Raw genomic sequence first — 112,263 nt, 5'->3', positions numbered from 1 at the left:
CTATGACTCGTTCGTCGCCTAACGGAGAAAACGTTCAGCCCTTGCGCAGAAATACGTAGTCCGCCGAGTAGGGCGCGTTGCGATAGGTGCCCGCCTTGTCGCAATCGCCCTCGAGCTTGCCGCCGACCGTATTGATCCGCTGCACCGTCGTGACGCCGGAGAGGATGCCGGTGCCGCGCCCGGACGTTACCGTCAGCTTGAGCCAGGGAATATCGTTCGGCGTGGCGCCAGGCGCGTTGCCGGCGGCCTTGCCGACGACGGCGCTGGAGTCGATGTGTTCCCAGTTCGGCCCGGTATAGTGCCGGCCGACGGTCTTGCCGTCGAGCAGCAAGGCTGCGACCGGTTCACGGAATGCCCAGGCCAGCTTGCCGTCGGCGCCGGCCTTGCATTCGTAGAGCTGCGCGCCTTCGGCATGGAGTGTGAGCACGACGGTCTCTCCGGGCGCGGCGATGGCGTCGGGAAGGAGGGTCTGGGCGGAGGCGCTCAAAACTGACGTCGATGACAAAAGCAGAGCGAGTGCGGCATTCCGGACAATCGGCATCATAAAATCCATGGTGTTGGCCCCGAAAGACCAACACCATTATCAGCCAATTATGCCATCGCCTTGGCGAGGTTGTCCGAAACCGCCGGATGGCAGCGTCGTGTCAGCCCTTGCGCAGGAACACGTAATCGGCCGAGTAGGGGACGCTTTCATAGGCGCCTGCCTTGTAGCAGGCGCCATTGAGCTTTCCACCCATCGTGTTGATCCGTTGCACTGTCGTCACCGGACTGAGAACACCGTTGCCGCGCCGGGAAGCTACTGCGAGCTTCAGCCAGGGAATGTCCATTGCGACCTGCCCCGGGGCCGTGCCGACGACCTGGCCGACCACCGCGCTGCCGTCGCTGTACTCCCAGTTCGGTCCGGCATAATGCCGGCCGACCGTCTTGCCGTCCGAAACAAGCGTCGCGATCGGCTCGCGAAGCGCCCAGGCGAGTGCGCCGTCGGCGCCGGTCTTGCATTCGTAGACCTGCGCGCCTTCGGCATGCAGCTTGAGAATTGCGGTTTCACCCGGAGCTGCGATGGCCTCGGGAAGTGATGTCTGGGCGGTCGCGTTGACGAGCGACCCGGTGAGAAAGATAGCAGCGAGTACGGCGTTCTTAGGGAACGACACGGTATTGCTCCGTCGTTGGTTTTCTATCACTGCGAGCCAACGGGCCGCGCGAATGCGCGACCGGCGACAGGCTCCGAGCAATTCATCGTGCCCCAAGCTGAGACATGGATTGCTCGTCGCTCTGCCCCCTTGCGCAAACGCTTCCCGTTTGTCGCAGGCAATGATGTGGAGGGAGTTGTGAAGGGTGGCTTACGCTGCCATCGCCTTGGCGAGGTTGTCCGAGACCTTGTCGAGGAAGCCGGTCGTGGACAGCCAGCGCTGGTCGGCGCCGACCAGGAGCGCGAGGTCCTTGGTCATGTAGCCTTCCTCGACGGTCGCGACGCAGACCTTTTCCAGCGTATCGGCGAATTTCGCGAGCTCTGGGTTGTTGTCGAGCTTGGCGCGGTGGGACAGGCCGCGGGTCCAGGCGAAGATCGACGCGATGGAGTTGGTCGAGGTCTCCTTGCCCTTCTGGTGCTCGCGGTAGTGCCGGGTCACCGTGCCGTGCGCGGCTTCGGCTTCCACCGTCTTGCCGTCGGGCGTCAGCAGCACCGAGGTCATCAAGCCGAGCGAGCCGTAGCCCTGGGCAACCGTATCCGACTGCACGTCGCCGTCGTAGTTCTTGCAGGCCCAGACATAGCCGCCGGACCATTTCAGCGCGGAAGCGACCATGTCGTCGATCAGGCGGTGTTCGTAAGTGAGCCGCTTGGCCTCGAATTCCTTCTTGAATTCGCGGTCGTAGATGTCCTGGAAGATGTCCTTGAAGCGGCCGTCATAGACCTTCAGAATCGTGTTCTTGGTCGAGAGATAGACCGGATAGCCGCGCAAGAGGCCGTAGTTCAGCGAGGCGCGGGCGAAGTCGATGATGGAATCGTCGAGATTGTACATGCCCATCGCGACGCCGGCATCGGGGGACTTGAACACTTCCTTCTCGATCACGGTGCCGTCTGCGCCGACGAACTTCATCGACAGCGTGCCTGCGCCGGGGAACTTGAAATCGGTGGCGCGGTACTGGTCGCCATAGGCGTGGCGGCCGATGATGATCGGCTTGGTCCAGCCGGGAACCAGGCGCGGCACGTTCTTGCAGATGATCGGCTCGCGGAAGATCACGCCGCCGAGGATGTTGCGGATGGTGCCGTTCGGCGACTTCCACATTTCCTTCAGGCCGAATTCCTTCACCCGGGCCTCGTCGGGGGTGATGGTGGCGCATTTGACGCCGACGCCGACCTTCTTGATGGCGTTGGCGGCGTCGATCGTGACCTGGTCGTTGGTCTGGTCGCGGTACTCCATTCCGAGGTCAAAATACAAAAGCTCGACATCGAGGAAGGGGGTGATCAGCTTGTCCTTGATGTACTGCCAGATGATCCGGGTCATCTCGTCGCCATCGAGTTCGACGACGGGGTTGGTCACCTTGATTTTTGCCATGATGGAGGGGGCCTTTTCTCGGAAAACCGCGCATTTGGGCGGGGTGGAGTGATTATAGGCGGCCTATAGCACTGCAAACCGGCCGGCGAAAGCCAAGCCGTTATGCACTTTCTGCCCATCCTTTAGATTATATTGCTGCCTGGGTTGCCGTCCCCGCGACCACGTACCAGGTCACGAACAGGCCGCAGATCAGGGCGCCGGGCAGGCTGGAGCCGGTCCGCCGCCAGGTGAAGGTCGCGATCACGGCACAGATCGCCAGCAGCGGCACGAACTGGATGGCGACGATGGTCGAGGGCGGCACGAAGCCGGGGTCGGGCAGCGGGTTGAACAGTTTTCCGGTGAGCCAGAGAATGGCGTATTGCCCGCCCACGAGCACGATAAAGCCCAGCGTCAACGCCAGGATATTGGTTAAATAAAGCGCCCCGCGGGGCGCCGCCATGGTCGAGAAATTGCGGTGCAGGACGTGCAGCGCGATCACGAAAAACGCCGTGAACGGCACGAGATAGATCAGGAAGATCAAAAACTGCTTCGCGCTCATCAGCTTCAGCGCGACGATCCAGAACCGGAAGTCGATCTTGAAGGTGAGGTCGGCGAGCCATAGCGCCGCATAGCCGATCGTAACTGACGCGATCGCGATCACGATCGATTGGGCGACGATGCCCGACCGGCTGGCGCGTTTGGGTGCGAACCGCATCAGGGCCAGCGTGATCAGGCCGTTGATGACGGCCCAGACCAGGATCTGGTTGGTGATGCCTTGCGGCAGGACGGCTGAGGGTTTTACGAACGTCCCGCCCAGCGCAAACGCCGGATAATAAGTCAGCGCCGGGATGAAGGCGGACAGGATGAAGGCCGCGGTCCAGCGCCGGCCGCTCGCCGCGGTGTGCTCCGGCATGGTGCCATCGGCCACCTCAGGCAGCCGCAGGCGGGAATACATCGGCGCTTCCAGCAGGCCATCGAAGGCCCCGATCAGCAGCGCGATAAAGCCGAACAGCGCGATCAGCGTGCCGATCTCCTTGCGGAACCAGATCTGGTCATCGACCGGGCGGGGCGTGCCGCCCTGCAGGGTTTTGGCGAACCAGTCGAGGCTGTAACCGATGGCCTCGTGGGAGATGTGTTCGGCCGGATGGGTGATGGCGGGGGTGTGGAGCACGCGCGCCGTTCCCTGCGCGATGTCGCCATAGACCTTGCCTGGTTCCACCGGGCCTTGCGTGCCGAACAGCGCCCACAGCTTCGGGCTCTGGGTGACGTCGCGGGCCTTGTCGACGCCCCACATCAGGCTTGAGAACTCTTCATACTGGGCGAAGACCAGCGCCACGTTTCGCGGCCAGCTTGGGGTCCCTTCGGCGGCGAACGGCTTGCCGGTGGACGAGCCCTCCAGCACCATCGATTTGTAGTCGTTGGGCGCAGCGGTGGCCGCCGCCAGCACGGTCCAGCCGCCCATCGAGTGGCCTTCGAGCCCGATATTGTTCTTGTCGACGAATTCGAGACTGCGCAGATAAGCCAGCCCATCGGGGCCGCCAAAACCGTTGGCGAAAGCGGGCGGGTCGCTATAGCCGTGGCCGGTCTGGTCGAGGGCGAGCACCACATATCCGCGGCGGGCGAATTCGATGGCAAAGCCGTCCTGGGTTTCGCGGGAATTGATGTAGCCGTGGACCGCAAGGATGCCGGGGGCGGGGATCTGCGGCGTGGCATTCGCTGGGATGTAGAGCAGGGCGCTCATGGCGTTGCCCGTGGCGCCCTTGAACCTGACATCCTGGATCCTGATGCCGCCTGCGGTCTGCGTGAAATGGGCGAGCAGGCCGCCCGCCAGGATCAGGACCACGCCCAGTATCGCCAACGACCACCTGCCGCGCATGGACGCCTCCCCTTGATTCCCTCACCGTTGCACCGGCTTTCGGGATGTTTGCAGCTTCGCTTTGTTTGTGATTGTTAGCCTATCCGGAAGTCTAACGCGCGCAAGCGGCGGCGATGGTTCAACCGCAGGTTAGACCTCGGACTTAGAATTTTTCGATCTTAATCTCGCCGCTGGAAAATCGCGCCACGAGATTGCGGCAATGGGGTTCGCCGAACCGTCGAGCCCAAGCATCCATACGATCGATCTCGGGCTGAAGGGCGTCCGACGCCGCTGGCTGCCAGTGCGCTCTCATCTCGCCAAACGGCAGAGCTTCGGTTTCAGAAGCAATGCCGACGAACGGCAGGAAATCCACGTCCCTCTCATCGAGCTTTGACGTCCACCAAGCTGCAACAATTTTCCGCGCACCTTCGATGTATGTAAGCCTTCCCGCCAGCATGTCCTGCGCGGCGTCAAGGATCGCCTGACGGGCTTTCAGGATCTCGGATTCATTCCAGCTCATCCGCGTATCCTAGCCGGCCTCCGGTCCGCATTTCGATGGGGTTCCCATCGATCTTTCCTTACTCAGAAGACCTTGAAGTCTTTGAACAGGGCTCAAATAGGGGTGCTAACCCCACTATTTTGCTTGAGAAATTATCCTATTCAGGCAATCGAAGGCAGCCTGCGGGGATTTGGTGAATCCCCCGATCCTTCAGAAGTTGAATCAGAAAGTGAAGTTGCGAATGTCCGGTTCGGGCACCGATAAAACCAAGTCTGGTTGGGACTTAGCCGGACCCGTTGTGATCCTCGTCGAGCCGCAGCTCGGCGAGAACATCGGCATGGCCGCGCGCGCGATGGGCAATTTCGCGCTTTCCCGTCTAAGAATCGTCAATCCGCGCGACGGCTGGCCGAACATCGCGGCGCAGCGGGCGGCGGCCGGTGCCGACCAGATTCTGGAACAGGCCCAATTGTTCGACACGGTCGAGCAGGCGGTCGCCGACCTGACGCTCTTGTTCGCCACCACGGCCCGCGCTCATGACCAGGCCAAGCCGGTGGTCGCACCGGCAGAAGCGGCGGGCGAGATCGTGGCGCATGTCGGCAGCGGCGGCGGGGTCGGCATCATGTTCGGCCGGGAGCGCTATGGCCTGCAGAACGAGGAGGTGGCGCTCGCCAACCGGATCATCACCTTCCCGGTCAACCCGGGTTTCGCCTCGCTGAATCTAGCGCAGGCGGTGCTGCTGATCGGCTACGAGTGGTTCAAGCTGTCGACGGGCGGCGCCCTGCCGTTCGCGATGCCGGAGCGGTCCGAGCCGGCCTCGCAGCACCAGATGCAGGCGTTCTTCGACAATCTGGTCCGGGAACTCGACAAGGTCGAATTCCTGCGCCCGCGCGAGAAGCGGGAGACCATGCTGGTGAACCTGCGCAACATCTTCACCCGCATGGACCCGACCAAGCAGGACATGCACACCCTGCACGGGGTGGTGATGGCGATCGCCGAAGGCCGCAAGGGTCCGGCCAAGGGCGGCGTGCTGGATGGCGAGCAGGCCACAAGGCTGCGGGCGCTGCTGGCCGAGCACGGGCAGGGGCCGGCGGTTCCCGGCGACAGCTCGACCGTGCGCGGGCTCGCCCGGCTGCTGCGTCGCAACCCGACCGACGCCGAGCGGCTCCTGTGGCAGGCGCTGACCCGCGACCGGCGTTTTGCCGGCCAGTTCAAGCGCCAGACGCCGGTGGGGCGACACATTCCGGATTTCGTTTCGTTCGTGCACCGGCTGGCGATCGAACTCGTCAACCCGAACGAGTCGGAGGCCATCGTTGCCGATCGCGCCCGGCGGAAGACGTGGCTGGAGGCACGCGACTACCGCGTGATCGAGATGCGGGTCGCCGATGTCGAGGCTGATCTGGCGACGGAACTTGAGCGGCTCGAAAAAGCCGTAGGGTGGGCAAAGGCGCGCTAGCGCCGTGCCCACCATTCGTCCGCACCGTTGTGTTGAATGGTGGGCACGCTTCGCTCTGCCACCCTACCGATCGCTGTCCCCGGGCACACAAACGGGGTAAGCTTGCCTCGCTGGGACAGCACGTCGTACTACGCCAATCGCCATGGCGTCGATGCCTTGACCGCGATCCCGCGCGCATCGATCGCGCATTTGACGCCGGCAAGCAGTGCCAAGCGGCTGCAGTCCAATCGACAACGCAACGCGGAGGTCTGCGATGGCTACATCCGACTGGCGTCTCGAAGGCGAATGGATCAAGAACTGCAATTGCGCGTTTGGCTGTCCGTGCGATTTCAATGCCCTGCCGACCCAGGGATATTGCAAGGGCATGGTCGGCATGCGGATTACCAAAGGGCATTTTGAGGGCACCAGGCTCGACGGCCTGGTTTTTGCTGTCACCGTCGATTTTCCCGGCGCGCTGCACGAGGGCAATGGCCAGTCGCAGCCGATCATTGACGAACGCGCGACGGCGGAGCAGCGCGAAGCGCTCTTCAACATCCTGTCAGGCGAGAACTCCGCCGAAGGCACGCTGTTTCACATCTTCAGTCTGATCGTGACAAAAAAACATAAGCCGGTGTTTGCGCCGTTCGAGTTTTCGTTCGACAAGAATGGACGTGTGGCGCGTGTCGTAGCCAAGGGCGTGCTGGAGACCGAGGTCGAGCCGATCAAGAATCCGGTGACGGGAGAGCCTCACCGCATCCAGGTCGTGATGCCCGAGGGCTTCGAGCACAAGGCTGCCGAGGTCGCTTCGGCCAACATCCGCTCGACCGGCGCGATCAAGTTCGACACCAAGGGCACGCACAGTTCGCTCGCCAATGTCGTCCAGACGCCGGAGGGCGTTGCGGCCTAGCGTTGCGCCCTAATCTCTACGCGCCCAGTAGCGGGTGAGTGCATGATCGGGACCTCGGCGCTCGAACAGACCCTGCGGCACGATCGCCTGATCGTGGCCATCGGAATAGCCGTCGTGGTGGCCTTCTCCTGGGGCTATCTGATTGCCGGCGCCGGCATCGACATGAGCATGGCCGATATGCCGATGGACCCTGAGCCGTGGTCACTGGCACAGGCATGGCTCATGTTCGCGATGTGGTGGGTGATGATGGCCGCGATGATGGTGCCCAGCGCAGCCCCCATGATCCTGCTGTTCGCCGCCATCAAGCGCAAGCAGGCGACCGCGGACAGTCCTGTCATCTCAAGCTGGCTCTTTCTCCTCGGCTATCTCGTGATATGGGCAGCCTTCAGCCTGGTTGCTGTCTCGGTGCAGTGGGCACTTGAACAGTCCGGGTTGCTGTCCGGCATGATGGCGAGCACCAGCAATTTGCTCGCCGGCATCATCCTGCTTGCCGCCGGGCTCTACCAGCTCACCCCGATCAAGCGCGCCTGTCTGCGCTACTGCCAAAGCCCGGTGTTCTTCCTGAGCCGACACTGGCAACCGGATGCCATCGGCGCTCTGCGGATGGGCTTTCGCCACGGCGGCTATTGCGTCGGCTGCTGCTGGTTCCTGATGGCGCTGCTGTTCGTTGTCGGCATCATGAACCTGGCCTGGGTCGCAGCGGTTGCGATCTATGTCGGGTTGGAGAAGATGGTCGCGCGCAGTCCATGGCTCAGCAGCGCCGTCGGCGCGGGCCTGATCGTAACCGGCGGGATCATTCTCGCGCGCGGCCTCGTCATCGCGGCCTAGACGGCGACAAGCTCTGCAGGACTGCGCTTCGGCTTCTTCACCTTCGATGGTCCGAACAGATTGCCCGCGGCAAGGCCGGCGGTGTCCGCCACGCCGGGATCGCGCGAGACCATGGCGGCGACGATGGCGCCGTCGATCAGCAGCGCGAGCTGATGGGCCAGCATTTGCGGCTTGACCGCGCCCATTTCACCTGCGAGCTTTTCGATATGCGCGAGCACCACTTTCTTGTGGCGCAGCGCGATATTGCGGAACTGCTTGGCGTTCTTGTCGTGCTCGGCCACCGCATTGATGAAGGGACAGCCGTAGAAGCGCTCCTCGGCGAACCAGCGCTTCAGCGCCGGAAAAATCCGCTTAAGCTTCGCCTGCGCATCGCCACCGCCATCTTCTATCGCGCCGATGAACCATTCGCGCCAGGCCTTGCCTTCGCTCTCCAGCACGGCGTTGACGAGGTTGGTCTTCGATCCGAACAATTTGTAGAGCGTGGTCTTGGCGGTGCCGGCCTCGTCGATGATGGCGTCGATGCCGGTGGCGTTGATGCCGTTCTTGCAGAACAGATGCGTCGCCGCGCTGAGCAGGCGACCGCGCGCCGATTCCTCGTCGCCTGCAGCGCGTGCCGCGACAGTTTTCCTCTTGGAGACCGATTTGCCCATACGCCGCAGTTAATCGGAGCGCGCCGCAATCATCAAGCCGCATCTTTGCGCTGAAAATAATCGCACACGCGCGGCAATTGCTTCGCGCCTGTGCAGCGCGGCGCTGACCAATTTCCGTGCAGCTATCGCTAAGCGGCTAGAGAACATCGGCTTTTGATCGCGGCCTGATCTGGCACGCTTAATGCAGGAAACAGAACGTTCGGTATCCTACCTAGGGAGAGAAATGATGACCGCGGTCGCTCAAAAAACGGTGCTCACCGGCTGCCTGGCCCCGATCGACAAAAATGGGCTCGAGCAACTCATCGCCAACGGCAAGGCCAATCCGGAGGTCATCAAGACCTTGAAGTGCAAGACGGTGGCGGAGGGCAAGTTCCGCCACGCCAACTACATCCGCAACCTCGCGCCCTATATCGTCGACGAGCCGCCGGGGCTGCTCGGCGACGACACCGCGCCCAATCCATCCGAAGCCTCGCTCGCCGCGCTCGGCTCCTGCCTTGCGGTCGGCCTGCACGCCAACGCCGTTCACCGCGGCTGGATCGTCAACAAGCTCGAACTCGAACTCGAGGGCGACCTCAACATCACCGCCGTCTGGGGCACCGGCGACGTCAGCGAGAAGCCGGTTGGCTTCACCGATGTCCGCGTCAAGGTCGACATGGAATGCGAGGGCATTCCGAAAGCCGAAATCGACGCGCTGGTCACCCACGTCAAGAAGTGGTCGCCAACACCTTTACGCGGCCCGTCAATCTCGAGGTCGGCATCTAACGTAACGCGACGCGTGCAAGAGGGAGCGGGAGACCATGGATTCACTAGCTTTGTCGCGGGTCGAAGTTGCAGATCAGCCCGCTCCCACGATTGTTGACGAGGTTGCCAGACTGGCTCGTCGCGACCTGGCGCCGCTAGCGCTGGCCATCGATGCCGGCTCCGCCTATCCGGACGCATTGCTGCGCGGTTTCGGTAAGATCGGCGCGTGGGGCAGCCATGTCCCCCAGGAGGGACCGGCCGACCTGCGCTGTGCCATCCAGTCGATCGCTGCGATCGGGGAGGTCTGCGGCGCGACGGCGTTCATGGCCTGGTGCCAGAACACGCTGGTCTGGTACGCCGCGAACTCGACCAACCTTCAGCTTGCAAGGCGCTTCGGCGACAGTTTTTCAAGCGGACGGGTGCTCGGCGGCACCGGGCTCTCCAATCCAATGAAGAGTTTTTTCGGCATCGAGAAGCTCAAATTGAAGGGCCGCAAGGTCGAGGGCGGCTACGTCGTCAAGGGGGCGCTGCCCTGGGTGTCGAACCTTGGTCCCGACCATTTCTTCGGCACCATCTTCGAGCGCGACGACGACGGCGGCGGCATCGTGATGTTCCTCGCCGATTGTTCCGATCCCGCGATCACGCTGCAGCCGTGCAAACCCTTTCTCGCGATGGACGGCACCGGCACCTATGGCGTGCAGTTCCGCGACTTGTTCGTGCCCGATGAACTGATCCTTGTCGAGCAGGCAGCGCCGTTCGTGAAAAAGATCCGCGCCGGCTTCATTCTGCTGCAGACGGGCATGGCGCTCGGTCTGATCAAGAATTGCATCGAGATCATGGACGAGGTCGAGGCGCCGCTCGGGCACGTCAACCGCTATCTGCCGCAGCAGCCGACGCAATTCCGCGAACTCCACGCCGAGTTCGAAAAGGAGGCGATGGCGCTGGCGAGCGATCCTTATAACTCCGACGACAGCTATTGGCGGCGCGTCGTCGCACTTCGCTTGCGGCTGGGCGACGCCAGCGTCGCGGCCGCGCATGCGGCGATGCTCCATTGCGGCGCGCGCGGCTACCTCAAGAGCCATCGCGCGCAGCGCCGGCTGCGCGAAGCCTATTTCGTCGCCATCGTCACCCCGGCCACCAAGCAGCTCCGCAAGATGCTGGCCGGCGACGAACGCTAACGGATTTCCGACCGACCCCCACCAGCAACCACACAACAGGAGAGGCCTGCCATGACGGACGTTCTGATTACTGCCGGCGAACTCGCGGAATTCCTCAAGCAAGAGCCGTGTGTCGTCATCGACACCCGCAATCCCGAGGCTTACGGCGCAGGGCATCTCCCGGGCGCCGTCAACGTCCATGAAATATTCACTTACCTCGCGACCTCGACACCGGAAGGCATGCAGGAACTAAAGACGAAATTCGCCGATGCGTTCGGCGACGCCGGACTTTCGGGGAAAGAGACCGCAGTCATCTACGAACAGTCGATGAATTCCGGCTTCGGCCAGTCCTGCCGCGGCTACTACCTCCTCACCATGCTCGGCTATCCCAAGATCAAGGTGCTGCATGGCGGCTACGATGCGTGGGCGGCGGCGGGCCTGCCGGTGACGAAGGACGTGCCGTCGCCGGTGAAGGCATCGTTCTCGGTTCTGCCCGAAGCCGGCGACATCCTAATCGACGCCAAGACCATGCTGGCCGCCGTCGGCAAGCCCGCGATCGCGCTGCTCGACGTGCGCGATATCGACGAGTGGATCGGCGAGAGCTCGTCGCCGTATGGGAAGGATTTCTGCCCGCGCAAGGGACGCATACCCGGCGCCGTCTGGCTCGAATGGTACCGCATGATGAAGCCGACGGCGGAAGGGCCGCGCTTCAAGTCCAAGAACGAGATCCTGGCGGAGTGCGCGACCGTCGGCATCACAGAGAATACGCCGGTCTATCTCTACTGCTTCAAGGGCGCGCGGGCCTCGAACACGTTCCTCGCGTTGAAGAACGCCGGCGTGAAGGATGTCCGGATGTATTTCGGCTCCTGGAACGAATGGTCGCGCGACCCGTCGCTGCCGATCGAAGAGGGGCTGCCGACGGACGTCAAGCTCACCACCAAGGCAGCGTAACGACACGTCGGATGTTGCAGTCTGATCCTAGCGGATTGGACTGCAGCCATGGTCAGGCCAGAAGCCGCCTCATGCAGCGCGGCTGGTTCAGTCGGGTGACTCTGCGCGCGGCGCAAGCCGCCGAATTTGGAAGCCAGTCTTGTTCTGCTGGAAACCCGCGGAGGTGTAGAACGCCAACGTGGATGGCCTTTTGGATCCCGTCATCAGCATGACCTTGTAGCAATCGACCTGCCATGCCTCGGCCACGGCCGCTTGCAGGACCTGTTTGCCGAAACCGCGCCCTCGGAAGGCAGCGTGCGTTACAACGTTCTCAATCAATCCATATGGCTGTCCGCCACGTGTCAGGTTCGGAATAACGATAAGCGTGCAGGAGGTGACGATGGCGCCTTCGGCGGCCCCGATGAGGATCGCGCTTCCGTGATACTTCTGCAGTTCCTCGAAGCGGCGTTCAGCGACATCCAGCGGCGGGATCCGGTCGGCTGGATCGAGATGGGGATATAGTCCGAGTAGTTGCGGAAGGTCCAAGCCCGACGCGCGACGAATAATCAAAGATGTATCCATGTCAGTTTCGTTCGCCCGCGTCTTTGACGGCAGCATCCGAGCTTCGGCGTTGACCATAGTTGGACCTACCGTTGGTGGCAAACTACGGGGAACGTTGTCTGTTTCGGAGTCACTCGCTGACATCGCGACTCGACCGTCCAATGCCCGCTCTTCCCTGATGACGATCTAACGCTTTGCGTCGATCAAGATCGCCTTATCGTCCGCGTTGAGCTGTTCGCCGGCCCCGCTGTTTACCGTGGAGGCGCGGCGCTCCCCGTGGTCGGCCCCGGAATCTTGTACTCGCCGCGCAGTTCATCCCACAAGGCCGTGTCGCTGACCAGCACGACGTGGTACTCACCGCGGCCCGTGATCCCTGCATATTTTCCTGTGCCGCCAGTGAACTCGAAGGTACCGCGGAACTCTTTCGGCTTCGCGTCTTTCAGGACGTACTTGGCAAAGACCTTGGATCCATCGGCCTCTGTGAAGGTCTTGTGGCCGCCGCTGGAAGCGCCAGCATCCGTTAGATCAACCACCTGATAGCGGGCTTTGTCGAGGAAGGGCTTGCCGTCGGCATTGAACACGGCGCCGTCGAACTCGGTGACCGACACCGTATGGTCAGCCCGGTCTTCCAGCTTCACGCTCTTGCTCGACAGGGTGACCAGAACGGCTCGACCGAACCATTGGCCTGACTCTTCCGCCACGGCCGGGACAGCAGCCGCCGGGACTGCCAAAGCAAGCACAACACAACCCCACATGCACGATGACTTGAGATCATATCTCATGGTGTCCTCCAGATGGGTTGGATGGTTGCAGGTTACAATTTCGTCGGAGCAAATTCCTCCATGATCGCCTATAGAACTCTACCTCGCCCCTTTGGTTGCCCGTTTACTTGAAAACGCCTCCGTTTGTTGAGTAGCAATCACATACGCACGGCTGCGGACCCCATCAACGACCGGCCATCGACCATCAAGCCTCGCAACATCGTTGGCGACTGCCTCCTAGAGCGTGGCCTACCGGCATACCAGCAATCCGGTCTTGGACCGCGTTGCACGCAGGAAGCCGAAGCAGCAGCGAGGTGTCGGTCGCCTGATTCATTATTGACGCGTACCAACAGTCTGCCCCTCACGTTTGACAATTCCCTTCCGGTTTGGGTCTCATCGGCGGAATTCCGGACCGGCGCTGTAACCGCACGTCGCGCACGCTTGTTCCATCACTGTCATCCTGAGCGCCGCACTGGCGCTCCGGACATCCGGAGGGTATAGCTTTGGGGGGACACTTGGTGATCGCGCGGATGTTGAATTTCTCAGGCAGATTGGGTCTCGCACTCGTATTGGCGATGCTCTGCTTGGGCGGGCGAACGGCACACGCCCAAGCCGCCCCTGTGGGTTATTGGGTCCAGGGTTGGCCGATGGGCTTCGGTGGCGACCCTGCCGCCAGCGAGAGCCCGAACAGTTACGGGAATTTTCCGAGCTTTGACTTCAGCGACGCCCGAAGCGGCGGCTTTTCCTATGCGCGCTACAATTTTCCGAACGGCTTTTTTGTCGGCAGCCAACGTAACGGCATGGGCTTGAGCGGCATCAACCAGAATGCGTTTGGCAATTTCGGCTCGCTCTACAGCGAAGGCATGCAGTTCGGCTACAGCTTCAAAGGCGCGGGCGGGTTGCCCGTCACGGTCTATGCCGGTTTCGACACCTTGAAATACAATACCGGCCTCGGCAACCCTTTCGCCCCATTCGATAACGTGTCCGGTACATTACCCGTCTCCAGCGTGAATGCGGGCATCGAATTTCAGCCGACGTCGAATCTCAGCCTGTCCTTAGGGGTTGGCTACGTCCAACAGTCGGGCGACATCAATTCGCTTGGGCTGCCCGGCGCCTCTCCGTTTGCCGTCGGTGGCCGCCGCTAACGCGGCGGACGTTGGGTAATCCCCAGCGCCTTGATGCGCGAGGCCAGCGTGGTCGGCTTGATGTCGAGCATTTCAGCGGCACCGCCGGGGCCGAACACCTTGCCAGAGCAGGCCTGAAGCGCGGCGAGAATGTTGGCGCGCTCGTGGGCGCGCATTTCGGATGCGGTCAAGACAGCCGGGTGGGCGTCGGCCTTCACGCGCGCCGAGCCGGGCGCGGGCTGAGCGCCGGATGAATCGGGCAGGTCGATGCGCAGCCGGCCATTCTGCGCCAGGATCGCGGCGCGTTCGATGACGTTCTGCAGTTCGCGGACGTTGCCGGGCCAGTCGTAGCGCGAAAGCCTGCGCGCATCGCCTTCCGACAACCGAAGCTCGGATTTCAGCGCCTTGCTCTCGCGGGTCAAAAAGTGCTGCGCCAATAGCGGAATGTCCTCGCGCCGCTCGCGCAGTGGTACGGACTCCACCGGAAACACGTTGAGGCGGAAATAGAGGTCCTCGCGAAACCGGCCGCGCTGCACTTCCTGCTTGAGATCGCGGTTGGTGGCGGCGATCAGGCGCACGTCGACCGCGCGGGTGCGCTCTTCGCCGACCCGTTCGAAATTGCCCTCCTGTAGCACCCGCAACAGCTTGCCTTGCAGCTCCAGTGGAATTTCGCCGACCTCATCGAGAAACAGCGTGCCGCCATCGGCGAGTTCGAACCGCCCGATGCGGTCGCGCATCGCTCCGGTGAAGGCGCCGCGGACGTGGCCGAAGAACTCGCTCTCGAACAGCTCGCGCGGGATCGCCGCGCAGTTGACGCGGATCAGTGGCCGGTCGCGGCGGCTGCTTGCCTCGTGGATGGCGCGCGCGATCAGTTCCTTGCCGGTGCCGGATTCGCCCGTGATCATCACGGCTGCGGACGTCGGGGCCACCAGCTTGACCTGGCGCAGCGTCTTCTGGATTGCCTCGCTCTGGCCGATAATGCCGCGCGGATTGGTCTCGATGCGGATTTCTTCCTGCAAATAGGCGTTTTCCAGCTCCAGCCGTTCGCGCAGGCGATCGACCTCGGCGAGCGCGGCGTGGAGTTTTTCATCGGCCTCGCGGCGCTGGCTGACGTCGCGGAACACGATGACCGCGCCGACCACCACGCCGCGGTCGCGGATCGGTGTCGAGGTGTATTCGACCCAGACCGGCGTGCCGTCCTTGCGCCAGAACACCTCGCCCTCGACCTGGTGCACGGCGCCGTCGCGAAACGCCGCGTAGATCGGGCAGTCATGATCGGGATAGTGCCGCCCGTCATGATGGGTGTGATGAACGATCGGGTGGATTTCCTTGCCGACCAGTTCCTCGGCCGACCAGCCCAGCATGCGTTCGGCGGCCGGGTTGACGAAGGTGGTCTTGCCGTCAGCGTTGACGCCGTAAATGCCTTCGCCGGCGGCGCGCAGGATCAACTGGTTTTCGCGCTCGATATCCTGAAACACGCGCTCGACCCGCTGCCAGGTCGCGATCCCGCCGCGCATGTGGTCTTCGGCCGCCGCATCGACATAGCGACGGCGGCGTGCATCGAGGTCGCTCATGGTGAGCAGCACCAGCGGGCGGCCATCACCCGGCACGAGCGAGCCGGCATATTCGAGCCGGAGCGTTTGCCCGGTGGCGTGGCGCGGCGTCAGCGCATTGGTCCAAAACGCGCCCTTGTCGAGCACGGCCTGTGTGAACACGATCAGCGCGGGGAGTTGGCCTGCATGCAGCCTGCTGACCTTGGTCTGCCGCAACAGCGCGCGGTCGTAGCCAAGCAGGGTGCAGGCGGCGGGATTGGCGTCGAGGATCAGGTCGGCATGGGGATCGAGCAGCAGCGTCGGCTCGATTGAGGACTCGAACGCGACGGCACGCAGTTCGACGTCCTGCGGCGGGGCCGTTGAACCGAGCGCAAGATCCATCTGCCTCACTCCGAAAACTCGTAATCGAACTACGAATTTTCGTGTATCACGAATTTTCGTAGTCGCCAACCTGCGCGAAACTCCCGCGATATCAGCGCCATCGCCCAAATACGGGGCTGGCATGTGCCTTGCTTAATTAGGGTGCAACGTCGCGCAGGAGGGCTGATGTCTACCTTCGACAACCCATTCGATTCCAACCGCCGTCTTGCCGGTGGCTGTTCTTGTGGCCAGCATCTCAGCGAAGCCGAGCATCAGGCCGCCCAGCTGCAGATCCAGTCCGCCATCGAGAGCGAGCAAAAACGCTACGAGGGCGTGGTCGCATCCGCCGTGATGCGCGCGATGTTCCCGCAGGACGTCGCGCGGCGTGCGTTTCTGAAATCGGTGGGGGCGGCGACGGCCGTGGCGGCCGTGTCGCAATTCTTCCCGCTCAAGACCGCGACCGAAGTGTTCGCGCAGGGCGGCCCGCTCGAGAAGAAAGACCTCAAGGTCGGCTTCATCCCGATCACCTGCGCCACCCCGATCATCATGGCGGCGCCGATGGGGTTCTATGCCAAGAACGGCCTGAACGTCGAAGTCATCAAGACCGCCGGCTGGGCCGTCATTCGCGACAAGACCATCAACAAGGAATACGACGCGGCGCACATGCTGTCGCCGATGCCGCTCGCCATCACCATGGGCGCCGGCTCGAACCCGATTCCCTATACCATGCCGGCGGTCGAGAACATCAACGGCCAGGCGATCACGCTGGCGATGAAGCACAAGGACAAGCGCGACCCAAAGAGCTGGAAGGGTTTCAAGTTCGCGGTGCCCTTCGACTATTCGATGCACAATTATTTGCTGCGGTACTATCTCGCCGAGCACGGCCTCGACCCTGATGTCGATGTGCAGATCCGCGCGGTGCCGCCGCCGGAAATGGTCGCCAATCTGCGTGCCGACAATATCGACGGCTTCCTCGGACCCGATCCGATGAACCAGCGCGCGGTGTTTGATGGCGCCGGCTTCATTCACATCCTGACCAAGGACATCTGGGAAGGCCATCCGTGCTGTGCGTTCGCGGCCTCCAAGGAGTTCATCACGGCGATGCCGAACACCTATGGCGCGCTGTTGAAATCGATCATCGAGGCCACCGCGTTCGCGCACAAGGCGGAGAATCGCAAGCAGATCGCCGAAGCGATCGCGCCCGCGAACTATCTCAACCAGCCGCAGATCGTGCTGGAGCAGATTCTCACTGGCACTTTCGCCGACGGTTTGGGCAACATTGTCCAGCAGCCGAACCGCGTCGATTTCGATCCGTTCCCGTGGCAATCGTTTGCCATCTGGATCATGACCCAGATGAAGCGCTGGGGGCAGATCAAGGGCGACATCGACTACGCCGGCATCGCTGCGCAGGTCTATCTGGCGACCGACGCCGCCAAGCTGATGAAGGAGGCCGGGCTGACGCCGCCGACCACCACGACCAAGAGTTTTTCGGTGATGGGCAAGACGTTCGATCCTGCCAAGCCGGAGGAATATCTCAACAGCTTCAAGATCAGGAAGGCGTCGTGAGGGCAGGGGCGCAACTACGATTACCGCTGTCGTCCCGGCGAAGGCCGGGACCCATACGCCGTGTCGTCTCTTTTAGGCATGATGTCAGAGGCCTTCCTTCGTTACTAACGCTGCGGAGTATGGGTCCCCGCTTTCGCGGGGACGACATGCTGAGGGACTACCCCCAATGACCTTCTCCCTTCGCTTCCGCGCAGCCGTCGTCTCGCTCGTGCTGTTCGCGGCCTTCCTCGGCGTCTGGCATCTCGCCACGCGCGGAACGGGCGCTGTCGCCAACATGACGCCGGAATACGCCAAGCTGATGGGATTGACCGCGACCGCCGGCAAGTCGGCGATGCCGGGTCCGCTCGATGTCGGCGCCAAATTGTGGGAGCACCTCAGGCAGCCGTTCTACGACAATGGCCCGAACGACAAGGGCCTCGGCATCCAGCTCGGCTATTCCATCGCGCGCGTCGGCCTCGGCTACTTCCTCGCGGTGCTCGTCGCCATTCCGCTCGGCTTCCTGATCGGCATGTCGCCGTTGATCAGCAAGGCACTCGATCCGTTCATCCAGGTGCTGAAGCCGATCTCGCCGCTCGCCTGGATGCCGCTGGCGCTCTACACCATCAAGGATTCCAGCATCTCCGCGATTTTTGTCATCTTCATCTGCTCGGTCTGGCCGATGCTGCTCAACACGGCGTTTGGCGTCGCCGCAGTGCGCAAGGAATGGATCAACGTCGCGCGCACGCTGGAGGTCGGCACCGTCAGGCGCGCCTTCACCGTGATCCTGCCGGCGGCCGCGCCGACGATCCTGACCGGCATGCGGATTTCGATCGGCATCGCCTGGCTTGTCATCGTCGCGGCCGAGATGCTGGTCGGCGGCACCGGCATCGGCTACTTCGTCTGGAACGAGTGGAATAACCTCTCGATCACCAACGTCATCATCGCGATCCTCCTGATCGGCATTGTCGGCATGCTGCTCGACCAGATTCTTGCGCGTTTCACGCGCATGGTCACGTTCCCGGAATAGCGCCATGACCGACAAATTCATTTCCATCGAAGCGATCGCGCGGCGCTATCCCGGCGCGGACGGCAAAGAGACCACGGTGTTCGAGGACCTGTGGCTCTCGATGAATCGCGGCGAGTTCGGCTGCGTGATCGGCCATTCCGGCTGCGGCAAGACCACGGTCTTGAACATTCTGGCCGGGCTCGACCAGCCGAGCGAGGGCGCCGTCATCGTCGACGGGCAAGCGATCGAAGGCACGAGTCTTGACCGCGCGGTGATCTTTCAGAGCCATGCGCTCTTGCCGTGGCGCACCGTGCTCGGCAACGTCGCCTATGCCGTGACCTCGAAATGGCGCAACTGGGACCGCGCCAGGGTGAAGGCGCATGCGCAAAAGTTTATCGACCTCGTCGGCCTGACCGGCTCCGAGCACAAGCGGCCGTCCGAGCTGTCCGGCGGCATGAAGCAGCGCGTCGGCATTGCCCGTGCGCTCTCGATCACGCCAAAAATCATGCTGATGGACGAGCCGTTCTCGGCGCTGGACGCCTTGACGCGCGGCACGCTGCAGGACGAGGTGCGCCGCATCTGCCTGGAGACCGGACAGACCGCGTTCATGATCACCCATGACGTCGATGAGGCGATCTATCTCGCCGACAAGATTTTTCTGATGACGAATGGTCCCGGTGCCGTGCTGGCCGAGATCGTGGAAAACCCGCTGCCAAAGGACCGCGGCCGCATCGATCTGCACCGCCATCCCTACTACTACGCGCTGCGCAATCACATCGTCGATTTCCTGGTCAGCCGCAGCAAGACGTTCACCGCCACGACGCCGGATCACGATCCACGCAACGTGCCGACGGTGCGGCCGGGCAAACCGGAATTAGTGATTGCTTCGGGGGCGGAGGATACAGAACAGGCGTCATGGCCGGGCTTGTCCCGGCCATGACGCCTTCCTAGAGGGATCAGCAAAGACGTGGATGCCCGGCACAAGGCCGGGGCATGACGGGTTAGAAGGAGAGCCATATGAAACGGGAAGACCTCACCGAAAAGCTGCTCGACATCAAGCGCGAGAAGGGCTGGAGCTGGAAACACATCTGCGAAAAGATCGGCGGCTATTCGGAAGTGCTGATTGTCGGCGCCATCATGGGCCAGATGAAATTGACAAAACCGCAGGCCGCCAATGCCGGCGAGCTGTTCGAGCTTTCGAAATCCGAAATCGCGATGCTCAACGAAGTGCCGATGCGCGGCGCTGGCACGCCGATGCCGCCCACCGATCCCTTGATCTACCGCTTCTACGAGATGGTGATGGTCAATGGTCCCGCCTGGAAGGCGCTGATCGAGGAGGAGTTCGGCGACGGCATCATGTCGGCGATCGACTTCGACATGGCATTGGAACGGGTCGCCAATCCCAAGGGTGACCGCGTCAAGATCACGATGTCCGGGAAATTCCTGCCGTACAAATATTACGGCGCCAGCGGCAACGTGCCGGAGTATGGATTCAAGGAAGGGTGACGATCCCTCCGCCGTCATTGCCTGCGACAAACGCGAAGCGTTTGCGCAAGGGAGCGTAGCGACGAAGCAATCCATGCCTCCGCGTGCGGAGAGATGGATTGCTTCGCTGCGCTCGCAATGACGGGGAGAGACTGGTTACTTGAACGCCGCCCTGATCTCCCCGATCGGTGCCATCTCGCGCACAAAGGTGAACGCGCCCTGGTCCTTCATCTCGCGGGCGCTCTTTAAGAACGCCGCAAGGGCGTAGCGCGCCATCGCGCCGCCGACGCTGATGCGCTTGACGCCCACGGCCGAGAGTTGATCGACCGTCAGCGTCGGGTCGGCAAAGCCCATCACCAGATTGAATGGCTTGCCGACCGACGACACTACCTTGCGGATGGTGTCGATGTCGTACAGGCCGGGGGAATACAAAACGTCCGCGCCAACGGCCTCGAATGCCTGCAGCCGCTTGATGGTGTCGTCGAGATCCTTGCGGCCGTGCAGGAAATTCTCCGCCCGCGCCGTCAGCGTGAATGGAAAGGGGAGTGCGCGGGCGGCCTCGACCGCCGCCTGCACGCGCTCGACCGCGAGCGAGAAATCGTAGATCGGCTGGCGCGAATCGCCGGTCGAATCCTCGATCGAGCCGCCGACGCAGCCTGCTTCGGCTGCGCGCGCGATCGCCTTCGCCGCGGTTTTCGGATCGTCCGCGCCGCAATTCTCCAGGTCGGCGTTGACGGGCAGGTCGGTGGCATCAGCGATCATCCGGCAGTTCTCGATGATGGCATCGAGGCTGACGGTGGCGCTGCCGAGCGTATTGGCAAGGCCGAGGCTCGTGGTCGCAAGCGCCTCGAACCCCATCGCGGCGAGCAGTTTTGCGGTGCCTGCGTCCCAGGGATTGGGAATGATGAAGGCGCCGGGGCGCGCATGCAGCGCGCGGAACGCTTCGGCTTTTTCCATCAGGGTTCGCATCGGCAATCTCCGCTTTCGTTGGTTGTCCGGTTCAGGTTGGCGGCGAAACTAGCGGGCTATCTCCCATCAGCCAAATTTGTTATTTCTCTATGCATCATCAGCTTTTTGCATGGATGAAACATGGACAGCGATGCGCTTCTCACGTTCCTGACCGTTCACCGCCGCGGCGGCATTTCGAGCGCGGCGAAGGCGCTGCACCGCTCGCAGCCGGCGATCTCGCGGCGCATTGCGCTGCTGGAGCAGGAACTCGGCGTGCCGCTGTTCGAGCGGATCGCGGGGCGCACGATGCTGAGCGATGCGGGCAGGGTGATGATGCCGTATGCCGAGCGCGCGGTCGCGGCCGCGCAGGACGCGGAGAACGCGGTTCGCGCGCTGGCGCGGCCGAATTCAGGGCCGATTGCGCTCGCGGTGGTCGGCACGCTTGCCGGCGGGCGGCTGTCGGCGATCTTGAAACGCTTCGCGGCCGAACATCCCGAGGTCGAATTGAGCCTGCGCACCGCGACCAGCGCGGAGGTCAGCGACATGATACGGCGCGGCGAGGCGACCATCGGCCTGCGCTATGACCGCGACCGCTCGCGCGATCTCGATTGCGAATTGCTGTTTGCCGAACCGTTGCAGGTGGTGTGCGCACCGGACCATCCGCGCGCCGGCCGCCGTGTGACAAAACTCGCCGATCTCAGCGGCGAACGCTGGATCGCATTCCCGGTGGTGCCGGGGAGGCGCGAGATCACGGCGTCGCATGTGTTCGCGCTGTTTCAGACCCACGGGCTCGGTGAAATCGACTGGACGCCGGTCGACAGCCTGACCGCGCAGAAGCGCCTCGTCGAAGCCGGCCTCGGCATCGCGCTGTTGTCGGAGAGCAATGCCGCGGAGGAGTTGCGACACGGGACGATCGCTGCGATCGGCGTGCGTGATCTCAAGGCGAGCCACGACGTTGTCACGATTACGCGCCGTGGCGGTTTTCTCAGCGCAGCGGCACGGCGATTGATGGAGATCGTTCGCAGGGAATATCGCGGGGCAGCGCCATCGACTTAACCGACGGTCCCTCCACCGTCATTGCGAGCGAAGCGAAGCAATCCATGCCGCCGCAAGCGGAGACGTGGATTGCTTCGTCGCTTCGCTCCCTTGCGCAAACGCTTCGCGTTTGTCGCAGGCAATGACGGAGTATTAGTCTCAGGTCCCCGATTTCACCTGGGCGGCAGCCACCGCCATCAGTTCGTCCATCTTGACGCGCACCTCCGGCGCCGTGATGGCGACGCCCTTGGCGGCAAAATCCTTCACGACCTTGTTCTGGACGTCCTTGTCGCCGGCTTCCTCGAAGTCGGCCGAAACCACTTCCTTGGCATAGGCATTGGCGTCGTCGCCGGACATGCCGAGTTTTTCGGCTGCCCAAAGACCGAGCAGCTTGTTGCGGCGCACCTCAGCCTTGAACTTCTGCTCCTCGTCGAGGGCGAATTTCTTCTCAAAACCTTCCTCGCGCTTGTCGAAAGTGGTCATTCTTCGGTTCCAATCCCCGGAAATGGTAAACAGGGCCGCGTTGTCGCGGCCCGATCGCCTACCTAGATAGAGGGGGCGAATCGGTAAAACAACGGGCCGTTAGGCCGCAGGCAATCGGGATAAGTTGGCCCCAATTGGGCCGGGTCGATTGTGCTGGATGGGCCAATCGGATAGGTTGCCATGAGGCGAGGTTCTTGTTCTGTTTCCGGTTGCTTTGTTCGGAACCTCGCCTTCACGGCAGCTCCGTCGTGGTCGCAAACCCTTGTCATCCGGAGCACACCAATTTCATGGATTTCAACAAAACACGGTACATCCCAATGAGCCGTCGACGCCGTATTTATGAAGGCAAGGCCAAGGTCCTGTATGAAGGCCCGGAGCCGGGAACCCTGATCCAGCACTTCAAGGATGATGCGACCGCGTTCAATGCCAAGAAACACCAGGTGATCGAGGGCAAGGGCGTCCTCAACAACCGGATTTCGGAGTACCTGTTTCAGCACCTCAACGACATCGGGGTGCCGACCCATTTCATCCGCCGTCTCAACATGCGCGAGCAGTTGATTCGCGAGGTCGAGATCGTGCCGCTTGAGGTGGTGGTGCGGAACGTCGCCGCCGGTTCGCTGTCGCAGCGCCTCGGCATCGAGGAGGGCACGCAGCTGCCGCGCTCGATCATCGAGTTCTATTACAAGAATGACCAGCTCAACGACCCCATGGTGTCGGAAGAGCACATCACCGCGTTCGGCTGGGCCACGCCGCAGGAAATCGACGACATCATGGCGCTCGCCATCCGCGTCAACGACTTCCTCACCGGCTTGTTCTTGGGCATCGGCATCCGTCTGGTCGATTTCAAGATGGAATGCGGACGCCTGTTCGAAAATGAGATGATGCGGATCATCGTCGCCGACGAGATCTCGCCCGACTCGTGCCGGCTGTGGGACATCAAGTCGAACGAGAAGCTCGACAAGGATCGTTTCCGCCGCGACCTCGGTGGGCTGCTGGAAGCCTATACCGAAGTGGCAAAGCGGCTGGGCATCCTGATGGAGAACGAGCGTCCGGCCGGTACGGGTCCGGTGCTGGTGAAGAGCTGAGGTTGAGATCGTGAAGGCACGCGTTACCGTTACGTTGAAATCGGGCATTCTCGATCCGCAGGGCAAGGCCATCGAAGGCGCGCTGAAGTCGCTCGGCGTCGATGGCGTCGCCAGCGTCCGTCAGGGCAAGGTGTTCGACATCGAACTGTCGGGCGCGGACAAGGCCAAGGCGGAAGCGGCATTGAAGGATGCCGCCGACAAGCTGCTGGCGAATACGGTGATCGAGAATTATGCCATCGAAATGAAGCCTTGAGGGCAGGTTGGATGGCCGACGTGACAATGGAGCCGATGTTCAAGGTATTGAAATCGGTCCAGGTGGTGGGGCACGAGGGCCATCTGGATCTTATCGAGCGCCGCCTCGAATTGAACGACGCGCCGACGTTGTAAGATCTGCCGAATGCCCATAGCCATCCCGCGCGGCGGTTTCCATCCCTGAGCGATTGTTGTTGAACGCGGCTGCGACGCGGGCCGTTTTGGCGGCGCTGGCACTGGTAAAACCGGCGTCAATTGGTTATGGGATTGGCTGGTCGGCGCTCGGCCGACAATTCTCGCTTTTCAGCCGGCAAGCCATGAAATCTGTCGTTCTCGTATTTTCCGCAATCGATCGGACGTTCCCCAGGCTTCCATTACAGGTTGCTGCGATCGCCTTCTTCGCCACGCTGCTTCTTGCCACGCTTGTCGTGTACCCTGCGGCTGCACAGGCGCCGGGGTCCACCCGGGTCATGATCCGCAATCCCGACGTGGCGAAGTGGGCCGGCAGCCGCAATTTTTTCAGCACCAGTTCGAGCGAGTTTATTTGCCGGCCTCTGGCGTGCCCGGCGGCGTCCAAGGTCACCGCGCGCATCTCGGCCAGCCCGACACGAAGTCCCGACCGTCAGGCATTGGCGAAATATGCCAGCCAGACTATCCCGGCGGCGGTTGAGCAGGCCAACCTGAATGCCGCCTCCAGCCTGGCGCCGGGCCGCAAGATCGAGCGGCTTTCCAGCACGGTCACGGAGATGCGCGGCTATCCGGCGATCTCGCAGGAGATGCGCTTCGTCGGCGGCAAAGAGCCCGTCTACATGAGCAAGGTGACCATGTTCGTGAAATCGGCACTGGTCAATATTGCCTCCTTCTCGCCATCGCGCGAGACCGCGCGACGCAATCGCGACCTGTTTGCCGGCGCGATGCAGGTCGAGGACATTCCGTTACCGCGATAAAGCCGTTACAGCGATAAAGCCCTGCCCGGCAAAGCACTGGCGTGCCCCATAATCTGGAACTATAGGTTGGAAGTTCTGGCCTGACAGGCCAAGGTTGCGGGGTGGGGACTTCGATGGGGTTGGTGTGGGGCGCGTTTCGGCTGGCGGCCATTGCCGCGGCGACGATCTGGCTTGCGGGCTGCATGACCGCGGCCGTGGGGCCGGAGCATCCGGGGACCCGGGTTCGTTACAAGTCGCCCGATCCGCAGAAATGGATCGGCAGCCAGGCGTTTGGCGACAAGCGCGCGACTTTCCGCTGCCGTCCGCTGGCATGCGCGGAATTATCGATGGTCAGCATTCGTACGTCGGCCAGTCCGACCCGCAGCCCCGATCCGCAGGCCCTGCAGAAATTCGCGCAGGAGAGCGCCCAGCATGAGATGACTACGGCGGAGCAGGCTTCGGCCGAAGGGGGAAACCGGGTGCGGGATCTCTCGCTGCTTTCCACCCGCGTCGCCAACGTGAAAAACTTCCCGGCCGTCCATTGGGAATATCGGGGCCTCTCAACCGACAACAAGACGGTTTATATCGTCCGCAAGATGGTGTTTGCGGGCAACAGCGCCATCGACGTCATTTCCTCGTCCCTTGGCCTCGAGGTCGCTCGCCGTAATAGCGGCGATTTCGTGGGTGTCCTGGAGATCGAGGATTTTGCCCCTCCGGCGCGGTAGCAAGGCGTGGAATCGGCTGCGCTGGCAGCGTCCGGTCGCCAGGCCCAGCCTGTTCAAAGTTCGGCGTCTGACGGTAGCGCCCGGCGGCAGAAAAGAATATGTAGTCGGCGTTAGTGCCGTTCGTTGAAACGCCTGAAACTCGGGAACCGCCATGAAATCCGCCGTCCTCGTCTTCCCCGGAATCAATCGCGAGCGCGACATGGCGCGGGCCCTGAAACTCGCCTCGGGCCAGCAGGCGGCGATGGTGTGGCACGCCGACACCGCGCTGCCGAAGGGGACCGATCTGGTCGTGGTGCCCGGCGGATTTTCCTATGGCGACTATCTGCGCTGCGGGGCGATTGCCGCGCGCGCGCCGGTCATGGACGCGGTGCGCAAGTTTGTGGCCGATGGCGGTCTTGTGCTCGGCGTCTGCAACGGCTTTCAGATCCTGTGCGAAGCGGGCCTGTTGCCCGGCGTCCTGATGCGCAACGCGCGGCTGAAATTCATCTGCAGGGATGTGCATCTGCGGGTCGAGCGCTCGGATACGCCGTTCACGCGCGGCTACAACGCCGGCCAGGTCATTCGCGTGCCGGTCGCGCATGGCGAAGGCAATTACGAAGCCGACGAGGAGACGGTGAAGCGGCTGGAAGGCGAGGGGCGGGTGCTCTATCGCTACTGCTCCGCCGATGGTGTGGTCGACGAGGAATCCAACATCAACGGCGCCGCGCAGTCGATCGCCGGCATCGTCAACGAGCGCGGCAATGTGCTCGGCATGATGCCGCACCCGGAAAACCATGTCGAAGACATCATGGGCTGCACCGACGGCCGCGGCCTGTTCGCGGGCCTCGCCGCACATCTGGAAAAAGCGGCGTGAAGTCCTTCATGATGCGCTTGATGATGCGCCTGGCCGTTGCCGCTGCGGCCTTCTCGCTCGCCGCAGCCGCCCACGCGCAGGACTATCCCAAGCGTCCCATCAACATGATCGTGCCGTTCGCGGCCGGCGGCACTTCCGACGTGATCGCGCGCGTGGTCGCCGAGGAGATGGCCAAGTCGCTCGGGCAGCCGATCGTGATCGAGAATGTCGCGGGCGCCGGCGGTTCGACCGCGCTGACGCGTGCGGCGCGCGCGGAAGCCGACGGTTATACGATCGCCATCGGCAATGCCGGCACCAGCGCCGCGACCTATACGATCTATCCGAAACTGCCGTTCACGCCGGGCTCGTTTGTCCCCATCGCCATGGTCGCGAAGACCTTCGGCATCGTCGCGCTGCGCAAGGATTTTCCGGCGAAGAACCTGCAGGATTTCATCGCCTATGCGAAGAAAAATCCCGGCAAGGTCAATCTCGGCCACGCCGGCGCAGGCTCATCGAATTTCCTCATCTGCAAGAGCTTTGCGCAGGCCGCCGGCATCGACGTGACGCTGGTCGGCTATCGCGGCGCGGCGCCGGCGCTGACGGATGCGATCGGCGGCCAGATCGACGGCGTCTGCGACTCGGCCGCCTCGGTGTCGCAGGCCATCGACGACAAGCTGGTGAGAGGCCTCGTCGTCGGCTCGACGGCGCGGCTTGCGACCTTGTCCGATCTGCCGACATCGGCGGAAGCTGGCCTTCCCGATTTCGAAGCGCAGGGCTGGAACGGCCTGTTTGCGCCGAAGGGCACGCCGCCTGCGATCGTCGCGAAACTGAACGCCGCGGCCAAAGCCGCCGTCGAGAGCGAGGCGGTGAAGAAGCGCTTTCACGATCTCTCCACCGTCGCGCCCGACGCCAACGAGCAAGCGAGCGAAGTGCTGGGACAATTGGTGACGCGCGACGTCGAGAAATACAGGAAGCTGCTGGAAGAGAAGAAATAGCGCTCAGCAACGATACGTATGAAAAAGCCCCGCTGTGCGGGGCTTTTTGTTATCGGCCGGTCGGCGAGCCGGGTGCGGCCGGCGTCAACGTCGAACCGCTGGGCGAGGGATTGAGAAGCGTATTCCCCGACGGGTTCAGTCCGCTGTTCCGTGCGGCCGCGGCACTGCCGGCATTGTTGGTCATGCCGGTGCTGGGGTTAGTACCCGTCGCATTGCCGGTGGTCGTTCCGCTGGTGGAAGATCCCGTCGTCGTGCTGCTTGTTGCCGCGCCACCCGTGGCCGGACTCCCGCCTGCCGAGCCGCCACTGGACTGCGCGAGCGCGTAAGTGCCCGTGAAGACAAGCGCTGTCGCCAATCCCAATGTTGCGAGTTTCATGATTGCTCCTTTTCTTGGCTTGCGTAACGGCCAACGAGGTCCGCGCAGCCTGCGTTCCCGCCTGCCGATCACAGTTCGTTGCTGTTCCCATGAAGATTTTCACTGGCCACAAATGTGGAATCGCAGTGTTGCTTCTGTGGAATCGCCAGCCGATATTTCGCACCTGCTCACAACTGAAGATTGTCTGATTGAACTTGCCGCGCTATCAAGGCCACTAAGGATCGTCCATCCGGTTTGCCTGGAATGCGCCATGCCCGTTGCTCTCGTCGTCTTGCTGCTCGATATCACGCTGATCTATCACGCATCGAAGACGGGTCGCCTGCAGCCCTGGGCCTTCATCATCCTGATGATCCCGCTGGTCGGCGCGCTCGCCTACATCGTCGTCGAACTGGTGCCGGAATGGTTTGGAAGTCCCGGTGCGCAACAGGCACGCAAGCGCATCGCCGGCAAGCTCGACCCGGAAAAGCTCTATCGCGAGCTGTCCGATCGGCTCGTCAACGCAGACACTGTTGCCAATCGCGCCGCGCTGGCGGCTGAGTGCCTCAGGCTGGCGAGATTCGACGAAGCGGTGCGTCACTACGACCACATCCTGATGCTGCCGCTCGGTGGCGAGCCGGCCTATGCGCTGGGCAGGGCGCAGGCCGAATTCGGTCGTAACCGTCCGGCCGAGGCACTCGCCACGTTGGATGATCTGCAAAAGCGCTGGCCGGACTTTGAATCGGCCGAGGCGCATTTGCTCTATGCGCGTTCGTTGGCAGAGGTCGGGCGGATCGACGAGGCGCTCGAAGAATACTACGCGCTGGTGCCGTACGCCCCCGGTGCGGAGACACGGGTCCGCTACGGCATGCTGCTACGCATGGTCGGCCGCGACGCCGAGGCCAGGGTAGTGTTCAACGAACTGCTGCTTCAGATGAAGCGCGCGCCCAGATATCTGCGCGAGGCGCAGGCGGAATGGCTGTCGATCGCCGAAAAGCAGTTGCTGATCTGAGTTTGCGGAAGCGTCGCAGTCGACGGATGACTATCGTCTGGGCCGCTTGAGCCATCGCCTGTAAGCGTCTTTCGGAATCGTCATGGCCGCTACCCCCGCCATGACGAGCACGAGTCCGAGCGCCAGGTTCGCCGGCACGGATTCGCCGAGCAGGACCACCGACAGCGCGACGCCGATCGGGATGCGCAAGTAGCCTTGCGCGTTGGTGGTCAGCGTGCCGAGCCGTGTCAGGCACATGTAGAACAGCATCAGGCCGAAGGCGCTCGAGAATATTCCCATCGCGGTCGTGGCAACCAGCGCCTCGGCCGTCGGCCGCAAGGTCCAGGGATGGTCCACGATCAGCGCGAACGGCAACAGCACGGTGCCGCCGAACAGCAGCGAGCCCGCGGCCACCACCATCGGGTCGTAGTCGGTCAGCCGCAGCCCGAAGATCGTGGCGCAAGCAAACGAGATGGTGGCGATCAGGATGACGATCTCGGCAAGAATATTAGCATCGAGTGTCGCGAGCGCATCGAGGCCGATGATCACGGCCGTTCCGACAAGCCCCAGAATGGCGCCGGCAAGCTTGAGCAGCGTCGCCGGCTCGTGCCGCGTAATGCCCCAGGTGATGAGAAAGGCGAAGATCGGCGTCGTCGAGGCCAGCACCACCGTATTTGACGCCGGCACATATTGCTGCGCCCAGGTGATCAGCAGGAACGGAAACGTCGAATTGATGGTCTGCTGCTGGGCGAACAGCTTCCAGGCCCTGGCTTCCACAGGCATCGGGATGGCGCGGAAGCGCAGGATCACCAGCAGAAAGCCTGCCGCAATCAGCGAGCGTACCGAGATGAAGGTTATCGGCGGAAATGAGCCGAGGCCGATCTTGGTCAGCGGATAGGTCGAACTCCAGCAGCAAGCCAGCGCGAGCAGCAACGCATAATCGCGCCAGCCGCGGCGGACCTGTGGCGCGTCAGGTGGCAACGGGGCCTGTGCCTGCCGGCTTCTTCCACTTCACCCGCTTGATGGTGCCGGAGAAGGTGAACAGTGACCGTTCGCCGGATTTCAGCACACCGCGCAGGAAGATCAGCGAGCCGCCGGCGCGGGTGATTTCGCCCTCGCATTCGACCAGTTCGCCCTCGCGCGCGGCGTCGAGAAACTCGCAGGCGAACGACACCGTGACGCCCGGTCCCTCCAGCACGGAGGAGGCGATCGCAAACAGACAGTAATCGGCGAACGACATGAAGCAGCCCCCATGGACGTTGCGCTGCCCGTTGAGGTGCTTCTTATCGACCCGGAACGCGCATTGCACGCGGCCGTTTTCGTCCATCCGGTGCCAGAACGGGCCGTTATGAGTCTCAAAACTGTCGCGGGTCCAGGTCCGCCAGCCCGCAAATTCGCCCTCGGTTTCGGCATGCAGGTCGGGGCGCTGTTGGAATGCGTTTTTGGGGAGGTCGTTCACTAAAAATGGCCCTTCAATTGGGTGTTTCCGCCCTTAAATCCGATCTTCCCGCGCAGTGCAATACAACATGCCTGCCGACCGCCCGAACGCCTCTTCGAAGCGCTGTCAGGAACGACAATTCCGACCAGTCTGGAGGATGAGACTTCGGATCGCTAGGGGCGCAAACCCAATACGAACGAGATGGCCGAGTACACTACATCACGACGCCTCTCTCGACGCATTGACTTTATGACCTACTACGGGAGGAAATCGCTAGTGGCCATAATCTCGTAGGTTCAATACCTTCCGCGCCTCTCGAATATCGATCTTGGCTTTGATACCATGCTTGTCGAGAAGATGGAGTAGATTGGCACCCGTGAGAAGGGTAATCGGTTTGCCTGCAGAGAATTTGTATGCATCTGGTCCGAAGTCAACTGTTGTTACGAGAATGCCTCGGGAGGCCGACTCGTGTTGCATCGTACCGTACAAGTCGCGAACAGCTGATACTCCGACCGTTTTGGTGTAACGCTTGGCCTGAATGACGATCTTCCCGCCGGTGATGGGATCGGGGTCAAAAGCAACAGCATCGACCCCACCATCGCTGCTAGATTGAGTAATCTTCACCTCGCCGCCGCGCCGCGCAAATTCCTTTTCGAAGAGCCCACGTACTAGATGCTCGAAGTCTTCCCAATCCATGGCCGCTAGATTTGTCGCCTCATCAATATCGCCAATGGTGTCGCGTGCATCGATAAATCGCTCATCGTGTTTATTAAGTTTCAAAATTGGAGCGACAGGGGCGAGAGCCGATAAGGTAGAGGCAGAAACGCCCTTGAGACTCTTGAAGCAGGCTTTGGGATCTATGCGAAGGAGATCGATATTCGAGAAGGCTTCCCGCTCAACCAGAATTGACATGATACAGGCATCGACGTCCCGCCCCGTAGCCTTGTCGATGTATTGAGTGTGGCCGTTGAAAAGAACTTTGCTGACATTGTTGGCGACGTCGGCCGCAAAAATTTCGTGCAGAGTTCGAAGGCAGATCTGAAAGCACGCGCTGTCAAAGTTCGCGGCCTTATCGCGTTCCGAAAGATAAGACTCCCTAAGCTCTCCTGTTGCTTTCACAAATCTAACTGCTTTGATCTGTGGCATCTTGTCGGGAGAGGGAAGCTGGTATTCAACCAGGAGCGTCTCTTCGGATGGCTGATATTCGATCGTTAGTTCTTTCTCGAATAGATCGTGGTAGTCAGAACGATCCAATACGAGTGTCATTTGTTCGATGATGGCCTCTTCGTCGCCACGTGAAACAGCGGCGGCGAGATCATCTATCTTTGCGTTATTCTGATACTGTTGGTCGTGGAACGACTTCTTTTCGTAGTCGTAGTTAGTTCGCGCACTATGTGCCTGCCTTTCCTGTTCGCTGCACTTTTCTGAATGCGCTCTAACTGCTTGCTCGTTCCGTTGGCGAATGTTGTCCAGAAGTGATTCGTGTTCTTGTCGAGCTGCCGCGATGATCTCGGCGCTCTTGCCAAATAGCTTCTGCCAAAAAGTTACTATTGGAGGAACGAATTCCGGTAACTCGACTGCCTGGGGTGGCACAGGAGGAGGCGGCAAAGTCAATTGCTTGTCGAAACGTCGTGTATCTTTGAGTTGATCCCAGTCAATCGGCAGCGCGTTTTCGATACCAGTCAGCAAGATATTCTGGATGTTTTGAAGGGCCTCGGTGGCATCAATCGATGCTTGTTCAGCTTTTGCCTTTTGAGAATATACCTGACCGAGAGCAACAGCTTTGTCATACCTTTCGTCCCAGGTGGCGATGAGCGCGTCTACCTTGTTCTGCAGCACCAGCAATTCGGGGGCGCTCAAGAACTTATGGAGATTGAGGCCCTTGTGAACGAAGTCGATCGAATAACGAAGGATGCGCGATCCATCCGCGCTGTAAGTGGCCTCGAGCCTGCCAATCTTAATTTCGTTGATGTACTTTGATCGAGCGTAAATGGTGGACATAATTGCGACATGGACTTGATTATTGAAATGCCGTCTATTTGTTCTCAACCATCGCGCGAGATCAAGCTGTGTCATCCCAATTCCTATAGTTCCTTCGTTGGGATACATAGATCTGCAGGGGGTAGCGGACGTTGAATCGCCTCCCGGATGCACCGGTCCCTATAGGCGAGGGAGACGTGTTATGGCCGATGCGACCGCACTTGAAATGGCCACCCGGCGCCGATCCGGGTTTGGCGGCAAGTCAATGGAGGTCGGGTTCTCCCACGAAGTTGAGGACGTGGCGGCGAAGTGATGGTTTGGGCGAAATCCGTCGCATTTCGGCAAATTGCCCCCAAATCCTTGCTCTCAGTGCTATCGTTGGCTCCCTTTCAAACAGGCGGAGCGTCTTTTGCTGGCTTGGCTGTTGACCTAGCCGAGTTTCGATGGCCAGCCCCCCGCAAAGCTCTGGACAGGGTGGAAATGCGCCATAAAAGGCCTTTTCGCACCCCCTCGATCTTCCTATTAAGGCACCCATGAACGAGCCCCAGATCACCCCCGAACTCGTCGCCAGCCATGGCCTGAAACCGGACGAGTATGAGCGCATCCTCAAGCTGATCGGGCGGGTGCCGAGTTTCACTGAACTCGGGATTTTCTCGGCGATGTGGAACGAGCACTGCTCGTACAAGTCCTCGCGCATCCATTTGCGGGGGCTGCCGACCAAGGCGCCGTGGGTGATCCAGGGACCGGGCGAGAACGCCGGCGTCATCGACATCGGCGACGGGCAGGCGGTCATCTTCAAGATGGAGAGCCACAACCACCCGAGCTATATCGAGCCGTATCAGGGCGCGACCACGGGCGTTGGCGGCATTCTGCGCGACGTGTTCACGATGGGCGCGCGGCCGATCGCGTGCCTCAATGCGCTCTCCTTCGGCGCGCCGGAACACCCCAAAACGCGCCATCTGGTTTCGGGCGTGGTCGCTGGCGTGGGCGGCTACGGCAATTCGTTCGGCGTGCCGACGGTTGGCGGGCAGGTGCGTTTCCACACCCGCTATGACGGCAATATCCTGGTCAACGCGATGGCGGTTGGCCTCGCCGACACCGACAAGATTTTCTATGCGGCGGCATCCGGCGTGAACATGCCGATTGTCTATTTGGGCTCCAAGACCGGGCGTGACGGCATTCACGGCGCCTCGATGGCCTCGGCCGAGTTCGACGACGATTCCGCCGAGAAGCGGCCGACGGTGCAGGTCGGCGATCCCTTCGCGGAAAAGCTGCTGCTGGAAGCCTGCCTCGAAATCATGGAAGCCGATTGCGTGATCGCGATCCAGGACATGGGCGCGGCGGGCCTGACGTGCTCGGCGGTGGAGATGGGCGCCAAGGGCGATCTCGGCGTCGATCTCAATCTCGATGCGGTGCCGACGCGCGAAACCGGCATGAGCGCCTATGAGATGATGCTCTCGGAAAGCCAGGAGCGCATGCTCATGGTGCTCAAGCCCGAGAAGGAGCAAGAGGCCGAAGCGATCTTCAAGAAGTGGGGGCTGGATTTCGCCGTCGTCGGCTACACCACGCCGAGCAAGCGCTTCGTGGTGAAACATGGCGGCGACGTCATGGCCGACCTGCCGATCAAGGAATTGGGCGACGAGGCGCCGGTCTATGACCGCCCGCATGTTGCGTCCGCGGCGTTGCCGGTGCTGCAGGCGCGCGAGGTGAACCCGCCGATCGGCATTTCGGCGGCGCTGGAAAAACTGATTGCGACGCCCGAGCTGTGCTCGAAGCGATGGGTCTGGGAGCAATACGACCACGTCATTCTCGGCAATACCGTGCAGCGTCCCGGCGGCGATGCCGCGGTGGTGCGTGTCGAGGATGGGCCGAAGGGGCTCGCGCTCACCGTCGACGTGACGCCGCGCTATTGCGAGGCGGATCCGTTTGAAGGCGGCAAGCAGGCGGTGGCGGAAGCCTGGCGCAACATCACGGCGGTTGGCGGCCGTCCGCTGGCGATCACCGACAATCTGAATTTCGGCAATCCGGAACGCCCGGAGATTATGGGCCAGTTCGTCGGCTGCCTGAAGGGGATTTCGGAGGCCTGCAGTGCGCTCGATTTCCCGGTCGTCTCCGGCAACGTCTCGCTCTACAACGAAACCAACGGCCGCGGCATCCTGCCGACGCCCTCGATCGGCGGCGTCGGCCTGCTCGACGATTTCACGAAATCCGCCACGCTGGCGTTCAAGGCCGCAGGTGAAGCGGTCCTCTTGATCGGCGACACCCAAGGCTGGCTCGGGCAGTCGGTGTACCTGCGCGATATCTGCGGCCGCGAAGAGGGCGCGCCGCCGCCGGTCGATCTGGCTGCCGAAAAACGCAATGGCGACGTGGTGCGCGGCATGATCCACGCCGGCACTGCGACCGCGGTGCACGACGTTTCCGACGGCGGCTTGCTGATCGCGCTCGCCGAGATGGCGATGGCAAGCGGTATCGGCGCGCAGCTATTGGCGGCATCGAGCTCGATCGTGCCGCACGCCTACTGGTTCGGCGAGGATCAAGCGCGCTACATCGTGACGGTATCAGCGGCGGATGCCGGCCTGGTGCTGGCCAAGATGAAAGGCGCGGGCGTGCCTTGCGCGCGGATCGGCACCACGGGCGGCGATGCGATTGCGGTTGCGGGTGAGGCGCCGCTGGCGGTGAACGCGCTCAAGTCAGCGTTCGAGCACTGGCTGCCGGCCTATATGAGCGGCAAGGCGTCGTAGGCGCCTGTAGCCCGGATGGAGCGCAGCGCAATCCGGGGATTTCGCGGCGATACCGGTCCCGGATTGCGCTTCGCTCCATCCGGGCTACGGACCTTCACAGCACCTTGGTCGCTCCCGGAATCTGCCGCAACGCGCGCGTCAGCGCCCAGCTGAACGCGACCGTCAGTACGAATCCAATCGTCGCCTTGATGATCGCCGGCAGGTCGTAGTCGAACAGCCAGTATTGCAGCCACAGCGCGATCGGGTAGTGCACCAGGAACATGCCGTAGGCGTCCGCCTGCATCGGATCGAGCAGCTTGGCTGAGCCTGATTGCCTGAACCTCTGGAAAAAGGCCAGGATCAGAAACATGACGGCCACGCTGAAGACAGTGAAGCAGATGGCATAGAGCGCTTCATACCAGTCCGGCAACGGCGACGGGTTGCCCAGTATTTCGCGCTTGATGAAGATCAGCACCCACAAGAGGCAATACGGAACGATCGCCAGCACCATCCAGTCCCAGCTGACCTTCGCCATCCGGCCGTCTGCAGCGAGCAGCCCGCGATCCATTTGCGCAACGCCGATGCCGGCGCCGAAAAAGAAGTAAGTCGCGTATAGCATCACGCGCCCGTGCTGGACCGAGAACGGCCCGAACTCGAACCAACTGGCTGGTCCGTAGTGAACCAGCCCGGGAATGTAGAACGCAGCGGTGACGGCAAGCATGACCGCGAAGAACACTGCGGGCCGGCGACGACCGTGCAGCGAGAGGCGGTTGATCGGATCGAGCATGTTGGGTGACAGCCGATACAAGATGCAGGCCACCACGTCGAAACTGAGCAGGACCCAAAGGAACCAGATTGGCCCGCTCGGCCACGGGCCCTTCGTGACCATATTCCACCAGTATTCCGAAAAGCCGATCTCGGGATGATGGCGCAGTGAGGCCGCGTAATAGGCGAGCGGAATGACCGTGAATGCGCAGATCACGAACGGCAGGCCGAGCCGAACCAGGCGATCTTGCAAATAGTTCAGCGGTCCCTTCCGGGCGATGCCAGACCAGGCGAACAGTCCCGACAGGAAAAAGAACATCGCCATGAAGAAACTGTCGGTGGCGAGCACGATCATGTCGAAGCCGAAGAAGTACTTCGGATCGGTGTGACCGAAATAGGTATAGGGGATGACGGCGTGGTGCAGCAGCACCACCAGCGTCAGGAAGGTGCGGGCGCGGTCGAGCGAAGGGTTTCGCGATTTGACCTTGGGCACTGCGGCTGCGTCGGCATGCCCCACGGCGGAAATCGATGTCATGTGCGCCTCCCGGCCAGGCTGTTCGTGCTGAATGTTGCGGCCGGGAACCCGATTCAGCAAGGCCGAATGTTTGCTGCCCTTTACGACGGAATGGCCGGCAGTGCAGACAAGTCTACGTATTTTGCGCCGAACAGACGCCTATGCCCGGCGATGACAGATGGGAGAGGGCCTACGCCATTTCCTCGATCGTCACCTTGTCCGGGTAGAACGCCAGATGGCCCGCGATCTCGGCCATGGCCGGGAAGGGCGTCTCATAGGTCCAGATCGAATTTTCGATCCGCTTGCCGTTGGCATTGATGCTGAAATAGTTCGCGTCCCCCTTGTAGGGACAGTGCGTGGTCCGCTCGGTACGGGCCAGGACAGCCATATTGGCATCCTCGCGCGGCACATATTGCACTGCCGGATAACTGGCTTCCTTCAGGGTCAGCGCGCGGCTGGTATCGGCGATCACCAAGCCGCCCACCGATACCCGGACGCGCCTGGGGTTTGCCGTAATCGTGATCGGATGGTCGGGACCGGGCAATTTCATGATTTTGAGCCTCTTTTTCAGTCAGCCCGAAATGATCGGGCGCGACCAGATCTCGCGGTGTCAAACGGTTCGGCCGGGAATATAGTGCCACCAGGCGTGACCTAGAAGAGCGTACGCGCTAGGTTCGGCTGTCACGGTCGCGCGAGCCGGCCGTGATTCGAAATACCTGACGGAGACATGCTGGATGCCGATGGACGCCCACGATATCGAATCGATGATCAAGGCAGCTATCCCCGATGCCGAGGTGACGATCCGCGATCTCGCAGGCGACGGCGACCACTACGCCGCGACCGTGATCTCGGAATCCTTCCGCGGCAAGTCGCGCGTGCAGCAGCACCAGATCGTCTACCAGTCGCTCAAGGGTCAGATGGGCGGCTTGCTGCATGCGCTGGCGCTGCAGACCGGGGTACCTAGCGGACCCGGGGTGCCGGAGGGCTAGTCCCCGACGAACCACGCGGGGGCACCGATGACGGACAATCCGCACGGGGCGCTGTTTCGCCCGATCGTGCCGCACCAGCACAGCCGCGTCACTTACGTCGAGCTGTTCTTCGACCTCGTCTTCGTCTTTGCGGTTACCCAGATCTCGCACACGCTGCTCGCCCATTTTTCGCTGCTGGGCGCGCTGCAAGTCACGGTGCTGTTTCTCGCGGTGTGGTGGGTGTGGGTTTTCACTTCCTGGATCACCAACTGGCTCAATCCCGAAAAGACCCCGGTCCGGCTGCTGCTGTTTGCGATGATGCTTGGCGGGCTGGTGCTGTCGACCTCGATCCCGGCCGCGTTTGAAGCGCGGGGATTGTGGTTCGCCATCGCCTATGCGGCGATGCAGGTCGGCAAGACGATATTTCTATGGTTGTCCACGCCGCCGTCGCGCCCGCGGGCACGCATGAATGCCATCCGGATCGCCGCCTGGCTTTCGATGTCGGCGATCTTCTGGATCGCCGGCGGGGTGGTGGAAGGTCAGTCGCGGTTGACGCTGTGGGCCATTGCGCTTGCCATCGAATATATTTCGCCGGCGGTGCGGTTCTGGATTCCCCGATATGGCGCGTCCTCCGTCGCAGACTGGACGATCGAAGGCGGCCACATGGCCGAGCGCTGTGCGCTCTTCATCATCATCGCGCTCGGCGAATCCATCGTCGTAATAGGTGCGACCTTTGCCGAACTCACCTGGACGACCGAAAACGTTCTGGCGTTCGTCGCAGCCTTTGTGGGCAGCCTCGCGATGTGGTGGATCTATTTCCACATCGGTGCGGAGGCCGGCTCAGAGCAGCTTTCAAAATCGAGCGAGCCGGGAAGGCTGGCGCGTCTGGCCTATACCTATCTGCACATGCCGATCGTTGCCGGCATCATCGTGGCGGCGGTGGCCGACGAGCTCGTGCTCAAACACCCGAGCGGGCATTCCGATCTCAAGACGGTGATAAGCGCGATCGGAGGTCCCTTGCTGTTTCTGTTCGGGACCGTCCTGTTCAAGCACAGCTTTCGCGGCTTCCTTCAGCTCTCGCATGGGGCCGGTATCGTCGCACTCTGCGTGCTCGCCTGGTTCGCAAGCGAGCTGTCGCCGCTAATGCTATCGATTCTGACCACCGCGATCATGATCGGGGTCGCGGTGTGGGAATCGATCTCGCTGCAATCCGGTCCGGCAGAGCAGCACCCTTAATCAGGCAGCGATCGCCTGACCGGCATGATTGGCGAGGTGTTGTGCTGATCGACGACGTTTCGAAGAACGAGAGTTGACAATTGCACGACGAGCGCCCGCAGTCTGGCGTTCTCCTCGATGAGGGACGCCCGTTCGGTGTCCGCCTCTTGATCCCAAGCCGAGTCCGCGTGAACGGACGACGAGCTGGAAAATTCCCTCCGATGGCCGGACGTTGGATACGCATTTCCCATGACTGACATCCCCATGGCACGAACTCACCCCTAGCCGAGCCTGCCGCAGAAATTCGACTGAGTCCGCGTCAAAAGTTGGACGTTTCGAAGGGCAAACGGAAGCGCAGATGGAGCGTTTTGCGGGCGGATCGATAAAGATGAAGATTTGTTAAGAAGTTTGTCTATAGTGGGCGCGGCAAAGGTGCGGGGACGCGCGGCGGCGTAGCACCTTTCCATCAGACCTAGACCAGCGCGATTCACTCAGTGCCCACGGGGCTGCCGTGGCGGGAATACGCGCCTATGAAACAAAGTGAAGCAAGAGTACGCATCATTCAGGAGTGGGATCGCTGGATATTGACGCAGTCGATCGAGCAGGACAGGCCCACTGGAAAAGACTCGTTGAAGTTCTTCCACGAACTGCAGGACGCCGGATCGCCGCTGTTGGACTTCCAGTCTCGCGGACAGGACAAGTGGCGGATCATTCACGCGTGGCTGCTGGGTGCAGACCGACTATTCGATGACTGGATATCCGCCGCGCCCCGGATCGCTCCAACACGCAGGATGCGACCGGAGCGCAGGAGATCGGACTGCAAGACATGAACTGCAAAGACCCGAACTGCAAAGCTTGCGACCACTCCTCAGGCTGACGCCGCCAGCGCGTGAACCGAAAACATCCGGTCGCGGTCGGTCCAGGATTCCCGTACCGACCAGCCGGAGTCGCGCGCCAGAGCGGTGAAGCGGTCGAGGCTGTATTTGTAGCTCGACTCGGTGTGGATGCTCTCGCCCGGGCGGAATGAAAAATTCCGCCCCAGGATGCGAACGGTCTGCGCCTTCTTGGCGATCAGGTGCATCTCGATGCGATGGCGCTCGCGGTTATAGACCGAGCGGTGCATGAAGGCGGAAACGTCGAAATTGCCGCCGAGCTCGCGGTTGATGCGGACCAGAACGTTGAGATTGAATCGCGCGGTGACGCCGGCAGCGTCGTTATAGGCATCGTAAAGCACCCGCTCGTTCTTTTCGAGATCGACGCCGATGATCATCTGCGCGCCTTCGCCGAGAATTTCGCGCGCGCTGCGCAGGAAGGCTTGTGCTTCGTGCGGCTCGAAATTGCCGAGCGTCGATCCCGGAAAGAACCCGACCTTGGGCATCCCTTCGATTTCGGCCGGCAGCGCAAACGGCGCGGTGAAATCGGCGGCAACCGGATGGACGCCGAGTTCGGGAAAATCCTTGCGCAAGGTGCTGGCCTGCGCGTTCAGGAAGTCGCCGGAAATGTCGACCGGGACATAGGCGCCGAAATCGCAGCGCTCCAGCAGCAGGCGGACCTTGGTGGTCGCGCCGGCGCCGAATTCCACCAGTGCTGCGCCCTTCGGAATGATATCCGCGATCTCGTCGCCGCGGTTGCGCAAGATGCCGAGCTCGGTGCGGGTCGGATAATATTCCGGAAGAACCGTGATCTGCTCGAACAGCTCCGAGCCCGTCGCGTCATAGAAATATTTCGGCGACAGGCGCTTGGGAAATTGCGACAGATCGCCGATCACATCTCCGGCGAAGGCCGAGGTCTGCTCATCGAACGGGTAGCTTTGGGCCAAAGCGGCGGCGTGCACATTCATGATACTCTCCTGAACGCGCTTCCGGCGCGCTTCGATGATCGGAAATTTCAGGCGTAATCGGCGAGGCGTAACCCCGTGAATTGCCAGCGATGGAAGGGATAGAAGAAGTTGCGATAGGTGATACGGCTGTGGCCGGGTGGAGTTCCAAGCGAGGAGCCGCGCAGCACCAGCTGGTTGACCATGAACTTGCCGTTATATTCCCCGAGCGCGCCCTCGATGGCGCGGTAGCCGGGGTAGGGGGAATAGGCGCTGCGGGTCCACTGCCAGACGATGCCGAAGGCGTCGTTGAGGTGGCCGGCGCGGGCGGCGACCTCCCACTCCATTTCGGTCGGCAGATGGCGGCCGGCCCAGCGTGCGAACGCGTCCGCCTCGTAATAGCTGACATGGCTGACCGGGGCTGAAGGGTCGACCGGCTGTAACCCGCCGAGCGTCATGATCCGCCATTCGCCGTCGACCTGGCGCCAGTGGCCGGGGGCCTCCCAGCCTTCATTAGTGACCGTGGCAAAACCGTCCATCAGCCACAGCGTAGCCGTGCCGTATCCGCCGTCCTTCATGAAGGCGAGCCATTCGGCATTGGTGACGAGGTTGCGGGCGAGCCTGACCGGGCCGACGAGGGCGCGGTGCGCGGGCTTTTCATTGTCGAAATGGAAGCTGTCGTCGCTGTGGCCTACGGTGTGGATGCCCTCGTTGAGGGTGACCCATTCATCGCCGCCGCGATGCGACGCCGGGAAGCGCCATGACGGATCGTATGCCGGCGGGATCGGGTTTTGCGCAAAGGCGTGCAGGATGTCGGTCAGCATCAATTCCTGATGCTGCTGTTCGTGGTTGAGGCCGACCTCGACCAGTGGTGCGAGCTTGGCGAGGCGCTCCTCGCCGGCGGTCTGGAAGAACTTGACCACGGCGGCGTCGACATGCCGGCGATAGGCGGTGACCTCGTCGGCGCTCGGGCGGGTCAAATGCCCGCGCTGATGACGGGCATGCCGCGGACCGGCGCTGACATAGTAGGAATTGAACAAAAACGCGTAGTCCGGGTGGAACGGCTGGTAACCCTCGCAATGCTCGCCGAGCAGGAATTGCTCGAAGAACCAGGTGGTATGGGCGCGATGCCATTTGGCCGGGCTGGCGTCCGGCATCGACTGGATCAGCTGGTCCTCGGGGCTCAAGGGCGCGGCCCGGCGCTCGGTCTCGCCGCGGACGGCCAGATAGGCCTCCACCAAATTCTGGGCGAGGGTGCCTGAATCGGAAAAAAGTGACGGGGCGGGGGGCGCGAACTCGGCGGCGGCTACTGGTTTCGTCACTGGTGTCTCCGGTCAAGGGAGAGAACGTTGGCCCGGGAAACTGGTTCCCGGCGGGCAGTCCGTCCTAAATAGGGGTTCCGTTCCGGGAAAAAAGCCTTCCCCCGCGATGATATTAATGCCGTCAGACTATGAGCGCGGGCCGTGCCGGGGGCCTCAAGCGGGTCCGGGCATGCCAGATGCCCGCCATTTTACTTTGGATGCACAACGCTTTGGGCTACATATATGGCAAGTAACCAAGTTACACGGGACGAGCCGGCCCGCCGGGCGCTGTGCCCCAAAAGGAAGCGAATATGAGCATCGAACAATTTATCGCCAACGAAGTGAAGTCGAACGACGTCGTGCTGTTCATGAAGGGGACGCCGCAGTTTCCGCAGTGCGGTTTCTCCGGCCAGGTGGTGCAGATCCTCGACCACGTCGGCGTCGGCTACAAGGGCCTGAACGTCCTGGAATCCGCCGAACTTCGCAATGGCATCAAGGAATATTCGAACTGGCCGACGATCCCGCAGCTCTACGTCAAGGGCGAATTCGTCGGCGGCTGCGACATCATCCGCGAGATGTTCCAGGCCGGTGAATTGCAGCAGCTGTTCGCCGACAAGGGCGTCACCGTCAGCGCGGCGGCTTCGGCCTGAGCGTTCCCGCGCGCCAGATCGGCAAGGCGCGGGTGGAAGTCATTGTTGCCGACATCACCACGCTGCGCGTTGACGCCATCGTCAACGCCGCGAATTCGTCGCTGCTCGGCGGGGGCGGCGTCGATGGCGCGATCCATGAAGCGGCCGGGGCCGAGTTGCTGGCTGAGTGCCGCACGCTCAATGGCTGCGAAACCGGCGACGCCAAAATCACCAAGGGATATCTCCTTCCAGCGCGTCATGTGATCCATGCCGTCGGGCCGATCTGGTACGGTGGTAATCGTGGGGAGGATGAGCAGCTCGCCTCGTGCTATCGCCGTGCGATCGAGCTTTGCCGTGACAACAATCTCGAATCTGTGGCGTTTCCCGCGATTTCGACCGGCGTCTTCCGATTTCCAACAGAACGTGCCGCGAAAATTGCGGTCACCACGACGGTAAAAGCGCTGCCGTCGGCGCCCTCGCTGACCCGCGTCATATTTTGCTGCTTTTCCAGGGGCAGCGGCGATCTGCATGAGGAGGCACTTTCCGCATATGGTAGCCCTGCCGCGGATTAGAGTTACAGCGCTTTCGCCGTCGGCCATCCGGTAATCCAGGTCAGGACCGGGAACGGCGTGAAAAATTGCAGCAGAAGAACCACAATCAAGATCGAGGCCGCATAGAAAGAAAACCCGCGCAACACGCGGTATCCGAGCGGCGGATAAGGCGGCGAATTATTGGCCGGCCATGCAAATTTCTCTTCCCACTCTCGCTGAGGAACGCCGGGAGGTCTAATCCTCTCCAACGGCACCCAAGCGCGATAAGCCCCAATCCCACGTTCTCGCGCGATGGAGCCTCTCAGATAGAGCAAGTTACGCCGACCCGCGAAGTCAACCGCGGCGCCGGTCAAAAGGCGCACAAGCCACAGTGCTAGAAACCAAACGAGATAGACGTATGCAATCATAAAACCAAATGTGAGCCAGGATCTGGTGAAAGACTTTACAGTGAACATTGCGGAAGTCATTTGCACCGTGGACTCTACGAGCTTGTCGAGGCCGTTGAAGATTTGGCCGGATATCGATTTATCGTCAGCCGCTTGCAGCCACAGAATTAGTCCAACCACAATGGCGAATTGAACTAGAGGAAATCTGACCAAGCTTCGTATCGGAGCCGAAATTAGCTTGAACATCCGGCGATGTGCTCCAGAGCGCCCCGAACAGATCAACCTGAAAACGTCGAGGATTCCTGATATAGCATCATTTCTCACCGGAACGGCGGATGATTAGGGAATGGACAAACGGCCTTCGGCAGGCCTTGTGCCTGATCACGCGTTCGTTACACTGCCCTTCGAATTCCGGAGGGGTCCAATGAATTCACGTGTATTGCTGCGCGCGCTCGCCTGTAGCGCGCTGATGCTGGCGGCAGCGCCGCCGGTTCGCGCCGAAGGCACATTCGATATTCCCGCAGGCGCGCGTTTCAACCAGGACAAGCTTGCGAAGATCACCGAGTTCTTCAAGAACGAGGTGTCGACCGGCAAGATCGCCGGCGCGAATGTCCTGATCCAGCAGCACGGCAAGCCTGTCTATCACGAAACCTTCGGCGTTCAGGACGTGGTGTCCAAGACGCCGATCAATGACAAGACCATCTTCCGCCTGTCTTCGTTGACCAAGGCGATCACCTCTGTCGTAGCGATGCAGTTGATCCAGGACGGCAAGATCAAGCTCGACGATCCCGTTTCGAAGTACATTCCCTCCTTCGCCAATATGAAGGTCGGTGAGGAGAAAAAGGCCGAGGACGGTACCAAGACGCTCGAACTGGTGGCGCTGACCAAGCCTATTACCATTCTCGACCTGATGCGTCATACCTCCGGCATCACCTATGGCTTCTACGGCGACAGTCTGGTGCGCAAGGCCTACAAGGAGGCCAACATCTATGCGGGCGAATTCGACCTTGCCGAATTAGCCGAGCGGATCGCCAGGCTGCCGCTGCACAACCAGCCGGGAGCGCTCTGGCAATACGGCCATTCCACCGACATCCTGGCGCGGATCATGGAGATCGTGTCCGGCAAATCATTGCTCGAGATCGAAAAGGAAAAACTGCTCGATCCGCTCGGCATGACCGACACCGGCTTCTTCGTTACCGAACCGGAGAGGCTGCAGCGGCTCGCCCAGCCGTTGCCGAACGACAGTGATTTCCGGGTCGGCCGCCTGTACAGGACCGAGGTTCGCCAGAAGTGGGAATCCGCCAGCGGCGGCATGGTTTCGACCATGTCGGACTTCTCGAAATTTGCGCAAATGCTGCTCAATGGCGGTACGTTCGAGGGCAAGACCTATCTCAGCCCGAAGACGTTCGAGCTGATGACATCGGACCATGCCGGCAAGGGCTCTGGTGTTGCGCGGGACCATTACTATTTCCCCGGTGACGGTTTCGGCATGGGGCTTGGGCTCGCCGTGCGCACCGACCCCGGCAACGCCAAGCCGCCGCCGCCGGGATCGCTCGGCGAACTGAAATGGGACGGCGCGGCCGGCTGCTATATGGTGGTCGACCGCAAGCAGGACATGTTCTTCGTGGTGCTGGAGCAGACGCCGACAGAGCGCCAGCGCGTCCAGCGGACGCTGAAGCAGTTGGTCTATGAAGCGCTGGAGAACTAGCGGCGCCGCAGGGCGCACCCTTATTGTAGCGGCGCTGGCCATTCTCCTGGCCGCCGGATGGCTGCGCGACGTGCGAGCCGAGCCGAAAGCGCCGAATGCGCCAACTTTCTCACGCGCGGCCCTTGAACAGATCGCCGACTACGTTCGCAACGAAGTCACGACCGGCAAGATTCCCGGCGCAGTCCTGCTGATCCAGCAGCACGGCAAGCCGGTCTATTTGCAAAGTTTCGGCGTGCGCGATCCGGCGACCGGCCAGCCGATGACGCCGGACACGATTTTCCAGATCTATTCGATGTCGAAAGCCGTCACGTCGGTTGCCGCAATGATGCTGGTCGACGACGGCAAGCTGGCCCTCGATGATCCCGTGTCGAAATACATTCGCGCCTTTGCGGATGCGAAAGTCGGCGTCGATCTTTCCGATGAAGCAGGACAGTATCCGCTTAAGCTCGAGCCGTTGAAGCGCCCGATCACGATCAGGGATCTGCTGCGGCACACGTCGGGTATCACTTACGGCTTCTTCGGCGAAACCGCGGTGCAGAAGCTCTATGCCAAACCCCAGCTATACGCCGGCGACTTCGATAACGCCGAATTCGCCGACCGGATCGCGACACTGCCGCTCGCCGATCAGCCCGCAGTGCGCTGGAACTACAGCCATTCAACCGACGTGCTCGGCCGCGTCATCGAGGTGGCCTCGGGGCAAACGCTGTTTCAATTCGAAAAGCAAAGATTGTTCGATCCTCTCGGCATGTCCGAGACCGCATACTATGTCGCAGATGAATCGAAGTGGTCGCGCATTGCCCAGGCATTTCCCGTCGATCGTTTTCGGGTGGCCGGAATGAGGGACCCGGCGTTGCCGCGGCGCTGGGAATCCGGCGGAGCGGGCCTGGTCTCGACGGCCGGGGACTACGCCCGCTTCCTGCAAATGCTGCTGAATGGAGGCGAGCTGGACGGCAAGCGGTACCTCAAGCCCGAAACGGTCGCGCTGATGACGTCGGATCAGATCGGGCCGGAGACCAGGATCATTCACGATCCCTTCTATTTCCCGGGCCCGAGCAGCGGCTTCGGTCTCGGCTTTGCCGTGCGCACCTCACCGCCGCCGAATACGACATGGCCGCTCGGCGAATACCGCTGGGACGGTGCGGGCGGCAGTTTCTATTTTGTCGACCCCCAGGACGACATGCTCGTTGTCTGCATGGTGCAGGCTCCGACGCAAGGCGGGCGGATCCAACTGGCGCTGAAGACGATGATGTTTGAGGCGCTGGGCAAGGGCCTGCGCAAGGATTGATAAAGGATTGACGATCGCCTGACTACGCCACCGCGTTTCGCGCGATCGTCTCGCGATAGAATGAAGCGCTCAGCTTGGGCGTCCGGCGCTTGGTCTCGAAGTCGACATGGTAGAGGCCGAAGCGCTGTTCATATCCGTCCGACCATTCGAAATTGTCCATCAGGCTCCACAGGAAGTATCCAAGCACGGGCACCCCCTCGGACGTCGCGCGCCGCAACTGCGTCAAATAATTGCGCAGGTACATGATGCGATCGACGTCGTAGATAGTCCCGTCCGCGGCCGGCTGGTCGCTTCCCGACGTTCCGTTCTCGGTGATGTAGATCGACTTCACGTTCCACAGCTTTGCCACGTGGCGCGGCACCCAGTACATCGCCTCGGGGCCGGGCCTGAGCCAGCTCGCTTTCATGTGCGGAAACGAGGCCGGAAACGGCGCCAGCGTGAAGCCGCGTTCGTTGTCGGCGGCCACGACATAATGGTCGGGCATGTACACATTCAGTCCGACGAAATCGATCGGAGTCGAAATGACGCGCAAATCCTCAGGCGTGAATTTCGGCGCGTCATGGCCGGCCTGCGCCAGGTAGGCATCGGTATATTTTCCCTCCATCATCACAGTCAAATAGCCGGCGTTGAGCTCGCGCGTCGCCATCTCGGCGGCGCGGATATTGGCTGATGTTTCGATGGCAGGGATGCAGCTCACGGCATTTTCCGCCGGGCCGACTCTCGTTCCGGCACGCCCATGGGCGCGGATCGCCTGAACCGAAAGGCCGTGGCCCAGCGCGACGTGATGACGGACCTGCTTCAATCCTGATTCGGATAGTTTGAGGCCCGGCGCATCGGCGCCCATGCCGTGGCCGAGATGAACGAGCCGGGAGCATTCGTTGATTGTGAAGAAATTCGTCACGCGATCGCTCAGACGCGCCGCGACATGGCCTGCGTAATCCGCAAATGCCTTGGACGTGTCGCGCGAGGTCCAGCCGCCGAAGCGATCCTGCAGCGCCTGCGGCAGGTCCCAATGGTACAGCGTCGCAAACGGCGCGATGCCGTTGGCCAACAACTCGTCGACAAGGCGGTTATAGAAATCGAGGCCTTTTGGATTTGGCGCGCCGGCTCCGTCCGGGAAGACGCGCGGCCATGCAATCGAGAATCGATAGGCCTTTGCGCCGAGCGCCTTCATCAACTGGATGTCTTCCTTGTACAGATGATAATGGTCGGTCGCGGTATCGCCATTGCTGTTGTCGGAGATGGTGCCACGCGTGTGGGCGAAGCGGTCCCAGATCGACGGACCGCGGCCGTCCTCGTTCACGGCCCCCTCGATCTGATAGGCCGAGGTCGCCGTACCCCATAGAAAACCGCTCGGAAAACCGGAAGAGGTGGTTCGATTTCGTGTTTCGCTGTCCGCGTCCGATTGGGCCCGTCCGGATCCGGCTGACAGCATCGACATGCCAAGCGCCGACCAGCCCGCAATCCTGCCGAATTGCCGCCTTGAAAATCTCTTGAATGGCATCATTTCACTCGCCGCACCGGGATCCATTTTGAGAAAAACAAGGCTTACTCTTGATGCTTCTTGTTTGAAGCAAGCCCAATATCACCGCTTCCGTGTCTCGGTGCAATTGTGCCCGGCTATATCGGCGGGTCGACAGGGCTGCCGCGCGCCGCTAAACAGGCGGATATATTCACCGATTTGGGAGCAGGACGATCGGCTTTCGCACGCCGCTGGCGCTTTTCTTCGTATCGCTGGGCATGGTTGCCGCGGTGTGGTGGTGGCTGGCCACACCGGTGGCGCTGACGCGCGCGCCGATCGATGACGCGGCGAAGCTGGAGTGCGTTTCCTACGCGCCGTTCAGGGGCGATCAGACGCCGCATGATCCGACGCTGATCGTCAGCCCGGAGCAGATCGCGGAGGACTTACGCGAACTTGCCAAGGTCTCCAAATGCATCCGCACCTATTCCATCGACAACGGGCTCGACAAGGTGCCCGAGCTTGCGTCCAGGGTCGGATTGAAGGTTCTGCTCGGCGTCTGGATCGGGCGTGATCGCGCAAAGAACGCGCTCCTGATCAACACCGCGGTCTCGCTGGTGAAGGATCATCCCGGCACGGTCGCGGCGATCATCGTCGGCAGCGAAGTACTGCTGCGCGGCGATATGACCGTGGGCGATCTTCGGGACACTATCCGTTCGGTCAAGCCGCGCGTGGACGTTCCGGTGACCTATGCCGACGTTTGGGAATTCTGGATGCGTTACCGCGAAGTCGGCGAGGACGTCGATTTCGTCACCGCCCATTTCCTGCCTTATTGGGAGGACGTTCCGCCGCGCGCCGAGGATGCGGCCGCGCATGTCGACGGCATTCGCAAGCAGGTGGTGGCAGCCTTTCCCGGCAAGGAGATCCTGATCGGCGAGACCGGTTGGCCCAGCCATGGGCGGATGCGCGACGGCGCGCTGGCTTCGCGCGTCAACCAGGCGCGTTTCATTTCCCAAATTCTCGAGCGGGCGAGACAGGACAATTTTCGCGTCAATTTTTTCGAGGCCTATGACGAGCCGTGGAAGCGCCGTTGGGAAGGAACGGTGGGCGGCTATTGGGGATTGTTCGACGGGATCGAACGCAAGCTGAAATATCCGGCCGGGGTGGCCATCAGCAACTATCCGTTCTGGAAGCTGCAGATGGGAAGCGGGCTGCTTCTTTGCATCGGCGTATTCGCCGTAGCCATGGTCACGCTGAAGCGCCGGCCGGCGCCGACGCCATTGGCATCGTGGCTCGCGGTCGCCGTATCAGCGTCTGCCAGCGGAATCCTGCTGGGCGTGAGCGCCGACAAGATGCTTCACGAAAGCTACGGGCTCGGCGGTTGGCTGGTTCAGGGCTTTTTGCTGGCGGCGGCAGTGACCGCGCCGCTGCTGTCCACCTATGCATTGATGTCGGGGCGCGGCCTTCCGTCGTTTCTTGAAGTGTTGGGGCCGCCCAAGGGCCTGACCCCGTTCTTCATGGCCAACATGCTGGGCGTCACGCTGATCGTGACGACGCTCATTGCCGCGCAAACCGCGCTCAGCCTGATATTCGACGCGCGCTGGCGCGATTTCCCCTTCGCTGCCCTGACCATGGCCGTGGTGCCGTTCTGGACGCTGGCATTCCTCAACGGTTCGAAATCCGGCGAGCGGCCGCTGTCCGAGGCCGTGTTCGCCGGGCTGTTCGCCATGGCGGCGGTCTATGTCGTCTTCAACGAAGGGTTCGAGAACTGGCAGGCGATGTGGACCGCGGCAGTGTATGTCCTGCTCGGCAGTGCGCTGTGGCGGGCGCGCACTGCTGCTGTTGCCTGAGTTCGCTCACGCCCCGCGTGCGATCTCGCGCACGATGCCGACCGTCTCCTCGATCATCGCAGCGCTGACGTCGAGATGGGTGCAGGCGCGAATGCGGCCGTCCATCATCGCGAGCAGAACGCCGCGCTTGCGCAAGGCCTCGACCATTTTGTCGCCGGCGACGCCGGCGCCGTCAGGCTTGAAGAACACCAGATTGGTCTCGGGTTGCTGCACCTCGATGCCGTTGATCTGCGACAGCCCGCGCGCCAGCGCACGCGCATTGGCGTGATCGTCGGCGAGGCGGTCGACGTGATGGTCAAGCGCGTAGACGCAAGCGGCTGCAGCAATGCCGGCTTGCCGCATCGACCCGCCGAGCCGCTGTTTCCAGCGCCAGACGTCATCGATGAAGGCGCGCGAACCCGCAATCACGCCGCCGATCGGCGCGCCGAGGCCTTTTGAGAAATCGATCCATGCGGAATCCCAGCCCGCGGCCATATCGCGCGCCGATATCCCGGTAGCTATGCAGGCATTCAGCAGCCGCGCGCCGTCCATATGGGTGATGAGCCCGTGCGCCTTGGCGATCTTTACCACCTCATCAAGTGCCGCTTTCTTCCAGATCGTGCCACCACCGATATTGGCGGTCTGCTCGACGCTGACGACGGTCTGCGGCGGCTGGTAGCGCGAGCGCGGGTGCAGCGCGGCGCGGAATGTCTCCGGCGCGAATTGCCCGTCGTCGCCCGGCAGCGGCGTGATCTGGAATCCGCCAAGGGCCGCATGCGCGCCGCCTTCGCGCGCAATGATATGCGCGCTGGCATGGGCGAGAATTTCGTCCCCCGGCCGGCAATGGGAGAGCGTAGCCGCGACGTTGCACATGGTGCCCGACGGCATGAACACGGCCGCTTCCTTGCCGAGCAGGTCAGCAACACGTTCGCACAGCAAGTTCACCGTCGGATCGTCGCCGATCTGTTCGTCGCCAACCTCGGCCCGCGCCATCGCTTCGCGCATCGCTTGTGTGGGGCGCGTCTGCGTATCAGACAGCAGGTTGATGCGGATGGGGTCAGCCTTGGGATCGCGCGGGGCAGGGGTGTAGTGCATGGAGGATTCTCTCTCGCTCACATTGTTATGGTTATGGCCGACAATCAGCGCGCCGTTTAAGCTACCTTGTTTTCGTCAATGGGTTCGGCAACGAGCCTAAGCCCGCGATCTGCGTCATACCCTCGGCCCGCGCGATCGTATCAAGCGCATCGCAGATGAATTCGGGATCGTCCGTCGCCAGCGCCTCCGAAAGGCAGTCGGCCATCGCCTGCGGACTCCTGAGACAATCTGCAGCATCGAAGTTTGAAATCTTGATCATCTGCGTAAGCCTGTACTCAGCCATGGCGTCGAGCAGCTACTCGCTTTCGGGCAGCGGCCAGGATCTCGTCGGGCGTGTCTGTGGTGAAGGTGTTGCAATCGGGATGCTTGAACATCTCTTGATAGCGGCGGACCTGCTCGTCCCGGGGGAGGTCAGCCCAGGCAGCAAGTTCGGCTTCGGTCGGTGCGGCCGAAGGCATGACGCGGGTCGGTTTGTCGGTCGTCTGCGACATCAGGCGATTGTAACCCGAACCAGCCATAAACAAAAAGGCCCCGGAAAAACCGGGGCCTTTGATATCTCGGAACTGAAAACCGATCAGCGCGAATAGAATTCGACGATCAGATGCGGCTCCATCTGCACCGCGAACGGCACGTCCGACAGCGCGGGGATGCGGGTGAATTTTGCAGTCATCTTGCCGTGATCGGCTTCGATGAAGTCGGGCACGTCGCGCTCGCCGAGCTGGCTTGCTTCCAGAACCGGGGTGAGCTGCTTGGAGGATTCCTTGATCTCGATGAGGTCGCCGGGCTTGAGCTTGTAGCTCGAAATGTTGACGCGGCGGCCGTTCACCTTGATGTGGCCATGGTTGATGAACTGGCGCGCGGCGAACATCGTCGCCACGAACTTGGCGCGATAGACCACGGTGTCGAGGCGGCGCTCCAGGAGGCCGATCAGGTTTTCACCGGTGTCGCCTTTCATCCGGCCGGCCTCGACATAGATGCCGTGGAACTGGCGCTCGGAAATGTTGGCGTAGTAGCCCTTGAGCTTCTGCTTGGCGCGGAGCTGCACGCCGAAGTCGGACAGCTTGCCCTTGCGGCGCTGGCCGTGCTGGCCGGGACCGTATTCACGGCGGTTCACGGGGCTCTTCGGGCGGCCCCAGATATTCTGGCCCATACGGCGATCGATCTTGTATTTCGCCTCACTGCGCTTTGTCATCGCGTCCTCTGCATTAGGTTTGAGTATTGAGGAAACGCGCCCTCCTGTGCACCGGCATGGCCGGGGCCGACAGGTCCGCCTCGAAAGCTCGGGGAAGACCACGGGTCGCGAAACGCAACGCGGGCCGAAATCGGCCCGCGAGCAAGCGGGTTCTTAGGGAGAAACCGCCGTTCTGTCAACGAAAACGGCCCAGTTTCCGGGCCAAATCGGCCCCGGTCAGGTCGCGACGGCCCGGACCGGTTTGGGCTCGCTTTGCTGCCGGTTTGCCCGCAATTCGGCGGCAATTTCACCGTTCAGCACCTGTTCCAGCCGGTTTAGCGCCCTGGCCATCGGGGCGGCGTCGGTAATCCGGTGATCCCAGCGCAGCACGACATCAATGGTCTGGTCAGGCTTTTCCACCCCATAGCTCACGACAAACGGCCCGGGGCTGATGGCGTGGAGCTGGCCGGTGCCATAGGCGGCCACCGAGGTCACGCCAAAACTGCCGAAATAATTGGCCCGCTGGCGGCCGAAATTCAGCCCGATCGCCCAGAACAGGCGGCGTAGCGGCAGCGGCAGCCGGGTGGTCCGCAAAATCTTCCGGAACGCCGGCACCTCGTCGATCGGCGCCTCCTTGGCGTGCCGGATCATGGCATCGACCTCGGCAAGCGGCATTTCATCCGGTGCAGCGACCTTTTGCGGCAGTACGCAATCCTGGCCGTCCTCGACCCTGGCGATTGCCACCATCGCGACGCTGCGGGGCAGTTCGTAAAAGGCGGGCATCGGCCATTTGACGTAGAGGGTGCGCAGCACCGGCTCTTCCTTCGCCACCAGCGCGAATGCCTTGACGAAGATCGCGGCCCAGCCCGGCCGCTCGGCGGCCTGCGCGCGGGCTTCCTGGAGGGCGCGGATATGAAGCGGACGCGCGAGCGAAACAAAGGGCACGCGGAGCGACGCGTGCATGAGGTCGGCGACCAGGCGGCGCGGTAGTGTGATTTTTCGAACCGTTCCGCGCATCGCTCCGCCGGGGTTTCCGCAATGGATCAATCAAAAAGCCGGCAGGCCGCCCAAGCTGCCTGCCATCACCTCATCTAGCACGAACAAGGCGTTTTGACGCCAGAAGGTTCGTATCCGGGATCGCCCGGTAAGCCCGGCGGCGCCCCCCCCCGAGGCGACGTAAACCGCAAGGGCCTTGAAGGGCTTGCCGCCGTCTCGGCACCTATCGCTTGATCCCCTCAAAGCTGGCCGCGATGCCGCGCTGGAACAGCGACCAGTCGAAGCCGAGCGCCAGCGCCACATAGCCGCGCTCGATCATCCGGTTGGCCTGCTCGGCCGTGCGTGCCACGCCGCCGATCGGCACCCCGCTTTTCAGGATGCCGGCCTCGGCGCGGGCCATCAGCTCCAGCACTTCGGGATCGTCGGGCAGGCCGCGCCTGTTGATGGAGGTCGCAAGGTCGCCGGGGCCGATCACCGCGAGGTCGATGCCTGGTGTCGCCATGATCTCGTCGATGCGCTCGACCGCCTCGACATGCTCGATGGTGACTATGCAGATCATGTCGTCATCCGCGGTCGCCATGTATTCCGTCATCGATACGCCCCAGCGGAACGGCGCGTGGAACGGCCCCCACAGCCGGTCGCCCTTCGGCGGATAGCGCACGCTGCGCACGGCTTTCTCGGCATCCGCGCGGCTGCAGATCATCGGAAAGTTTATTCCGAGCGCGCCGATGTCCATCGGCGCCTTCGCAAGCCATGGCTCGTTGGCGGCGATCCGCACCCACGGCACGCACGGCGTGCCTGACGTCGCCATGATCATCGCATGCGCCGAACCGAGATCGATCGGGCCGTGTTCGAGGTCGACAAGGATCCAGTCGATCCCCGAACGCGCCATGATCTGCACCGTCTGGATCGAGGGAATGGTCGCGATCGCGCCGAAGGTCGGGCGTCCCTCCCGCCATAGCTGTCGCAGACGGTTGAGCGGCGCAGGTTTTGCGGAGGTCAAGGCGGAAGCTCCCTAATCAAATGAATTAAAAAATCCGGCGCTCGGTATCATACGGATAATTCGTGGGCCATCGAGCCACATTGTTTTAACCCATCGCATTCTGCCCGCCACGATTCCGGCGCAAGCGGCAGCAACGCAAGGCGGTAAGCCAACCCCAAAGCAGTTCGAAGCGGTCTTCGCGGAGATCGGACGGATGGCAGGCCGGCAATTGGGCTAGGCGTGCGCCCAAGTCCGAGCGTTCGGCCGGCCCTAAACCAGAGGGCTTTGCGACATCATTGACCGGACATCGACGTTTCGTCCCGGTATAATCCCTCGCACAATAAACCCAAGGGAGGAGACAAAGATGAGGACAATACTGGTCGCTGCCGCACTTGCCGCCCTTACCGTCGGCGCATCTGCTCAAGACAAGCGCCCCGACTACGGCACAGAGGTCAATGCCGCGGGTGCGAAGAAGATCGCAGCCGGCGTCGTCGCCGAATGCCAGAAGAACGGATGGAATGTGGCGGTCGCCGTGGTCGATAATCACGGATTCCTTGTGTATTTCGAACGCATGGACAACACGCAGACGGCCAGCATGGACATCGCCATCGGTAAGGCGAGGGCCGCGGCGACCTATCGGCGCCCGACACGCGTCTTCATGGAGGCGATCAACAAAGGCGGGCCGGCCACGGCCACACTTCCCGGCGTCTTCGCCTCGCCCGGCGGATTGCCGATCATGGTCGACGGCAAAGTCACCGGCGGCGTGGGCGTGAGCGGCGTCACCGGCGACCAGGACGAGCAATGCTCGAAGGCCGGCCTCGGCATTACATAAGAATTTGCATCCTGCACTCCAGCGTACAAGCGCCGGCACGGTTCTGTTGTAGCCGTGCCGCGTCTTGGCTAACCACCAGCACGCAGAGGCCAGCGTCGCGCGTCTGCTAACGCGTGATGTGGGCTTCTGGTCATTTTCAGAATTCGGATTGCCTCAGGTATAGGTCCGTTCGCTCTTCAAGAGCAGTCACGGGGACGACTGCATAGCTTGTCCTTTCGGGCCAGTTGGCAGGCCCTTGAGTTCATGCGAACCACGCTCGGCGTATCGACCTCGATGCGGCGCAGATGCGGATGCACGGCGAGGTCGGCCCGCAAAGGCAAGCCAGTCGGACTGGCAGCAGTCCCCAACGCGCATCGAAAGGCGCGGGCGGGTAATTCGCCAGAATGCCATCGCCGTTGCTCTTGACCAGAATTCCGCGGTGGCGATCTGGTCCCGCAGCGGCTTGGTGACATTCATTATTCGCTGCCCGATCTGGATGAAGCGCATCAAAAAAGAAGTTCTTTCGTCCCACTTTCAGGGTTCCAAGGCCCGCGCCAGCGGCGCTGGTCCCCGGCTTACCCTGAAGCGCCTCAAAGGCTCCTGTGATACGCTACCCTTCTCCGAGCGATCAGGTGCGGCATGGATTGCCCGAGCTGCGGTAGTGCCAATCCGGAGGGGAAGAAGGTCTGCGGCGACTGCGGCGCGCCGCTCCCCGTGCGCTGTGCCGCCTGCGGGGCCGAAAACCCGTCGGGTAAAAGGTTCTGCGGCGACTGCGGTGCCGCGCTGACGCCGACCGGAGGTGCGCAAGTATCAGCAGCGGCCGGAGCGTCGACGCCCACCGTGCCGCGGGTCGCCGAACCGTCGATCTTGCCAACCGTGCCAAGTTCTTCCGCCGAGCGCCGCCAGCTCACGGTGATGTTCTGCGACCTCGTCGGCTCGACGGCGCTTGCGGCACAGCTCGATCCGGAAGATCTACGGGAGGTTATCGCCGCGTACCGCGATGGCGTGGCGGCGATCGTCCGCAAACATGGCGGCAGCATCAGCCGCTACATCGGCGATGGCATGCTGATCCTGTTCGGCCATCCCTCGGCGCACGAAGATGATGCCGAAAGCGCGGTGCGCGCCGCGCTCGAGATCGCCGCAGCTACGCACGCGCCGCCGGGCCTTGAGCTGCAGGTTCGCCTCGGCCTAGCGACTGGTCTCGTCATCGTCGGCGACCTGATCGGCAGCGAGGCGGCGGAGGCGCAGGCAGTGCTCGGCGAGACGCCGAATCTGGCCGCCCGGCTGCAAGCGCTCGCCGAACCGGATGGGGTGGTGATCGCCGAGGACACGCGGCGGCTCATCGGCGGGCTCTTTGATTACCAGGATCTCGGCCCGGTGACGTTGAAGGGCTTCGCCGCGCAGGTGCGCGCCTGGCGGGTGCTGCGCGAGGGCACAGCGGAGAGCCGGTTCGAGGCGCTGCACGCGGCCGCACTCACCCCACTGGTCGGGCGCGAGGAGGAACTCGAGCTGCTGGGGCGGCGGTGGCGGCGCGCGCGAACGGGCACCGGGCAAGTAGTGCTGCTCGCCGGCGAGGCGGGGATCGGCAAGTCGCGCTTGGTCACGGCTCTCCAGGAACGTATCGAGGGCGAGCCGCACACACGGTTGCGCTATTTCTGCTCGCCGCATCATCAGGACAGCGCGCTCTATCCCTTCATCGCGCAGCTCCAGCGAGCCGCAGGTTTCGAGCGCGAGGACAGACCGGAAGCCAGGCTCGACAAGCTGCGCGCGCTGCTATCCCCGGCATCGCCGCCGGACGAGGAAGTGGCAATCCTCGCCGAGCTGCTATCGATCCCGACCTGCGATAGCTACCTGCCGATTGCCCTTACGCCGCAGCAAAAGAAGGAGAGGAGCCTCGACGCTCTGGTTCGGCAGCTTGAAAGTCTGGCGCGACGACGTTCAATCATGATCCTCTTCGAGGACGCGCAATGGATCGATCCGAGCTCGCGCGAATTGCTGGACCGGACCGTCGAGCGGGTGGCGAGCCTGCCGGTGCTGCTGCTGATCACGTTCCGCCCCGAGCTTCAGTCCGCTTGGACCGGGAAGTCCCACGTCAGCGCGATGGTGCTGAACCGCCTTGACCAGGGCGCGAGCGCCGCGCTGATCCGGAGCGTGGCCGGCAACCGGACACTGCCGAGCGAGATCCTCGATGAGATCGCTGAGCGGACGGATGGTGTACCGCTGTTCGTCGAGGAACTGACCAAGGCGGTGCTCGAAGCCGCTGCCGGGGTCGCGCGAGCCGTCTCCGCTGCGCCGCTTCCGGGGCTCACGGTGCCACCCACTTTGCACGCTTCGCTGATGGCGCGGCTCGACCGTATCGGCCCTGTCGCGAAGGAGGTGGCGCAAGTCGGCGCGGCCATCGGCCGGGAATTCTCCTACGATCTGCTCGCCGCCGTGGCGCACCGGAGCGACAGCGAGCTGCGAGCGGCGCTCGACCGGCTGATCGGCGCCGGGCTGGTGTTTCGGCGCGGCGAACCGCCCGACGCCAATTTCCTCTTCAAACACGCATTGGTGCAGGACGCGGCGTACGGCACCCTGCTGCGCGGCCACCGCCGCGAGCTGCACGCCCGGATCGCTCGCGTGCTGGAGGAGAGATTCACCAAGGCCGCCGAGGCGCATCCGGAGATCCTCGCGCATCATTGCGGGAATGCGGGTCTGATCGAGAAGGCGGTTTCTTATTGGCAGCAGGCGGGCCAGCGTTCCAAGGCGCGCTCGGCGATGGCAGAAGCGATCAGGCAGATGCGGAAGGCGCTCGATCTCTTGTTCGAGCTGCCGGAAACCCCCGAGCGCCAGCGTACCGAACTCGAACTTCAACTCGCGCTCGGCGGCGCGCTGATCGCCGCGAAGGGCCATGGGGCCGAAGAAACCGGAAAGGCCTACGTGCGGGCGCGCCGTCTCTGCGAGCTGCAGAACGACACGCCGAACCTGCTCAAGGCGCTGTGGGGCGAGTTCGTGCATCATCACACGCGCGCTGAAACGAACCGATCGCATCGCGCCGCAGAGGAACTGCTCAACTTGGCCGCACGACAGGAAGATAGGGCCGCCTTGGTGGCAGGTCATCGGGCGGTCGGCGACAGCTGGCTCCATCGCGGACGATTGGGCGCGGCGCGTGCACATCTCGAGCAAGGGCTCGCCTTCTACGACCCGGCGCAACATCACTCTCTAACGGTTCTCTTCGCCGAAAACGCCCGCGTGGCGATGCTCTCCTTCCTGTCGCTGACGCTCGGGCTTCTTGGCTTCGCCGATCAGGCCCAGGCGCGGAGCAGGGAAGCCGTGGCCGAGGCGCGTGAGCTGTCGCACCCGATCAGCCTCGCCTTCGCGCTGAGCGTCGCCTGCCGGCTGCACTTCGTGCTCGAGGATCCGCGCACCGTGCGCCGGCGGGCGGAAGAGCTGATTGCGCTGACCACGGAGCAACGGTTTGCCTTCTTCCTCGCGATGGGAACGACATATCGCGGCTGGACGCTGGTCGAGGCCGGCGACGCCGAGGCGGGGATAGATTTGCTGAGGCGCGGCATCGAGGGGTTCCAAGCGTCCGGCGCGGCATGGATCCTTCCGTTCTACCTCGCGCAGCTTGCCACCGCGCACGCGAAGACGGGGCGGCCCGAAGAGGGTCTAGGCCGGCTGTCCGAGGCCTTGGCTCTGACCGAGAAATCGGGAGTACGGTGGTTCGAGGCCGAACTTCATCGGCGCCGAGGCGAACTGTTGCTCACCGCTCACGCGGGCGCCGAAGCCGAAGCGGAGGCCGACTTTCGCCACGCCATCGCGATCGCGCGCCGACAGGACGCGAAGCTCTGGGAACTCCGCGCCGCCACCAGCCTTGCCCGGCTCTGGCGCGGCCAAGGCAAGCGCGATGAAGCCCGCGCACCCCTCATGTCGGTCCACGGCTGGTTCACCGAGGGTTTCGACACGCCCGATCTGAAGGAAGCCAAGGCGCTGCTCGACGAACTAAGCGCGTAGAAGTCACCGTACGCGCGGCATACCCGACGGTGAACTGAAACGATCTTGGCAAACAACGCCGAGGGTGCCACAGTCGGTTTTTGCACGCCACAGACTCTACGCCGGGACGCGCCCGCCGAAAAACGGCATCAGCGCCCGGCTCAGCGTGTGTGGCCGCTGGGATGTGAAGATCATCTCGGCGCCGGCCGTATCGCTTTCGCGGCCCGGAGACCCGAGCAGGTCAGCCACGCGCCGGGCGATGGCGGGTGCCGGATCGATCCAGTCGACCGGCCACCGCGCGAGCCTTGTCAGGCGGTCGAGCAGCAGCGGATAGTGGGTGCAGGCCAGCACGACGGTGTCGGTGCGATCCCCGCCATTTCCGACAAAGCAGGGGGCAAGCTCGGCCGCGATATCCGCATCGCTCACGTCGTTGCCGCTGAGGGCGGATTCGGCGAGCGAGGCGAGTTCCGCCGATCCCACCAGCGTCACGTCGCAGCCTTGCGCGAAATCGTCGATCAGGCGTCTGGTGTATTCGCGCTTGACGGTGCCCTTGGTGCCGAGCACCGACACGCGTTTGGTCTTCGAACTGGCGCAGGCCGGCTTGATCGCAGGCACGGTGCCAACGAACGGCACGCTATAGGCGCTGCGCAGATGCGACATCACGAGCGTGGAAGCGGTGTTGCAGGCGATCACCACCAAAGCAGGGGCGTGGCGCGCGATCAACTCGCCGATCAGCGGCACCACGCGGGCGATGATCTCCTGCTCGCCGTGATGGCCGTAGGGAAAGAACGCATCGTCGGCGACATAGACGTAGTGCGCGTCGGGCCGCGCGCGGACGATCTCGCGCAGGACCGTGAGGCCGCCAAGGCCGGAGTCGAAGACGAGGATGGTGGGCGGGGCTGACACGCTGCGATCTTAGCCGATCTGCGGTTACCGTTGGGTTGCTTTATGACGGGCCGGCGGCGTCATGGCGGTTGTCGGCGGCGGATGTGACAATTTGGAACGATTTAAATCGGCTTGGCAAGGCCGGAAAACTGCTGGGGCGGGCGCCCAGGGGTCAATTCAAGGCACCCGCAGGCAGGTTCGACCGATGGGCGAGGGAAGTCCCGCCAAGCGGTTGCACCGGTTGGAAATTCTCCCATTTAGCGTTTTGGCCCTTTGCGCCGGCGGAACGATCAGCTCTCGCCGAACACGCGCTTGAAGATCGTATCGACGTGCTTGAAGTGATAGCCGAGGTCGAACTGCTCCTCGATGTCGGCATCGGTCAGGTGCTTCTTCACGTCAGGATCTTTCTTGAGCAGCGTCTGGAAGTCGCCTTCGCCGCGCCAGACCGGCATGGCGTTGCGCTGGACGTATTTGTAGGCGTCCTCGCGGCTGGCGCCCTTTTGCGTCAGCGCGATCAGAAGCCGCTGCGAATGCACGAGGCCGCCGAGGCGGTCGAGGTTCTTCTGCATGTTGGCGGGATAGATCAAGAGCTTCTCGATCAGGCCGGCGAGGCGCATCAGCGCGAAGTCGAGCGTCACGGTGGCGTCAGGCCCGATCATGCGTTCGGCCGAGGAGTGCGAGATGTCGCGCTCATGCCAGAGGGCTACGTTTTCCATTGCCGGCATCGCATAGGCGCGCACCATGCGCGAAAGCCCGGTGAGATTTTCCGACAGGACAGGATTGCGCTTGTGCGGCATCGCCGACGAGCCCTTCTGGCCCTCGGAGAAGAATTCTTCCGCTTCCAGCACCTCGGTGCGCTGCAGATGGCGGATTTCGATCGACAGCCGCTCGACGGAAGAGGCGATCACGCCAAGCGTCGCAAAATACATCGCGTGACGGTCGCGCGGGATCACCTGGGTCGAGATCGGCTCCGGCACCAGTCCCATCGCCTTGGCGACATGTTCTTCGACGCGCGGATCGATTTGCGCGAAGGTGCCGACGGCGCCCGAAATCGCACAGGTCGCGACTTCCTTGCGAGCGGCGACCAGGCGCTCGCGGGCGCGCGAAAATTCCGCATAGGCGTAGGCGAGCTTGAGCCCGAACGTCACCGGCTCGGCGTGGATGCCGTGGGAGCGGCCGATGGTCGGCGTCGTCTTGTGCTCGAAGGCACGCTTCTTCAGCGCCGCCAGAACCTTGTCGACGTCCGATATCAACAGGTCCGCGGCGCGGGTGAGCTGCACGTTGAGGCAGGTGTCGAGCACGTCGGAGGAGGTCATGCCCTGATGGACGAAGCGGGCCTCTGGGCCGACGATTTCGGCCAGATGGGTCAGGAAGGCGATGACGTCGTGCTTGGTCTCGCGCTCGATCTCGTCGATCCGCGCCACGTCGAAGGTCGCATCCCTGGCCTTGGCCCAGATCGTCTTCGCGGCTTCCTTCGGGATGACGCCGATTTCCGCCTGCGCATCAGCCGCATGCGCCTCGATCTCGAACCAGATCTTGAAGCGGGTCTGGGGCTCCCAGATGGAAGCCATTTCCGGGCGGGTATAGCGGGGGATCATCGAAAACTCCGGGCAGCGTAGGGCGGGGACGCGAGGCGATCCCGGCCGATTTGTTTTTACGTCACGGCTTAGCAAATCGGGTCAGGGGAGGCCACCCATACGGGGGCGCAGGGACGGGAAAACCGGCCTGCGCTGGCAGGGCAAAAGCCCGCTCGGGACGGGGCGCCCGGGCCGCCGCTAAAGACTGGCCAGTCCGCACTCCACGGCCAGGCGGACAAGCTGCGCGTCCGTTCGCATGCCGGTCTTGGTCTTGATCAGGTAATGGTAGTTTTGCACGGTCTTGATGCTGAGATTGAGGTTTGAGGCGATCTGCTCCGTGGTCGCGCCGGCTGCCAGCTGCCTGAGGATCTCGATTTCCCGCTCACCGAGCTGATCGAGCACCGATCCCGAAGGGGAGAGGCTTTCCATCGCCAGAACGCGGGCAATGTCGTCGCTGATCGCCGGCTCGCCGCGGACAATCGAACGGATCGCCCGGATCAGCTCGGTGGGGGCGGAGCCTTTCGTCACATAGCCGTTCGCCCCGGCATTGAAGGCCGCCTTCACCTGCGCCGCCTCGCAGTGCATGCTGAAGACCAGAATGCGCGCGCCGGAACTGCGCGAGCGGATGTTCCTGACGGCCTCGAGGCCGCTGGCGCCCGGCATCAGGATGTCCATCACCACGACGTCGGGGGTGTGCGCCTTGAAGGCGCGGTAGGCGTCGGCTGCGTTGTCGGCCTCGGCCACTACCTGGAAATCGTCCTGATGTTCGAGGACGCGCCGGTAGCCTTGCCGGACAACGGGATGGTCGTCGACGAGCAGGATCGAAATGCCTGGGGTCTGCGGCGTGCTCATCCGACGAACCGCGTCAGGCGGCAAGCGGGATCGTGGCGGCCACGCTCACCCCGCGATTGGCATCCGCTATCGACAGCGAGCCGCCAAGGGCGGCGACCCGCTCGCGAATGCCTGTCAGCCCGAAGCCGGTGGATGCTGCCACCTTGGCCGCATCGCCGCCGCCGTCGTCCTCGACATGGACCAGCAGGGCGTTTTCCGCCCCCGTGCGCCGCTCGATCCGCAGCACGACCCCGCGCGCCGAACTGTGCCGCAGCGAGTTGGTCAGGCATTCCTGAACCATCCGGTAGGCGGTCGCGGCGACGGCGCCGCGGACGTCGGCGAGATCGCCCTTGAGATCGAGCTGGATCATCGGCTGCGTCGCATTCCCCGACCGCCAGTTGTCGACGAGATCGACAAGGCAGGCCTCCAGCCCGAGTTCCTCGGCCGGCGGATGGCGCAATCGCTTCAGGGTATCCCGGAGGCAGGCCATGATGCGATGGGTGGCTTGCGAGATCATCCGCGCGTCCTGGGCGACCTCGCATCTGCTCTGGTCCTGCGCCTGCGCGCTGGCGACCTCGATCGTGTTGGCAAAGGCAAGGATCGCGGCCAGGTTCTGTCCGAACTCGTCGTGCAAGTCGCGGGCAAGCGCGCGCCGCTCGTCGCTGCGGATTTCCAATAGACGCCGGGTCAGCGCCGCACGTTCCTCCATGGCCTGCGCAAGACGGTCGCCGAGCTCTCCAACCGCTTGTCCGATCATGGCAAGGTCCATCGACCGGAAGCGCGGCAGCGAGGTTCGGTATTGGCCGCGCGCCATGCGCTGCAGGGCGGCAACGATCTGCTGTGCGGGCGCCAGCGTATGCGCAATCGCCAGCGATGCGAGCAGCGCGATCGCCACCGCCATCAGCAGCGCGAGGTGGATGTTGTCGAGGATATGCTGCCAGGCCAGCGCGATGGCGGCATTCGGATCGGGGGTGGCCGAGACACTGCCTGCGCTCGCTGCGCGCGCGCTGATCGGCCGGACGACCGCGGCGTGATCTCCAAGCAATTTCTGCACGGCGGCCGCGAACCAGTGCGGCGGAACTTGGCCGATCCCCTTGCTCTGGCCGCAGAGCGGCCGCTCGAACGCGCCGGCGGGCTCGATCTGGACGCAGATGCCCGGCGAGATCAGCCCCATCGTTTCAATGGTGCGCCATTGCGGCGCCGGCAGTAGTTGCTCGCGCATCCTGTTGCCGCGCAACAGCAATTCGCGCCAGTAGAGCGCCTCCAGCGCGACCGAGATGCGTTCGGCGGAAGCGGCCGTGGCGCGATCGACGCTGCGATGGGCGTCGATCGTCGCCCAGACGGTCGCCGCGCCCAGGCACAGGATGACGATGATGAACAGGCGGCCGACAAGCTGAAGGACGAGGCGCATGCGATCACTCCCCAACGTGCGGATGAGTGCAACAGCACCGCTAATTCGCGCCAAATGCAAGCCGGCGAGGCGCAACTCGGGAAATTTTCCCAACCAACCCTGGGCATATGTCTTTGGACGCGGCTGTGGCCCGCTGATCTAACCAAACGCACGGATTTTCGTCGCGGACCGGCCTTGGGCGGAACCGCTCTTCCCAGCCAGGGAGCTAACGCAGCATGAGTGCCACGGCCAGCGCAGAGACAGCGTCCTCCGGCGCAGATACGTCCGAACGCAGTGTCCTCCTGTTGTGGATGATCTTCACCGGGTTGTCGGTGTTCGCCGTCGTCCTGTTGTGGCGGTATGGACTGCTCCATCTGATGGTCAGTTCCGACCGCACCTACATTTCGAGCGTCATTGCCGTCCTCTATTTCGTCACCTGCTTCCATTGCTTCTGGCGGACGCGCGCGATCGCGCGTGAGGGCGAGATCACGCGCCGTTGCCGCGCCATCCTGTCGGCGCCCGGCGGCGCGAGGGGACTTGGCGACGCGCGCGCCCTGCCGGGCGGCCTGGTGCCGGACCACATCCGCAACCTGGTACAGAAGGCCAAGGCGCAAGCCGCGGGGCGTATCGACCAGACGCTGCTGCTGCGGTCACTCGCCGACCGCTTGCGCGGCTCCAACGGGTTTGGCGCATTCGTCTCCGACACGCTGATGAAGCTCGGCCTGCTCGGCACGATCGTCGGCTTCATCATCATGCTGGCGCCGATCGCAACCCTCGATGCGGCCGACAAGGCCGCCATGAAAACATCGATGGGCCTGATGAGCGACGGCATGGCGGTGGCCATGTACACGACGCTGGCGGGCCTGATCGGCTCCATCCTCGTCCGCATCCAATACTACATGCTCGATGCCGCGACCCAGCGGGTGTTTTCCGATGCCGTCATGCTGACCGAGACCCACGTCACGCCCGCCTTGGAAAGCCGTCCTGGAACGCCGTCATGATGGATGACTTCGGTCTCTATCCGCGCGAGGAGCCGTTCGACCCGCTAGGCGTGATGCTGTTCAAGGCGCTGCAGGTGATCGCGTTCCTGTTCTTCCTGGCGCTGCTTGCGGTTTCGCCGGACGCCAAGGATGGCAATATCGATTCCAAGGCCGAATTCCTCATCACGATGGACTGGCCGGACAATCATCCTGATGACTTCGATCTGTTCGTGCAGGACCCTGCCGGCAACATCGCCTGGTACCGCCGGCGCGAAGCCGGTTTCCTCACCCTCGACCGCGATGACCGCGGCGGCGCGAACGATTCCATCGTCGTCGCCGGCAAGAAGATCCTGTCGCCGATCCGGGAGGAAATCGTCACGGTGCGCGGCATCGTCCCCGGCGAATACACCGTCAACGTCTCGCACTTTCAGGCCATCACCGGGCAGCCCGTCGCGGTGAGCGTGAAGGTCCAGAAGCTCAATCCAACCGCGCAGGTGATCTTCGACAACAAGCTCACGCTCGACCACACCGGCGATGAGAAGACGGCGGTGCGCTTCTGGCTCGACGCCGCAGGCAAGGTGGTCGACGTCCAGCAGCGGCAGAAGTCGCTGATGGAGACGTTCCGCAACGTTCGCTCCAACGGCGCGGACCTCGATCCGAAAACCGGCGTGAGGATGCCGCGCCGTGAATAGCCTTCAATCCGTCATCCTCACGCTCTCCATCAGCTACGCGCTGATCGGCGCGCTGCTGCTGATCGTCGTGGTCTATGCGCGCCTGCCGTGGTCCGCCAAGGCGGTCGCTGTGGTGGTGACGAGCGCGTTCTACATCGCAAGCTTTGTCGGCGTGCGCGGGCTGCTGGGCTGGGCCACCGTCGACAGGCTGCCGGCAGCGTTCAAATTGCTGCAGGCCCGCATCGTGGAGCCGCACTCGCTGGAGGGCGATCCGGGCTCAATCTATCTCTGGGTCGAGACCCTCGACGAAGGAAATCGGCCGAGCGGCGTTCCCCGGGCGTTTCGCATTCCCTACAGCGACAGGCTTGCGGAAAAGACCGACAAGGCGGCGGGCGAAATCGCCGCCGGCCGTCCGCAGGGCGGTCGCGCCGCCGATTTTGGCGATGGCGGCGGCAGCCTGCTCCAGGCCGCCCGCGAGTACATCACGCCCAGCATGATCCTGGACACGTCGGGCGGCGATCCCTCGACCGGCGGGGGATTGGTCGCGGCGCCCCGCGATGGCGACGGGGTGGCGTTTACCCCGCTGCTTCCGCCGCGGATGCCCCCGAAGGACGAGCAATAGGCTTCGGCGCGAGACCAAGGCGGACCCCGACAATCACGGATTATTGAGTGACAGATATTGAAATCTGTCAGCGAGACATGCTATATCCATTGCCGACGCCAGTATTGGGCGTCACCCGGCTCTTAAGGTTTTTGAGCCCGGGGACTCGCAAAGGACTACGCTATGACGACCCATCTCATTCATCTGACCGCCCAAATCCAGCGCTGGCTCAACCAGAGCGTCGCCCGTCATCTGGCCGCCCAGGCCGAGCGGCTGGAACCGGCGACGAAACATTAACCCGCCAAGGTGATTGCCTAAGGGGGATTAGATGACCACCCGTCCCATCGTTTCGCAGGTGCGCGCATGAACGAAGTCGTGGTTCTGACCCCCGAACGGATTCTGGAAGTAACCGAGGACGTTCTGCGCCGCTACGGGTTGGCCAAGGCCACTGTGGTGGACGTTGCACGTGCGCTCGATGTCAGCCACGGCAGCGTCTATCGCCATTTCCCCAGCAAGGCCTCGCTGCGCGAAGCGGTGGCCAAGCGCTGGCTCGACCGTCTCAGCGCGCCTCTGCTGAAGATCGCAGAAACTTCCGGCCCGGCGCCCGCTCGGCTGGAGAAGTGGCTGCGCACGATGTTTTCGATCAAGCACAAGCGGCTTGGCGACGATCCCGAAATGTTTGCGACCTACCTGGCGCTGGCCCGCGAGGCCTGCCAGTCGGTGAACTGCCACAAGGACTGCCTGGTCGATCAGATTGCCCTGATCCTGTCCGACGGCTTGAAGCAGGGCGCGTTCGAGGTCGCCGACATCAAGGTGACGGCGCGCGCGATTTTCGATGCCACAAGCCGCTTCCACCATCCGGCCCACGCCGAGGAATGGAATGAGCCGGGCGCCCCGGCACGGATCGACGCGCTGCTCGCGCTCGTGCTCAAGGGTTTGGAAGCGCCCCGCAAGCGCTGAACCATCTCTCCGAGCGGCTCGCCCGAATACAACTATCGCAGGAAATCAAGCTCGTTTATCCTTGCCCCGTGATGCGTAAGGGGCGAGAGCTATGTCTGACGTCTCAGACCGGGAGAGGTTCGAATTCGACCGCGAGAAGTGGCATGCCGACATCGCAATGCGCGGCCGCGAAGTTGCGGTGAAGGAGCGCGAACAGGCGAGCTCGAAATGGCGAAGCCCGCTGGTGGTCGCGATCTTGGCAGCGACGGCGGCGGCGGTTGGAAATGCCGTCGTTGCGGTGGTCAACGGCGGGCAGCAGGTCGCGCTGGAGGATAGCAAGGCCGAGTCTGCGCGCATTCTCGAAATGACGAAGACCGGCGATACCGAAGCTGCGGCACGAAACCTGGAATTTCTGCTGCGTTCGGGGCTGATCGCGAACCCGGACCGCGCCAAAAAAGTGACCGCATTTCTGGCCGCGCGTACGCCGGGCACTGGCCCCTCGCTTCCCGCGCCAAGCGGCAAGGTTGCGTTCGAACCTTCGGAAAACCTGACCGACAGCCTGAAGCAGAGCTTGGACAAGCTGATGCAGGATTATGTTTCCAGCCTCGACAAGATCGGGTTTGCCGTGGGCGAGCGCGTTCGCGTGAAGATCGAGCCGACGCAAGGCGGACCAAACGCGCATTATTCCGACAACGTGATCGTGATCGATCCGAAGCTTGCCGCGGATCCGTCGGTCCCGTTGCGGGAGTACAACCACCATGTGCTGGCGTCCACGCACAAGGAGCCGCAGCAAGGTTCCTACGCAGCGATCGAATCCGGCATCGCCGATTATTTGGGTTGCAGTTTCCTGAACAATCCCCGGCTCGGCGAAATAGCTGCGAAAGCCTTCGGCCAGAACCTGCCATTCATACGCAATATGGCCAATGACAAGAAGTACGATGATGTCAAAGGCAAATCCCCCGGCTTTGATTTCTACGCCGTAGGAGAAGCCTGGAGCGGAGCATTCTGGGCGATGCGAACGACGCTGGGCCGCGATGTCAGCGACCCGATCGTCGTGGCTGCTTGGCGTTCGATGAAATGGCCGAATGTAGACGCCGAAAAACCGCTGGCGTTCACCACCGCATTGCTCGCCGCGGCAGGTCAAAAGGGCCCCGAGCAGGCGAAGACGGTGAGGTCTATCCTGGCTGGCAGGCATTTTCCGCTGCCAAATTGACATGCATGGCAGGTCGGGGACCTGCCCCAGGGGCAGGCGTGGCGCATTTCCGATTTTGCTGCATTAACGTCGGATGCTGGCGCCACCGGAAAGCGTCGATGTCAGTCAAATCTGACGCAGACTTGGCTGCTACAGTGAGCAGGGAGAAGACGCGTGCGGCTGGCCATCTTTGCCGATATCCACGCCAACCGGCAGGCGTTCAGCGCGTGTCTCGATTTCGCGCGCGGGCGCGGTGCGGAGCGGATCGTCTGCCTCGGCGATGTCGTCGGCTACGGCGCCGATCCGGAATGGGCGGTCGATACGGTGATGAGCCTGGTCGATGACGGCGCCATCGCCGTCATCGGTAACCACGATCACGCGATCAGCACCCCGTCAGAAAGCATGAACGCCGCGGCGCAGGCCGCGATCGAGTGGACGCGCGGCAGGCTCAGCGCGCCGCAGCGGCGTTTTCTGGCGGAGTTGCCGCTGACCCGGCAAGAAGGCGATCGCCTCTACGTGCATTCGGAAGCCTCGCATCCGGCGCGATGGCACTATGTACGCGATACGCCGGACGCCGCGCGCAGCATCGCGGCCACCGATGCCCATGTCACCTTCTGCGGACACATTCATCGGCCGGCGCTCTATTCGATGTCTTCGGCGGCAAAGATGACGAGCTTCATCCCGACGTCAGACGTGCCGGTACAATTGCTCGGCGGCCGGCGCTGGCTCGCCGTGCTCGGCTCGGTCGGGCAGCCGCGGGACGGTGACCCGGCGGCTTCGTTCGCGATGCTCGATACGACGTCGCGCGAGATCACCTATTGCCGCGTGCCTTACGATGTCGAGGCGGCCGCGGACCGTATCCGCGCCAACGGCCTGCCGCACTGGCTGGCCGATCGCCTGCTCGTGGGGAAATGAGGGAATGGTGAAGCCTTTGATAGAGCAGGGCGCGGAACTCGACGGCTTCACCATCGGCGAGCGCATCCACCAGGGCGGCATGGCGACGCTGTGGACGGTGACGCATCCCGGCATCAGCGTGCCGCTGTTAATGAAGGTCCCGCGGGTTGCCGAGGGCGAGGATCCGGCAGCGATCGTCAGCTTCGAGATGGAGCAGATGATCGTGCCGCGGCTGGCGGGCCCGCACGTGCCGGGCTGTTTCGGCACCGGCGATTTCGACTGGCAGCCCTACGTCGTCATGGAGCGCATCCCCGGCAAGACGCTCTTTAGCCGGATCGACGAATTGCCGATCCCTTACGAAGAGGCGTGGGTGATCGTTGGAAAGATCGCGACCGCGCTGGCCGATCTTCACCGGCAGAACGTCATTCATCACGACATCAAGCCGTCCAGCATCATGTTCCGGCCATCAGGCGAATGCGTGCTGATCGATTTCGGCCTGTCGCATCACAACCAGTTGCCGGACCTGCTGCAGGAGGAATTCCGTCTGCCCTACGGCACCGCGCCGTACATGGCGCCGGAGCGTTTGCTCGGCGTTCGCGACGATCCGCGCAGCGATTTGTTTTCGCTGGGCGTGCTGTTGTATTTCTTCACCACCGGCGAGCGGCCGTTCGGCGAGAGCGAAACGCTGCGCGGCATGCGGCGAAGGCTTTGGCGCGATCCCTATCCGCCGCGCAGGCTTAAGCCCGATTATCCGCCATGGCTGCAGGAAATCGTGCTGCGGTGCCTCGAGATCGAGCCGGTGTGGCGTCATCCGACGGCTTCCCAACTGGCGTTCGAGCTGGCGCACCCTGAGCAGGTCAAGCTGACGGCGCGCTCGGAGCGGCTGCAGCGCGATCCGCTCTCCACGGTGTGGCGCCGCCGCTTCAATCGCGGCCTGACGCTGCCGCAGCCGAAATCCGATGTCGCGGCCCAACTGGCGTCGGGGCCGATCGTGGTCGTTGCGATCGATACCGAGGAGGCGTCGGGAACGCTCAACGAATGCCTGCGCCGGACCGCCGCGCAGCTCCTCGCGACGTTGCCGTCGGCGCGGCTCGCCTGCCTGAACGTGCTCAGGCTCGGCCGCGTCACCATCGACCGGACGCTCGACGAGCAGGGCAACAACAAGCATATCGACCGCATGGTCGCGCTGCGGCACTGGGCGCAGTCGCTGGAGTTGGATGAAAGCCGGCTCACGGTGCATGTGCTGGAGGCGATCGATCCCGCCGCCGCGATCCTGGAATTCACCAGGGTCAACCATGTCGATCACATCGTGATCGGCGCGCGGCAGAATTCGATGCTGCGTACGTTGCTCGGCAGCGTCTCGGCCAAGGTCGCGGCCGAAGCCGCCTGCACCGTGACGGTGGTGCGGCCGCCACGGTCGGCCGTGGCGTCGGGGCAGGGGGATAGCGCGTAGCAGGCGGCGCGTGTGTTCAGTCGAGGGGCTGGACAGGCGGTAGCTTGCTGGCGGAGCGCGGCGGGTTCGGCACGGGATAGCTGGTGACGCGGCCGGTCCGTTCGGCCTGACCGGCGGAACTGGGTGCGGCGCCTACGGCCTCCGCCCTGGCGCCGCGCACGCTGTCCCTTGAAGAGTGCCTCCGGTGCCGCGACGACCGTGAGCCTTCCAGTCCCCACGACCGCGATATCGAAGGCCCGGCCGTGTAGCCGACGAAGGCTCCGGCGACGGCCCCGACCGGGCCCAGCACGACGGCGCCGGCTACCGCGCCCAGTGCAGCATCGCCTGCGCGCTGCGCGAGCGCGGCGGAGGGAGCGAATACCAGGAGCATTGCGGCGGTGGTGAAGGCCTTGATCATATTCTCGTCCCATCCGTGAAAGGCGGGATGCTGGTCTGCCTTTATGGCGAGATGCGTGACGCTTTGTGGCCGGAGCATGGACTTTCGGGTTCCATGGCTCGCCGCGCGCCTGCTGTGGCTTTCCTGCCCGCTACGCGTTGCAACGACGCGCGCGCTCGAGGATGTCGCGAACCTCTGACGGGTTTTTGACGCAGCGGAACCCGTAGCGGCCGGTGTAATCCGTGTCGGGAGAGCGGGTCGAGCGCCCCGACGCAAAATTCAGGTGGCCGGCGCCGCGGCCGATGTCTGCTATCTCGAATGCCGCGTCCATGTCTTTAAAGCGCGTCGCCGTCACGGTCCGCTTGCCCCAGGCCGTTCGCACGATCAGCGCCCGCCGGTTGGTGATTGCGAAAAGCGTCTGCAGGTCATGCAGCAGCATCACGAACGGGGCAGCGACCATCGCGATGCCGACCATCAAGAGGGGCACGGTCGACTGAACGATCCAGCCTCTGGAGATCGCGACGGCGGTGACGAGTAGCCAGGAAAATCCGATCCACCAGAGAAACCGCCACATCATCATGCGGGCAATACCGTCAGGCTGGCTCTGCCACAGCACGCGCTCGCCGGGTTGAAGTGCTTCGGTCAATAGCCGGCGTAAGCCCAAGGAAAATATCGAGGAGAATATCGTGGATCGGAGTTCGTCCATGCCTTACTTGGTCGCGCGGTCACAAGGAATGGTTCGGCGCGCAGGGAGGCTTGTCCGCGTCACACCGCTTCGCCGCGCGCCAGCGCCGCTGCGTGACGGATCGCGGAAATATTGGTCTTGTAGGCTTCCATCGTGCCGCCCTTGAAGACCGCGGAGCCCGCGACCAGCGCGTTCGCGCCGGCGGCGGCCAACTGTCCGGCGACGTCAGGGGCCACCCCGCCGTCGACCTCGATGTCGATCGGACGTCCTGCCGTCATCGCCCTGATGTCGCTGACCTTGCCGAGCGCGGACTTGATGAAGGCCTGGCCGCCGAAGCCGGGATTGACCGACATGACCAGCACCAGATCGATCAGGTCGATGACATATTCGATCGCACTCGCCGGCGTGCCCGGGTTGAGCGAGACGCCGGCCTTCTTGCCAAGCGCGCGGATCGCCTGCAGCGAACGATGCAGATGCGGCCCGGCCTCGGCGTGAACGGTGATGTGATCGCAGCCGGCTTTTGCAAACGCCTCCAGATAGGGGTCGCAAGGCGAGATCATCAGATGCGCGTCAAAGATCTTCTTGGTGTGCGGGCGCATCGCCTTGATCACATCAGGCCCGTAGGAAATGTTGGGCACGAAATGCCCGTCCATCACGTCGAGATGGATCCAGTCGGCGCCCGCCGCGTCCACGGCGCGGACTTCTTCGCCGAGCTTGGCGAAATCCGCCGCCAGGATCGACGGTGCGATGACGAGGGGACGCGACGCAAATTGCGGAGACATGTGCGCTTTCCCAAAACTCTTCGAGGGGCGAAACGGCCCCGCGTAACATGCAGGAGCGCCCGGGGCAATGAGCCCGGGACGTCTCCTGTGGGCGGAAAAATCTGCCGCGACGGGCAGCTATTGCCGGGTTTGCGGGATCGGAACGGAAGCGGGAAAGCCCGGTTTTATTGGGTTTTTCTGCATGGCACGGCACTTGCTGAGGAACATGCACGAGCTATCGGCCGCGACCGGCGCGGCGTTGTTGGAGTTTTGCCATGTTCCTTGCTTTGGGCGCCGCGTCGTCGGCGATCGATGCCCTCAAGGCGCTGACGTCGTCAAAGTCGTCGTCCGCGCAATCCACCGGCCGCAGCCAGGACGCCAAGAGCCCGTTCGATCTAATGTCCTCGGGGTCGTCGGCTTCGGTCGGCTCGGGCTCGGGTTCCGGATCCGGCGGCGGCGGTTCGCAGATATCGCCGCAGACCATGAGCGCGCTGCTCGACGCACAAAGCCAGTCCTCGGCGGGATCGACCACGGCATCCAAGAGCCGCTCCGCCGCGCTGAAAGACCTGTTCGGCCAGATCGACGGCGATGGCGACGGCAAGATCAGCAAGTCGGAATTTGAAGAGGCGCTTGGCGCCGGCGGCACCAACATCGCGCAGGCCGACAGCGTGTTCGGCAAGCTCGACAAGGACGGCGACGGCTCGGTGAGCCTCAAGGAACTGGCATCGGCGCTGAAGGGCGGCAAAAAACCTCATCATGATGCCGCCAGCGAGTCCGGCGGATCGAATTCCGATCCGCTCTCGCAGGCCCTGCAGGGCGCTTCCAGCACATCCGTCACCAACAGCGACGGTTCAGTGACGACGTCGCTCACCTATGCGGACGGATCCAAGGTAACGATGACGTCGGCTGCGGGTAAAAGCTCATCCACATCAGCGGCATCGTCCTACAATTTCATCGAGCAGATGATCCAGCGGCAGGCCCAGCAGATTTCATCGGCCGCCACTTCATCGCTCTCGGTGAGCGTCTGAACACGAGACCCGGCGAGATCCCTTCGGACTGCGGTAGTTCTTAGCCTTGAGCATGGTCTCCCGGGCAAACGCTTCGCGTTTGTCCCGAGGGAAAACCGGTACCCACTTTTCCGGACCATGCTCTAACCGAAGCGATCGCCCCACGCCGGTAGCGCACCCAGAAAGGGTAGCGCGGTCGCACTATGGACGCCGCGTGCGATTGCGCGTGCAACGGTGTTGGCCGCCACCATGCCGAGTTCGGTGAGGCCGAACCGCGGATCGATCGGCTGCTTGCCGGTCGCGGCGGCATACACAACGTCGCCATCGGTCGTGGCATGGACGGGATAGATGGCGCGCGCCATGCCGGTGTGCGCGATCATCGCCAGCCGTTTGGCCTGCGCTTTTGTCAGTATGGCGTCCGTGACCACGACCACCAGCGTGGTGTTTTCCGAAGACGCCGCAGCCGGGCCGCCCTTGAGGCGTGCGCTCAGCATGTCCTGCGTGAACGCGGGCGGCAGTCCGCGTCCGCCAAATTCGTTGGCTGTTTCGAACGGCGCCGCCCAGAACCATGGTCCGTCGCCAACGGTCACGCTGCCGACGGCGTTGACGACGGCGAGCGCCCCGACCATGGCGCCGCCTTCGGTTTGCGCGGAAGCGGAGCCAAGGCCGCCCTTGAAATTGGCTGTCGTCGCGCCGAGGCCGGCGCCGACGCTGCCCAGCGCGAAATCGCTGCTCGCCGCGCGCGCGGCGGCGTAGGCGAGATCGCGATAAGGCGGGAAGCGTCCCCATGCCTTGTTGCCGCCGTTGAGCAGATCGAAACAGATCGCGCCCGGAACGATCGGAATAACCGCCTCGCGGATTCTCAAGCCGCGGCCCTGTTCGGCAAGCCATGCCTGTATGCCGCCCGCCGCATCCAGTCCGAGCGCTGAGCCGCCGGAAAGCGCGATGGCGTCGATCGCCTCGACCGTGCTCTCGGGTTTGAGCATCGCGTCATCACGGGTGCCGGGGCCGCCGCCGCGCACGTCGATCGAGGCGACCGCAGGGGAATCGAAAATGATCGCGGTGACGCCGGAGGCGATCGCTGCGTCATGGGCGTGGCCGACGTGAACGCCGGCAATATCGGTGAGCAGGTTTTTCAAAGCGCTGGTCCGTGGGGGCTGCGTCAGGTTGGCGGTCCATCCACGGATATATCAGCCGCCGGGAATGCTTCAACTGGCAAGCGCGAACCGGATCATTCTGGCGAGTTCGGACTTGCGGTAGGGTTTTGCCAGCAGCAGCACGCCGGAATCGAGGCGGCCATGATGGACGATGGCGTTCTCGGTATATCCTGATGTGAACAGGATCTTGAGGCCCGGCCGCCGCTTCAGCGCTTCGTCGACGAGCTGGCGCCCGTTCATGGTGCCGGGCATGATCACGTCGGTGAAAAGCAGGTCGATGCCGGGGACCTCGTCGATGAAGCGCAAGGCGTCGGAAGCATTGGCCGCCTCCAGCGTGGTGTAGCCCAGGCTCTCGATCTGGGTCATCACATAGCGGCGCACCAGCGCATCGTCCTCGACGACGAGGACGGTTTCGTTGCCGCCCTCGATGTCAGCCGAGACCAGCACTTCCGCCGTGGTCTGCTGCAATCCCGTCGCCCGCGGCAGGTAGATCTTGACGGAGGTGCCGTGGCCTTCCTCGCTGTAGATCTTGACGTGCCCGCCCGACTGCTTGACGAAACCGAACACCATGCTGAGGCCAAGGCCGGTGCCCCGGCCGACCTCCTTGGTCGTGAAAAACGGTTCGAATACCCGTTCGAGCAGCGCGGACGGGATTCCGGAGCCGGTGTCGCTGACCGCGATCATCACGTAATTGCCGGTCGTGACCTCGCTGTGCATGCCCGCGTAGTTTTCGTCGAGGAAGATGTTGCTGGTCTCGAGCGCGAGCTTGCCGCCGTTGGGCATGGCATCGCGCGCATTTATTGCCAGATTGAGAACGGCCGTCGTAAGCAGGTTTGGATCGGCCAGCGCGGTCCATGCATCTTCCGCCAATAGCGGCGTGATTTCGATGTTTTCGCCAAGCGTCGGGTGCAGCAGCTTCGCCGACTCCAGCACCAGCGCGTTGACGTCGACTTCAACCGGCTGCAGCGGCTGCTTGCGGGCAAAGGCCAGCAGATGCTTGGTCAGGTTGGCCCCGCGTTCGGCGGCTTCGTCGATCAGCTTGGCGACGGCGGCGAGCTGGGGCTGATCGGCGACGGCTTCCTCCAGAATGCCGATGGTGCCGGTGATCACGGTCAGGATGTTGTTGAAGTCGTGCGCGACGCCGCCCGTGAGCTGGCCGACCGCATCCATCTTCTGCGCATGGCGCAGTTGGGCTTCCGCGGCCTGCTTTTCGGTCAGGTCCCGGCCGATGAAGAAGTGGCGCCGGACCGGCTCCGACCAGTTCCCGGTCCAGTTCAGCGCGACCGCCTTGCCCTCCTTGTTGACATAGCGCGTCTCGAAATTGCGCTTGCTCTGTCCTTGTCGCCCCGCCCGCATCTCTCTGCGGGTGTGTTCGAGATCGTCGGGATGGATAAACTCGATCGCGCTGCGCCCGACCATGTCCGATGGCTGATAGCCGAGGATGGCGGTGACGCTCGGGCTGACCTGGATGAAATTCCCCGCGGAGTCGGTCACGAAGATCAGGTCGTTCGAGGAATCGAAGATGCGTCGCCGTTCCTCGATTTCCTGGCTGAGCGCCTGTTGCGTCCGCTTGCTTTCGGTGATGTCGCGCGCGGCTTTGGAGATGCCGACGATCTTGCCGGAGGCCAGGCGGATTGGAGAGATGCTCAGCGAAACGTCGACGGTGCTGCCATCCTTGCGCACGCGTGAAGTCTCGTAATGTTCAATCGGCTCGCCTCGGCCGATCCGTTCGACGATATTGCGTACCTCGTCGCGCCGCTCCGGCGGGACGATGATGTTGATGCTCTTGCCCAACGCTTCGGCCGCCGTGAAGCCGAACAGACGTTCGGCGGCTCCGTTCCAGCCGGTAATGGTGCCATCAAGCAATTTGGTGATGATGGCGTCGTTGGATGATTCCACGACCGCGCTGAATAGACTTTCGCGTTCGGTGCGGAGGTCCCTTTCCGAGGCAGCTTGCAGACGCAACGATCCGAGCAGGCGCGCCAGCTTCGCCTGCAGGCCGACGTTATCGACCAGGAGGATCCCCAGTACGAAACTGGCGGCGCACAGCCCGTATAGACGGCCGGCGTAAAAGCCGAGATCGAACCTTGCCGCGTTGACAACTCCCGACAACGCGATGTCGAACAGCCAGGCGCACATCACGACCATGAGCCAGATGTCGAGCACCGAGTGTGGCCGCCGGAACCACAGGATCAGCAGCGCCATGAAGCTGAGAAAGAGCTCGGTCGACAGGATTGCGATCAGGACGGAGGTGAAGTGCCCCTGCGCGCCGCTCAGAAGCGTGGGGAGGATGTCGTGCCCGGCGGTCACGATCCAGGTCGCGACCGACAGCGTAACACCGACGGCGATGACGCTGCCGAACAGTGCCCGGCCGACTGACCCGCTGATTTTGGGGCCGCCATCCCTGTCCTTCAGCAATGCGTAGCCAATCGCCAGAAGCGGAAATCCACTGTGCCAGATCTGGTAGAGCCAGGCTGTTGTTTGCGGGCCCGAATTGAGAAGTCCGGTCGGAGAGAACACGCCCGGGAAGGACAGGGCGTGGACGATGGCTGCGGCCGCGGTGAACAGGTAACCGCTCGCAAGCAACAACAGAGCCCGCGACCGGAGCAGGGCAAACTGCGAAAACAACAGAACGGCCGTGATCAGATCGTTGATGGCGAGCGCGGATTGATAACTCGCAATGAACGCCGGAACGGGAGTAAGCGGCACCGTGGCAAACGGCACGGCGATTGTAAACAGCACCGCCGAGACACCGACCACAACCAGCGCTGCGGCGCGATCGCGGCGGGTCGCCGGCCTGGTCGAAAGAAAGATGATGTTGCGCTCGTCACCCATTGTCGTCTCCGGCAAACTGGCAGCGAACGCGCCATGGCAAAAGCTTCAACGCGCGAAAACAATGCATCCGGCGCGGTCGGACATCCAGCCGATACTTGGCGCCGTTGGTATCGACGCCGCTGGTATCGACGCCGCTGGAATCGCAGCCCCGAGGCTACGCTAGCGTTGCCTCGGGGGGAATCAACTCAAGGCGACATATTACCGGACGATGCCGGAAGGAAAACTCGACAATAGGGTAACCGCCTCTTTACCGACCGGCTGAATAAACCCTGTGGAACCGCCGAAATCGACGAATTTCAACGTAAGCTGCTGCACGACCGATCCGGGAGGCTTCGATGCCCCGCGTGCTTGTTGTTGACGATCAGGCCGACGTTCGCACGATGATTTCCATCGTGCTGCGTATCAATCGGTTCGAAATCGTCGAGGCGGAAAGCGCCGCATCCGCATTGAAGCTGTTCGAGGAAGCAAGCTTCGATCTTGCGATCGTCGATATCTTTCTGCAGGGCACCAACGGCTCCGATCTGATTGCAGCGTTGCGCGGGCGCGTGCCCGGTTTGCCTGTCGTCGCGATTTCCGGAATGACCGCGCTGGACTTTCTGTCCGAAACGCCTGAGGTCTCCGATGTCGTCCGTCTGCAGAAGCCGTTTCGCCCGCCGGATTTGATGTGCGCGATCGAAGCGGCGCAGGGATCGCTCCGGCAATCGGCCGGTGCCGTCGCAGCGGCGGCGCGATAGCTCGTCCGGCTCTCATTGCCAACCAATCGTCAAGCGCCCGGTTACCGCTCGGCGCGCCGCAAGCCGTTGCCGTCGACGGCGATCTCGCGGAGCGGGACCGGATCAGCGCCAAACTGCCGTTGCGGCAAGGGAACTGACAGGCAGCAAACGAGGCCTTCCGGGCGCCAATCGAAATCCGCCTGGCCGCCGAGCTGCGACTCGATGCTGGCGATCACGCTGCGCGTTCCGAACCCCCGCGACACCGGCTTCTCGACCGGCGGCCCGCCGGTCTCCACCCATATGATCTTGAGAAGGCCCGCCTGGTCTTCCCAGTTCACCGACAGCCGGCCCGACAGCGTCGACAGGGCGCCGTACTTTGCCGAATTGGTGACGAGTTCGTGCAGCGCCAGCGCGACGGTCTGGGCCGTTGCCGGCTCGAGTTGAACCTCAGGACCGCGCAACGCGATCTGTTCGCCGGTGGAATAAGGCGCCAGCTCCTCCTCGATCAGCTTCCCTATTTCGGCGCCTTGCCAGCTCGACAGCGAAAGCACGGTGTGCACCCGCGCCAGCGCGTTGATCCGTCCTTCGACCGAACGGATGTAGGTCTTCACGTTCTCGCCACGCGTCAGCCGGACGATGGATTGCGCGAGCGCGAGCGCGTTCTTGGCGCGGTGATCGACTTCGCGCGCCAGCAGGGTCTGCCGCTCTTCGGCCTGCTTGCGTTCGGTGATATCGACGGTGACGCCGCTGACGCGGATGACGCGGCCGCCCTTGTCGGTGCTCGCCGCTGCCGTTCCCGCGCACCAGCGCACCTCGCCGTTCGGCCGGACAATGCGGAATTCCGCTTCGTATGATTTCGCCCCTCGGGCGAAGCTCGCCCACGCCTCGTGCAATCCCTGAACGTCGTCGGGGTGAAACAGCGCCTGGATGTTGGCCGGCGTCAGTTCGAAGCTGGCGGGTTCGATGCCGAGAATCTGATACTGGCCCTCGTCCCACATCCAGTCGCCGTTGACCCAGTCCCAGTCCCAGGACCCCATTTTGCCCGCTGCGATCGCCAGGCTGCGGCGCTGTTCGCTTTCCAGCAGTCTTGCGTGAGATTCCTCCAGTTCGGCGGTACGGGCGCGAACGCGGTCTTCGAGCTCGACGTTGAGGCGCTCGAGCTGGCGCGTCTTGCGATAGAGCTCCGCAAACACCTTGATCTTGGCGCGCAACACCTCCGGCACGACAGGCACCGGAACGTAATCGACCGCACCCATTTCGTAGCCGCGCAGCCGGTCGATGTCGCTGACTTGTATCGCCGAGATGAATATCATCGCGGTCTTCTGGAAGCGGGGATGTTCGCGGATCATCGCGGCGAGTTCGAACCCGTCCAGTTCCGGCATGCAGACGTCGACCAGGATGATGGCGACATCGTTCTTGAGCAGGAACTCAAGCGCTTCGCGCCCGGACGAGGCCTTGACCAGATTCTCGCCGAGTTCCTTCAGGATGACTTCGTAGGCGAGCAGCTTCGCCGGCTGATCGTCAACCAGAAGAATGTTTACCTTGTCTTGATCCATCATCTGCATGCGCCGGTCAGCGGTGTAACCACATTCGTATCGCGAGCAGCAACTGCTCGGTATTGACGGGCTTGGCGAGATAGTCCGAAGCGCCGGCTTCGAGACATTTCTCGCGGTCGCCCTTCATCGCCTTGGCGGTCAGCGCGATGATCGGCAGGCGTCCGAAGGACGGGTTTTGCCTGATAACGCCGATGGTCTGATAGCCGTCCATCTGCGGCATCATGATATCCATCAGCACGATTGCGATATTGGGGGTGGACTCGACCAGCGCAATGGCTTCGTGGCCCGTCGTCGCTGTCAGTACCTTCATCCCACGCCGTTCGAGCACGCTCGATAGTGCGAAGATGTTGCGTGCGTCGTCGTCCACCAGAAGTGCAGTTTTGCCAACGAGATCCTCATCGGAACTATTGAGCTTTTCGAGCATCCTCTGCTTTTCGACCGGCAATTCCGTGATCACACGGTGCAAAAACAGCGACGTTTCGTCGAGCAGGCGTTCCGGCGACTCGACGCCTTTCACCACGATGCTCCTCGCCATGGTGTGAAGTTCCGCATCTTCCTCGGCCGATAGTTCCCGCCCCGTGAACACCACGACGGGTATGTTCGATAGCGCTTCGTCGTCGCGAAGCCGGTCGAGCACCTCGAAACCGCTCATGTCAGGCAACCGCAGATCCAGCACGACGCAGTCGCACGGCTGGTTCCGCAGTGTCGACAACGCATCGGCGCCGGTGTCGGCGGTGAGGATCTCGATGTCGTCGTGGCCGAGCAATTCGGTGATGCTCATCTGCTCGGCGGCATTGTCTTCCACGATCAGCAGGCGCTTGCGTCGCGGTTTTGCATATTCCTTGATCTGCGACAGCGCCGCGCTGACGCCTTCGGTCGTCGTCGGCTTGTTGACGAAGGAAAACGCGCCGCGCGCCAGCGCATGCTGACGGTCTTCGTCGAGCGTGATGATCTGTACCGGAATGTGCCGCGTCAGCGGATTGTGCTTGAGCTGGCTCAGCACGGTCCAGCCCAGCATATCAGGCAGGAAGACGTCGAGCGAAACCGCCGCCGGCTGGAACTGCTTGGCGAGTTCAAGCGCCTCAGCGCCACGGCTGGCGACCAGCACCTTGAAGCTCTTGTCGCGCGCCAGGTCGATCAGTACCCGCGCATAATGCGGATCGTCCTCGACGATCAGGAGGATGGTGTCTCCCGGCTCGAGGTTGAGGCGGTCGTCCGGCAACTGCTCGATGACCCGCTCCTGCGTCGCAGCGACCTGCAGCGCCGGCGTTGACGCGAAGGGCGACGGGGCAGGGGCCCGTGGTGCAACCGTCGGACCGGAATATTTCAGCGGCAGATAGAGCACGAAGGTAGAGCCCTTGCCGGGCGCGCTGCGCAGGTGAATTTCGCCGCCCAGCAGGCCCGCGAGTTCGCGGCTGATGGCAAGGCCGAGGCCGGTGCCGCCGTATTTGCGGCTGGTGCCGGCGTCCGCCTGCTGGAACGCCTCGAAGATCAGCTTCTGCTTTTCCAGGGGAATGCCGATGCCGGTGTCAGTCACCTCGAAGGCGACGACGGCGGGCGCGTGGTTGAGGATCGGGTGTTCGGCGCTCCAGCCGCCGACGGCGGCCGATACGTTCAGCTCCACGCCGCCTTCGGCCGTGAACTTGAATGCGTTCGACAACAGATTCTTCAGGACCTGCTGCAGGCGCTTGGAGTCGGTCACCATGCTGCGGCTCAGATTCTCGTCGACCGAGATATTGAACGACAGACGGCGATTATCGGCCTCGTGCCTGAACGGCCGCCCGACGGTCTCCAGGAGGCTCGACGTCAGGATCTCCTCGGCATCGACCGTCACGGTGCCGGATTCGATCTTCGACAGGTCGAGAATGTCGCTGATCAGGTTGAGCAGGTCGGTGCCGGCGCCGTGGATGGTGCGGGCGAATTCGACCTGTTTTGCCGACAGATTGCCTTCCGGATTTTCGGTGAGCTGCTGGCCGAGGATCAGGATGCTGTTGAGCGGCGTGCGCAGCTCATGCGACATGTTGGCGAGGAATTCGGACTTGTACTTCGAGGTCAGCGAAAGCTCGGTCGCCTTTTCTTCGAGCGCGCGGCGGGCCTGTTCGATTTCCTGGTTCTTTCTTTCCACCTCGACGTTGCGCTCGGCAAGCTGCTGGGCCTTTTGTTCGAGCTGGTCGTTGGTCTGCTGCAATTCCTTTTGCTGCGTCTGCAGTTCGCCGGCGAGCTGCTGGGACTGCTTCAACAGTCCCTCGGTCTGCATCGTGGCCTCGATGGAGTTGAGCACGATGCCGATGCTGTCGGTCAGTTGTTCGAGGAAGGTCATCTGCGAGGTGGTGAAAGAGCTGATCGAGGAGAGCTCGATCACGGCCTTCACCTGGTTCTCGAACAGCACCGGAAGCACGACGATGTTCTTCGGGATCACGCGCAGCAGCCCCGAATTGATCGGCGCGGTATCGCTCGGGATATCCGCCACCAGCCGCTGACGCTTGTCCATCGCGCATTGGCCGATCAATCCTTCGCCGAACTGCACGACCTGCGGATTCGGATTGGCGCCGTCGCCGGCATAGGAAGAGAGCAGGCGCAACTGCGGGCTGTCGGCACTCTCGGTCTGATAGATCACGCCCATATGCGCGTTGATCAGCGGCGCCAGTTCGGTCAGCAGCAGCCGGCCGACGGTGGTGAGGTCGCGCTGGCCCTGCAGCATGTTGGTGAATTTGGCGAGGTTGGTCTTCAGCCAGTCCTGTTCGGTGTTCACCTGCGTCGTCAGGCGGAGGTTGCCGATCATCGTATTGATGTTGTCTTTGAGTTCGGCCACTTCGCCGCGGGCGTCGACCTGGATCGAGCGGGTCAGGTCGCCCTTGGTCACGGCGGTCGCCACCTCGGCGATCGAGCGCACCTGCGAGGTCAGGTTGGCGGCGAGCAGGTTGACGTTGCCGGTGAGGTCCTTCCAGGTGCCGGCGGCGCCGGGCACGTTGGCCTGACCGCCGAGCCGTCCCTCGACGCCGACTTCGCGCGCCACGCTGGTGACCTGGTCGGCGAAGGTCGCGAGCGTCTCCGTCATGTTGTTGATGGTGTCGGCAAGGGCCGCGACTTCGCCCTTCGATTTCACGGTCAGGTTCTGCTTCAGGTCGCCGTCGGCGACCGCCGTCACGACCTTGACGATGCCGCGCACCTGTTCGGTCAAATTGGCGGCCATGAAATTCACGGTGTCGGTGAGGTCCTTCCAGGTGCCGGCGACGCCGGGGACCTGCGCCTGACCGCCGAGCTTGCCCTCGGTGCCGACTTCGCGCGCGACGCGCGTCACTTCGCCGGCAAAAGCGTTGAGCTGATCGACCATCGTGTTGATGGTGTTTTTCAGCTCGAGGATTTCGCCCTTCACGTCGACCGTGATCTTGCGCGACAGGTCGCCGCGGGCCACCGCGGTCGTGACTTCGGCGATGTTGCGGACCTGCGTGGTGAGGTTGGCCGCCAAAAGGTTGACGTTGTCGGTCAGATCCTTCCAGGTGCCGCCGACGCCGGGCACCACGGCCTGGCCGCCCAATCGTCCTTCGGTGCCGACCTCGCGCGCCACGCGCGTCACTTCGGCGGCAAACGAACGTAGCTGCTCGACCATCGTATTGAGGGTGTCTTTCAGCAACAGGATTTCGCCGCGCACGTCGACCGTGATCTTCTTCGACAGGTCGCCGCCGGCGATTGCGGTGGCGACTTCGGCGATGTTGCGGACCTGCGCGGTGAGGTTCGAGGCCATGAAGTTGACGTTGTCGGTGAGATCCTTCCAGGTGCCGGCCACCTCAGGCACCTGCGCCTGGCCGCCGAGCTTGCCTTCGGTGCCGACTTCGCGCGCCACGCGGGTGACTTCGGAGGCGAAGGCGTTGAGCTGATCCACCATCGTGTTGACGGTGTTCTTCAACTCGAGAATCTCGCCCTTGACGTCGACGGTGATCTTCTTCGACAGGTCGCCCTTCGCCACCGCCGTCGTGACTTCGGCGATGTTGCGGACCTGGCCGGTCAAATTGCCGGCCATCGAGTTGACGTTGTCGGTGAGGTCCTTCCAGGTGCCGGCGACACCGGGCACGTTGGCCTGACCGCCCAATCGCCCCTCAGTGCCGACCTCGCGCGCCACGCGCGTCACTTCGCCGGCGAAGCGATTGAGCTGGTCGACCATCGTGTTGAGCGTTTCCTTGAGCTGCAGGATTTCGCCGCGCACGTCGACCGTGATTTTTCGCGAGAGGTCGCCGCCGGCGATCGCGGTCGCCACCTCGGCGATGTTGCGGACCTGCGCCGTCAAATTGCCGGCCATCGAGTTGACGCTGTCGGTGAGATCCTTCCAGGTGCCGGCGACGCCAGGCACTTCGGCCTGACCGCCGAGCTTGCCGTCGGTGCCGACCTCGCGCGCCACGCGGGTCACTTCGCCGGCGAACGCATTGAGCTGGTCGACCATCGTATTGAGCGTTTCCTTCAGCTGAAGGATTTCGCCCGACACGTTGACCGTGATCTTCTTCGACAGGTCGCCCTTCGCCACCGCGGTCGCGACTTCGGCGATGTTGCGGACCTGAGCGGTGAGGTTGCCGGCCATCGAATTGACGTTGTCGGTGAGGTCCTTCCAGGTACCGGCGACGCCGCGCACGTTGGCCTGGCCGCCGAGCTTGCCTTCGGTGCCGACTTCGCGCGCGACGCGGGTCACTTCGCCGGCGAACGCATTGAGCTGATCCACCATCGTATTGATGGTGTCCTTCAGCTCCAAAATTTCGCCGCGCACGTCGACCGTGATCTTCTTCGACAGGTCGCCATTGGCGACCGCGGTCGTCACCTCGGCGATGTTGCGGACCTGCGCCGTCAAATTGCTCGCCATCGAGTTGACGCTCTCGGTCAGATCCTTCCAGGTGCCGGCGACGCCGAGCACGTTGGCCTGGCCGCCGAGCCGTCCCTCGGTGCCGACTTCGCGCGCGACGCGGGTGACTTCGCCCGCGAAGGCGTTGAGCTGGTCGACCATCGTGTTGAGCGTTTCCTTCAATTGAAGGATTTCGCCCGAGACGTTCACGGTGATCTTCTTGGAGAGGTCGCCGCCCGCAATCGCGGTCGCGACGTCGGCGATGTTGCGGACCTGCGCCGTCAGGTTGGAAGCCATGAAGTTGACGTTGTCGGTGAGGTCTTTCCAGGTGCCGGCGACGCCGGGGACCTGGGCCTGACCGCCGAGCTTGCCTTCGGTGCCGACCTCGCGGGCGACGCGGGTCACTTCGGACGCGAACGAGTTGAGCTGGTCGACCATCGTGTTGATGGTGTCCTTCAGCTCCAGGATTTCGCCGCGGACGTCGACCGTGATCTTGCGCGAGAGATCGCCGCGGGCGACCGCCGTGGTGACGTTGGCGATGTTGCGGACCTGGGCGGTGAGGTTGCCGCACATCGCGTTGACGGAGTCGGTCAGATCCTTCCAGGTGCCGGCGACGCCGGGGACGATCGCCTGGCCGCCAAGCTTGCCGTCAGTGCCGACTTCGCGGGCGACGCGGGTCACTTCGGAGGCGAAGGAGCGGAGCTGATCGACCATCGTGTTGATGGCTTCCTTGAGCTGCAGGATCTCGCCGCGGACGTCCACCGTGATCTTCTTCGACAAGTCGCCGTTGGCCACCGCGATGGTGACCTCGGCGATGTTGCGGACCTGGCCGGTCAGGTTGTTGGCCATCGAGTTGACGCTCTCGGTCAGGTCCTTCCAGACGCCCGTCACTTCCGGCACCTGGGCCTGGCCGCCGAGCTTGCCTTCGGTGCCGACCTCGCGCGCCACGCGCGTCACTTCCGAGGTGAACACGCCGAGCTGCTTGATCATCGTGTTGACGATGTTGGCCGACTGCAAAAATTCGCCGCCCAGCGGGCGGCCGTCGACGTCGAGTTTCACGGTTTGCAGCAGGTCGCCTTGGGCCACGGCTGCGACCGCGCGCGTGACTTCGCGGGTCGGCCACAGCAGGTCGTCGATCAGCGTGTTGACGGAGCCTTCCATGTCCGCCCACGAGCCGCTCGAGAGGTCGAACTTGACGCGCTGCCTTGTCTTGCCTTCGCGGCCGACGACCTGGCCGACGTGCTCGAGTTGCTGCGCCATTCTCTGGTTGGCGGCGACGATTTCATTGAAGGTGTCGGCGATCTTGCCCTCGATACCGAGGTGATCGCCGGTCATCCGTACCGAGAAATCGCCCGACCGCATCGCCTGCAAGGCGTGCAGCAAGTCCTGCATCGGGTCGGGCGTGCCGTTGGCGGCGGGTGATTGCGGTTTGGTGACCCGGCGAACGGAGGGTGATGCTCCAGGGGAAAGGTCACTCATAGTGTTTCCTCGGCCAGTTCGCGCGCAAATCACTTGGGCTGAAATGCGATTTCACAGATAGAACCGCTGCCCCTCCGGCAGATCAAGTTGGAATAACGGTTAAGGTCGAGAAATCAATGACATGGAACTCAGCCCAGTTTGCACAATGCGGCGGGAACCCAATAGTTCCCGTGGCCCAAAAATTATCTGGAACCCAAAATGAACGCCCCGGCAAGCCGGGGCGTTTGACGTTCTGATCGATGAAAGGGTCAGGACCCCTTCGGATTGATCTCGGTGTAGTTACCCTTGGCGTCCACTTGTAGACGACATAGTCGATTACTGACGAGCACAGCATTCAATCGCCGGCCTTCATCCATCTCCTTTGGCCGGTCGGACACGCCGCGCGACAGACTCTCGGCCTCGACCCGGTTTCCCACTTGACGACGTTGCCAAGCTCTTCCACAATTCAAGGGTGTATTTTACCTATATTTTTTGACGGGTGTGGTTTGAAACGCATTATTTTGTTGCTGGATGGGACCTGGAATGACGCCGACATCGGTGTGAGCGATACCAACATTGTGCGGCTGCGGGAAAATATCGCAACCTGTCTCGACCCAATTCCTTCAAGGCCCGACGTCACGACTCCGGCCTCGGCGTCGAATCAAACTTCGATCAGCTACAGAGTTCATACTGCGGGAGGACGGACCACGCCGTACATCGTCTTCTACGAACGAGGCGTAGGTACTGGTGGCTTTCTTGACAATGTGAGAGGCGGTGCCTTTGGAGCTGGTCTGAGCCGTAATGTACGGCGCGCATACCTTTTTCTTTCAAGGCACTTTGAGCCTGAAGATGAAATTTTCATATTCGGCTTTTCGCGTGGTTCGTATACGGCGCGTTCACTCGTTGGATACATCAACGCAGTCGGGTTGTTGCGGGCGTCGAGTTGCACCGCGGCCAATGAATCTCGAGCGTGGTATCATTATAGGACCAGCCCGTTGGATCGCTTGCCGACGGAAGCGGCGGAAATACGGAAGAATTCCCACCCAACGCCGCTCGTGAAGATTAGGTTTCTAGGCGTTTTCGACACGGTGGGTGCTTTGGGAATTCCGATCGCCTGGTTCAGACGAGAGAACAGGGATCTATTCGAGTTTCATGATGTCGGACTGTCCCCCAAATGTGATGTTAGCGTTCAAGCACTCGCCATAGATGAGCATCGAGAGGCTTTTGAAGCCACTCTCTGGCGGCAACCGAAGTTTGAGCATGTTTCATCCCAGGCAGAGCAAGTTTGGTTTCCCGGTGCCCATTCGGATATTGGTGGAGGCTACATCGAAGAACGTACGCGAGATTCGTTACCACAGCGTGCGCTCGACGATCTAACGCTCGACTGGATGATAAGGCGACTGCGGTATCATTGCGATGACTTTCCAATAGCGAGCAAGAACCCCGACTCTTTGGCGTTTGGAGCTGCCTATCTGTCGCCTCATCACGAAGCCAGACGAAGCATCTTTTCCGCTCGCCCCTTCGCCTATCGTTCGATAGGAAACTGTTTCGGGAATGCCCGCCGCGCGCGATGGGAAGTCGACGTTTGCTATGATCGACACAATGTTCCGATCGGAGAAATGGTTCACATTAGTGCGCTGCTCCGTTTGGGAAAAAGACTGGTTACGCAGCGCTCATACCGGAATTACCTGCCGCGAAATCTGATCTCCGCACTTTCGCAAATCGAGGCCGGCATAGCATCTTCCGACGAATCCGGTTTGGGAGTTGTCGGATGGGATGGATTTCGACTCGATGGCGCTCGAGCAAACGCAATAGTCGAAGCTGCAAGAAGTCGACTTGAAGCACTAAACTATAGATTTACGTAATTGTAGTTGGGGATTCAGAATGGCTGTACTGTTCGGCTTGGCCGGGTTCGTCATATTCGTGGGACTGGCAACGTTCTTGTGGTTCTGGTGGGCCGCGCCGCGCGATCAAGTGCCACCGCATTTTACTGAAACCGATCTGAGGCGGCTAGAGGTTCAGGACCGGTTGCGTCAGACAAATTATCAGGTTCTTACGGCGATTGCCTTGGGTGCTACATTTTTGGCCACCATGATCCAATTCGGTACCACGACTCAGCAATGGACTGCAGACTTCGAATTGAGATCAGCGCAGGAGCGACTGACACAGTATACAGAAGCAATAAAGACCGTCAGCAAGGATTCCTCCCTTACAACGAAAATTGCGGGCGTAACGACGCTACAGCTTCTTGGAGTCCAAGATCCGAAAAGGTTCCACCGGCAGGCTAGTGAGGTTTTGACCCAATTCATCGCCGACCATCAGGCGGAAAATATGATGACGCGGTCCCTCCAGTGTGAGGATCGTCTGATTTCGACTGAAGGGCTACGTGACGATCGCGATGAAGCTCCCACAGTGCTAAAGGTCGCGATGAAGGCGGTGGGCCATCCGCAGTTTGCTGCAAGCCGCCTCAATTTCACGACTGACAAATGCGCCCCTGAAAAACAGTCCGTCGATCGTGGTCCGCTTTGGCTAGAGCATATGAAGCTCGACAACCTGGACCTCTCCGGGCGCGATTTCTCGTGTGCGAAGATGTCGCAATCACACTTCCACCGCTCTTCCTTTTATGGCGCGAGCTTGAGTGGAGCTGATCTTCGGGGAGTTCAGCTTGGAGATTTTTCCACGCCGGGGTTTCCTGCGAATACCATCAAGAATAAGCTCTACAAGGCAGAAAGGGACGGAGGGCCATTGGAGTGGCAGCGCTATCGTTGCTGGGTGACCGACTTTCGGTACGCTAAGCTGCGAGACGCAAATTTCGAAGGGGCGGTGCTGTCAGGTGCAGATTTTCGCGATGCCGATTTGAGCGGAGTGAATTTTTGTCGAGCAGACATTAGCCGTGCCAATTTTTCTAATGCCAAAGGTTTAACGTCGAAAATGCTTGCGGATGCCTGTGTGGGAAAAGCTATCGATCCATCCAACCCAGCAACCAATCCCGAGCTCGCCGTGATTGAGGATGCTCAGCCATTTGGGATCGATGTTTTTGGGAAAGATTTTCGAGTGAAACGTTGTCTTTCAACTAAATCTTGCGACCGTTGATGGTTCGAAAATCATCTGAGGGTGGAGAAGGCTGTTGTGTCGTACCATTTGTTGCTTGCGATTAGCGCTATAGGCTTGGCTGTAGCTGTCGGCGCGTTCGTCAAGAACGTGGCGCCTCGAGACAAAATTGACAAATGTCTTGGCGAGAGCCTGCCTGTCCCCGAACGAAGAGTGCTTGAAGGCTACGATTGCAGCTATCTCAAGCGGGTGGCTAGCCACCTCGAATCACATCGGTTAGATGAGCAGCAAACGTTGCTTGACATGTATATTCGCCCGGTCCTGCTCTGGAACGATATTGTATTTGCCATAGCGCTCTCGATCTCTTCAGCGAGTTTTTGGGTATGGATCATAATTCATTTCGGGTTATCGGGTTTGCCACGGGATCTGCTGCTGCTGCTGTTTACTGCATGCGCAGTGTTGTACGGCATATTAGACGTTGCTGAAGATCTTACATTGGTTTCGCTTCTCAGAGCGCCGGGTACGATTTCGAAGCGTGACGGTCAGGTTTCGTCCTTACTGACACGGCTGAAGTTTTACACAATAATCATCTCGATAACGGGCGCGATTGTATTCCAGGCCTTGTCGTCGGCCACACATCGAAGGCCGGCGCACGGTTAGTTCAATCGCGCTTCCGACGGGCTGTCGTTCCAAAAAAAACGCCCCGGCAAGCCGGGGCGTATGATCGCGCGAAGCTGGCAAGAGGGGAATCAGGACCCCTTCGGATTGATCTCGGTGTAGTTGCCCTTGGCGTCCCACTTGTAGACGACGTAGTCGATCACCTTGATGTCGCCCTTGGCATCGAAGGAAAGCTTGCCGAGCACGGTGTCCCATTCGCCGGCCTTGATGGTCTCCATGACCTTCTTCGGATCGGTGGTCTTCGCCTTCGCCACCGCCTGCGTCCAGACCTGCATCGCGGCATAGGTGTAGAGGGTGTAGCCCTCGGGATCGATGTTCTTGGCCTTGAACTTCTCGACGATCGCCTTGGCGGTCGCCTTGTTGCGCGGGTCGGGACCGAAGGTGAACAGCGTGCCTTCGCCAGCCGGACCGGTGATCGAGGCGAATTCCTTGTCGTTCAGGGCGTCGCCCGCCATCAACACCGTCTTGAGGCCCTGGTCGCGCATCTGGCGCAGGATCAGGCCGGCTTCCTGATGGTAGCCGCCGACAAAGACCAGATCGATATTGTCGCGCTTCAGCCGCGACACGATCGCGTTAAAGTCCTTGTCGCCCTTGTTGTAGGATTCGAACATCTTCTCGGTGTAGCCGGCCTTGTTGAGCGCCTTCTTGGTTTCCTCCGCGAGGCCCTTGCCGTAGGTGGACTTGTCGTTGAGGATGGCGACGTTCTTGCCCTTGTAGTTCTTGACGATGTAGTCGGCGGCAACCAGGCCCTGCTGATCGTCGCGGCCGCAGACGCGCGCCACGTTCCACAGCTTGCGCTCGGTGAACAGCGGGTTGGTCGAGGCCGGCGTAATCTGCAGCACGTTGCCGTCGGCGTAGGCTTCCGACGCCGGGATCGACGACGACGAGCAGAAGTGACCGGCCACGAACGGGATCTTGGCGCTGGCGAACTTTTCCGCCACCGAGCGCGCCTGCTTGGGATCGCAGGCATCGTCGCCGACCTGCAGCGCCAGCTTCTTGCCGAGCACGCCGCCGGCGGCGTTGATGTCGGCCACCGCCTGTTCGGCGCCGTTCTTCATCTGTCGGCCGAACGCGGATTCGCCGCCCGTCATCGGGCCCGCCACGGCGATGGAGATGTCCTGCGCCAGCGCGGTTGTCGACAGCGCCAACGATGCGCCCAAAGCCAGGCCGATGAGTTTCAGTGATTTCATGAGATATCCTCGCAGGTCAGTCGATTTCAGGAAGCGCCCGGCAGGCCGGGTACGAAAATCACGCCCATTGTCGGCTGATTTTACGGCGAAGTCATCGGCAATTTTCGGGCAAATCCACGATCCGTTCGCCGCATCTTGCCGCAGCACGCGCCAAGGGCAGGCGGGGAGCATTACTCCCGCCGGCCGCCCTCCAGATAGGCGGCGCGGATTTCCGGGCGCTGCAGCAATTCGCTGCCGGTTCCGGACAGGGTGATCAGGCCGTTGACCATGACATAGCCGCGATGGGCGAGTTTCAGCGCGTGGTTGGCGTTCTGTTCGACAATCAGAACGGTCAGGCCGTCCTGCCGGTTCAGGGTCCGGATCGCATCGAAAATCTGCCGCGCGATCAGGGGGGCCAGCCCGAGCGACGGCTCGTCCAGCATCAGCAGGCGCGGCCGGCTCATCAGGGCCCGGCCGATCGCCAGCATCTGCTGCTCGCCGCCGGACAGCGTGCCGCCGCGCTGGGTCATGCGTTCCTTGAGCCGCGGGAACAGCGCGAAGACGCGCTCCAGGCCGCTCGCCCGATCGGCCTCGCTGCTATCGGTCGCGTCGGCGCCCATCTGCAGGTTTTCCGCCACGCTCATGCGCGGGAAGATGCGGCGGCCCTCGGGGGACTGGGCGATGCGCAGCCGCGCAATCTCATGCGTCGGCACGTCGGTGATGTCCTGGCCGTCGAATTCGATCCTCCCTGCGCGGGCGCGGGGCCGGCCGAAGATCGTCATCATCAAGGTCGACTTGCCGGCGCCGTTTGCCCCGATCAGGGCGACAATTTCGCCGGCGTTGATGTCGAGATCGACGCCCTTCAGCGCCTCGATCTTGCCGTAGGCCGCGCGCAGCGAGCGGATCGCGAGCAGGGGCGTCTTCGATGGGGCAGTCACGTTCCGCTCTCCATCACGGCGATGGCTTCTTCCTCGTCGGCGCCGAGGTAGGCGGCGATCACCTTGGGATCGTCGCGGATCTGTTGCGGCGTGCCTTCGGCGATCTTGACGCCGTGGTCCATCACCACGACGTGGTCGGAGATTTCCATCACCACGCTCATGTCGTGCTCGATCAGCAAGATCGAGGTGCCCTGATCGGCGCGGATCGAGAGCAGCAATTCGCTTAAAGCGGCGCTTTCGCGCGCGTTGAGGCCGGCCGCCGGCTCGTCGAGGCAGAGCAGCGCGGGCTGGGTGCACATCGCACGCGCGATCTCCAGACGCCGCTGGTCGCCATAGGGCAAATTGCCGGCGGCATCGTCGGCACGATCGAGGAGCCCGATGCGGTCGAGCCAGGTCCGCGCCAGATCGATCGCGGCCTGCTCGGCCTTGCGCCAGGACGGTGCGCCGATCAGGCCCAGAAACGTCAGCCCGGAGGCGCGCATCAGCGCGTTGTGCTGCGCCACCATCAGGTTTTCCAGCGCCGTCATGCCGGGAAACAGCCGGATATTCTGGAAGGTGCGCGCGACCTTGGCCAGCTTGGAAATCCGGAAATCGTTCAGCCGTTCGAGCTGGATGGCGGGGCCGTCATTATGCGCGAGCCGCATGGCGCCTGATGTGGGCTTGTAGAAGCCGGTGATGCAGTTGAAGACGGTGGTCTTGCCGGCGCCGTTCGGCCCGATCAGCGCGGTGATCTTGCGCCGCTCGGCATTGAAGGAGAGTTCGTTGACGGCGACGATGCCGCCGAAGCGCATCGACAGGCGATCGACGGATAGGATGTGGTCGTCGCTCATCCGTGGCCCTCCTTGACGAGGTCGGACGAGATCGCTTGCTGGCGCTCGAGGAACACGGTCGGCGCGCGGTGGCCGATCAACCCGCGTGGCCGCCAGATCATCAACAGCACCATCGCCATGCCGAACACCAGCATGCGGTACTGGTCGAGCCCTCGAAACAGTTCGAAGCCGCCGATCATGGCAAGTGCTGCAAGCGCGACGCCGAGTTGCGAGCCCATGCCGCCCAGCACCACGATCGCCAGCACCAGCGCCGATTCATGGAAGGTGAAGGATTCCGGGCTGATGAAACCCTGTCTGGTCGCGAAGAACGCGCCGGCAAAACCGCCGAACATCGCTCCTGTCGCAAACGCGGTCAGCTTGGTCGTGGTGGTGTTGATGCCGAGCGCGCGGCAGGCGACTTCGTCCTCGCGCAAGGCTTCCCAGGCACGTCCGATCGGCAGGCGGCGCAGGCGGATCGTGACCCAGTTGGTGAGCAGCGCCAGCGCCAGGATCAAATAGAACAGGAACACGATGCGGTGCGTCGGCGAAAATTCGATGCCGAGCCTGGCCGCAAGCCCGTCGTCGCCGGGCGTGAGCGGGATGCCGAACAGGGTCGGACGCGGAATGCCGGTGACGCCGTTCGCCCCGCCGGTCAGGCTCTGCCAGTTGATGATGACGAGGCGGATGATCTCGCCGAAGGCCAGCGTGACGATGGCGAGATAATCGCCGCGCAGCCGCAGCACGGGAAAGCCGAGCAGCACGCCCCAGAAGGCGGCGAGGATGCCGGCGAGCGGCAGGCAGACCCAGAACGACAATCCGAAATTGGTCGCCAGCAGCGCGTAGGAATAGGCGCCGACGGCGTAGAACGCGACATAGCCGAGATCGAGCAGGCCGGCGAGGCCGACCACCACGTTGAGCCCCCATCCGAGCATCACGTAAGTCAGCACGAGGATGGCGAGGTCGAGAATGTAGCGCTCGTCGTAGAACAGGACCGGCACCAGAAACGTGAACACCAGCAGCACCGGCGCGACCATGCGTCCGGCGAACGAAAGCGCCGACTTCACTGAAGCGGGGACCACCCTGACGGTCTCGACCGGTCCCCACCATTGCCGCAGCAGCTCGACGAGGATGCTGCCGCCGAACACGGCCGCGACCATGGCGGCGAGGTCGCCGAACCGCGTCCAGTAGGTCAGTTGTCCGTCCGATCCCGCTTCGGTGCGCACGCCGATCATCAGCGAAAACAGCACCAGCGCCACCAGCGCGCTGATCAGCGCTTTCTTGAAGATGAAGGCGGCGCCCGGAACGCGCGAGGTTTGGGCGGCGGGGGGTGCGCTCACGCGGCCGTCCATCAGACTTTTTCGACTTCGGGCCGGCCGAGCAGGCCGGTCGGAAGGAAGACCAGAACCACGATCAGGATCGAGAACGCGGCGACGTCCTTGTACTCGACCGAAAAATAGGCCGACCACAGCGTCTCGATCAGGCCGATCAGAAGCCCGCCCAGCATCGCACCGGGCAGCGAGCCGATGCCGCCGAGCACGGCGGCGGTGAACGCCTTGATGCCGGCGACGAAGCCCATGAAGAAGTCGACCAGCCCATAATAGAGCAGGTACATCATGCCGGCGACGGCGGCCAGCGCGGCACCGATCACGAAGGTCATGGAGATGGTGCGGTCGACGTCGACGCCGAGCAGCGAGGCCATGGTCTGGTCCTGCTCGCAGGCGCGCATGTCGCGCCCCAGCCGGGTGCGCGATACCAGCCAGGTGAACAGCGCCAGCAGCACCACGGTGGTGATGACGACGATGATCTGGACGTTGGAAAGCTGCACCACGAAGCCTTCGGCGCCCTCGTGCAGAGTATAGCCGCCGGTGATGATCGGCGGCACCGGTTTGACGCGCGCGCCCTGCGCCACCTGGGAATAATTGGTCAGCACGAATGACATACCGATTGCGGAGAGCATCGGCGCCAGGCGGAACGAGTGCCGCAGCGGTCGGTAGGCGATGCGTTCCACCGTCCAGCCATAGAGCGCCGTGATCGCCATCGATACCAGCAGTACCACCAGCAGGATCAGGGGGATGGCGGTCAGGCCGAACGAGACCAGGATCAGGAACGTGATCAGCGCGATGAAGCCGCCGATCATGAAAATATCGCCATGGGCGAAATTGATCATGCCGACGATGCCGTAGACCATCGTGTAGCCGATGGCGATCAGGCCGTAGATCGAGCCGAGCACGAGGCCGTTGATCAGTTGCTGGGCGAAATAATCCATGCGCTGCCGTAGTTAGAGCCGCGACGCGGCGAGAGCTCCGGCAGCCCGATGCGACGCGTCGTGTCGTTTTCTAACAGGTGGGAACCGGGGGCGGCAACAGCGCCGGCTGCGGCTTATTTGGCTTGTACAGAGCTAGTTTTTCAGCACGGGTTCCCGCTTCACAGTGCTGCCACGCCTTTGCCGCGCAATGATCGCGGCGGAACCGGCGTTCCCTTGCAACGAATGCCATGCCCCTCCGTTTACTCCGGCTATGGTCAAACAACGGAGATCCCTTAATGACCAATCAGAACAATCCGGGCCAGCAGAACCAGAACCCGGGCCAGAAGCCCGGCCAGCAGCAGCAGGGTGGCGGCCAAAAGCCGGGCCAGCAGCAGCAGGATCCAGGCCGCGAGAAGCCGAACCCCAACCGTCAGGGGAAGCAGATGCCCGATCAGGACAGCTAGCCGGACGGGTGAGTGAGTAAAGAAGGCCCTGCCGAAAGGCGGGGCTTTTCTTTTGTGGCGCTCGGCCCGCCACCGTCGTGGCCGAACTCGTGCGATGAACCCTCGGGTCAAGCCGGAGGCAAATGGGTGGTCCGGGAAATTAAGGTAAACAAATGGTTTAAATTGCCGCTGGCAGTTTGGGGGAGTTACGTCGCTCCCTCGATCCGCCGCCTCAGCTCGGGCCGCGGACCAGGCGGGAAGCGGCATGATCGGAAACTGGCGGATCAGCACATTCAACGGCGCGCTGCTGGCGGCCTATTTCATTCCGGCATGGACCATCATCGCCTTCAAGATCGTCATTTCGCCGATCCACGGTCTCTATGATCGGCCGAACATTTCGCTGGCGCTGTTCGTCAGCGATCACCTGCAGCTTTCCGGGATGGCCACCGTCCGCGTCGCCTTGCTGTTGGCGCTCGCCCGCATGACCGTGGTGGCGTTCCTTGCAATGTTTCTGGTTTTCATCACCCGCGCGTCGATCCGCAAGGCCGGCGGCTGCGACGAAGCGCTCGGCATGGCGCTTGCGATCGGCAGTGTAATGAGTTTTGCCGGCGTGGTGATGGCCTCGCAGGGCGGCGAGACTTCAGCGCTTCGGCTGCATGCAGCCGAACTCCTGATGATGCTCGGCACGGTTATCGTCATGCTGATCGAGCGGCCCGCGCCGCCGCAGGCCGACGCGGCGCCCGCCGGGCTGACCCTTCAACAGACCTAGCTCGGCGACGAGCCGCTCTTTGCCGCGCGGCGATACAGGACGCACAGAAAAGCCAATAGCACGGCGGCCGACACGCCGAGCGACCAGTGAATGCCGATCGCGGCACCAGCGAGGCCCACGGTAATGCCGCTGAAGGCCCGCATGCCGAGCCCGGCCATGTTGAACAGGCCGACAACACGGCCGCGGATGTCGGCGGGGGCATTGATCTGGACCAGCGCCTGCGCCATCGTGTTGAACGATAGCTCGAAGAAGCCTGCGGCAAACAGCAACGCGATCGCAAGCGTATAAATCCCGACGGACGCGAACGCGAGCAGGGACAGGCTCCATAGAATGGCCAGCACGATGGCTGTCCGGGGGTCAGGCTTGAGCCTTCCCCACGCTTCGAGCGCGATACCCGCCAGCAGCGCGCCGGCGGCGTCAGCGGCCAGCAGCACGCTGTAGGACACGCCGGGATCGCCGTGCCCGAGATCGCCGGCAAAACCCGGCATCTGGGCGTGGTAGGCGTTGCCGATCATGAAGGATGTCAGCCCGGCGAGCAGCGTCATCGAGGTCAGGACGCGCTGCGTGCCGATGTCACGGATGGTCTGCATGATGTCGGCAAACCCGCGGACCGGGATGCGCCGGGGTGCGGCGTCCTTCGCTCTGGTCGGCGCCCGGAACAGCCAGAGCAGCATCGGCAGATAGAACAGCGTGTTGAAAATGATGCCGTGCGATGGACCGAGCGCCAGCATGATGACGCCGCCCACGGCCGGACCGACCAGGATGCCGAGATAGCGCGCCGTCGCGTTCAGCCGCACCGCGCTTGGCAGATTGGCGGGGCCGACGATGTCGTAGAGCAGCAACTGGTTCGGCGTCTGCCACAGCACGCCGGCGCAGCCATGGATGACCAGCAGCAGCATCGCGTGCCACATCTCAAGCGTGTCGGTGATGAAGAAAAATCCCCACCCCGCCGAGGCCACGATGAACAGCAGCATTCCGCACTGGATGATGCGGCGCGGATCGAACCGGTCGGCCAGCGAGCCTACGGCGACCGAAAACAGCAGGAACGGAAGCCAGTGCGAGAGCACCGCAAAGCCCGCCAGCGCGGGGGAATGGAATTTCTGGAACACCACCCAATAGCTGATCACGTGCTCGATATTGTCGGCCATCATGGCCAGCACATAGGCGGCGAACTGGGCACGATAGGGCGATGACCTCATGGCCGCGAACGAGCCGGAAGCCGCCACGGGTTTCGTCGAGGGTTCGGAATTCAAGATATCACCTGGGCAGGACTTCACCGGCTCGGCGCTACAATGCTGCCGACCCGGCATTTGCTCGCGCCGATACACGCAGTCGTATGCGAGCTAGCTCTTCAGCAAACCCATTTCGGCGATGATCGCGCCCGCTTCCTTGACGGCGTGGTTGGCCGCCGGCACGCCGCAATAGATCGCCTGCTGCAGCAGGATTTCCTTGATGTCCTCGGGCGTGAAGCCGCCTTCGGCAAGGGCTGCGCGCACATGCAGGCGGAATTCATCCCACTGCCCGAGCGCGACCATGGTGCCGATCACGAGCACGCGGCGGGTGCGGTGGTCGAAATGCGGCCGGGTCCAGATATCGCCCCAGGCATAGCGGGTGATCAGGTCCTGGAAATCGGTGTTGAACGCGTTGCGGTTCTTGATCGACTTGTCGACCCATTCATTGCCGAGCACCTTGCGGCGTTGCGCCATGCCGTCGTCGCGGCGTTGGTTGTCGTCCATTGTACGTTCTCTCCCCGTCATTGCGAGCGAAGCGAAGCAATCCATGTCTCGGCAAGCGGTGAAATGGATTGCTTCGCTTCGCTCGCAATGACGTCTTTGGTTGCGGAAACTAGCGTTGCGTCAAAAAGCCCACCAGCGCGTCGGTGAAGGCGTGCGGCTGCTCGACGTTGGAAATATGCGCCGCATCGAGGATGGTCATGCTGGCGCCGGGAATCCGGCTGCGCATGAATTCGGCGTCCGCGACCGTCGTCGACATGTCGTGGCGGCCGGCGATGACCAGCGTCGGGCTCTTGATCCTGGGCAGCAACTCGCGTTGGTCGAGCGTCGACAGCGCCTCGCAGCAGGCGATGTAACCCTCGACCGGCGTGGTCAGCATCATCGCCTTCATGTTGGCCGCGATCTGCGGTTCGCGTTCGCGAAAATCCGCCGTCAGCCAGCCCGCCATCACGGCGTCGGCGACCGCTACGATGCCGCCTTGCTTCACCGCCTTGATGCGGTCGTTCCAGCGCGTCGGGTCCGGGTAGTGGCAGGTGGTGTTGGCGAGCACGATCTTGCCGAATCTGTCTGATGCGTTGGCGCCCAGCCATTGCCCGACCATGCCGCCCATCGACAGGCCGCACCAATGGGCCTTTGCGATGTTGAGGTCGTCGAGGATCGCCAGCACGTCGCGGCCGAAACGCTCCAATGAATAGGGGCCGGGCGGCACGCTCGACTTGCCGTGACCGCGCCGGTCGTAGCGGATGACGCGGAACATCTGCGTCAGCGCCTTCATTTGCGGCTCCCACATCTGCATGGTCGAGCCCAGCGAATTCGACAGCATCAGCGTCGGTCCGCCGTCGCGGCCTTCGACGGATACGTTGAGCAGGCACCCGTCGGCGTCGATCATCGGCATCTGGAGTTCTCCGGTCTCTCTTATTTGTCGTCCAGCGAAGCGAGCAGGCGGTCGATCAGGGCCTGCGAGGCGCCCTGATAGGCCATCGGCTCGAACAGTGCAGTGATTTTATCAGCGCTGAGCTGTGCGGTGACCTTGGCGTCCGCCGTCAGGACATCGCGCAGATGTTTCTTGTCTTTGACCGCTTTCTTGCTCGCCGCTTCGATCAGATGATGCGCGTCGCTCTTGCCGATCTTTTCGGCCAGCGCCATCGTCACCGCCTCGGCCATGATAAGTCCGTCCGTCGCGTCGAGATTGACACGCATGCGCACCGCGTCGACTTCCAGCCCCTCGGCGATATCTACAATGGCCGCCAGCCCGCCCGAGGTGACCAGCAGCAGCGTCGGCAGCGTCGACCATTCCGCGTGCCAGGGACCGGCGCTGCGCTCATGGTCCTGCACCTGCGCCGCAAAGATCGTCGCTGCGAGATTGGGGGCCATGGTGGCCGCCGCCAGCGCGCTGGCTGCCGCGACGGGATTGCGCTTGTGCGGCATGGTGGAGGAGCCGCCGCGGCCTTCGCCCGAGGGCTCGAAGGCTTCGCCGACATCGGTCTGCATCATCAGCGAAACATCGCGCGCGATCTTGCCGCAGGTGCCGGCGATAATCGCGAATACCGAGGCTGCGTCCGCGATGCGGTCGCGGTGGGTGTGCCAGGGCGCGTCTGATAGCGGCAGCTTGAGTTCCGCGGCCAGTCGTTCTGAGACCTGCATTCCCTTGTCGCCGAGGGCGGCGAGCGTGCCGGCGGCGCCGCCGAATTGCAGCGCCAGCGTCTCGCTGCGCACCCGCTGCAGCCGCAGCTTCGAGCGATGCAACGCCGCGGCATATTCGGCGAGCTTCAGGGCGAACGGCATCGGCAGCGCATGCTGCAGCCAGGTGCGGGCGACCACCGGGGTTTGGCGGTGCTGGCGCGCCAGTCCGGCAAAGCCCGCGATCGCGCGATTGGTGTCGGCGAGCAGCGCGTCGATGCCGGCGCGAAGGCCGAGCATGGCGCCGGTATCGATGACGTCCTGGCTGGTCGCGCCCCAATGGACATAACGCGCCGCCCCTGCATCCACCTTGGCGACGTTGGCCGTCAGCGCCTTGACGAGCGGGATGGCGAGATTGCCGGACCTCGTCGCGGCGTTGGCCAGGTCTGCGAGGTCGAATGATTCGGCCCGGCACGCATTCGTGATCGGGCCGGCGGCGTCAGCCGGAATCACCCCGGCTGCGGCCTCGGCGCGCGCCAGCGCTGCCTCGAAATCCAGCATGTTTTGCAGGGTCGCGGCATCGTCGCAGATCGCGCGCATCGCCGCGCTCGACAGCATCGGAGCCAGCAGGGGGGAAAGGGACGTGCTCATCTGTGCGCGACCTAACCATTACGGCCTGTCGCTGCCAATGCCCTTGTCAGGCTGGCTCTGCTGCACTTGCGAATATGCATCGCTCATGGCGTCAGGCGGCCTTCCTTTTGGCCCGGGCGTGCTTTACTTGGGGGAGATCAGTTTCGATCTAAGGCGATCCAGGAGGCACCCCCAATGGCCATGACGATGAACGGCGAAGTCCAGCTTGCGGCGTCGCGCGAGGCTGTGTGGGCCAAGCTGAACGATCCGGAAGTGCTGAAGGCCTGCATCCCCGGCTGCGAGGAGCTGGAAAAGACCGAGGACAACGGCTTCCGCGCCACCGCCAAAATGAAGGTCGGGCCGGTCTCCGCCCGCTTCAAGGGCAAGGTCAATTTGACCGATCTCGATCCGCCCAACGGCTACAAGATCTCGGGCGAAGGCGAGGGGGGTGTCGCCGGCTTTGCCAAGGGTGGCGCCACCGTGGCGCTTGCCGAAAAGGATGGCGGTACCCTGTTGAGCTATAATGTCGAGGCCCAGATCGGCGGCAAGCTCGCCCAGCTCGGCCAGCGCCTGATCAACGGCGCGGCCAAGAAACTGGCCGACGAGTTCTTCGCCAATTTCGCCAAGGCCGTGCAAGGCTGACTCCTGTGCAGGGCTGATTCCCGTGCAAGGCTGATTCTGACGCAGGCCTCAAGCCCCGTCCCGCAGTCCCGCCAGGTCCATTAGGCATGCCCCAGACGAGGGGCTCCTGAGGTTGCTCATTACCGGGATGGCCCATATTATGGCATTTGGAATGACTTTAAACGCCTGCGCGGCCGATATGCGGCGGTGCAGCTCAAGAGAGTGCTGATGGCCAAGATTTCCCTGATCGTGAACGGTAACCCCGTAAACGCCAATGTCGATCCCCGTACACTGCTGGTCCAGTTTCTGCGGGAAAATCTGCGGCTGACGGGCACCCATGTCGGTTGCGACACCTCGCAATGCGGCGCCTGCGTCGTGCATCTCGACGGCAAGGCGGTAAAATCCTGCACCACGCTCGCGGTCATGGCGGACGGCCATGAGGTCCGCACCATCGAGGGCCTGGCCGCCGACGGCGCGCCGCTGCATCCGATGCAGGAAGCTTTTCGCGAGCACCACGGCCTGCAGTGCGGCTTCTGCACCCCCGGCATGATCATGACCGCGGTCGATCTGGTCAATCGCAAGGGGCATGATCTTTCGGACCAAATCATCCGCGAGGAGCTCGAAGGCAATCTGTGCCGCTGCACCGGCTATCAGAACATCGTCCAGTCGATCGCCGCCGGCGCCAAGGCGATGGCCAAATCCGCTTAATCGACAAATCGATTTCATCGCGACCGCGATCAGGAAGTTCTCAATGTACGAATTCAAATATCATCGCCCGGCGACCGTGCGGCAGGCCGCCAATCTCCTGGTGAAGAACGAAGACGCCAAGGTGATCGCCGGCGGCCACACGCTGGTGCCGGTCATGAAGCAGCGGCTCGCCAGCCCGCCGCATCTGGTCGACCTCTCCCATATCGAAGGGCTCGACGCCATCGAGATGAAGGGCCGTGCGCTGGTGATCGGCGCCACCGCCAAACATGACGCCGTCGCGACGTCGCCGATCGTCGGCGAAGCCATTCCGGCGCTCGCCGAACTCGCCGTCGGAATCGGCGATCCCGCGGTGCGCCACAAGGGCACCATCGGCGGCTCGCTCGCCAACAACGACCCGACCGCGGATTATCCCGCCGCGGTGCTCGCGCTCGGCGCCACCATCGTCACCAACAAGCGCCGCCTCAAGGCGGAAGAGTTTTTTCAGGGCCTGTTCACGACGGCGCTCGAGAGCGACGAGATCATCACCAAGGTGATGTTCCCGCTGGCGAAGAAGGCGGCCTACATCAAGTTCCGCAACCAGGCTTCGCGCTACGCGCTGGTCGGCGTGTTCGTCGCCAAGCGTCCGTCCGACGTGCGCGTCGCCGTCACCGGCGCGGGCTCGGACGGCGTGTTCCGCGCCACCGCGTTCGAGGAAGCGCTGAAGAAGCGTTTTTCGCACAAGGTGCTCGACGGCATTTCGGTGTCTGCCGATGGCCTGAACAGCGATCTGCACGGCAGCGCCGAATACCGCGCGCACCTGATCGGCGTGTTGACGCGCCGCGCCGTCGAAGCCGCGACGGCGAAGTAAGTTTGCCGATTACCGGCGTATCGAGATTGACTTTCCCAGGACAGGTTTGCCCATGAGTGCATCGGCGTTGCCCAAATCCGTCGATGGCATGCTCGAGCTGTTGACCTCGCGCGGCTATCTGGCCGAGCGGTCGCTGGCGACGGTCACGTATCTCTCGCTGCGCATGGGCCGGCCGCTGTTTCTCGAAGGCGAAGCCGGCGTCGGCAAGACGGAGATAGCAAAAGTTCTGTCGGCGGCGCTCGGGCGCAAGCTGATCCGCCTGCAATGCTACGAGGGGCTCGACGTCGCCTCCGCCGTCTACGAGTGGAGCAGTGCGGCGCAGATGATCGCGATCCGGCTGGCGGAAGCCGCCGGCGATACCGATCGCGAGCAATTGTCGTCGGATATTTTCGCCGAACGCTTCCTCATCAAGCGCCCGCTGCTGCAGGCGCTGGAGCCTGACGTCGCCGGTGCGCCGGTGCTCTTGATCGACGAACTCGACCGCGCCGACGAGGCGTTCGAGGCGTATCTTCTGGAAATCCTCAGCGACTTCCAGGTCACGATTCCCGAGTTCGGCACCATCAAGGCGCCGCAGCCGCCGATCGTCATCATCACCTCGAACCGCACCCGCGAGATTCACGACGCGCTGAAGCGGCGTTGTCTCTATCACTGGGTGGATTACCCCGAGGCCGAGCGCGAACTGGCGATCGTCAAGTCGCGCGTGCCTGATATTTCCGCAAAGCTGTCGCAGCAGGTCGTCCGCTTCGTGCAGGCGCTGCGCGACCAGGATTTCTACAAGTCGCCGGGCGTGGCCGAGACCATCGACTGGGCCACCGCGCTGACCGAGCTCGACGCCCGTTCGCTGACGCCGCAAATGGTCGGCGATACCCTCGGCGCGCTGTTGAAATACCAGGACGACATCGCGCGGATGCAGGGCGATACGCTGCAGAAGGTTTTGAAGGAAGCGACGAGCGACTGACTCGTCATTCCGGGGCGCGCCACTTGGCGCGAGCCCGGAATCCATCGAGCCGCATGGGCGCTGAGGAATGGATTCCGGGCTCTCGCTGCGCTCGCCCCGGAATGACGACGGAAGTTGGTTCGACCATGACCACCATCGATCATCTCAATCCCCCCACGGGCCACATGGCCGATAACGTCGTCGGCTTCGCCCGCGCGCTGCGTGCGGCCGGGATTCCCGTCGGTCCCGGCGCCGTGATCGATGCGCTCAACGCGATGCAGGCGATCGAGATCGGCAACCGCGCCGATGTCTACGCCACGCTGGAGGCGATCTTCGTCAAGCGCCATGAGCACATGCTGATCTTCGCGCAGGCGTTCGACCTGTTCTTCCGCGCCGCCGAAGACTGGAAGCACATGCTGGATTCGGTGCCGCTGCCGGACCACGCCAAGAAGAAGCCGCCGCCGGCCTCGCGCCGCGTGCAGGAGGCCTTGGCCCAGCCGTCGATGCGCGACGAGGCCGAGCAGGTGCAGGAACAGGAACTGCGGCTGTCGGTCTCCGACAAGGATATCCTGCAGAAGAAGGATTTTGCGCAGATGAGCGCGGCCGAGATCGCCGAGGTCACCCGCGCCATTGCCAACATGAAGCTGCCGCAGGCCGAACTGCGCACCCGTCGCTACCAGCCCGACGCCAAGGGGTTGCGGCTCGACATGCGCCGCACGCTGCGCAGCTCCCTTCGCACCGGCGGCGAGATCATCGACATCAGAAAGCTCGGCCGGATCGAGAAGCCGGCGCCGATCGTGGCGTTGCTCGATATATCTGGGTCCATGAGCGAGTATACCCGTCTGTTCCTGCATTTCCTCCACGCCATCACCGACGCCCGCAAGCGCGTGTCCGTGTTCCTGTTCGGCACGCGGCTCACCAATGTGACGCGGGCGCTGCGGGCGCGCGATCCGGATGAAGCGCTGGCGAGCTGTTCGTCGTCGGTCGAGGATTGGGCCGGCGGCACCCGCATTGCGACCTCGCTGCACAGCTTCAACAAATTGTGGGGCCGCCGGGTGCTCGGGCAGGGCGCGATCGTGCTTTTGATCTCCGACGGGCTGGAGCGGGAGGCCGACGCCAAGCTCGCCTTCGAGATGGACCGGCTGCATAGGTCTTGCCGGCGCCTGATCTGGCTCAACCCGCTGCTGCGCTACAGCGCCTTCGAGGCCAAGGCGCAGGGTATCAAAATGATGCTGCCGCACGTTGACGAATTCCGCCCGGTGCATAACTTGACATCGATGGAAGGGCTGATCGAGGCGCTTTCCGCGCCGCCCCCGCCGCACCATCGCAGCCTGATCCGATCGGCAGCCTGAAGGAGGTTCTCCCATGCTCAACCGCGACGAAGACATTCTGCAGGCCGCCGAGAACTGGCAAAAAGCCGGCCACGGCGTGGCGCTGGCGACGGTGGTCGAGACCTGGGGCTCCGCGCCCCGGCCGGCAGGCTCCAGCCTCGTCATCAACGATGAGGGCACCTTCCTGGGCTCCGTCTCCGGCGGCTGCGTCGAGGGCGCCGTCGTCACCGAGGCGCTGGACGTGATCGCCAGCGGCAAACCAAAAATGCTGGAGTTCGGCGTCGCCGACGAGACCGCCTGGAATGTCGGCCTGTCCTGCGGCGGCACTATCCGCGTCTTCGTCGAGAAGGTGGGCCAGTCGTGAAGCTCGAAACACTCACCCAAGTCAACGCCGAGCGCGCTGCGCGCCGGCCTGTCATCGTGATCACTGATACTGCCAATGGCGAGCAGCGGCTAGTGAAGGCCAAGGATATCGCGACTGATCCGTTGAGCGCCGAACTCTCAAAGCAGCTCCGCATGGGCAAGAGCGGCATGATCGAGAGCGGCGGCAAAAAACTGTTCCTCAACGTCTACGCGCCGACGGCACGCCTCGTGATCGTCGGAGCGGTTCATATCAGCCAGGCGCTGGCGCCGCTGGCGCGTTCGCTCGATTACGACGTGACGGTGGTCGATCCGCGCACGGCCTTCGCGAGCCCGGAGCGTTTTCCGGACGTGCCGCTGATCGCTGAATGGCCCGACGTCGCGTTGCCGCCGCTCAACGTCGATCACTACACCGCGTTCGTCGCCGTCACGCATGATCCCAAGATCGACGATCCGGCGCTGCTGCATGCGTTCGAGCGCGACTGCTTTTATATCGGCGCGCTGGGCTCGCGAAAGACCCATGCCAAGCGCGCCGAGCGGCTGAAGGCGCAGGGCGCTTCAGATGCCGACTTCGCCCGGATCCATGCGCCGATCGGCCTCTCCATCGGCGCGGTGTCGCCGTCGGAGATCGCGGTCGCGATCATGGCCGAGATCACCGCCGAGCTGCGGCTGCCCAAGGAAGGCGAGAAGCAAACCGCAAAGGTGCAGGCGGCATGAAGTTCGGTCCCGCCAGTCCGGCCGACGCGATTGGCGGCGTCACCGTCCATACGCTGCGGCAGGGGTCGCTGGTGCTGAAGAAAGGCACCACGATCGGGCCGGCCGAGGTCGAGGCGCTCAACAAGGCAGGCGTGAAAGAAATCGTCGTGGTGCGGCTGGAGGAGGGCGACGTCTCCGAAGACGTCGCGGCCGCCAGCATCGCGCAGGCTGTTGCTGGCGAGGGCGTCAATGTCGAGCGCGCCTTTACCGGCCGATCCAATCTATTCGCTGCGCAAGCCGGCGTGCTGGTGGTGGATCGATCAGCGGTCGACCGCATCAACGGCGTCGACGAAGCCATAACTTTTGCGACGCTCGCTGCCTTCAAGCCGGTCGTCGAAGGCGAGATGATCGCGACGGTCAAGCTCATTCCGTTCGGCGTCGAGGCGAAGCTGCGCGATGCCGCCGTTGATGTCGCGGGCAAGGGCGCGCTGCGGATTGCGCCTTACACCATCAAGAAGGTCGGCGTGGTCTCGACCCTGCTGCCCGGGCTTTCGCCCAAGGTGATCGACAAGACCTTGCGGGTGACGGCGGAACGGCTCGCGCCGGCGGGCGCCAGCATCATTGCCGAGCGCCGCGTGCCGCACGATGAGGCTGATCTCGCGGCATCCATCAAGGAATTGCTCGGCCTCGGCGCTGAACTCGTGATCGTGTTCGGCGCGTCCGCGATCGCCGATCGCCGCGACGTGATCCCGGCTGCGATCACCGAAATCGGCGGCGCGATCGAGCATTTCGGGATGCCGGTCGATCCCGGCAATCTGCTGCTGATCGGCAGCGCCGGCGGCGTGCCGGTGCTGGGCGCACCGGGCTGCGCGCGCTCGCCGGTGGAAAACGGTTTTGACTGGGTGCTGATGCGCCTTCTCGCCGGGCTGAAGGTCACGCGCGCCGAACTCACCGGTATGGGCGTCGGCGGCCTCCTGATGGAAATCGTCACCCGGCCGCAGCCGCGCACCGTTGCCGATCTCGAAGCCAACCGCAATGTCGCGGCAATCGTGCTTGCCGCCGGGCGCTCGACCCGGATGGGCGGTCCCAACAAGCTCTTGGCCGAAATCGACGGCAAGAAGCTGGTGCGGATCGTCGCCGAGCAGGCGCTGGCGTCGAAAGCGAATGACGTGATCGTCGTCACCGGTCATCAGGCCGATCTCGTCGAGCAGGCCTTGGCGGGCCTCAACGTAAAGTTCGTCCGCAATCCGGATTTCGCCGGTGGCCTGGCGTCCTCGGTCAAGGCCGGCATATCAGCGGTGCCGGAAAACGCCGACGGCGCCGTCGTCTGTCTCGGCGACATGCCGCTGATCTCCGCAAAACTGATCGACCAGTTGATCGAAACCTTCGCGCCGGACCGCGGCCATCTGATCGCCGTGCCCGTCAGCGACGGCCGCCGGGGCAATCCCGTGCTATGGTCGCGCCGCTTCTTCAAGGAGCTGATGACGCTCGACGGCGATATCGGCGCCCGCCATCTGATCGCCAAGCACGCCGAAGCCGTCGCCGAAGTCCCGGTCGATGGCCAGAGCGCGTTTCTCGATATCGACACCCCGCAGGCGCTGGAGGCGGCGCGAGGATCGTAGATCGTAGGGTGGGCAAAGCGAAGCGTGCCCACCATCCTTTCACGATCGCAGAGAAATGGTGGGCACGCTTCGCTTTGCCCACCCTGCAAAGCTTCCGTTCACCAAGTTGAAACTCCCTCCCGGCTAGATTCTGTCCGTTACCTCGGGGGAGGGGCTTTTGATCGTTTCGACCGTCGCGGCACAGCGCCGCGCGCTCTTTATCCTTGCGCTGACGCTGATACTGGGCGTCTCGGGCTACATCACCAAAGCATGGGCGGCCGGCGCCTTCGCCGTCGGCAAATGCGGCGCCTACGGCCAGGCCTATGACTATCCGGCCGAGGCCGCCGCGCGTGCCGCGGCGCTGAAACAGTGCAAGGGCAACTGCACCGCGCTCACCATGAATCGGGCCTGCGCCGCGCTCGCGGTCGATATGACCAATCCGTGCGGTCCCCACGGCTATGCCGTAAAGCCGAAAATTTCCAGCTCGCTCAATGCTGCGACAAAGAAGTGCTACGAATTCGGCGGCAAGGAATGCGTCATCCGCGCCTGGGCCTGCGACGCCAAGGGCTGATTCTGTTATCGTCATTCCGGGCGCGTGTTAGCGCGAACTATGATGTGCAATGCACATCATAGTTCGTCCTTCGACCCGCCCCGGAATGTCATCGGGAGTAATCATGCAATTCGACACCAAGATCGCGGTCGTGATCCGGACCGATCTCGAACCGTGGCAGAAGCTCAACGTCGCTTCATTCCTCGCCGGCGGAATTGCCGCCGCCTTTCCCGAATGCATCGGCGAACCCTATGGCGACGCCTCGGGCACGAAATATCTGTCGCTGATCGGCCAACCGATCCTGATCTACGGCGCCGACCGGGCCGCACTTTCCCGCGCACTTGAACGGGCGTTGGCGCGCAACGTCACGCCCGCGGTCTATACCGAGGACATGTTCAAGACCACGCACGACGCCGCCAACCGCGAGGTGGTGCGCGCAGTGATCCGCGCCGAGCTCAATCTCGTCGGGCTCGCGATGCGCGCCGAGCGCAAGGTGATCGACAAGATCGTCGACGGGCTGAAGTTTCACAGCTAGGGGCGGGAACTGATAAATTCTGAGTCGCCGGCGGACGTCCCTCTTGATGCGCATTTGCGGACTCAAGTCTGCCCGTCGCGTGAGGTCCGAAGTGCCAACAGGCAACACTGCAGGCTAGATTAGGCTTGAAACGAAGGAGACCGCCAACAGCGGGGTTTGCAAGTTAACGCCGCGCGGTTATGGTCCCGAGTGGTCCATCTCCACCTCAGGTTACCGGATCGGCCTCGTTAGTTGTTCACGCACAATTCGCCGCGAACGTGGGAATCAAAGCCGCCGCCTTGCCGACCGATGCCGATGAGGAAAATAAGCCGGCCGGTGGTGTTGCTGAATCGATCCGTTCCGCTGACGATCTTATCCAGTTGGCTGAAGGCCTGCGATCCGGTGTCGTAAATGCCAGCAGTGGCGGTCGTGAATGTTCCCCCTTTTGCCGTGACTACCACAGTTCCCGCGTAAGATTGCAGTGCTTTAGGCAACGAAGCCAAGCCAGCCGTTTCGGCCATTCCGTGCGCCGTGAAAAGCCATTTGGCGCCGCTTAGAGCGGACTCGTTGCTCATGACCGTTCCAACGGTGCAGAGGTCGATCGGGCTTGAGCAACCTTCTTTGGTCATCTGAAGCGCAATTGTCGCCTCAAAGTTTCTGCACTGCGCGGGCTGTTGGGCGAAGCCGGCGCTCGTCGAAAGTGCAAGGATCAGGATTGAAAGAAAGGCCGCTTTCATCATGCCCTCCTTCTTTGCTGGATGTGCACTCTACGCCCGATTGGAGGGGTAAACCAGAGCGTGCCCACGCACCTTTCCAATTAGGCGGCTGCCGGATCGAAAGCCCCCTATGGGGCACCATCGCGCCTGGCCAGAAGCCGATATCTCCGTCGCCGCTTACTCGAGGTTTGATCGGTAATCGGCGAACACTTAACCGCCCGGCTGATCCATCGCTTCAGTGCCCGAAGGCCAGGCGAGGGTGCTTTGCGAATGTGAAACCGTTCATAGAGCCAACGCGTAAGCCAAAATATCCTTGCTCAGCTAGCATTAGAAGTTCTCTAGTCCGTCCAAGGCAACACGGTTTGCGGCCCAACATCGGTACGTGATTGCCGTAGCGAGAACTCAAACTCATGAGCCGAGCGGCAAGGACTGCGTTGTTTGCTGCCGTGCTGGCGCTGATCACTTTGGTTGGTGGTGCCAGCCTTATTCTCAGCCAGACCAAAGTACGTCCTGATGCCATTCGTTCGTCCGTTACGCGATCTGAAGCCGGGCTTGAGAAGGCATGGGCGTTGCCGGCGGCATCAACCTTCAAGAGGGAACTGACGTGGCAGTCAAACCCGTCGCTGTGCGGTTGATCGAATGAGCCCCATCGGCTGGCAAGGAAGTCTGTATCGGTACACGGCGTAGCCTTAACTGCGATCGCGGAGACAACCAATCATGCGAAACTGTGTTGGCGCGCTGTCAACGATTGGCGCTGCTGCGCTGATCGGTATTTTCGGGCTTGGCCATTCTGCCAAAGCTCAGTCCCCATCGGCCACCCAGGTCGTCATGCTTGGAACCGGCACGCCGGGGCCTGACCCGGATCGCTCCGGACCGGCCACAGCGGTCGTGGTCAACGGCACGGCCTATCTGGTTGATGTCGGCGCGGGCGTCGTGCGGCGAGCAAAGGCAGCGGCTCTCGACAAAGGTATTCCTGCCCTTGAACCGATAAGCTTGCGCGTGGTCTTCGTGACGCACCTGCACTCGGATCACACGGTGGGTTACCCCGATCTCATTCTGACGCCCTGGGTCATCGGCCGCAAAATCCCGCTGGAAGTCCATGGCCCCAAAGGGATCAAGGCGATGACCGAGCACATCCTTCTTGCTTACGGGGAGGATATCAAGACTCGCACCAATCCGCATGGAAACCAGCGTGAGTTTCCGCAGGGGTCGTGGGTTAACGCGCATGAGATCGCAGCCGGCGTCGTCTACAAGGATGCAAACGTCACCGTAACAGCCTTCACCACCAGGCACGCGATGGAGAGCTACGGCTATCGGTTCGATACGGGCGACCGCAGCATCGTTATAACCGGCGACACCGCTCCAACCCAGGCAACGATCGACGCGTGCAACGGGTGCGATGTCCTCATCCACGAGGTCAATACGCTCTCCGCGCTCGCCGCCCGTCCGGCGATGTTCCAGGCCTTTGCCGGGATGTACCATACCTCGACGGCCCAGCTTGCCGAACTCGCCGCGCAGGCCAAACCCAAACTCCTGGTTCTGTATCACGCCTCGATTTCGCTCCGGCCGCGGGTCAACCCGAATTTTCCAGGCGCCGCCGCGAATTCCTCGCCCGAAGAGCTGCTCGCTGAAGTGCAGTCGCGCTACGGCGGTAAGGTCGTCGTCGCGCGTGACCTCGATGTTTATTGAGGCCGTTTTCCGACTGGTCGGGCTCGCGATGCGCGACGAGCGCAAGGTAATCGACAAGATGGTCGACGGGCTGAAGTTTCACAGCTAGCGCATGAACCGATGGATTTCAGAGCGAGGTCGCACGCGGTTGATGTCTTCACAGGTGCGAAAACCCCGATCGTAAACTCCGTGCCTTTAGAATGCCGAACGGGTCTTCCCGTTGGGCCAGCTTCCGGTAGGTGGCGAGATCATCCTCCTGGAGCGCCGGTCCCTCGCCACGTCGCCCGATAGTGCCCATGGCTGGTCCCAACGGCAGCGAGGTGCCAACACCCGCATAAAGGTATCGATCACCGTAAGCCTGCTTCAATGCTGCGAAGGTCGGCTCGCCGGTGCAGTGGCCCGGAGCGATGTTTTCCACCTTGAACGTGTCCTTGAGCGTTGCCACGGCCTTGGCAATGACCTCGTCCGATGCGACGACGAGGTGGAAGCCGCCAGCGATCAAACGAATTTTGGGGTTGATGGCTATCGCCGCCTCGACGATCCTTTCGATCCCGGGGTGCGCGCAGCCGACCACGAGCACGACGCCGTCCGCGGTGTTGACGGCCAGGGACAGCTCCTTCAGCTCCTTCGTGCCGGGGGCATCGGAGACAAGCGCTATTAACGTGATGCCTGGGGCGATTTCCGTTGTCTTGTCGATAGGCTCGATATTGGCTCGCTGCCAGGCGGCACCGAATTTCATGACTTCCGGCGGCTTGCCGTCGTAGTAGCGCATTTCGGGTGGCAAGGATTCGTCCTTTCGGTAAAAGCTCGAGGGCAGCGACGAGCCATAGATTCCGAATCCTTCCCTGGGTGCGTAGATCTTCACCGTCGGATTCACGCTCAGAACATGGTTCAGGCCAGCCATGTGATCGGAGTGCCGGTGTGACAGCACCACGAAGTCGATGCTGGTGAGGTCAATGTTCTTCGCCTTGACGTTCGCTGCGAAGATGTCTGCATCGTTGCCTGTGTCGAACAGGATTCGTTTGCCGGAAATCTCCACAAGTGCGGAGAAGCCCCAATCCTTTTTCATCGCGGCATCAGTGCCGAAGGCGTCGTAGAGGATCGTGATCTGGCTGCTGGGCTGAGCCGTCGCCTCGCCAGCCGGGGCAATCACGACAGCGGCGCCGGCAAGTGCGGCCGCAAGAAAAAACTTTGCGCGAAGTTTCATGGAAGTTCCTCCTCTTTCGGGACCCCCCATTTGCGCTTGCTTGCAGCCGCCTCACGCCACTTCGCGATTGGACTTCTGCGTCAAGCTCGCCGTCATGCAGATGATCTTTGATCTGGCGTCCAACGCGGTTTGAGTTGATCAGTCGGCGCCGCTCCCAAAGGCCATTCGGGGCTCTTTTGATCGGGGCGTTTTTGCCCGCTGCTCAGCGCATTGGAAAACTACGCCCTGGCCCCGCAGGTGTCACTACGAAGGTTGGGCTCGCGATGCGCGCCGGGCGCAAGGCGATCGACGAGATCGTCGATGGGCTGAATTTTCACAGCCAGAGTCGCGTCCGCACAAGCGGCGGAAGCCGAGCAGTAACCGTTTGCGCCCGAACCCTACAGTCCGACAAAGCCACGCAGCTTTTTGACCGTTTCGGCGGCGTCCTTGGCTTCCTCGGTTGTCAGGACGATGATCTCGCCGGTACGCTCATGCAACACGCTGTGATGGATTGCCGCGCCTGAAAGGCCGTCCACATCCGATTTCACGGCGATGTCGTCGATATTGGAGAGCGCGAATTCGACGGGCTTTTTGTTCCACAACAGTATTTTTTGCTGCAGCGTTGCCTTGCCGGAATCCTTGTCGAGCGTAAGCGTCGTTGAGCCTGATTTCAAAACAAGCTTGCGCGGAGCTTCTTCGATACTAGCCATCGCAGGTCTCCTGCTGGTTCCCTTTCGCATGCCAGGTATCGGGCAATTCTAATCCAGAACGCGGCGACCGAACAGGCCCGTTGGACGGTGCGGGAGGATGCCGCAGCGGTTGCGGCTTGTGGTTTGCCGGCGGTTCGCTGCGCCGTCGCGGTCCCGCGTCGGGCAGCGTGTCGGCGCGGTCGCGGTTGCGGCCGCTGGCGGTCTTGCGGCACGGCCGCAAAACGCAAATACTCCTTCCAGTTGGGTTTCCGGTGGGAAGCCTGGCCAAGAAAGCCCGGGAGCGGGCAACACGGGAGAGACGTCATGGCGCGGGAAACCGGGGGCAATACGGCTGTTGGCAACAAGTTCGAGACCAGCCGGCGCAGATTTCTGGGCAGTTCAGGTCTGGCGGCGATCGGCGCCGTCATCGGCGGCGCGTTGCCGCTCTCGCGCAACGGCGCCGGCATTCCCCAGGCCCACGCGCAGGCGGCCCCGGCCGCCGCGCCTGCTGCGGCGAAGGGACCGCAACACCTGAAATTCCCCGGCAAGAACGAAGGGCTCGTCGTGCTCGGCGAAAAGCCGCTGGTCGCCGAGACGCCGGAAAGCCTGCTCGACGATGACACCACGCCGATCGAGAAATTCTACATCCGCAACAACGGGCAGATCCCCGAGGAGGCGAAGGATCCCGACGCCTGGAAGATCACCATCGACGGCGAGGTCAACAACAAGATCGAGATCACGCTCGGCGAGTTGAAGTCGAAGTACAAGGCGGTGACGCGGCGCATGGTGCTGGAGTGCGGCGGCAACGGCCGTGCGGCG

The 112,263-nt window shown here is 62.7% G+C and carries 107 protein-coding genes and 2 pseudogenes (1 of these 109 running past the window's edge); 59 read left to right on the top strand and 50 right to left on the bottom strand.

The window, feature by feature from the left end:
• Positions 1-34: 34 nt before the first annotated feature.
• The 5 genes from IVB05_RS30345 to IVB05_RS30325 form a co-directional block, all read right to left on the bottom strand.
• Positions 35-541, bottom strand: a complete 507-nt coding sequence (locus IVB05_RS30345; RefSeq protein ID WP_247779710.1) for a DUF3455 domain-containing protein — start codon at positions 539-541, stop codon at positions 35-37.
• A gap of 103 nt (positions 542-644) precedes the next feature.
• The gene (locus tag IVB05_RS30340) at positions 645-1,118 is read right to left on the bottom strand and encodes a DUF3455 domain-containing protein (RefSeq protein WP_247787133.1); all 474 of its coding nucleotides are present in this window, start codon (positions 1,116-1,118) and stop codon (positions 645-647) included.
• A 222-nt stretch (positions 1,119-1,340) separates the two neighbouring features.
• Positions 1,341-2,555, bottom strand: a complete 1,215-nt coding sequence (locus IVB05_RS30335) for an NADP-dependent isocitrate dehydrogenase (RefSeq protein ID WP_247779708.1) — start codon at positions 2,553-2,555, stop codon at positions 1,341-1,343.
• Between the two features lie 127 nt (positions 2,556-2,682).
• Positions 2,683-4,410 carry an alpha/beta fold hydrolase gene (locus IVB05_RS30330; RefSeq protein ID WP_247779706.1) on the bottom strand — a complete coding sequence of 576 codons (1,728 nt, stop codon included), beginning with the start codon at positions 4,408-4,410 and terminating at the stop codon, positions 2,683-2,685.
• 142 nt (positions 4,411-4,552) lie between these two features.
• Positions 4,553-4,909, bottom strand: a complete 357-nt coding sequence (locus IVB05_RS30325; protein WP_247779704.1) for a hypothetical protein — start codon at positions 4,907-4,909, stop codon at positions 4,553-4,555.
• 220 nt (positions 4,910-5,129) lie between these two features.
• Here IVB05_RS30325 and IVB05_RS30320 point away from each other — a divergent pair, with 220 nt between their 5' ends.
• The 3 genes from IVB05_RS30320 to IVB05_RS30310 all read left to right on the top strand — a co-directional run bounded on the left by IVB05_RS30320 (position 5,130) and on the right by IVB05_RS30310 (position 8,055).
• Entirely contained in the window at positions 5,130-6,341 is a 1,212-nt protein-coding gene (locus tag IVB05_RS30320) for a TrmJ/YjtD family RNA methyltransferase (protein ID WP_247779702.1), read from the top strand.
• A gap of 253 nt (positions 6,342-6,594) precedes the next feature.
• Positions 6,595-7,227 (top strand): DUF1326 domain-containing protein, encoded by a 633-nt coding sequence (locus tag IVB05_RS30315; RefSeq protein ID WP_247779700.1) that lies wholly within the window; start codon positions 6,595-6,597, stop codon positions 7,225-7,227.
• A 42-nt stretch (positions 7,228-7,269) separates the two neighbouring features.
• A complete protein-coding gene (locus tag IVB05_RS30310) occupies positions 7,270-8,055 on the top strand; it encodes a DUF2182 domain-containing protein (RefSeq protein ID WP_247779699.1) in 786 nt (261 codons plus the stop codon).
• Here the strand turns inward: IVB05_RS30310 and IVB05_RS30305 are convergent.
• Complete coding sequence (locus IVB05_RS30305; RefSeq protein ID WP_247779697.1) at positions 8,052-8,705, bottom strand: TetR/AcrR family transcriptional regulator; 654 nt, start codon at positions 8,703-8,705, stop codon at positions 8,052-8,054. The genes IVB05_RS30310 and IVB05_RS30305 overlap by 4 nt on opposite strands.
• Before the next feature lie 226 nt (positions 8,706-8,931).
• Between IVB05_RS30305 and IVB05_RS30300 the strand changes: the two are divergent.
• The 3 genes and pseudogenes from IVB05_RS30300 to IVB05_RS30290 all read left to right on the top strand — a co-directional run bounded on the left by IVB05_RS30300 (position 8,932) and on the right by IVB05_RS30290 (position 11,554).
• Positions 8,932-9,467: pseudogene (locus IVB05_RS30300) on the top strand (OsmC family protein).
• A gap of 35 nt (positions 9,468-9,502) precedes the next feature.
• Entirely contained in the window at positions 9,503-10,624 is a 1,122-nt protein-coding gene (locus tag IVB05_RS30295; protein WP_247779695.1) for an acyl-CoA dehydrogenase family protein, read from the top strand.
• Positions 10,625-10,675: 51 nt separating this feature from the next.
• Positions 10,676-11,554 (top strand): sulfurtransferase, encoded by an 879-nt coding sequence (locus IVB05_RS30290; protein ID WP_247779693.1) that lies wholly within the window; start codon positions 10,676-10,678, stop codon positions 11,552-11,554.
• Between the two features lie 87 nt (positions 11,555-11,641).
• On the opposite strand, the gene IVB05_RS30285 is transcribed toward IVB05_RS30290, so the two are convergent.
• Positions 11,642-12,115 carry a GNAT family N-acetyltransferase gene (locus IVB05_RS30285; protein ID WP_247779691.1) on the bottom strand — a complete coding sequence of 158 codons (474 nt, stop codon included), beginning with the start codon at positions 12,113-12,115 and terminating at the stop codon, positions 11,642-11,644.
• Positions 12,116-12,345: 230 nt separating this feature from the next.
• Complete coding sequence (locus IVB05_RS30280; RefSeq protein WP_247779689.1) at positions 12,346-12,876, bottom strand: hypothetical protein; 531 nt, start codon at positions 12,874-12,876, stop codon at positions 12,346-12,348.
• Between the two features lie 497 nt (positions 12,877-13,373).
• On the opposite strand from IVB05_RS30280, the gene IVB05_RS30275 reads away from it, so the two are divergent.
• The gene (locus tag IVB05_RS30275; RefSeq protein ID WP_247779687.1) at positions 13,374-14,000 is read left to right on the top strand and encodes a hypothetical protein; all 627 of its coding nucleotides are present in this window, start codon (positions 13,374-13,376) and stop codon (positions 13,998-14,000) included.
• Here IVB05_RS30275 and IVB05_RS30270 read toward each other — a convergent pair.
• Complete coding sequence (locus tag IVB05_RS30270; protein WP_247779685.1) at positions 13,997-15,913, bottom strand: sigma 54-interacting transcriptional regulator; 1,917 nt, start codon at positions 15,911-15,913, stop codon at positions 13,997-13,999. The genes IVB05_RS30275 and IVB05_RS30270 overlap by 4 nt on opposite strands.
• A gap of 165 nt (positions 15,914-16,078) precedes the next feature.
• Here IVB05_RS30270 and IVB05_RS30265 point away from each other — a divergent pair, with 165 nt between their 5' ends.
• The 4 genes from IVB05_RS30265 to cynS all read left to right on the top strand — a co-directional run bounded on the left by IVB05_RS30265 (position 16,079) and on the right by cynS (position 19,949).
• The gene (locus tag IVB05_RS30265) at positions 16,079-17,458 is read left to right on the top strand and encodes a CmpA/NrtA family ABC transporter substrate-binding protein (RefSeq protein WP_247779683.1); all 1,380 of its coding nucleotides are present in this window, start codon (positions 16,079-16,081) and stop codon (positions 17,456-17,458) included.
• Between the two features lie 166 nt (positions 17,459-17,624).
• A complete protein-coding gene (ntrB, locus tag IVB05_RS30260) occupies positions 17,625-18,464 on the top strand; it encodes a nitrate ABC transporter permease (protein ID WP_247779681.1) in 840 nt (279 codons plus the stop codon).
• 4 nt (positions 18,465-18,468) lie between these two features.
• Complete coding sequence (locus tag IVB05_RS30255; protein WP_247779679.1) at positions 18,469-19,383, top strand: ABC transporter ATP-binding protein; 915 nt, start codon at positions 18,469-18,471, stop codon at positions 19,381-19,383.
• A 77-nt stretch (positions 19,384-19,460) separates the two neighbouring features.
• The gene (gene cynS / locus IVB05_RS30250) at positions 19,461-19,949 is read left to right on the top strand and encodes a cyanase (RefSeq protein WP_247779677.1); all 489 of its coding nucleotides are present in this window, start codon (positions 19,461-19,463) and stop codon (positions 19,947-19,949) included.
• A 135-nt stretch (positions 19,950-20,084) separates the two neighbouring features.
• On the opposite strand, the gene IVB05_RS30245 is transcribed toward cynS, so the two are convergent.
• Entirely contained in the window at positions 20,085-20,897 is an 813-nt protein-coding gene (locus IVB05_RS30245; protein ID WP_247779675.1) for an isocitrate lyase/phosphoenolpyruvate mutase family protein, read from the bottom strand.
• Between the two features lie 120 nt (positions 20,898-21,017).
• Between IVB05_RS30245 and IVB05_RS30240 the strand changes: the two genes are divergently transcribed.
• Positions 21,018-21,932 carry a LysR family transcriptional regulator gene (locus IVB05_RS30240; protein ID WP_247779673.1) on the top strand — a complete coding sequence of 305 codons (915 nt, stop codon included), beginning with the start codon at positions 21,018-21,020 and terminating at the stop codon, positions 21,930-21,932.
• Between the two features lie 138 nt (positions 21,933-22,070).
• Here the strand turns inward: IVB05_RS30240 and IVB05_RS30235 are convergent, their stop codons facing one another.
• Positions 22,071-22,394, bottom strand: coding sequence for a DUF1476 domain-containing protein (locus IVB05_RS30235; RefSeq protein ID WP_247779671.1), 324 nt, complete (start codon positions 22,392-22,394; stop codon positions 22,071-22,073).
• A 317-nt stretch (positions 22,395-22,711) separates the two neighbouring features.
• On the opposite strand from IVB05_RS30235, the gene purC reads away from it, so the two are divergent.
• From purC to IVB05_RS30205, 7 genes are all read left to right on the top strand, one after another.
• Complete coding sequence (gene purC, locus IVB05_RS30230; RefSeq protein ID WP_171708996.1) at positions 22,712-23,479, top strand: phosphoribosylaminoimidazolesuccinocarboxamide synthase; 768 nt, start codon at positions 22,712-22,714, stop codon at positions 23,477-23,479.
• Positions 23,480-23,489: 10 nt separating this feature from the next.
• Positions 23,490-23,732, top strand: coding sequence for a phosphoribosylformylglycinamidine synthase subunit PurS (gene purS, locus IVB05_RS30225; RefSeq protein WP_247779669.1), 243 nt, complete (start codon positions 23,490-23,492; stop codon positions 23,730-23,732).
• Between the two features lie 11 nt (positions 23,733-23,743).
• A complete protein-coding gene (locus tag IVB05_RS43575) occupies positions 23,744-23,866 on the top strand; it encodes a hypothetical protein (protein WP_256472598.1) in 123 nt (40 codons plus the stop codon).
• 59 nt (positions 23,867-23,925) lie between these two features.
• Positions 23,926-24,678, top strand: a complete 753-nt coding sequence (locus IVB05_RS30220; protein WP_247779667.1) for a hypothetical protein — start codon at positions 23,926-23,928, stop codon at positions 24,676-24,678.
• A 113-nt stretch (positions 24,679-24,791) separates the two neighbouring features.
• Positions 24,792-25,382, top strand: a complete 591-nt coding sequence (locus IVB05_RS30215; protein WP_247779665.1) for a hypothetical protein — start codon at positions 24,792-24,794, stop codon at positions 25,380-25,382.
• Between the two features lie 151 nt (positions 25,383-25,533).
• A complete protein-coding gene (gene purQ / locus IVB05_RS30210; RefSeq protein ID WP_247779663.1) occupies positions 25,534-26,235 on the top strand; it encodes a phosphoribosylformylglycinamidine synthase subunit PurQ in 702 nt (233 codons plus the stop codon).
• Between the two features lie 8 nt (positions 26,236-26,243).
• Positions 26,244-27,209: a tripartite tricarboxylate transporter substrate-binding protein gene (locus tag IVB05_RS30205; RefSeq protein WP_247787131.1), complete on the top strand. Its 966-nt coding sequence runs from the start codon at positions 26,244-26,246 to the stop codon at positions 27,207-27,209.
• A gap of 49 nt (positions 27,210-27,258) precedes the next feature.
• Here IVB05_RS30205 and IVB05_RS30200 read toward each other — a convergent pair whose 3' ends face one another.
• Positions 27,259-27,585 carry a hypothetical protein gene (locus IVB05_RS30200; protein ID WP_247779662.1) on the bottom strand — a complete coding sequence of 109 codons (327 nt, stop codon included), beginning with the start codon at positions 27,583-27,585 and terminating at the stop codon, positions 27,259-27,261.
• A 250-nt stretch (positions 27,586-27,835) separates the two neighbouring features.
• Here IVB05_RS30200 and IVB05_RS30195 point away from each other — a divergent pair, with 250 nt between their 5' ends.
• Positions 27,836-28,573: a tetratricopeptide repeat protein gene (locus IVB05_RS30195; protein WP_247779660.1), complete on the top strand. Its 738-nt coding sequence runs from the start codon at positions 27,836-27,838 to the stop codon at positions 28,571-28,573.
• A gap of 30 nt (positions 28,574-28,603) precedes the next feature.
• On the opposite strand, the gene IVB05_RS30190 is transcribed toward IVB05_RS30195, so the two are convergent.
• The 3 genes from IVB05_RS30190 to IVB05_RS30180 all read right to left on the bottom strand — a co-directional run bounded on the left by IVB05_RS30190 (position 28,604) and on the right by IVB05_RS30180 (position 32,066).
• A complete protein-coding gene (locus tag IVB05_RS30190; RefSeq protein ID WP_247779658.1) occupies positions 28,604-29,533 on the bottom strand; it encodes an EamA family transporter in 930 nt (309 codons plus the stop codon).
• Positions 29,523-30,011: a PaaI family thioesterase gene (locus IVB05_RS30185; RefSeq protein ID WP_247779657.1), complete on the bottom strand. Its 489-nt coding sequence runs from the start codon at positions 30,009-30,011 to the stop codon at positions 29,523-29,525. The genes IVB05_RS30190 and IVB05_RS30185 overlap by 11 nt, the downstream gene beginning before the upstream one ends.
• A gap of 252 nt (positions 30,012-30,263) precedes the next feature.
• Entirely contained in the window at positions 30,264-32,066 is a 1,803-nt protein-coding gene (locus IVB05_RS30180) for a restriction endonuclease (RefSeq protein ID WP_247779655.1), read from the bottom strand.
• Positions 32,067-32,503: 437 nt separating this feature from the next.
• Between IVB05_RS30180 and purL the strand changes: the two genes are divergently transcribed.
• Positions 32,504-34,711, top strand: coding sequence for a phosphoribosylformylglycinamidine synthase subunit PurL (gene purL / locus IVB05_RS30175; RefSeq protein WP_247779653.1), 2,208 nt, complete (start codon positions 32,504-32,506; stop codon positions 34,709-34,711).
• Positions 34,712-34,805: 94 nt separating this feature from the next.
• Here the strand turns inward: purL and IVB05_RS30170 are convergent, their stop codons facing one another.
• Entirely contained in the window at positions 34,806-35,990 is a 1,185-nt protein-coding gene (locus tag IVB05_RS30170; RefSeq protein WP_247779651.1) for an acyltransferase, read from the bottom strand.
• A gap of 169 nt (positions 35,991-36,159) precedes the next feature.
• Positions 36,160-36,519 (bottom strand): DUF427 domain-containing protein, encoded by a 360-nt coding sequence (locus IVB05_RS30165; RefSeq protein WP_247779649.1) that lies wholly within the window; start codon positions 36,517-36,519, stop codon positions 36,160-36,162.
• Positions 36,520-36,703: 184 nt separating this feature from the next.
• Here IVB05_RS30165 and IVB05_RS30160 point away from each other — a divergent pair, with 184 nt between their 5' ends.
• The 3 genes from IVB05_RS30160 (at position 36,704) to IVB05_RS30150 (ending at position 38,982) form a co-directional block, all read left to right on the top strand.
• Positions 36,704-36,958: a BolA family transcriptional regulator gene (locus IVB05_RS30160; RefSeq protein ID WP_247779647.1), complete on the top strand. Its 255-nt coding sequence runs from the start codon at positions 36,704-36,706 to the stop codon at positions 36,956-36,958.
• 27 nt (positions 36,959-36,985) lie between these two features.
• Positions 36,986-38,173, top strand: coding sequence for a low temperature requirement protein A (locus tag IVB05_RS30155; RefSeq protein ID WP_247779645.1), 1,188 nt, complete (start codon positions 36,986-36,988; stop codon positions 38,171-38,173).
• Positions 38,174-38,682: 509 nt separating this feature from the next.
• A complete protein-coding gene (locus IVB05_RS30150; RefSeq protein ID WP_247779643.1) occupies positions 38,683-38,982 on the top strand; it encodes a hypothetical protein in 300 nt (99 codons plus the stop codon).
• A gap of 38 nt (positions 38,983-39,020) precedes the next feature.
• Here the strand turns inward: IVB05_RS30150 and egtD are convergent, their stop codons facing one another.
• Complete coding sequence (gene egtD / locus IVB05_RS30145; protein ID WP_247779642.1) at positions 39,021-39,992, bottom strand: L-histidine N(alpha)-methyltransferase; 972 nt, start codon at positions 39,990-39,992, stop codon at positions 39,021-39,023.
• Positions 39,993-40,039: 47 nt separating this feature from the next.
• Positions 40,040-41,290: an ergothioneine biosynthesis protein EgtB gene (gene egtB, locus IVB05_RS30140; protein WP_247779640.1), complete on the bottom strand. Its 1,251-nt coding sequence runs from the start codon at positions 41,288-41,290 to the stop codon at positions 40,040-40,042.
• Between the two features lie 290 nt (positions 41,291-41,580).
• On the opposite strand from egtB, the gene grxD reads away from it, so the two are divergent.
• The gene (gene grxD, locus IVB05_RS30135) at positions 41,581-41,919 is read left to right on the top strand and encodes a Grx4 family monothiol glutaredoxin (RefSeq protein ID WP_247779638.1); all 339 of its coding nucleotides are present in this window, start codon (positions 41,581-41,583) and stop codon (positions 41,917-41,919) included.
• On the top strand, positions 41,916-42,470 hold the full coding sequence (locus IVB05_RS30130) for an O-acetyl-ADP-ribose deacetylase (RefSeq protein ID WP_247787122.1): 555 nt from the start codon (positions 41,916-41,918) through the stop codon (positions 42,468-42,470). Before grxD ends, IVB05_RS30130 begins: the two co-directional genes overlap by 4 nt.
• A 2-nt stretch (positions 42,471-42,472) precedes the next feature.
• Here IVB05_RS30130 and IVB05_RS30125 read toward each other — a convergent pair whose 3' ends face one another.
• Positions 42,473-43,081: a hypothetical protein gene (locus tag IVB05_RS30125; protein WP_247779636.1), complete on the bottom strand. Its 609-nt coding sequence runs from the start codon at positions 43,079-43,081 to the stop codon at positions 42,473-42,475.
• A gap of 178 nt (positions 43,082-43,259) precedes the next feature.
• Here IVB05_RS30125 and IVB05_RS30120 point away from each other — a divergent pair, with 178 nt between their 5' ends.
• Both IVB05_RS30120 and IVB05_RS30115 read left to right on the top strand, forming a co-directional pair.
• Complete coding sequence (locus tag IVB05_RS30120; RefSeq protein ID WP_247779634.1) at positions 43,260-44,543, top strand: serine hydrolase domain-containing protein; 1,284 nt, start codon at positions 43,260-43,262, stop codon at positions 44,541-44,543.
• Positions 44,524-45,828 carry a serine hydrolase domain-containing protein gene (locus IVB05_RS30115; RefSeq protein WP_247779632.1) on the top strand — a complete coding sequence of 435 codons (1,305 nt, stop codon included), beginning with the start codon at positions 44,524-44,526 and terminating at the stop codon, positions 45,826-45,828. Before IVB05_RS30120 ends, IVB05_RS30115 begins: the two co-directional genes overlap by 20 nt.
• Positions 45,829-45,850: 22 nt before the next feature.
• On the opposite strand, the gene IVB05_RS30110 is transcribed toward IVB05_RS30115, so the two are convergent.
• A complete protein-coding gene (locus IVB05_RS30110) occupies positions 45,851-47,332 on the bottom strand; it encodes a GH1 family beta-glucosidase (protein WP_247779630.1) in 1,482 nt (493 codons plus the stop codon).
• Between the two features lie 236 nt (positions 47,333-47,568).
• Here IVB05_RS30110 and IVB05_RS30105 point away from each other — a divergent pair, with 236 nt between their 5' ends.
• Positions 47,569-49,137 carry a beta-(1-6) glucans synthase gene (locus tag IVB05_RS30105; protein WP_247779629.1) on the top strand — a complete coding sequence of 523 codons (1,569 nt, stop codon included), beginning with the start codon at positions 47,569-47,571 and terminating at the stop codon, positions 49,135-49,137.
• Between the two features lie 6 nt (positions 49,138-49,143).
• Here the strand turns inward: IVB05_RS30105 and IVB05_RS30100 are convergent, their stop codons facing one another.
• From IVB05_RS30100 to IVB05_RS30075, 6 genes are all read right to left on the bottom strand, one after another.
• Positions 49,144-50,211: a threonine aldolase family protein gene (locus tag IVB05_RS30100; protein WP_247779627.1), complete on the bottom strand. Its 1,068-nt coding sequence runs from the start codon at positions 50,209-50,211 to the stop codon at positions 49,144-49,146.
• Positions 50,212-50,272: 61 nt separating this feature from the next.
• Positions 50,273-50,470 (bottom strand): hypothetical protein, encoded by a 198-nt coding sequence (locus IVB05_RS30095; protein ID WP_346771793.1) that lies wholly within the window; start codon positions 50,468-50,470, stop codon positions 50,273-50,275.
• A 16-nt stretch (positions 50,471-50,486) separates the two neighbouring features.
• Complete coding sequence (locus IVB05_RS30090; RefSeq protein WP_247779623.1) at positions 50,487-50,702, bottom strand: hypothetical protein; 216 nt, start codon at positions 50,700-50,702, stop codon at positions 50,487-50,489.
• Between the two features lie 83 nt (positions 50,703-50,785).
• On the bottom strand, positions 50,786-51,403 hold the full coding sequence (rpsD, locus tag IVB05_RS30085; RefSeq protein WP_247779621.1) for a 30S ribosomal protein S4: 618 nt from the start codon (positions 51,401-51,403) through the stop codon (positions 50,786-50,788).
• A 216-nt stretch (positions 51,404-51,619) separates the two neighbouring features.
• Positions 51,620-52,399, bottom strand: coding sequence for an acyltransferase (locus IVB05_RS30080; RefSeq protein WP_247779619.1), 780 nt, complete (start codon positions 52,397-52,399; stop codon positions 51,620-51,622).
• A gap of 202 nt (positions 52,400-52,601) precedes the next feature.
• Entirely contained in the window at positions 52,602-53,381 is a 780-nt protein-coding gene (locus tag IVB05_RS30075; RefSeq protein ID WP_247779617.1) for an aldolase/citrate lyase family protein, read from the bottom strand.
• 343 nt (positions 53,382-53,724) lie between these two features.
• On the opposite strand from IVB05_RS30075, the gene IVB05_RS30070 reads away from it, so the two are divergent.
• Both IVB05_RS30070 and IVB05_RS30065 read left to right on the top strand, forming a co-directional pair.
• On the top strand, positions 53,725-54,192 hold the full coding sequence (locus tag IVB05_RS30070) for a heme-binding protein (RefSeq protein WP_247779615.1): 468 nt from the start codon (positions 53,725-53,727) through the stop codon (positions 54,190-54,192).
• An 819-nt stretch (positions 54,193-55,011) separates the two neighbouring features.
• Positions 55,012-58,167 (top strand): AAA family ATPase, encoded by a 3,156-nt coding sequence (locus IVB05_RS30065; RefSeq protein ID WP_247779614.1) that lies wholly within the window; start codon positions 55,012-55,014, stop codon positions 58,165-58,167.
• A 96-nt stretch (positions 58,168-58,263) separates the two neighbouring features.
• Here the strand turns inward: IVB05_RS30065 and murI are convergent, their stop codons facing one another.
• The 4 genes from murI to IVB05_RS30045 form a co-directional block, all read right to left on the bottom strand.
• Complete coding sequence (gene murI / locus IVB05_RS30060) at positions 58,264-59,052, bottom strand: glutamate racemase (RefSeq protein ID WP_247779612.1); 789 nt, start codon at positions 59,050-59,052, stop codon at positions 58,264-58,266.
• Between the two features lie 269 nt (positions 59,053-59,321).
• The gene (purB, locus tag IVB05_RS30055; RefSeq protein WP_247779611.1) at positions 59,322-60,629 is read right to left on the bottom strand and encodes an adenylosuccinate lyase; all 1,308 of its coding nucleotides are present in this window, start codon (positions 60,627-60,629) and stop codon (positions 59,322-59,324) included.
• A gap of 177 nt (positions 60,630-60,806) precedes the next feature.
• Positions 60,807-61,460 carry a response regulator transcription factor gene (locus tag IVB05_RS30050; RefSeq protein ID WP_247787120.1) on the bottom strand — a complete coding sequence of 218 codons (654 nt, stop codon included), beginning with the start codon at positions 61,458-61,460 and terminating at the stop codon, positions 60,807-60,809.
• 13 nt (positions 61,461-61,473) lie between these two features.
• Positions 61,474-62,850 carry a histidine kinase gene (locus IVB05_RS30045; protein WP_247779609.1) on the bottom strand — a complete coding sequence of 459 codons (1,377 nt, stop codon included), beginning with the start codon at positions 62,848-62,850 and terminating at the stop codon, positions 61,474-61,476.
• A gap of 215 nt (positions 62,851-63,065) precedes the next feature.
• Between IVB05_RS30045 and IVB05_RS30040 the strand changes: the two genes are divergently transcribed.
• From IVB05_RS30040 to IVB05_RS30010, 7 genes are all read left to right on the top strand, one after another.
• The gene (locus IVB05_RS30040) at positions 63,066-63,830 is read left to right on the top strand and encodes a MotA/TolQ/ExbB proton channel family protein (protein WP_247779607.1); all 765 of its coding nucleotides are present in this window, start codon (positions 63,066-63,068) and stop codon (positions 63,828-63,830) included.
• The gene (locus IVB05_RS30035) at positions 63,827-64,501 is read left to right on the top strand and encodes a hypothetical protein (RefSeq protein ID WP_247779606.1); all 675 of its coding nucleotides are present in this window, start codon (positions 63,827-63,829) and stop codon (positions 64,499-64,501) included. Before IVB05_RS30040 ends, IVB05_RS30035 begins: the two co-directional genes overlap by 4 nt.
• Entirely contained in the window at positions 64,494-65,102 is a 609-nt protein-coding gene (locus IVB05_RS30030; protein ID WP_247779605.1) for a hypothetical protein, read from the top strand. Before IVB05_RS30035 ends, IVB05_RS30030 begins: the two co-directional genes overlap by 8 nt.
• Positions 65,103-65,444: 342 nt before the next feature.
• Positions 65,445-66,041 (top strand): TetR family transcriptional regulator, encoded by a 597-nt coding sequence (locus IVB05_RS30025; protein ID WP_247779604.1) that lies wholly within the window; start codon positions 65,445-65,447, stop codon positions 66,039-66,041.
• A 91-nt stretch (positions 66,042-66,132) separates the two neighbouring features.
• Entirely contained in the window at positions 66,133-67,233 is a 1,101-nt protein-coding gene (locus IVB05_RS30020) for a hypothetical protein (RefSeq protein ID WP_247779602.1), read from the top strand.
• 153 nt (positions 67,234-67,386) lie between these two features.
• On the top strand, positions 67,387-68,127 hold the full coding sequence (locus IVB05_RS30015) for a metallophosphoesterase family protein (protein ID WP_247779601.1): 741 nt from the start codon (positions 67,387-67,389) through the stop codon (positions 68,125-68,127).
• Between the two features lie 4 nt (positions 68,128-68,131).
• Complete coding sequence (locus IVB05_RS30010) at positions 68,132-69,559, top strand: bifunctional serine/threonine-protein kinase/universal stress protein (RefSeq protein ID WP_247779599.1); 1,428 nt, start codon at positions 68,132-68,134, stop codon at positions 69,557-69,559.
• Between the two features lie 16 nt (positions 69,560-69,575).
• Here IVB05_RS30010 and IVB05_RS30005 read toward each other — a convergent pair whose 3' ends face one another.
• The 3 genes from IVB05_RS30005 to rpe form a co-directional block, all read right to left on the bottom strand.
• On the bottom strand, positions 69,576-69,956 hold the full coding sequence (locus tag IVB05_RS30005) for a hypothetical protein (protein ID WP_247787118.1): 381 nt from the start codon (positions 69,954-69,956) through the stop codon (positions 69,576-69,578).
• A 130-nt stretch (positions 69,957-70,086) separates the two neighbouring features.
• Complete coding sequence (locus IVB05_RS30000) at positions 70,087-70,641, bottom strand: hypothetical protein (protein WP_247779598.1); 555 nt, start codon at positions 70,639-70,641, stop codon at positions 70,087-70,089.
• Positions 70,642-70,700: 59 nt separating this feature from the next.
• Positions 70,701-71,402 carry a ribulose-phosphate 3-epimerase gene (gene rpe, locus IVB05_RS29995; protein ID WP_247779597.1) on the bottom strand — a complete coding sequence of 234 codons (702 nt, stop codon included), beginning with the start codon at positions 71,400-71,402 and terminating at the stop codon, positions 70,701-70,703.
• 254 nt (positions 71,403-71,656) lie between these two features.
• Here rpe and IVB05_RS29990 point away from each other — a divergent pair, with 254 nt between their 5' ends.
• A complete protein-coding gene (locus IVB05_RS29990) occupies positions 71,657-72,409 on the top strand; it encodes an EF-hand domain-containing protein (RefSeq protein WP_247779595.1) in 753 nt (250 codons plus the stop codon).
• A gap of 122 nt (positions 72,410-72,531) precedes the next feature.
• Here the strand turns inward: IVB05_RS29990 and IVB05_RS29985 are convergent, their stop codons facing one another.
• Complete coding sequence (locus tag IVB05_RS29985) at positions 72,532-73,527, bottom strand: P1 family peptidase (protein ID WP_247779594.1); 996 nt, start codon at positions 73,525-73,527, stop codon at positions 72,532-72,534.
• Between the two features lie 69 nt (positions 73,528-73,596).
• Positions 73,597-76,380, bottom strand: coding sequence for a PAS domain S-box protein (locus IVB05_RS29980; protein ID WP_247779592.1), 2,784 nt, complete (start codon positions 76,378-76,380; stop codon positions 73,597-73,599).
• 335 nt (positions 76,381-76,715) lie between these two features.
• Here IVB05_RS29980 and IVB05_RS29975 point away from each other — a divergent pair, with 335 nt between their 5' ends.
• The gene (locus IVB05_RS29975) at positions 76,716-77,114 is read left to right on the top strand and encodes a response regulator (RefSeq protein WP_247779590.1); all 399 of its coding nucleotides are present in this window, start codon (positions 76,716-76,718) and stop codon (positions 77,112-77,114) included.
• A 41-nt stretch (positions 77,115-77,155) separates the two neighbouring features.
• Here the strand turns inward: IVB05_RS29975 and IVB05_RS29970 are convergent, their stop codons facing one another.
• Positions 77,156-78,649, bottom strand: a complete 1,494-nt coding sequence (locus IVB05_RS29970; protein WP_247787116.1) for an HWE histidine kinase domain-containing protein — start codon at positions 78,647-78,649, stop codon at positions 77,156-77,158.
• 16 nt (positions 78,650-78,665) lie between these two features.
• A complete protein-coding gene (locus IVB05_RS29965; RefSeq protein WP_247779588.1) occupies positions 78,666-84,956 on the bottom strand; it encodes a HAMP domain-containing protein in 6,291 nt (2,096 codons plus the stop codon).
• 485 nt (positions 84,957-85,441) lie between these two features.
• Between IVB05_RS29965 and IVB05_RS29960 the strand changes: the two genes are divergently transcribed.
• Genes IVB05_RS29960 through IVB05_RS29950 form a run of 3 tightly spaced genes read left to right on the top strand, consistent with a single transcriptional unit; the run spans position 85,442 to position 88,646 of the window.
• Positions 85,442-86,800 (top strand): DUF2235 domain-containing protein, encoded by a 1,359-nt coding sequence (locus IVB05_RS29960; RefSeq protein ID WP_247779587.1) that lies wholly within the window; start codon positions 85,442-85,444, stop codon positions 86,798-86,800.
• A 19-nt stretch (positions 86,801-86,819) separates the two neighbouring features.
• Complete coding sequence (locus IVB05_RS29955) at positions 86,820-88,028, top strand: pentapeptide repeat-containing protein (protein ID WP_247779585.1); 1,209 nt, start codon at positions 86,820-86,822, stop codon at positions 88,026-88,028.
• 36 nt (positions 88,029-88,064) lie between these two features.
• Complete coding sequence (locus tag IVB05_RS29950) at positions 88,065-88,646, top strand: hypothetical protein (protein ID WP_247779584.1); 582 nt, start codon at positions 88,065-88,067, stop codon at positions 88,644-88,646.
• Between the two features lie 89 nt (positions 88,647-88,735).
• Here IVB05_RS29950 and IVB05_RS29945 read toward each other — a convergent pair whose 3' ends face one another.
• The 5 genes from IVB05_RS29945 to IVB05_RS29925 all read right to left on the bottom strand — a co-directional run bounded on the left by IVB05_RS29945 (position 88,736) and on the right by IVB05_RS29925 (position 93,846).
• On the bottom strand, positions 88,736-89,854 hold the full coding sequence (locus tag IVB05_RS29945; RefSeq protein WP_247779583.1) for a branched-chain amino acid ABC transporter substrate-binding protein: 1,119 nt from the start codon (positions 89,852-89,854) through the stop codon (positions 88,736-88,738).
• A 170-nt stretch (positions 89,855-90,024) separates the two neighbouring features.
• Complete coding sequence (locus IVB05_RS29940) at positions 90,025-90,771, bottom strand: ABC transporter ATP-binding protein (RefSeq protein WP_247779582.1); 747 nt, start codon at positions 90,769-90,771, stop codon at positions 90,025-90,027.
• A complete protein-coding gene (locus IVB05_RS29935; RefSeq protein ID WP_247779581.1) occupies positions 90,768-91,601 on the bottom strand; it encodes an ABC transporter ATP-binding protein in 834 nt (277 codons plus the stop codon). Before IVB05_RS29935 ends, IVB05_RS29940 begins: the two co-directional genes overlap by 4 nt.
• Positions 91,598-92,929 (bottom strand): high-affinity branched-chain amino acid ABC transporter permease LivM, encoded by a 1,332-nt coding sequence (livM, locus tag IVB05_RS29930; RefSeq protein WP_247779580.1) that lies wholly within the window; start codon positions 92,927-92,929, stop codon positions 91,598-91,600. Before livM ends, IVB05_RS29935 begins: the two co-directional genes overlap by 4 nt.
• Positions 92,929-93,846 carry a branched-chain amino acid ABC transporter permease LivH gene (locus IVB05_RS29925; protein WP_108516515.1) on the bottom strand — a complete coding sequence of 306 codons (918 nt, stop codon included), beginning with the start codon at positions 93,844-93,846 and terminating at the stop codon, positions 92,929-92,931. The genes livM and IVB05_RS29925 overlap by 1 nt, the downstream gene beginning before the upstream one ends.
• 275 nt (positions 93,847-94,121) lie before the next feature.
• Here IVB05_RS29925 and IVB05_RS29920 point away from each other — a divergent pair, with 275 nt between their 5' ends.
• Positions 94,122-94,289, top strand: a complete 168-nt coding sequence (locus IVB05_RS29920) for a hypothetical protein (RefSeq protein WP_190241861.1) — start codon at positions 94,122-94,124, stop codon at positions 94,287-94,289.
• A gap of 244 nt (positions 94,290-94,533) precedes the next feature.
• Positions 94,534-95,037 (top strand): hypothetical protein, encoded by a 504-nt coding sequence (locus IVB05_RS29915; RefSeq protein WP_247779579.1) that lies wholly within the window; start codon positions 94,534-94,536, stop codon positions 95,035-95,037.
• Here the strand turns inward: IVB05_RS29915 and IVB05_RS29910 are convergent.
• The 4 genes from IVB05_RS29910 to IVB05_RS29895 form a co-directional block, all read right to left on the bottom strand.
• Positions 95,034-96,290 (bottom strand): MFS transporter, encoded by a 1,257-nt coding sequence (locus IVB05_RS29910; protein WP_256472597.1) that lies wholly within the window; start codon positions 96,288-96,290, stop codon positions 95,034-95,036. The genes IVB05_RS29915 and IVB05_RS29910 overlap by 4 nt on opposite strands.
• A gap of 90 nt (positions 96,291-96,380) precedes the next feature.
• Positions 96,381-96,773: a carboxymuconolactone decarboxylase family protein gene (locus IVB05_RS29905; RefSeq protein ID WP_247779578.1), complete on the bottom strand. Its 393-nt coding sequence runs from the start codon at positions 96,771-96,773 to the stop codon at positions 96,381-96,383.
• Between the two features lie 109 nt (positions 96,774-96,882).
• Complete coding sequence (gene pcaD, locus IVB05_RS29900) at positions 96,883-97,665, bottom strand: 3-oxoadipate enol-lactonase (protein WP_247779576.1); 783 nt, start codon at positions 97,663-97,665, stop codon at positions 96,883-96,885.
• 20 nt (positions 97,666-97,685) lie between these two features.
• Positions 97,686-99,041: a 3-carboxy-cis,cis-muconate cycloisomerase gene (locus IVB05_RS29895; protein WP_247779574.1), complete on the bottom strand. Its 1,356-nt coding sequence runs from the start codon at positions 99,039-99,041 to the stop codon at positions 97,686-97,688.
• A gap of 174 nt (positions 99,042-99,215) precedes the next feature.
• Here IVB05_RS29895 and IVB05_RS29890 point away from each other — a divergent pair, with 174 nt between their 5' ends.
• The 10 genes from IVB05_RS29890 to IVB05_RS29845 all read left to right on the top strand — a co-directional run bounded on the left by IVB05_RS29890 (position 99,216) and on the right by IVB05_RS29845 (position 107,206).
• Complete coding sequence (locus IVB05_RS29890) at positions 99,216-99,662, top strand: carbon monoxide dehydrogenase subunit G (protein ID WP_247779572.1); 447 nt, start codon at positions 99,216-99,218, stop codon at positions 99,660-99,662.
• A gap of 207 nt (positions 99,663-99,869) precedes the next feature.
• Positions 99,870-100,349 carry a (2Fe-2S)-binding protein gene (locus tag IVB05_RS29885; RefSeq protein ID WP_247779570.1) on the top strand — a complete coding sequence of 160 codons (480 nt, stop codon included), beginning with the start codon at positions 99,870-99,872 and terminating at the stop codon, positions 100,347-100,349.
• A gap of 43 nt (positions 100,350-100,392) precedes the next feature.
• Positions 100,393-101,196, top strand: a complete 804-nt coding sequence (locus tag IVB05_RS29880; protein ID WP_247779569.1) for a xanthine dehydrogenase family protein subunit M — start codon at positions 100,393-100,395, stop codon at positions 101,194-101,196.
• A gap of 52 nt (positions 101,197-101,248) precedes the next feature.
• Positions 101,249-102,154, top strand: coding sequence for a MoxR family ATPase (locus tag IVB05_RS29875; protein ID WP_247779567.1), 906 nt, complete (start codon positions 101,249-101,251; stop codon positions 102,152-102,154).
• A 125-nt stretch (positions 102,155-102,279) separates the two neighbouring features.
• Positions 102,280-103,485, top strand: coding sequence for a VWA domain-containing protein (locus IVB05_RS29870; RefSeq protein WP_247779566.1), 1,206 nt, complete (start codon positions 102,280-102,282; stop codon positions 103,483-103,485).
• A gap of 13 nt (positions 103,486-103,498) precedes the next feature.
• Positions 103,499-103,828 (top strand): XdhC family protein, encoded by a 330-nt coding sequence (locus IVB05_RS29865; RefSeq protein WP_247779564.1) that lies wholly within the window; start codon positions 103,499-103,501, stop codon positions 103,826-103,828.
• A complete protein-coding gene (locus tag IVB05_RS29860) occupies positions 103,825-104,541 on the top strand; it encodes an XdhC family protein (protein ID WP_247779562.1) in 717 nt (238 codons plus the stop codon). The genes IVB05_RS29865 and IVB05_RS29860 overlap by 4 nt, the downstream gene beginning before the upstream one ends.
• Positions 104,538-106,142: a molybdopterin-binding/glycosyltransferase family 2 protein gene (locus tag IVB05_RS29855; protein WP_247779560.1), complete on the top strand. Its 1,605-nt coding sequence runs from the start codon at positions 104,538-104,540 to the stop codon at positions 106,140-106,142. The genes IVB05_RS29860 and IVB05_RS29855 overlap by 4 nt, the downstream gene beginning before the upstream one ends.
• Positions 106,143-106,302: 160 nt before the next feature.
• Positions 106,303-106,692 (top strand): DUF4189 domain-containing protein, encoded by a 390-nt coding sequence (locus IVB05_RS29850; protein ID WP_247787102.1) that lies wholly within the window; start codon positions 106,303-106,305, stop codon positions 106,690-106,692.
• Between the two features lie 103 nt (positions 106,693-106,795).
• Complete coding sequence (locus tag IVB05_RS29845; RefSeq protein ID WP_247779558.1) at positions 106,796-107,206, top strand: DUF2000 family protein; 411 nt, start codon at positions 106,796-106,798, stop codon at positions 107,204-107,206.
• 227 nt (positions 107,207-107,433) lie between these two features.
• Here the strand turns inward: IVB05_RS29845 and IVB05_RS29840 are convergent, their stop codons facing one another.
• A complete protein-coding gene (locus IVB05_RS29840; protein ID WP_247779557.1) occupies positions 107,434-107,925 on the bottom strand; it encodes a hypothetical protein in 492 nt (163 codons plus the stop codon).
• A 386-nt stretch (positions 107,926-108,311) separates the two neighbouring features.
• On the opposite strand from IVB05_RS29840, the gene IVB05_RS29835 reads away from it, so the two are divergent.
• The 3 genes and pseudogenes from IVB05_RS29835 to IVB05_RS43810 form a co-directional block, all read left to right on the top strand.
• The gene (locus IVB05_RS29835; RefSeq protein ID WP_247779556.1) at positions 108,312-108,536 is read left to right on the top strand and encodes a hypothetical protein; all 225 of its coding nucleotides are present in this window, start codon (positions 108,312-108,314) and stop codon (positions 108,534-108,536) included.
• A gap of 82 nt (positions 108,537-108,618) precedes the next feature.
• Positions 108,619-109,590: an MBL fold metallo-hydrolase gene (locus tag IVB05_RS29830; RefSeq protein WP_247779554.1), complete on the top strand. Its 972-nt coding sequence runs from the start codon at positions 108,619-108,621 to the stop codon at positions 109,588-109,590.
• A gap of 13 nt (positions 109,591-109,603) precedes the next feature.
• Positions 109,604-109,678, top strand: a pseudogene (locus tag IVB05_RS43810) (DUF2000 domain-containing protein); the annotation flags it as partial.
• Between the two features lie 48 nt (positions 109,679-109,726).
• Here IVB05_RS43810 and IVB05_RS29825 read toward each other — a convergent pair.
• Both IVB05_RS29825 and IVB05_RS29820 read right to left on the bottom strand, forming a co-directional pair.
• Positions 109,727-110,776: an MBL fold metallo-hydrolase gene (locus IVB05_RS29825; RefSeq protein ID WP_247787099.1), complete on the bottom strand. Its 1,050-nt coding sequence runs from the start codon at positions 110,774-110,776 to the stop codon at positions 109,727-109,729.
• Positions 110,777-111,153: 377 nt separating this feature from the next.
• On the bottom strand, positions 111,154-111,465 hold the full coding sequence (locus IVB05_RS29820) for a hypothetical protein (protein ID WP_247779552.1): 312 nt from the start codon (positions 111,463-111,465) through the stop codon (positions 111,154-111,156).
• A gap of 303 nt (positions 111,466-111,768) precedes the next feature.
• Between IVB05_RS29820 and IVB05_RS29815 the strand changes: the two genes are divergently transcribed.
• Positions 111,769-112,263, top strand: the beginning of a protein-coding gene (locus IVB05_RS29815) for a sulfite oxidase (protein ID WP_247779551.1). The gene runs 807 nt beyond the window's last position; only the first 495 of its 1,302 coding nucleotides appear in the window; the start codon lies at positions 111,769-111,771; the stop codon falls past the right edge of the window.

It is taken from the genome of Bradyrhizobium sp. 170 (genome assembly GCF_023101085.1).
Classification (GTDB): Bacteria; Pseudomonadota; Alphaproteobacteria; order Rhizobiales; family Xanthobacteraceae; genus Bradyrhizobium.
The sequence above is the reverse complement of the archived record's forward strand: the minus strand, read 5'-3'. Positions and strand labels throughout refer to the sequence as shown.

Bases quoted from the DNA above. Each gene is read 5' to 3' on its own strand.
- IVB05_RS30345 (WP_247779710.1), bottom strand. From the start codon at position 541: ATGCCGATTGTCCGGAATGCCGCACTCGCTCTGCTTTTGTCATCGACG.
- IVB05_RS30335 (WP_247779708.1), bottom strand. From the start codon at position 2,555: ATGGCAAAAATCAAGGTGACCAACCCCGTCGTCGAACTCGATGGCGAC.
- IVB05_RS30330 (WP_247779706.1), bottom strand. From the start codon at position 4,410: ATGCGCGGCAGGTGGTCGTTGGCGATACTGGGCGTGGTCCTGATCCTG.
- IVB05_RS30325 (WP_247779704.1), bottom strand. From the start codon at position 4,909: ATGAGCTGGAATGAATCCGAGATCCTGAAAGCCCGTCAGGCGATCCTT.
- IVB05_RS30320 (WP_247779702.1), top strand. From the start codon at position 5,130: ATGTCCGGTTCGGGCACCGATAAAACCAAGTCTGGTTGGGACTTAGCC.
- IVB05_RS30315 (WP_247779700.1), top strand. From the start codon at position 6,595: ATGGCTACATCCGACTGGCGTCTCGAAGGCGAATGGATCAAGAACTGC.
- IVB05_RS30310 (WP_247779699.1), top strand. From the start codon at position 7,270: ATGATCGGGACCTCGGCGCTCGAACAGACCCTGCGGCACGATCGCCTG.
- IVB05_RS30305 (WP_247779697.1), bottom strand. From the start codon at position 8,705: ATGGGCAAATCGGTCTCCAAGAGGAAAACTGTCGCGGCACGCGCTGCA.
- IVB05_RS30295 (WP_247779695.1), top strand. From the start codon at position 9,503: ATGGATTCACTAGCTTTGTCGCGGGTCGAAGTTGCAGATCAGCCCGCT.
- IVB05_RS30290 (WP_247779693.1), top strand. From the start codon at position 10,676: ATGACGGACGTTCTGATTACTGCCGGCGAACTCGCGGAATTCCTCAAG.
- IVB05_RS30285 (WP_247779691.1), bottom strand. From the start codon at position 12,115: ATGGATACATCTTTGATTATTCGTCGCGCGTCGGGCTTGGACCTTCCG.
- IVB05_RS30280 (WP_247779689.1), bottom strand. From the start codon at position 12,876: ATGAGATATGATCTCAAGTCATCGTGCATGTGGGGTTGTGTTGTGCTT.
- IVB05_RS30270 (WP_247779685.1), bottom strand. From the start codon at position 15,913: ATGGATCTTGCGCTCGGTTCAACGGCCCCGCCGCAGGACGTCGAACTG.
- IVB05_RS30265 (WP_247779683.1), top strand. From the start codon at position 16,079: ATGTCTACCTTCGACAACCCATTCGATTCCAACCGCCGTCTTGCCGGT.
- ntrB (WP_247779681.1), top strand. From the start codon at position 17,625: ATGACCTTCTCCCTTCGCTTCCGCGCAGCCGTCGTCTCGCTCGTGCTG.
- IVB05_RS30255 (WP_247779679.1), top strand. From the start codon at position 18,469: ATGACCGACAAATTCATTTCCATCGAAGCGATCGCGCGGCGCTATCCC.
- cynS (WP_247779677.1), top strand. From the start codon at position 19,461: ATGAAACGGGAAGACCTCACCGAAAAGCTGCTCGACATCAAGCGCGAG.
- IVB05_RS30245 (WP_247779675.1), bottom strand. From the start codon at position 20,897: ATGCGAACCCTGATGGAAAAAGCCGAAGCGTTCCGCGCGCTGCATGCG.
- IVB05_RS30240 (WP_247779673.1), top strand. From the start codon at position 21,018: ATGGACAGCGATGCGCTTCTCACGTTCCTGACCGTTCACCGCCGCGGC.
- IVB05_RS30235 (WP_247779671.1), bottom strand. From the start codon at position 22,394: ATGACCACTTTCGACAAGCGCGAGGAAGGTTTTGAGAAGAAATTCGCC.
- purC (WP_171708996.1), top strand. From the start codon at position 22,712: ATGAGCCGTCGACGCCGTATTTATGAAGGCAAGGCCAAGGTCCTGTAT.
- IVB05_RS43575 (WP_256472598.1), top strand. From the start codon at position 23,744: ATGGCCGACGTGACAATGGAGCCGATGTTCAAGGTATTGAAATCGGTC.
- IVB05_RS30215 (WP_247779665.1), top strand. From the start codon at position 24,792: ATGGGGTTGGTGTGGGGCGCGTTTCGGCTGGCGGCCATTGCCGCGGCG.
- purQ (WP_247779663.1), top strand. From the start codon at position 25,534: ATGAAATCCGCCGTCCTCGTCTTCCCCGGAATCAATCGCGAGCGCGAC.
- IVB05_RS30205 (WP_247787131.1), top strand. From the start codon at position 26,244: ATGATGCGCTTGATGATGCGCCTGGCCGTTGCCGCTGCGGCCTTCTCG.
- IVB05_RS30200 (WP_247779662.1), bottom strand. From the start codon at position 27,585: ATGAAACTCGCAACATTGGGATTGGCGACAGCGCTTGTCTTCACGGGC.
- IVB05_RS30195 (WP_247779660.1), top strand. From the start codon at position 27,836: ATGCCCGTTGCTCTCGTCGTCTTGCTGCTCGATATCACGCTGATCTAT.
- IVB05_RS30180 (WP_247779655.1), bottom strand. From the start codon at position 32,066: ATGACACAGCTTGATCTCGCGCGATGGTTGAGAACAAATAGACGGCAT.
- purL (WP_247779653.1), top strand. From the start codon at position 32,504: ATGAACGAGCCCCAGATCACCCCCGAACTCGTCGCCAGCCATGGCCTG.
- IVB05_RS30170 (WP_247779651.1), bottom strand. From the start codon at position 35,990: ATGACATCGATTTCCGCCGTGGGGCATGCCGACGCAGCCGCAGTGCCC.
- IVB05_RS30165 (WP_247779649.1), bottom strand. From the start codon at position 36,519: ATGAAATTGCCCGGTCCCGACCATCCGATCACGATTACGGCAAACCCC.
- IVB05_RS30160 (WP_247779647.1), top strand. From the start codon at position 36,704: ATGCCGATGGACGCCCACGATATCGAATCGATGATCAAGGCAGCTATC.
- IVB05_RS30155 (WP_247779645.1), top strand. From the start codon at position 36,986: ATGACGGACAATCCGCACGGGGCGCTGTTTCGCCCGATCGTGCCGCAC.
- IVB05_RS30150 (WP_247779643.1), top strand. From the start codon at position 38,683: ATGAAACAAAGTGAAGCAAGAGTACGCATCATTCAGGAGTGGGATCGC.
- egtD (WP_247779642.1), bottom strand. From the start codon at position 39,992: ATGAATGTGCACGCCGCCGCTTTGGCCCAAAGCTACCCGTTCGATGAG.
- grxD (WP_247779638.1), top strand. From the start codon at position 41,581: ATGAGCATCGAACAATTTATCGCCAACGAAGTGAAGTCGAACGACGTC.
- IVB05_RS30125 (WP_247779636.1), bottom strand. From the start codon at position 43,081: ATGTTCAAGCTAATTTCGGCTCCGATACGAAGCTTGGTCAGATTTCCT.
- IVB05_RS30120 (WP_247779634.1), top strand. From the start codon at position 43,260: ATGAATTCACGTGTATTGCTGCGCGCGCTCGCCTGTAGCGCGCTGATG.
- IVB05_RS30115 (WP_247779632.1), top strand. From the start codon at position 44,524: ATGAAGCGCTGGAGAACTAGCGGCGCCGCAGGGCGCACCCTTATTGTA.
- IVB05_RS30110 (WP_247779630.1), bottom strand. From the start codon at position 47,332: ATGCCATTCAAGAGATTTTCAAGGCGGCAATTCGGCAGGATTGCGGGC.
- IVB05_RS30105 (WP_247779629.1), top strand. From the start codon at position 47,569: ATGGTTGCCGCGGTGTGGTGGTGGCTGGCCACACCGGTGGCGCTGACG.
- IVB05_RS30100 (WP_247779627.1), bottom strand. From the start codon at position 50,211: ATGCACTACACCCCTGCCCCGCGCGATCCCAAGGCTGACCCCATCCGC.
- IVB05_RS30095 (WP_346771793.1), bottom strand. From the start codon at position 50,470: ATGATCAAGATTTCAAACTTCGATGCTGCAGATTGTCTCAGGAGTCCG.
- IVB05_RS30090 (WP_247779623.1), bottom strand. From the start codon at position 50,702: ATGTCGCAGACGACCGACAAACCGACCCGCGTCATGCCTTCGGCCGCA.
- rpsD (WP_247779621.1), bottom strand. From the start codon at position 51,403: ATGACAAAGCGCAGTGAGGCGAAATACAAGATCGATCGCCGTATGGGC.
- IVB05_RS30080 (WP_247779619.1), bottom strand. From the start codon at position 52,399: ATGCGCGGAACGGTTCGAAAAATCACACTACCGCGCCGCCTGGTCGCC.
- IVB05_RS30070 (WP_247779615.1), top strand. From the start codon at position 53,725: ATGAGGACAATACTGGTCGCTGCCGCACTTGCCGCCCTTACCGTCGGC.
- purB (WP_247779611.1), bottom strand. From the start codon at position 60,629: ATGATCCCCCGCTATACCCGCCCGGAAATGGCTTCCATCTGGGAGCCC.
- IVB05_RS30050 (WP_247787120.1), bottom strand. From the start codon at position 61,460: ATGAGCACGCCGCAGACCCCAGGCATTTCGATCCTGCTCGTCGACGAC.
- IVB05_RS30045 (WP_247779609.1), bottom strand. From the start codon at position 62,850: ATGCGCCTCGTCCTTCAGCTTGTCGGCCGCCTGTTCATCATCGTCATC.
- IVB05_RS30040 (WP_247779607.1), top strand. From the start codon at position 63,066: ATGAGTGCCACGGCCAGCGCAGAGACAGCGTCCTCCGGCGCAGATACG.
- IVB05_RS30035 (WP_247779606.1), top strand. From the start codon at position 63,827: ATGATGGATGACTTCGGTCTCTATCCGCGCGAGGAGCCGTTCGACCCG.
- IVB05_RS30025 (WP_247779604.1), top strand. From the start codon at position 65,445: ATGAACGAAGTCGTGGTTCTGACCCCCGAACGGATTCTGGAAGTAACC.
- IVB05_RS30020 (WP_247779602.1), top strand. From the start codon at position 66,133: ATGTCTGACGTCTCAGACCGGGAGAGGTTCGAATTCGACCGCGAGAAG.
- IVB05_RS30010 (WP_247779599.1), top strand. From the start codon at position 68,132: ATGGTGAAGCCTTTGATAGAGCAGGGCGCGGAACTCGACGGCTTCACC.
- IVB05_RS30005 (WP_247787118.1), bottom strand. From the start codon at position 69,956: ATGATCAAGGCCTTCACCACCGCCGCAATGCTCCTGGTATTCGCTCCC.
- IVB05_RS30000 (WP_247779598.1), bottom strand. From the start codon at position 70,641: ATGGACGAACTCCGATCCACGATATTCTCCTCGATATTTTCCTTGGGC.
- rpe (WP_247779597.1), bottom strand. From the start codon at position 71,402: ATGTCTCCGCAATTTGCGTCGCGTCCCCTCGTCATCGCACCGTCGATC.
- IVB05_RS29990 (WP_247779595.1), top strand. From the start codon at position 71,657: ATGTTCCTTGCTTTGGGCGCCGCGTCGTCGGCGATCGATGCCCTCAAG.
- IVB05_RS29980 (WP_247779592.1), bottom strand. From the start codon at position 76,380: ATGGGTGACGAGCGCAACATCATCTTTCTTTCGACCAGGCCGGCGACC.
- IVB05_RS29975 (WP_247779590.1), top strand. From the start codon at position 76,716: ATGCCCCGCGTGCTTGTTGTTGACGATCAGGCCGACGTTCGCACGATG.
- IVB05_RS29970 (WP_247787116.1), bottom strand. From the start codon at position 78,649: ATGGATCAAGACAAGGTAAACATTCTTCTGGTTGACGATCAGCCGGCG.
- IVB05_RS29965 (WP_247779588.1), bottom strand. From the start codon at position 84,956: ATGAGTGACCTTTCCCCTGGAGCATCACCCTCCGTTCGCCGGGTCACC.
- IVB05_RS29955 (WP_247779585.1), top strand. From the start codon at position 86,820: ATGGCTGTACTGTTCGGCTTGGCCGGGTTCGTCATATTCGTGGGACTG.
- IVB05_RS29945 (WP_247779583.1), bottom strand. From the start codon at position 89,854: ATGAAATCACTGAAACTCATCGGCCTGGCTTTGGGCGCATCGTTGGCG.
- IVB05_RS29935 (WP_247779581.1), bottom strand. From the start codon at position 91,601: ATGAGCGACGACCACATCCTATCCGTCGATCGCCTGTCGATGCGCTTC.
- livM (WP_247779580.1), bottom strand. From the start codon at position 92,929: ATGGACGGCCGCGTGAGCGCACCCCCCGCCGCCCAAACCTCGCGCGTT.
- IVB05_RS29925 (WP_108516515.1), bottom strand. From the start codon at position 93,846: ATGGATTATTTCGCCCAGCAACTGATCAACGGCCTCGTGCTCGGCTCG.
- IVB05_RS29920 (WP_190241861.1), top strand. From the start codon at position 94,122: ATGACCAATCAGAACAATCCGGGCCAGCAGAACCAGAACCCGGGCCAG.
- IVB05_RS29915 (WP_247779579.1), top strand. From the start codon at position 94,534: ATGATCGGAAACTGGCGGATCAGCACATTCAACGGCGCGCTGCTGGCG.
- IVB05_RS29905 (WP_247779578.1), bottom strand. From the start codon at position 96,773: ATGGACGACAACCAACGCCGCGACGACGGCATGGCGCAACGCCGCAAG.
- pcaD (WP_247779576.1), bottom strand. From the start codon at position 97,665: ATGCCGATGATCGACGCCGACGGGTGCCTGCTCAACGTATCCGTCGAA.
- IVB05_RS29895 (WP_247779574.1), bottom strand. From the start codon at position 99,041: ATGAGCACGTCCCTTTCCCCCCTGCTGGCTCCGATGCTGTCGAGCGCG.
- IVB05_RS29890 (WP_247779572.1), top strand. From the start codon at position 99,216: ATGGCCATGACGATGAACGGCGAAGTCCAGCTTGCGGCGTCGCGCGAG.
- IVB05_RS29885 (WP_247779570.1), top strand. From the start codon at position 99,870: ATGGCCAAGATTTCCCTGATCGTGAACGGTAACCCCGTAAACGCCAAT.
- IVB05_RS29880 (WP_247779569.1), top strand. From the start codon at position 100,393: ATGTACGAATTCAAATATCATCGCCCGGCGACCGTGCGGCAGGCCGCC.
- IVB05_RS29875 (WP_247779567.1), top strand. From the start codon at position 101,249: ATGAGTGCATCGGCGTTGCCCAAATCCGTCGATGGCATGCTCGAGCTG.
- IVB05_RS29870 (WP_247779566.1), top strand. From the start codon at position 102,280: ATGACCACCATCGATCATCTCAATCCCCCCACGGGCCACATGGCCGAT.
- IVB05_RS29865 (WP_247779564.1), top strand. From the start codon at position 103,499: ATGCTCAACCGCGACGAAGACATTCTGCAGGCCGCCGAGAACTGGCAA.
- IVB05_RS29855 (WP_247779560.1), top strand. From the start codon at position 104,538: ATGAAGTTCGGTCCCGCCAGTCCGGCCGACGCGATTGGCGGCGTCACC.
- IVB05_RS29845 (WP_247779558.1), top strand. From the start codon at position 106,796: ATGCAATTCGACACCAAGATCGCGGTCGTGATCCGGACCGATCTCGAA.
- IVB05_RS29840 (WP_247779557.1), bottom strand. From the start codon at position 107,925: ATGATGAAAGCGGCCTTTCTTTCAATCCTGATCCTTGCACTTTCGACG.
- IVB05_RS29835 (WP_247779556.1), top strand. From the start codon at position 108,312: ATGAGCCGAGCGGCAAGGACTGCGTTGTTTGCTGCCGTGCTGGCGCTG.
- IVB05_RS29830 (WP_247779554.1), top strand. From the start codon at position 108,619: ATGCGAAACTGTGTTGGCGCGCTGTCAACGATTGGCGCTGCTGCGCTG.
- IVB05_RS29825 (WP_247787099.1), bottom strand. From the start codon at position 110,776: ATGAAACTTCGCGCAAAGTTTTTTCTTGCGGCCGCACTTGCCGGCGCC.
- IVB05_RS29820 (WP_247779552.1), bottom strand. From the start codon at position 111,465: ATGGCTAGTATCGAAGAAGCTCCGCGCAAGCTTGTTTTGAAATCAGGC.